Source organism: Pedobacter alpinus, from assembly GCF_042684645.1.
GTDB classification, from domain to species: Bacteria; Bacteroidota; Bacteroidia; order Sphingobacteriales; family Sphingobacteriaceae; genus Pseudopedobacter; species Pseudopedobacter alpinus.
The window spans coordinates 1-115,343 of record NZ_JBHULV010000028.1 but is presented as its reverse complement, the minus strand read 5'-3'; the positions used below and the strand labels follow the sequence as shown (position 1 = coordinate 115,343).

98 protein-coding genes, 1 tRNA gene, 1 other RNA gene, 2 pseudogenes and 1 riboswitch (1 of these 103 running past the window's edge) are annotated in these 115,343 nt (G+C 32.5%); of the genes and pseudogenes, 52 read left to right on the top strand and 50 right to left on the bottom strand.

Annotation, left to right across the window (positions count from 1 at the left end):
* Positions 1-365, bottom strand: partial view of a hypothetical protein gene (locus ACFSSE_RS09385; RefSeq protein ID WP_379043618.1) — the 5' portion only. The gene continues 37 nt to the left of window position 1, outside the view; the window shows 365 of its 402 coding nt (coding positions 1-365); the start codon lies at positions 363-365; the stop codon falls past the left edge of the window.
* A gap of 124 nt (positions 366-489) precedes the next feature.
* Between ACFSSE_RS09385 and ACFSSE_RS09380 the strand changes: the two genes are divergently transcribed.
* From ACFSSE_RS09380 to ACFSSE_RS09370, 3 genes and pseudogenes are all read left to right on the top strand, one after another.
* Complete coding sequence (locus ACFSSE_RS09380) at positions 490-963, top strand: hypothetical protein (RefSeq protein WP_379043615.1); 474 nt, start codon at positions 490-492, stop codon at positions 961-963.
* A gap of 7 nt (positions 964-970) precedes the next feature.
* Positions 971-1,168, top strand: a complete 198-nt coding sequence (locus tag ACFSSE_RS09375) for a hypothetical protein (RefSeq protein ID WP_379043612.1) — start codon at positions 971-973, stop codon at positions 1,166-1,168.
* 407 nt (positions 1,169-1,575) lie between these two features.
* Positions 1,576-1,817 (top strand): annotated as a pseudogene (locus ACFSSE_RS09370) (SDR family oxidoreductase).
* 80 nt (positions 1,818-1,897) lie between these two features.
* Here ACFSSE_RS09370 and ACFSSE_RS09365 read toward each other — a convergent pair.
* The 5 genes from ACFSSE_RS09365 to ACFSSE_RS09345 all read right to left on the bottom strand — a co-directional run bounded on the left by ACFSSE_RS09365 (position 1,898) and on the right by ACFSSE_RS09345 (position 6,731).
* On the bottom strand, positions 1,898-2,659 hold the full coding sequence (locus tag ACFSSE_RS09365; RefSeq protein ID WP_379043609.1) for a prohibitin family protein: 762 nt from the start codon (positions 2,657-2,659) through the stop codon (positions 1,898-1,900).
* Positions 2,660-3,029: 370 nt separating this feature from the next.
* Positions 3,030-3,665: a hypothetical protein gene (locus tag ACFSSE_RS09360; protein WP_379043606.1), complete on the bottom strand. Its 636-nt coding sequence runs from the start codon at positions 3,663-3,665 to the stop codon at positions 3,030-3,032.
* 26 nt (positions 3,666-3,691) lie between these two features.
* On the bottom strand, positions 3,692-4,714 hold the full coding sequence (gene ruvB / locus ACFSSE_RS09355) for a Holliday junction branch migration DNA helicase RuvB (protein WP_379043603.1): 1,023 nt from the start codon (positions 4,712-4,714) through the stop codon (positions 3,692-3,694).
* 53 nt (positions 4,715-4,767) lie between these two features.
* Positions 4,768-5,184 (bottom strand): GNAT family N-acetyltransferase, encoded by a 417-nt coding sequence (locus tag ACFSSE_RS09350; RefSeq protein ID WP_379043600.1) that lies wholly within the window; start codon positions 5,182-5,184, stop codon positions 4,768-4,770.
* Between the two features lie 5 nt (positions 5,185-5,189).
* Positions 5,190-6,731 (bottom strand): acyl-CoA carboxylase subunit beta, encoded by a 1,542-nt coding sequence (locus ACFSSE_RS09345; protein WP_379043597.1) that lies wholly within the window; start codon positions 6,729-6,731, stop codon positions 5,190-5,192.
* Between the two features lie 175 nt (positions 6,732-6,906).
* Between ACFSSE_RS09345 and ACFSSE_RS09340 the strand changes: the two genes are divergently transcribed.
* The 12 genes from ACFSSE_RS09340 (at position 6,907) to ACFSSE_RS09285 (ending at position 18,573) form a co-directional block, all read left to right on the top strand.
* A complete protein-coding gene (locus ACFSSE_RS09340; RefSeq protein WP_379100871.1) occupies positions 6,907-7,248 on the top strand; it encodes a hypothetical protein in 342 nt (113 codons plus the stop codon).
* A 46-nt stretch (positions 7,249-7,294) separates the two neighbouring features.
* Positions 7,295-8,905 carry a SulP family inorganic anion transporter gene (locus ACFSSE_RS09335; RefSeq protein WP_379043591.1) on the top strand — a complete coding sequence of 537 codons (1,611 nt, stop codon included), beginning with the start codon at positions 7,295-7,297 and terminating at the stop codon, positions 8,903-8,905.
* Complete coding sequence (can, locus tag ACFSSE_RS09330) at positions 8,898-9,605, top strand: carbonate dehydratase (RefSeq protein WP_379043588.1); 708 nt, start codon at positions 8,898-8,900, stop codon at positions 9,603-9,605. The genes ACFSSE_RS09335 and can overlap by 8 nt, the downstream gene beginning before the upstream one ends.
* 187 nt (positions 9,606-9,792) lie before the next feature.
* Positions 9,793-9,887, top strand: a riboswitch (TPP riboswitch).
* Positions 9,888-9,950: 63 nt separating this feature from the next.
* Positions 9,951-10,154, top strand: coding sequence for a sulfur carrier protein ThiS (thiS, locus tag ACFSSE_RS09325; protein WP_379043585.1), 204 nt, complete (start codon positions 9,951-9,953; stop codon positions 10,152-10,154).
* A gap of 13 nt (positions 10,155-10,167) precedes the next feature.
* Positions 10,168-12,051: a phosphomethylpyrimidine synthase ThiC gene (gene thiC, locus ACFSSE_RS09320; protein WP_379043582.1), complete on the top strand. Its 1,884-nt coding sequence runs from the start codon at positions 10,168-10,170 to the stop codon at positions 12,049-12,051.
* A 196-nt stretch (positions 12,052-12,247) separates the two neighbouring features.
* Positions 12,248-12,850: a thiamine phosphate synthase gene (locus ACFSSE_RS09315; RefSeq protein WP_379043579.1), complete on the top strand. Its 603-nt coding sequence runs from the start codon at positions 12,248-12,250 to the stop codon at positions 12,848-12,850.
* Positions 12,851-12,853: 3 nt separating this feature from the next.
* Positions 12,854-13,486: a thiamine phosphate synthase gene (locus ACFSSE_RS09310; protein WP_379043577.1), complete on the top strand. Its 633-nt coding sequence runs from the start codon at positions 12,854-12,856 to the stop codon at positions 13,484-13,486.
* Positions 13,487-13,499: 13 nt separating this feature from the next.
* The gene (locus ACFSSE_RS09305; RefSeq protein WP_379043574.1) at positions 13,500-14,267 is read left to right on the top strand and encodes a thiazole synthase; all 768 of its coding nucleotides are present in this window, start codon (positions 13,500-13,502) and stop codon (positions 14,265-14,267) included.
* The gene (gene thiH / locus ACFSSE_RS09300) at positions 14,260-15,372 is read left to right on the top strand and encodes a 2-iminoacetate synthase ThiH (protein WP_379043571.1); all 1,113 of its coding nucleotides are present in this window, start codon (positions 14,260-14,262) and stop codon (positions 15,370-15,372) included. The genes ACFSSE_RS09305 and thiH overlap by 8 nt, the downstream gene beginning before the upstream one ends.
* 3 nt (positions 15,373-15,375) lie before the next feature.
* Positions 15,376-16,434 carry a molybdopterin-synthase adenylyltransferase MoeB gene (moeB, locus tag ACFSSE_RS09295; RefSeq protein WP_379043567.1) on the top strand — a complete coding sequence of 353 codons (1,059 nt, stop codon included), beginning with the start codon at positions 15,376-15,378 and terminating at the stop codon, positions 16,432-16,434.
* Positions 16,435-16,445: 11 nt separating this feature from the next.
* Positions 16,446-17,273 (top strand): bifunctional hydroxymethylpyrimidine kinase/phosphomethylpyrimidine kinase, encoded by an 828-nt coding sequence (thiD, locus tag ACFSSE_RS09290; protein ID WP_379043564.1) that lies wholly within the window; start codon positions 16,446-16,448, stop codon positions 17,271-17,273.
* A 145-nt stretch (positions 17,274-17,418) separates the two neighbouring features.
* Positions 17,419-18,573, top strand: coding sequence for an aldose epimerase family protein (locus tag ACFSSE_RS09285; protein WP_379043561.1), 1,155 nt, complete (start codon positions 17,419-17,421; stop codon positions 18,571-18,573).
* A gap of 74 nt (positions 18,574-18,647) precedes the next feature.
* On the opposite strand, the gene bcp is transcribed toward ACFSSE_RS09285, so the two are convergent.
* The 4 genes from bcp to ACFSSE_RS09265 all read right to left on the bottom strand — a co-directional run bounded on the left by bcp (position 18,648) and on the right by ACFSSE_RS09265 (position 22,106).
* Positions 18,648-19,106: a thioredoxin-dependent thiol peroxidase gene (gene bcp, locus ACFSSE_RS09280; RefSeq protein WP_379043558.1), complete on the bottom strand. Its 459-nt coding sequence runs from the start codon at positions 19,104-19,106 to the stop codon at positions 18,648-18,650.
* Between the two features lie 8 nt (positions 19,107-19,114).
* The gene (locus ACFSSE_RS09275) at positions 19,115-20,836 is read right to left on the bottom strand and encodes a M23 family metallopeptidase (protein ID WP_379043554.1); all 1,722 of its coding nucleotides are present in this window, start codon (positions 20,834-20,836) and stop codon (positions 19,115-19,117) included.
* A gap of 15 nt (positions 20,837-20,851) precedes the next feature.
* Entirely contained in the window at positions 20,852-21,463 is a 612-nt protein-coding gene (locus ACFSSE_RS09270) for a fumarylacetoacetate hydrolase family protein (RefSeq protein WP_379043551.1), read from the bottom strand.
* A gap of 73 nt (positions 21,464-21,536) precedes the next feature.
* A complete protein-coding gene (locus ACFSSE_RS09265) occupies positions 21,537-22,106 on the bottom strand; it encodes a T9SS type A sorting domain-containing protein (RefSeq protein WP_379043548.1) in 570 nt (189 codons plus the stop codon).
* Between the two features lie 185 nt (positions 22,107-22,291).
* Here ACFSSE_RS09265 and ACFSSE_RS09260 point away from each other — a divergent pair, with 185 nt between their 5' ends.
* A complete protein-coding gene (locus tag ACFSSE_RS09260) occupies positions 22,292-24,229 on the top strand; it encodes a KUP/HAK/KT family potassium transporter (RefSeq protein WP_379043545.1) in 1,938 nt (645 codons plus the stop codon).
* A gap of 185 nt (positions 24,230-24,414) precedes the next feature.
* Here the strand turns inward: ACFSSE_RS09260 and ACFSSE_RS09255 are convergent, their stop codons facing one another.
* The gene (locus ACFSSE_RS09255; protein ID WP_379043542.1) at positions 24,415-26,058 is read right to left on the bottom strand and encodes a pseudouridine synthase; all 1,644 of its coding nucleotides are present in this window, start codon (positions 26,056-26,058) and stop codon (positions 24,415-24,417) included.
* Positions 26,059-26,275: 217 nt separating this feature from the next.
* Between ACFSSE_RS09255 and ACFSSE_RS09250 the strand changes: the two genes are divergently transcribed.
* On the top strand, positions 26,276-27,031 hold the full coding sequence (locus ACFSSE_RS09250; RefSeq protein WP_379043539.1) for a lytic transglycosylase domain-containing protein: 756 nt from the start codon (positions 26,276-26,278) through the stop codon (positions 27,029-27,031).
* A gap of 79 nt (positions 27,032-27,110) precedes the next feature.
* Here the strand turns inward: ACFSSE_RS09250 and ACFSSE_RS09245 are convergent, their stop codons facing one another.
* The 7 genes from ACFSSE_RS09245 to lepA form a co-directional block, all read right to left on the bottom strand.
* Positions 27,111-27,554, bottom strand: coding sequence for a DUF2059 domain-containing protein (locus ACFSSE_RS09245; protein WP_379043536.1), 444 nt, complete (start codon positions 27,552-27,554; stop codon positions 27,111-27,113).
* A 31-nt stretch (positions 27,555-27,585) separates the two neighbouring features.
* Positions 27,586-27,951 (bottom strand): VOC family protein, encoded by a 366-nt coding sequence (locus tag ACFSSE_RS09240; protein ID WP_379043533.1) that lies wholly within the window; start codon positions 27,949-27,951, stop codon positions 27,586-27,588.
* Positions 27,952-27,955: 4 nt separating this feature from the next.
* On the bottom strand, positions 27,956-28,462 hold the full coding sequence (locus ACFSSE_RS09235) for a YehS family protein (RefSeq protein WP_379043530.1): 507 nt from the start codon (positions 28,460-28,462) through the stop codon (positions 27,956-27,958).
* A 26-nt stretch (positions 28,463-28,488) separates the two neighbouring features.
* The gene (locus ACFSSE_RS09230; RefSeq protein WP_379043527.1) at positions 28,489-29,370 is read right to left on the bottom strand and encodes a bifunctional 5,10-methylenetetrahydrofolate dehydrogenase/5,10-methenyltetrahydrofolate cyclohydrolase; all 882 of its coding nucleotides are present in this window, start codon (positions 29,368-29,370) and stop codon (positions 28,489-28,491) included.
* Between the two features lie 75 nt (positions 29,371-29,445).
* On the bottom strand, positions 29,446-29,865 hold the full coding sequence (locus ACFSSE_RS09225; RefSeq protein ID WP_379043524.1) for a PIN domain-containing protein: 420 nt from the start codon (positions 29,863-29,865) through the stop codon (positions 29,446-29,448).
* Complete coding sequence (locus ACFSSE_RS09220; protein ID WP_379043521.1) at positions 29,862-30,119, bottom strand: DUF6364 family protein; 258 nt, start codon at positions 30,117-30,119, stop codon at positions 29,862-29,864. The genes ACFSSE_RS09225 and ACFSSE_RS09220 overlap by 4 nt, the downstream gene beginning before the upstream one ends.
* A gap of 220 nt (positions 30,120-30,339) precedes the next feature.
* Positions 30,340-32,124 carry a translation elongation factor 4 gene (gene lepA / locus ACFSSE_RS09215; protein WP_379043518.1) on the bottom strand — a complete coding sequence of 595 codons (1,785 nt, stop codon included), beginning with the start codon at positions 32,122-32,124 and terminating at the stop codon, positions 30,340-30,342.
* Positions 32,125-32,351: 227 nt separating this feature from the next.
* Here lepA and ACFSSE_RS09210 point away from each other — a divergent pair, with 227 nt between their 5' ends.
* From ACFSSE_RS09210 to fbp, 3 genes are read left to right on the top strand one after another with little or no spacing between them, the layout of a single operon-like run.
* The gene (locus ACFSSE_RS09210; RefSeq protein WP_379043515.1) at positions 32,352-33,065 is read left to right on the top strand and encodes a tRNA1(Val) (adenine(37)-N6)-methyltransferase; all 714 of its coding nucleotides are present in this window, start codon (positions 32,352-32,354) and stop codon (positions 33,063-33,065) included.
* Positions 33,065-33,559 carry a metallophosphoesterase family protein gene (locus ACFSSE_RS09205; protein ID WP_379043512.1) on the top strand — a complete coding sequence of 165 codons (495 nt, stop codon included), beginning with the start codon at positions 33,065-33,067 and terminating at the stop codon, positions 33,557-33,559. Before ACFSSE_RS09210 ends, ACFSSE_RS09205 begins: the two co-directional genes overlap by 1 nt.
* Before the next feature lie 21 nt (positions 33,560-33,580).
* A complete protein-coding gene (gene fbp, locus ACFSSE_RS09200) occupies positions 33,581-34,600 on the top strand; it encodes a class 1 fructose-bisphosphatase (RefSeq protein ID WP_379043509.1) in 1,020 nt (339 codons plus the stop codon).
* A gap of 204 nt (positions 34,601-34,804) precedes the next feature.
* On the opposite strand, the gene rnhA is transcribed toward fbp, so the two are convergent.
* Entirely contained in the window at positions 34,805-35,269 is a 465-nt protein-coding gene (gene rnhA / locus ACFSSE_RS09195; RefSeq protein WP_379043506.1) for a ribonuclease HI, read from the bottom strand.
* Positions 35,270-35,418: 149 nt separating this feature from the next.
* Here rnhA and ACFSSE_RS09190 point away from each other — a divergent pair.
* From ACFSSE_RS09190 to ACFSSE_RS09170, 5 genes are all read left to right on the top strand, one after another.
* Positions 35,419-35,495 (top strand) — tRNA-His (locus ACFSSE_RS09190).
* A gap of 330 nt (positions 35,496-35,825) precedes the next feature.
* The gene (locus tag ACFSSE_RS09185; RefSeq protein ID WP_379043503.1) at positions 35,826-37,319 is read left to right on the top strand and encodes an ankyrin repeat domain-containing protein; all 1,494 of its coding nucleotides are present in this window, start codon (positions 35,826-35,828) and stop codon (positions 37,317-37,319) included.
* Between the two features lie 4 nt (positions 37,320-37,323).
* Positions 37,324-37,806: a DUF2271 domain-containing protein gene (locus ACFSSE_RS09180; protein WP_379043500.1), complete on the top strand. Its 483-nt coding sequence runs from the start codon at positions 37,324-37,326 to the stop codon at positions 37,804-37,806.
* 9 nt (positions 37,807-37,815) lie between these two features.
* Positions 37,816-40,011 carry a PepSY domain-containing protein gene (locus ACFSSE_RS09175; protein ID WP_379043497.1) on the top strand — a complete coding sequence of 732 codons (2,196 nt, stop codon included), beginning with the start codon at positions 37,816-37,818 and terminating at the stop codon, positions 40,009-40,011.
* Positions 40,011-41,012 (top strand): FAD:protein FMN transferase, encoded by a 1,002-nt coding sequence (locus ACFSSE_RS09170; RefSeq protein ID WP_379043494.1) that lies wholly within the window; start codon positions 40,011-40,013, stop codon positions 41,010-41,012. Before ACFSSE_RS09175 ends, ACFSSE_RS09170 begins: the two co-directional genes overlap by 1 nt.
* Before the next feature lie 247 nt (positions 41,013-41,259).
* Here ACFSSE_RS09170 and ACFSSE_RS09165 read toward each other — a convergent pair whose 3' ends face one another.
* Both ACFSSE_RS09165 and ACFSSE_RS09160 read right to left on the bottom strand, forming a co-directional pair.
* Positions 41,260-42,618, bottom strand: a complete 1,359-nt coding sequence (locus ACFSSE_RS09165; protein WP_379043490.1) for a hypothetical protein — start codon at positions 42,616-42,618, stop codon at positions 41,260-41,262.
* A gap of 23 nt (positions 42,619-42,641) precedes the next feature.
* Positions 42,642-45,101 (bottom strand): TonB-dependent receptor, encoded by a 2,460-nt coding sequence (locus ACFSSE_RS09160; RefSeq protein ID WP_379043487.1) that lies wholly within the window; start codon positions 45,099-45,101, stop codon positions 42,642-42,644.
* 86 nt (positions 45,102-45,187) lie between these two features.
* Between ACFSSE_RS09160 and ACFSSE_RS09155 the strand changes: the two genes are divergently transcribed.
* Positions 45,188-46,111, top strand: a complete 924-nt coding sequence (locus tag ACFSSE_RS09155) for a helix-turn-helix domain-containing protein (protein ID WP_379043484.1) — start codon at positions 45,188-45,190, stop codon at positions 46,109-46,111.
* 122 nt (positions 46,112-46,233) lie between these two features.
* Here the strand turns inward: ACFSSE_RS09155 and ACFSSE_RS09150 are convergent, their stop codons facing one another.
* The 5 genes from ACFSSE_RS09150 to tgt all read right to left on the bottom strand — a co-directional run bounded on the left by ACFSSE_RS09150 (position 46,234) and on the right by tgt (position 53,961).
* Positions 46,234-46,545: a hypothetical protein gene (locus ACFSSE_RS09150; protein ID WP_379043481.1), complete on the bottom strand. Its 312-nt coding sequence runs from the start codon at positions 46,543-46,545 to the stop codon at positions 46,234-46,236.
* 3 nt (positions 46,546-46,548) lie between these two features.
* Positions 46,549-49,194 carry a hypothetical protein gene (locus ACFSSE_RS09145; RefSeq protein ID WP_379043478.1) on the bottom strand — a complete coding sequence of 882 codons (2,646 nt, stop codon included), beginning with the start codon at positions 49,192-49,194 and terminating at the stop codon, positions 46,549-46,551.
* A 1,635-nt stretch (positions 49,195-50,829) separates the two neighbouring features.
* Positions 50,830-51,735 (bottom strand): DMT family transporter, encoded by a 906-nt coding sequence (locus ACFSSE_RS09140; protein WP_379043475.1) that lies wholly within the window; start codon positions 51,733-51,735, stop codon positions 50,830-50,832.
* Between the two features lies 1 nt (position 51,736).
* Positions 51,737-52,831 carry an LptF/LptG family permease gene (locus ACFSSE_RS09135; RefSeq protein ID WP_379043472.1) on the bottom strand — a complete coding sequence of 365 codons (1,095 nt, stop codon included), beginning with the start codon at positions 52,829-52,831 and terminating at the stop codon, positions 51,737-51,739.
* Entirely contained in the window at positions 52,831-53,961 is a 1,131-nt protein-coding gene (tgt, locus tag ACFSSE_RS09130; RefSeq protein WP_379043469.1) for a tRNA guanosine(34) transglycosylase Tgt, read from the bottom strand. Before tgt ends, ACFSSE_RS09135 begins: the two co-directional genes overlap by 1 nt.
* Positions 53,962-54,276: 315 nt before the next feature.
* Here tgt and ACFSSE_RS09125 point away from each other — a divergent pair.
* Positions 54,277-55,002 (top strand): annotated as a pseudogene (locus ACFSSE_RS09125) (YqjF family protein).
* A gap of 140 nt (positions 55,003-55,142) precedes the next feature.
* Here ACFSSE_RS09125 and ACFSSE_RS09120 read toward each other — a convergent pair.
* Positions 55,143-55,517 (bottom strand): hypothetical protein, encoded by a 375-nt coding sequence (locus ACFSSE_RS09120; RefSeq protein WP_379043466.1) that lies wholly within the window; start codon positions 55,515-55,517, stop codon positions 55,143-55,145.
* Between the two features lie 346 nt (positions 55,518-55,863).
* Between ACFSSE_RS09120 and ACFSSE_RS09115 the strand changes: the two genes are divergently transcribed.
* On the top strand, positions 55,864-57,585 hold the full coding sequence (locus tag ACFSSE_RS09115; protein ID WP_379043463.1) for a sensor histidine kinase: 1,722 nt from the start codon (positions 55,864-55,866) through the stop codon (positions 57,583-57,585).
* Between the two features lie 261 nt (positions 57,586-57,846).
* On the opposite strand, the gene hemN is transcribed toward ACFSSE_RS09115, so the two are convergent.
* From hemN to ACFSSE_RS09095, 4 genes are all read right to left on the bottom strand, one after another.
* Entirely contained in the window at positions 57,847-59,211 is a 1,365-nt protein-coding gene (gene hemN, locus ACFSSE_RS09110) for an oxygen-independent coproporphyrinogen III oxidase (protein ID WP_379043460.1), read from the bottom strand.
* Between the two features lie 11 nt (positions 59,212-59,222).
* Positions 59,223-60,251 (bottom strand): 2-hydroxyacid dehydrogenase, encoded by a 1,029-nt coding sequence (locus ACFSSE_RS09105; protein WP_379043457.1) that lies wholly within the window; start codon positions 60,249-60,251, stop codon positions 59,223-59,225.
* A 110-nt stretch (positions 60,252-60,361) separates the two neighbouring features.
* Entirely contained in the window at positions 60,362-61,408 is a 1,047-nt protein-coding gene (locus tag ACFSSE_RS09100; protein WP_379043454.1) for a response regulator, read from the bottom strand.
* 32 nt (positions 61,409-61,440) lie between these two features.
* Positions 61,441-62,625, bottom strand: coding sequence for a PAS domain-containing sensor histidine kinase (locus ACFSSE_RS09095; protein ID WP_379043451.1), 1,185 nt, complete (start codon positions 62,623-62,625; stop codon positions 61,441-61,443).
* A 160-nt stretch (positions 62,626-62,785) separates the two neighbouring features.
* On the opposite strand from ACFSSE_RS09095, the gene ACFSSE_RS09090 reads away from it, so the two are divergent.
* From ACFSSE_RS09090 to ACFSSE_RS09075, 4 genes are all read left to right on the top strand, one after another.
* Positions 62,786-63,403, top strand: coding sequence for a YceI family protein (locus tag ACFSSE_RS09090; protein ID WP_379043448.1), 618 nt, complete (start codon positions 62,786-62,788; stop codon positions 63,401-63,403).
* A gap of 34 nt (positions 63,404-63,437) precedes the next feature.
* Positions 63,438-64,769 carry a hypothetical protein gene (locus ACFSSE_RS09085; protein WP_379043445.1) on the top strand — a complete coding sequence of 444 codons (1,332 nt, stop codon included), beginning with the start codon at positions 63,438-63,440 and terminating at the stop codon, positions 64,767-64,769.
* A gap of 153 nt (positions 64,770-64,922) precedes the next feature.
* Complete coding sequence (locus tag ACFSSE_RS09080) at positions 64,923-65,450, top strand: YceI family protein (protein WP_379043443.1); 528 nt, start codon at positions 64,923-64,925, stop codon at positions 65,448-65,450.
* Between the two features lie 116 nt (positions 65,451-65,566).
* Positions 65,567-66,244 (top strand): YoaK family protein, encoded by a 678-nt coding sequence (locus ACFSSE_RS09075; protein WP_379043920.1) that lies wholly within the window; start codon positions 65,567-65,569, stop codon positions 66,242-66,244.
* A gap of 55 nt (positions 66,245-66,299) precedes the next feature.
* Here the strand turns inward: ACFSSE_RS09075 and ACFSSE_RS09070 are convergent, their stop codons facing one another.
* Complete coding sequence (locus tag ACFSSE_RS09070; protein ID WP_379043441.1) at positions 66,300-66,707, bottom strand: hypothetical protein; 408 nt, start codon at positions 66,705-66,707, stop codon at positions 66,300-66,302.
* 237 nt (positions 66,708-66,944) lie between these two features.
* Here ACFSSE_RS09070 and ACFSSE_RS09065 point away from each other — a divergent pair, with 237 nt between their 5' ends.
* Positions 66,945-68,741, top strand: coding sequence for a hypothetical protein (locus ACFSSE_RS09065; RefSeq protein WP_379043438.1), 1,797 nt, complete (start codon positions 66,945-66,947; stop codon positions 68,739-68,741).
* A 412-nt stretch (positions 68,742-69,153) separates the two neighbouring features.
* Here the strand turns inward: ACFSSE_RS09065 and ACFSSE_RS09060 are convergent, their stop codons facing one another.
* A complete protein-coding gene (locus tag ACFSSE_RS09060; RefSeq protein WP_379043435.1) occupies positions 69,154-71,031 on the bottom strand; it encodes an Nramp family divalent metal transporter in 1,878 nt (625 codons plus the stop codon).
* Positions 71,032-71,251: 220 nt separating this feature from the next.
* Between ACFSSE_RS09060 and ACFSSE_RS09055 the strand changes: the two genes are divergently transcribed.
* Entirely contained in the window at positions 71,252-71,716 is a 465-nt protein-coding gene (locus tag ACFSSE_RS09055) for an Lrp/AsnC family transcriptional regulator (protein ID WP_379043432.1), read from the top strand.
* Positions 71,717-71,777: 61 nt separating this feature from the next.
* Positions 71,778-72,794: a LacI family DNA-binding transcriptional regulator gene (locus ACFSSE_RS09050; protein ID WP_379043430.1), complete on the top strand. Its 1,017-nt coding sequence runs from the start codon at positions 71,778-71,780 to the stop codon at positions 72,792-72,794.
* On the opposite strand, the gene ACFSSE_RS09045 is transcribed toward ACFSSE_RS09050, so the two are convergent.
* Complete coding sequence (locus tag ACFSSE_RS09045) at positions 72,791-74,044, bottom strand: anthranilate synthase component I family protein (protein WP_379043427.1); 1,254 nt, start codon at positions 74,042-74,044, stop codon at positions 72,791-72,793. The genes ACFSSE_RS09050 and ACFSSE_RS09045 overlap by 4 nt on opposite strands.
* Positions 74,045-74,381: 337 nt before the next feature.
* Between ACFSSE_RS09045 and dinB the strand changes: the two genes are divergently transcribed.
* From dinB to fsa, 7 genes are all read left to right on the top strand, one after another.
* Entirely contained in the window at positions 74,382-75,566 is a 1,185-nt protein-coding gene (dinB, locus tag ACFSSE_RS09040; protein ID WP_379043424.1) for a DNA polymerase IV, read from the top strand.
* Between the two features lie 5 nt (positions 75,567-75,571).
* Complete coding sequence (locus ACFSSE_RS09035) at positions 75,572-78,550, top strand: DNA polymerase III subunit alpha (protein ID WP_379043421.1); 2,979 nt, start codon at positions 75,572-75,574, stop codon at positions 78,548-78,550.
* Between the two features lie 51 nt (positions 78,551-78,601).
* On the top strand, positions 78,602-79,048 hold the full coding sequence (locus ACFSSE_RS09030) for an antitoxin Xre/MbcA/ParS toxin-binding domain-containing protein (RefSeq protein ID WP_379043418.1): 447 nt from the start codon (positions 78,602-78,604) through the stop codon (positions 79,046-79,048).
* Positions 79,049-79,131: 83 nt separating this feature from the next.
* A complete protein-coding gene (locus tag ACFSSE_RS09025; RefSeq protein ID WP_379043415.1) occupies positions 79,132-79,599 on the top strand; it encodes an RES family NAD+ phosphorylase in 468 nt (155 codons plus the stop codon).
* A 150-nt stretch (positions 79,600-79,749) separates the two neighbouring features.
* On the top strand, positions 79,750-80,982 hold the full coding sequence (locus ACFSSE_RS09020) for a DEAD/DEAH box helicase (protein WP_379043412.1): 1,233 nt from the start codon (positions 79,750-79,752) through the stop codon (positions 80,980-80,982).
* A gap of 83 nt (positions 80,983-81,065) precedes the next feature.
* Positions 81,066-81,164, top strand: an RNA gene (ffs, locus tag ACFSSE_RS09015) — signal recognition particle sRNA small type.
* A gap of 229 nt (positions 81,165-81,393) precedes the next feature.
* Positions 81,394-82,053 (top strand): fructose-6-phosphate aldolase, encoded by a 660-nt coding sequence (gene fsa / locus ACFSSE_RS09010; protein WP_379043409.1) that lies wholly within the window; start codon positions 81,394-81,396, stop codon positions 82,051-82,053.
* A 51-nt stretch (positions 82,054-82,104) separates the two neighbouring features.
* Here fsa and ACFSSE_RS09005 read toward each other — a convergent pair whose 3' ends face one another.
* From ACFSSE_RS09005 to ACFSSE_RS08965, 9 genes are all read right to left on the bottom strand, one after another.
* Positions 82,105-82,482, bottom strand: coding sequence for a DoxX family protein (locus tag ACFSSE_RS09005; RefSeq protein WP_379043406.1), 378 nt, complete (start codon positions 82,480-82,482; stop codon positions 82,105-82,107).
* Between the two features lie 24 nt (positions 82,483-82,506).
* Positions 82,507-82,911 (bottom strand): SRPBCC family protein, encoded by a 405-nt coding sequence (locus tag ACFSSE_RS09000; protein ID WP_379043404.1) that lies wholly within the window; start codon positions 82,909-82,911, stop codon positions 82,507-82,509.
* Between the two features lie 369 nt (positions 82,912-83,280).
* Entirely contained in the window at positions 83,281-87,045 is a 3,765-nt protein-coding gene (locus tag ACFSSE_RS08995; protein ID WP_379043401.1) for a S8 family serine peptidase, read from the bottom strand.
* Positions 87,046-87,314: 269 nt separating this feature from the next.
* Positions 87,315-88,163, bottom strand: coding sequence for an N-acetylglucosamine kinase (locus ACFSSE_RS08990; RefSeq protein ID WP_379043399.1), 849 nt, complete (start codon positions 88,161-88,163; stop codon positions 87,315-87,317).
* A gap of 1 nt (position 88,164) precedes the next feature.
* The gene (locus ACFSSE_RS08985) at positions 88,165-88,557 is read right to left on the bottom strand and encodes a response regulator (RefSeq protein ID WP_379043396.1); all 393 of its coding nucleotides are present in this window, start codon (positions 88,555-88,557) and stop codon (positions 88,165-88,167) included.
* A 63-nt stretch (positions 88,558-88,620) separates the two neighbouring features.
* A complete protein-coding gene (locus tag ACFSSE_RS08980) occupies positions 88,621-89,931 on the bottom strand; it encodes a TolC family protein (RefSeq protein ID WP_379043393.1) in 1,311 nt (436 codons plus the stop codon).
* A 1-nt stretch (position 89,932) separates the two neighbouring features.
* Positions 89,933-93,031 (bottom strand): efflux RND transporter permease subunit, encoded by a 3,099-nt coding sequence (locus ACFSSE_RS08975; RefSeq protein WP_379043391.1) that lies wholly within the window; start codon positions 93,029-93,031, stop codon positions 89,933-89,935.
* An 8-nt stretch (positions 93,032-93,039) separates the two neighbouring features.
* On the bottom strand, positions 93,040-94,116 hold the full coding sequence (locus ACFSSE_RS08970) for an efflux RND transporter periplasmic adaptor subunit (RefSeq protein WP_379043388.1): 1,077 nt from the start codon (positions 94,114-94,116) through the stop codon (positions 93,040-93,042).
* Between the two features lie 3 nt (positions 94,117-94,119).
* On the bottom strand, positions 94,120-94,590 hold the full coding sequence (locus ACFSSE_RS08965) for a MarR family winged helix-turn-helix transcriptional regulator (RefSeq protein WP_379043385.1): 471 nt from the start codon (positions 94,588-94,590) through the stop codon (positions 94,120-94,122).
* A gap of 132 nt (positions 94,591-94,722) precedes the next feature.
* On the opposite strand from ACFSSE_RS08965, the gene ACFSSE_RS08960 reads away from it, so the two are divergent.
* On the top strand, positions 94,723-96,513 hold the full coding sequence (locus tag ACFSSE_RS08960; RefSeq protein WP_379043382.1) for a M61 family metallopeptidase: 1,791 nt from the start codon (positions 94,723-94,725) through the stop codon (positions 96,511-96,513).
* 52 nt (positions 96,514-96,565) lie between these two features.
* Here the strand turns inward: ACFSSE_RS08960 and ACFSSE_RS08955 are convergent, their stop codons facing one another.
* The gene (locus tag ACFSSE_RS08955) at positions 96,566-97,000 is read right to left on the bottom strand and encodes a hypothetical protein (protein WP_379043379.1); all 435 of its coding nucleotides are present in this window, start codon (positions 96,998-97,000) and stop codon (positions 96,566-96,568) included.
* A gap of 312 nt (positions 97,001-97,312) precedes the next feature.
* Here ACFSSE_RS08955 and ACFSSE_RS08950 point away from each other — a divergent pair, with 312 nt between their 5' ends.
* The 9 genes from ACFSSE_RS08950 (at position 97,313) to ACFSSE_RS08910 (ending at position 109,737) form a co-directional block, all read left to right on the top strand.
* Positions 97,313-99,097 carry an AMP-dependent synthetase/ligase gene (locus ACFSSE_RS08950; protein ID WP_379043376.1) on the top strand — a complete coding sequence of 595 codons (1,785 nt, stop codon included), beginning with the start codon at positions 97,313-97,315 and terminating at the stop codon, positions 99,095-99,097.
* A 98-nt stretch (positions 99,098-99,195) separates the two neighbouring features.
* Positions 99,196-99,942 (top strand): hypothetical protein, encoded by a 747-nt coding sequence (locus ACFSSE_RS08945; RefSeq protein ID WP_379043373.1) that lies wholly within the window; start codon positions 99,196-99,198, stop codon positions 99,940-99,942.
* Positions 99,935-100,237, top strand: coding sequence for a helix-turn-helix domain-containing protein (locus tag ACFSSE_RS08940; RefSeq protein WP_379043370.1), 303 nt, complete (start codon positions 99,935-99,937; stop codon positions 100,235-100,237). The genes ACFSSE_RS08945 and ACFSSE_RS08940 overlap by 8 nt, the downstream gene beginning before the upstream one ends.
* A 402-nt stretch (positions 100,238-100,639) precedes the next feature.
* Positions 100,640-102,241: a peptide chain release factor 3 gene (locus ACFSSE_RS08935; RefSeq protein WP_379043367.1), complete on the top strand. Its 1,602-nt coding sequence runs from the start codon at positions 100,640-100,642 to the stop codon at positions 102,239-102,241.
* A 594-nt stretch (positions 102,242-102,835) separates the two neighbouring features.
* Entirely contained in the window at positions 102,836-106,225 is a 3,390-nt protein-coding gene (locus tag ACFSSE_RS08930; RefSeq protein ID WP_379043364.1) for a DEAD/DEAH box helicase, read from the top strand.
* A 62-nt stretch (positions 106,226-106,287) separates the two neighbouring features.
* Complete coding sequence (locus tag ACFSSE_RS08925; RefSeq protein ID WP_379043361.1) at positions 106,288-107,505, top strand: outer membrane beta-barrel protein; 1,218 nt, start codon at positions 106,288-106,290, stop codon at positions 107,503-107,505.
* Between the two features lie 225 nt (positions 107,506-107,730).
* Positions 107,731-108,024 carry a type II toxin-antitoxin system HigB family toxin gene (locus tag ACFSSE_RS08920; RefSeq protein ID WP_379043358.1) on the top strand — a complete coding sequence of 98 codons (294 nt, stop codon included), beginning with the start codon at positions 107,731-107,733 and terminating at the stop codon, positions 108,022-108,024.
* A gap of 1 nt (position 108,025) precedes the next feature.
* A complete protein-coding gene (locus ACFSSE_RS08915; RefSeq protein ID WP_379043355.1) occupies positions 108,026-108,382 on the top strand; it encodes a helix-turn-helix domain-containing protein in 357 nt (118 codons plus the stop codon).
* A 476-nt stretch (positions 108,383-108,858) separates the two neighbouring features.
* Positions 108,859-109,737, top strand: coding sequence for a sterol desaturase family protein (locus ACFSSE_RS08910; RefSeq protein WP_379043349.1), 879 nt, complete (start codon positions 108,859-108,861; stop codon positions 109,735-109,737).
* Between the two features lie 84 nt (positions 109,738-109,821).
* Here ACFSSE_RS08910 and ACFSSE_RS08905 read toward each other — a convergent pair whose 3' ends face one another.
* From ACFSSE_RS08905 to rnr, 6 genes are all read right to left on the bottom strand, one after another.
* On the bottom strand, positions 109,822-110,286 hold the full coding sequence (locus tag ACFSSE_RS08905; protein WP_379043346.1) for a response regulator: 465 nt from the start codon (positions 110,284-110,286) through the stop codon (positions 109,822-109,824).
* A 45-nt stretch (positions 110,287-110,331) separates the two neighbouring features.
* On the bottom strand, positions 110,332-111,225 hold the full coding sequence (locus tag ACFSSE_RS08900) for a 3-hydroxybutyryl-CoA dehydrogenase (RefSeq protein WP_449304949.1): 894 nt from the start codon (positions 111,223-111,225) through the stop codon (positions 110,332-110,334).
* 72 nt (positions 111,226-111,297) lie between these two features.
* Positions 111,298-112,272: a polyprenyl synthetase family protein gene (locus ACFSSE_RS08895; protein ID WP_379043340.1), complete on the bottom strand. Its 975-nt coding sequence runs from the start codon at positions 112,270-112,272 to the stop codon at positions 111,298-111,300.
* A gap of 214 nt (positions 112,273-112,486) precedes the next feature.
* On the bottom strand, positions 112,487-112,684 hold the full coding sequence (locus ACFSSE_RS08890) for a hypothetical protein (RefSeq protein WP_379043337.1): 198 nt from the start codon (positions 112,682-112,684) through the stop codon (positions 112,487-112,489).
* On the bottom strand, positions 112,677-112,907 hold the full coding sequence (locus ACFSSE_RS08885) for a hypothetical protein (protein ID WP_379043334.1): 231 nt from the start codon (positions 112,905-112,907) through the stop codon (positions 112,677-112,679). The genes ACFSSE_RS08890 and ACFSSE_RS08885 overlap by 8 nt, the downstream gene beginning before the upstream one ends.
* 145 nt (positions 112,908-113,052) lie before the next feature.
* Entirely contained in the window at positions 113,053-115,185 is a 2,133-nt protein-coding gene (gene rnr, locus ACFSSE_RS08880) for a ribonuclease R (protein ID WP_379043331.1), read from the bottom strand.
* Positions 115,186-115,343: the final 158 nt, after the last annotated feature.

The window sequence follows — 115,343 nt, the reverse complement described above, 5'->3', positions numbered from 1 at the left end:
TTCTTAAATTCTTTAATATTCTTGTTCTTAATAGTAATTATTATTACTCCATTTTTGGCTTTATCCCCAAATTGCTCAATTGCTTTTTTATCTTTTAAAATATATATAGAAGCAATGCTTTGCGGGGAAATGATATTTGCGAAATTATTGTTTGTACTATCATTTAAGTGTTGGTAGGTTTTTTTACCGTAGTTTATTACAAATAAGGGTTGTTTAATTAAGCTGGCTCTAGAAGGTGTACATATTCTTATATTAGCGGTTTGTTTACCCGGTTGCCAATTTTTTATAATTAAACTATCTGCTTTTTGTTGTGAAAAAACAAACGTATTTATCATTACAAATAGGAGTATAAGTATGTTCTTCATAATTAAAGGTAGTTTGTTTATCTAGGAATATCTAATTTTAAATGCTTGCTTAATTTAAATAAATAACCTCAAATTTCTCTTAATGGAATGGTTGTTGTGTTTTTGAAAAAAAACATTTACCATTATGCTTCAAAATATTCTCAACGCAAACAATTTAATTAATAGTTCTTGGCAACCTGTCTTCATAGCGGTTTTATCAACTTTGGCACTAACTGTATTTAGTATGGTGCTATCTACCAAAAAAAGAAATTTCGTAGAACCTTCTCACTTAGCTAAAATTTTTAATTACCATCTTAAAGACTCACCATCTTGGTTAAACATCATTTTAGGAGTTATTTTACATTTCATTGTTGGATATTTATTTACCTTAATCCATTTATATTATTACCAATTACTAAAACCAATTTGGTATAACGGGCTATTTTTAGGTTTGGCAAATGGTTTATTAGGTGCATTGGTTTGGTATGTAGTTATCAAAATATATAATGATGTTTTAACAGTTGATGTAAAATTGTATTTACTACAATTGGTTATTGCCCATATAATATTTGGCTTAGTAATTCTTTACATGTATAAACCAATAATTCTATCCGTTTAAAGTATGTATGAAAACTAAAACTAAATTAGAAGAAACGCAAAGTCAACAACTTAGGCAAGAGTTTAAAATGAAGGTTAACCAAGGTATAAAACCAAAATTAACCCTTTTTCAAAATTTAAAAATAAAGTGGTATAAAATAACTGGTGGAGATAGTGGTTTTGATAAAGCTGCTGATTTAGCTTTTGCTAGGGAAGGGAAAATTTAGTAATATCCTATTTAGATGAAACTTGAGATGCCAAAAAAACAAGAGATGAAATTGAAAAGCAAGGTGTAAAATGCTTGTTAATTTCTAGTGATATTAGCAAAGAACAACATTGTAAAGATATTATTAAAGAAACCATCAAAAAGTATAAAAGATTAGATGTATTATTTATAATGCTACAATACAGTATCCTCAGAAAAATATTTTAAATATTTCTGAGAAGCAACTTAAGAAAACGTTTGAGACTAATTATATTCATAGTTTTTTTACCAAAAGCTGCTTTATCATATCTTAAAAAGGAAGTTCTATCATTTAACACTACATGAGTAACTGCATACCATGGCAACCCATAATTGCTTGATTATTAATCAACTAAATGAGATACTGTTGCTTTTACAAGGTCTTTATCTTTGTCTTTTAACGAAAAAGGCACCAGGGTAAATGCTGTAGCTCCAGGTTCAATTTGGACGCCATTAATTACCGCAACATTTGATAAGAAAAAAGTTGAAAATTTTGGTAAAACACACCCATGGGAAGGCCTGGTGAGCCAGATGCGGTAGCGGGTTGTTATACATTTTTAGCGTCTGATGACGCGTCATACATTAATGGTCTATTTTTACAGCCAAACAGAGGAGGTATAATTAATGGTTAATTGTTTTAAAAAATTAATTCCAAAAAGAAAAGCCAAGCTTTTTAAGACTTGACTTCCCGCAACCAAAACTAAACGAATATTTATTGAATTAAAAATGGTGCTTTGCCGTCTGTAATAATAATTTTTGCATTAGGTGATTTTGCGAGTTCATTAAAGGCTTCTATACTTCTTATTTTAATGATTTCTGAAGTTAATCCTTCTGCTAATATTTTTTGAGCATCTCTTGTTCCGGTAGCTTCAATTAATTGTCTATCAGCATCTAATTTAGCTTGTTGTAAAATAAAAACCATTCTAAGCGCATCTTGCTCTGCTTGTAGTTTTTGTTCAATAGAGTTTGCTAAGCCTGCAGGTAATTGAATACTTTTCATTAAAACTGCCTCAGTTATGATTCCTTGTTTAACTAAATTTTCGTCCATTTTCTTTTTTATTTCCATCTCTATTTCTGCTCGCATGCCAGAGTGCATATCTTTTGCGAAATATTTTGAACAAATATCAGCCGATGCCGAACGAAATACGCTAGAAATAATTGATTCATAATTTAACCCAATAGTTTTTAAGATGGTTGGGACTTTTTCGGCATCTAACCGGTAAAGAATAGAAATCTGTGAAAGAATGCTTAAGCCCTCTTTACTGGGTAAACTTAATGCTAGTTCCAAATTTCTTGTTTGTACGGGTACTTTTATTACTTTACTTGTAAACGGATTGTACCCAACAGAACCTGTTGTAACCACATTGTTTGATAATTTACCTAGGTTTTGTTTTACACCCACTTCTCCTGGTCTTACAACTGCGCAACTAGTAGCTACTGTAGCTACAATTAGCAATAAACTTAAATTTCTCATATCGTTTTTTTTAACTTGTTTTAAATAATTAATATGATAAAAGTAAATGAGGATAACTGATTAATATTATTTTTAAAAATTATAAAACTCATAAAAAAAATTTATATTAATTTTTTACAAGAATAAAAAAATGCTTAATAATGTTTAAACAAGGATTTTAAACCAATTTGCAATTCGTATCACAAATTACAATTGGTTTAGAGTGTTTCGGTTTTACAGTTTATTGACAAATTAGACTACATTCTATAGCAAAAAAATTAAACAGATTGAAAATTAGTAGTGAAGTTTCTGATATTTTTTTGTTTTCATCTATTATAAAACTTTAATAAAAAAGCCGAATCAATTAATTTGATTCGGCTTTTCAGAGTTTTTATATAGCTTTTCCTTTAGCCAACTTATCTTTCCTTTGGTCTTGCCACAAGTAGTGCATTAAAGTGTTTAATACTACAGCATTCCAATCGTTATGTAAGCTAAAGGTTGCTTTTTTGTTTTTATTACTTAAGCTTTCTACAGTTAGAATACCTTTATTTAGGTAGTATTTAATATCACTCCAAAGTACTAATTCTGTTTTGTCTTTTTTCCAAAACAAAAATCCTGATTTATAGGTCATCATAAAGCCTTCGTTTATTACTTTGGTATTGGCAATTGTAAAGCCTTCTTTATTGTTTAAAGCTTCAATGTAATTACTCACTAAATATTTTTTTACGTACTGCCATACACCAGACATGATATAGTAGTAGTGGTGGTCTTCTTCTAACAATTCTTCTACTTTGGTAGATTTAAATCTGATACTAATTGTTTTTTCAGATTTACTTAGTATATCAATAGTATATTCTTTACCAGAAGGATTTTTAACGCCTCCTAATAACGACACGCCATATTTAACAGCTTTAACGTCTTCACAGGCTATTTTATCGTTATTAACTTCAATAAAATCTTTGTTGATTTTTATTTTTTGCTTAGTAGAAGGTGTAGTGAAATCTACATCAAAATTGTGTGCTTGCATGTGGCTAATATAATAATTTATATAATCTAAAAAAGTGTTCCGGTACTACCTAATTTCATTTTACCCAAATGTAGGTATGCGCTTTCAGTAGCTTCACGTCCTCTTGAAGTTCGCATTAAATAACCTTCTTGTATTAAAAACGGTTCGTAAACCTCTTCAATAGTGCCTTCATCTTCTCCAACGGCGGTTGCAATGGTTTTTAAGCCAACTGGGCCACCTTTAAATTTATCTATAATTGCACTTAAAATACGGTTGTCCATTTCGTCTAAACCGTGTTCATCAACATTTAACGCATTTAATGCATATTTTGCAATTTCCGGTTCAATACTTCCGTTACCTTTTATTTGAGCAAAATCTCTAGTACGGCGCAAAAGTGCGTTTGCAATACGTGGCGTTCCCCTACTTCGGCGGGCTATTTCAAAAGCAGCTTCATCAGTAATAGGAGTTTTTAATATTTGGGAAGATCTTAAAACAATAGTTGTAAGTAATTTTGCATCATAATATTGTAAGCGAGAATTTATACCAAACCTTGCTCTTAAAGGCGATGTTAGTAAACCAGAGCGAGTGGTTGCACCAACTAGTGTGAAAGGATTTAAAGATATTTGCACAGACCTTGCATTTGGACCTGTTTCTAACATAATATCAATTTTAAAATCTTCCATTGCCGAGTATAAATACTCTTCAACAAGTGGACTTAACCTATGAATTTCATCAATAAATAAAATATCGCCGGCATCTAAATTGGTTAATAAGCCTGCTAAATCTCCAGGTTTATCTAAAACTGGGCCGCTGGTTATTTTTATACCCACACCCATTTCATTGGCTATAATGTGAGAAAGGGTGGTTTTTCCTAAACCTGGAGGGCCATGTAAAAGCACATGATCTAATGCTTCGCCGCGTAATTTTGCTGCCTGAACAAAAATTCTTAAGTTTTCTAATATTTTTTCTTGTCCGGTAAAATCTTCAAACTCCTGTGGCCTAAGCACTTTTTCTATCTCCTTATCCGTTGGAGTTAGGTTTTCTGTGTTAGGATCTAAATTTTCATTCATGGCATCAAGATAGTAAAATCACTTTTTGTTTTTAGTACAAAGTTAAAATATGATTATAAAATATTCTTCTCCATAATTACAAAATCAACTCCATCTCTGGTAAAGTAACTCTCTGTACTTATGAAACCTAATTTTAAATAAAATTTTGTGGCTGTACTACGGGCATTACACCAAACTTTTTCTAAGTTTTTTTCTTTGGCATAAGCTAAAACGTAATTCATTATTTCAGTGCCTAAACCTTTATTTTGGTATTTGCTGTCAGTTGCTAATTTTCTAAGTTGTAGTTGATTGTCTTTTTCAAACAATGAAACAACGGTAACTAATTTATTTTCATAAAATAAACCCAAATGTGTACCTAAATCGTCTTCGGAGAGTTTTATGGCATCAATAGGTAAATTAGGATAAAGTTCTTTTTGCCTTAATTTCCAAGTTAATTCTTGGGTTATTTGTTCTATATATTGAGGTCTCATTTAATTTATAAAGGTATATTACCATGCTTCTTCCTAGGGTTATTTACTACCTTATTCTCTAACATTTTAAAAGCTTTTATCAATTTACTCCTGGTTTGGGCAGGTTCAATTACCTCGTCAATAAAACCTCTTTCTGCTGCCCTATACGGATTTGCAAAAATATCTGAATATTCTTTTTCTTTCTCTAACCATTTTTCTTGAGGGTTTTCTGCTTTTGCAATTTCTCTTTTAAAAATGATTTCTGCAGCTCCTTTTGCACCCATTACCGCAATTTCTGCACTCGGCCAAGCGTAATTCATATCTGCACCAATATGTTTTGAGTTCATTACATCATAAGCACCACCATAAGCTTTACGAGTAATTACGGTAACTCTTGGAACAGTAGCTTCGCAAAAAGCATACAATAATTTAGCACCGTTGGTAATAATGGCATTCCACTCTTGGTCTGTACCTGGTAAAAAACCTGGGACATCTTCAAATACTAACAGCGGAATATTAAAACTATCACAAAAACGTACAAATCTTGCTGCTTTAGTTGATGAATTTATATCTAAAACTCCTGCTAAAAAAGCGGGTTGATTTGCTACAATTCCTATACTTCTTCCTGCTAAACGGGCAAAGCCTACCACAATATTTTCTGCAAAATCTTTATGAACTTCTAAAAAAGTATCATTATCAATAACTTCTGAAATAACTTCTCTAATATCATAAGGTTGATTGGCATTTTCTGGCATTATTTCATTTAGCTTATGGCGAGATTCGTTTCCGCTTTCATAATCATCAAATGGAGCTTGCTCTTCACAATTTTGAGGTAAATAGCTCAATAATTTTTTTAAATGATTAATTGCTTCAATCTCATTTGTGCAAGCAAAATGAGTTACTCCAGATTTTGTAGCATGCGTATTTGCGCCACCTAATTCTTCGGCAGTAACCTCTTCGTGGGTTACAGTTTTTACCACATTTGGCCCAGTTACAAACATATAAGAGGTGTTTTCTACCATTAAAATAAAATCGGTAATAGCCGGCGAATAAACTGCACCACCCGCACAAGGACCCATAATTGCCGATAACTGCGGAATAACCCCAGAAGCCATGGTGTTTTTATAAAAAATATCCGCATAGCCACCTAAAGAAACTACGCCTTCTTGTATTCTGGCACCTCCACTATCATTTAAACCAATAATTGGGGCACCATTTTTCATGGCCATATCCATTATTTTGCATATTTTTTCTGCATGAGTTTCAGATAGCGAACCTCCAAAAACTGTAAAATCTTGCGAGAAAACGTAAGTAAGTCTTCCATTGATAGTGCCATACCCAGTAACTACACCATCTCCAGGGTAATGTTCATTTTGCATTCCAAAATCTTTAGAGCGATGTGCAACAAACATTCCTATCTCTTCAAAAGAGCCTTCATCCATTAAAAAATGTAATCGCTCACGAGCAGTTAGTTTACCTTTATTGTGCTGACTTTCAATTCTTTTTTTTCCACCACCAAGAAAAGCTGCTTCTCTTTTGGCGTTCAATAGTTCTAATTTTTTACTCAAAATTTACTGTTTCTGGCTTTTTGTGAAATTATAAAAAATATTCCCAATCAAATAATTTAGCCAAACTTTAGAGCTAACCACTTATTTTATGATATAAATTCTACAAATTTTTAACACAATAAATCAAGTTTTTATTAGTTTTGCATTAAAACTATTTATAGTTATCATTTAAAAAATGAATAATAAAGTCAAAATATTGTTATACTGTAACTTGTTCATTTTCATCTTTACGCTGAAAATGATTATTTCTATAGTGCCAATTGTTTTTGATTTAGAAAAGACGATAGTTAGTGCAGCAATATTTCAGTTAGAATTAGAAAATGAAACTAAGGACGCTGGGAAACCTGGAAAAGATTTAAAACAAACTTTAAAGAAAAACGGAGATTTTATACATACCTACCATCTTTGTAATGGTTATGTGATAGTTGATGAAGTTTTGGATTATCATTTTCTTTCTAAAAAATACACGAAATTGTACTTTCCAAGAGTACCCACACCACCTCCAAATCAGGCTTAATTTTTTCTCAAATTAAGTACAATACAAATTTTTAATTTAAAGTAAGATGATAGATCAAGATGATTCTTTGACTGGTAACGGTTTAAAGAAATATTTTTTAGGGAAAAATCTAAAAAAAGATTTACCCGCAGGATTGGTGGTTTTTTTAGTGGCTTTACCATTATGTTTAGGTATAGCTTTAGCCTCTGGTGCACCGCTTTTCTCTGGAATACTAAGTGGTATTATTGGCGGTATTGTAGTAGCAAGTTTTAGTGGGTCTCAATTAAGTGTTAGTGGGCCTGCTGCTGGTTTAACCGTAATTGTTTTAACCGCAATAACAGATTTGGGCGCATTTGACGCCTTTTTATTAGCTGTTTTTATTGCTGGTATTTTTCAAGTTATATTAGGGATTTTAAAAGCAGGTACAATTGGAAATTATTTTCCCAATAGTGTTATTATAGGAATGCTTGCAGCTATTGGTATTATTTTAATCTTGAAACAATTGCCTCACGCAGTTGGTTATGATGCCGATTTTGAAGGAGACCAAAATTTTGCGCAACCTGATTCAGAAAATACTTTTTCTGCTATAATTTCTGCTTTTTCAAAGTTTAATTACGGAGCTGTTATAATTTCTGTAGTATCAATGGCGGTACTTATTTTATGGCCAAAAGTCAAAAAACTAGCTATTATTCCAGCTCCGCTAATCGTAGTTGCATTGGGGATATTGTTAGCAACAGCATTTCAAGGTACTGCTTACTCTTTAAGTGGTGATCATTTAGTACAAATACCAGTTGTTGAAAGCTTAACCGATTTTAAAGGGCTATTTCTATTTCCAGATTTCAGCCAATTTCTTAATCCAAAAATTTGGACGGTTGCAATAACAATTGCTATTGTAGCTTCTTTAGAGACCTTATTAAGTTTAGAAGCGGTTGATAAAATTGACCCTATAAAAAGAGTTTCGCCAACAAATAGAGAATTAATAGCTCAAGGTATTGGAAACAGTATTGCTGGTTTAGTAGGTGGATTACCTATGACAGCTGTAATTGTTCGTTCATCTGCCAATGTGAATTCTGGAGGTAGAACAAAAATGTCCGCAATATTTCATGGGGTATTTTTAATGTTATCAGTATTGCTGTTACCATCACTTATCAATCAAATTCCACTATCTTGTTTAGCTGCAATTTTATTAATGGTAGGGTATAAATTAGCGAAGTTTAGTTTATTTACTAAAATGTGGAAAGATGGTAAAGACCAATTTATCCCTTTTATGGTAACCGTATTGGCTGTAGTATTTACAGATTTACTTATAGGTGTAAGTATTGGTTTAGCGGTTGGGATTATCTTTTTGTTACGTACAAATTATAGAAATCCGTATTTCTACACCATAGATCGTTCACAAGGAAACAATTTTATTAGAATAAAATTAGCGCAAGAGGTGTCTTTTTTAAATAAAGGTACCATACAATATACTTTAACTAATTTACCTACAGGTAAAACAGTTATTATTGATGGTACAGATTCTCTCTTTATAGATAGAGATGTTTTAGATGCCATTTTTGACTTTCAAGAAAACGCATATACGAAGAATATTAAAGTAGAACTGGTAAATATTAAACGTTCTTACGAATTGCCAAAATTAAAAGATTTAATAATTAAACCAATTGAAGAAAATGTCTAATAAAGAAGAAAACAAAGTAGGATCAAGAGAAACAAAAAATGTATCTGTTGGTCATGATAGTAAAGAAATAAGCTATGATAATCTTTTAAAGTGGAATAAAGATTGGGTAGCCGAAACGCTTAAAGAAGATAAAGATTATTTTAAAAAGTTAGCGCAAGGACAAACACCTCCAATTTTATGGATTGGATGTGCTGATAGCCGTGTGCCTGCAAACCAAATTACAGGTACTAACCCAGGCGATATTTTTGTACATAGAAATATTGCAAATATGGTTATCCATACAGATATGAACATGTTAAGTGTTTTAGACTATGCAGTTGCTGTTTTAAAAGTTAAACATGTAATAGTTTGTGGCCATTACGGGTGCGGCGGTGTATTGGCAGCAATGGGCAACCAGCAGCTTGGTTTAATTGATAATTGGCTGCGTCATATTAAGGATGTTTACAGAACACACTCTTCTGTTTTGGATAATATTGAAAATAAAGAGGAGAGAGGTAAAAAACTTGTGGAACTAAATGTAATAGAAAACGTTTACAACCTTTGTAAAACCAGCACCATACAAAATGCATGGAACCAAGGGCAAGAATTAAGCGTTCATGGTTGGGCTTATAGTTTAGAAACAGGCATCATCAAAGATTTAGATGTTTCTTTTAATTCCGATGAAAAACTTGGTGATGTTTTTAAATTCGAAAATAAATAATCCCTATTTTGGAGCATATTCTCCTGAGTATGCTCCTAATTTTTAGCTATCACCCAATCAATTTTTAAATAATATTTTTCTTGTACCAGTTTTAATCAATTTAAGCAATTCAAAAGATTGTTTTATAATTATTTAAGGTCAGCCTTTCATTTTTATTTCAATTTCCAAAAATAATTCCCTAAGTTTAGCCCAACTTTAGGGGTGTCCTTTGATGGACTGAGATATATACCCTTTGAACCTGATGCGGTTAGTACCGCCGAAGGGAAAAGTGACAACAACCTATGCGTTGTTTTTTCTTTCCTCCTGTAATGGGATGCTCCTAAAGTCTGAAAATTTTAAACAGCAATGGAGATTACCGTAAATCAACAAGTTTATCAAATCACCCACAACTGCAACATTAAGCAGCTATTTGGCGATGTTTTGCAAAAGCCCAGCCAAGGTTTAGCTATTGCAATCAATCAAAACATTATTCCCAAAACCCAATGGGAAAGCCATTTTCTACAGTCGGGCGATAAAATCATCATCATTAAAGCAACCCAAGGAGGATAAAAAAACAACAATCATGAAAACAGAAAAAATTCCAACCCAGCAAGCAATTACCACTTCGCCATTCCCATCGTCAAAAAAAATTTACGTAAAAGGGCAATTGCATGATATTGAAGTAGCTATGCGAGAAGTGACTTTAAGTGATACCAAAATACATAATGGTTTTGGCCTAACAGAACCTAATCCACCTGTTACCATTTACGATACCAGTGGTCCTTATACCGATACAAATGCAGAAATTGATATTAAAAAAGGTTTACCAAAACTACGTGAAAACTGGATTATAAAGCGTGGTGATGTTGAGCAACTAGAAACTGTTTCTTCAGAATACGGACAACAACGTTTAAATGATGAAACATTAGATTATTTAAGATTTGCCCATGTCACAAAGCCTTTTAAAGCTAAAAAAGGGATGAACGTTTCGCAAATGCACTATGCGAAAAAAGGCATCATCACTCCAGAAATGGAATATATCGCCATCCGTGAAAACCAAAGGATTGATTTATTGAAAGAACAATTAAACGGTGAGTACGAAGTGATGAACCACCAACACCAAGGGCATTCTTTTGGAGCAAATACGCCTAAAGGTTACATCACACCAGAGTTTGTACGTTCTGAAGTGGCTGCCGGTAGGGCGGTGATTCCTTCAAACATTAATCACCCAGAGTCAGAGCCAATGATTATTGGACGTAATTTCTTAGTGAAAATTAACGCCAATATTGGTAACTCAGCCGTGACTTCAAGCATAGAAGAAGAAGTAGAAAAAGCAGTTTGGGCTTGTCGTTGGGGTGCTGATAATATTATGGATTTGTCAACCGGTAAAAATATTCATGAAACCAGAGAATGGATTATCCGAAACTCGCCAGTGCCAATTGGAACCGTTCCAATTTACCAGGCGTTAGAAAAAGTAAATGGTAAAGCCGAGGATTTAACTTGGGAATTGTACCGCGATACTTTAATTGAACAAGCCGAACAAGGGGTAGATTATTTCACAATTCATGCTGGCGTTTTATTACGCTATGTGCCTTTAACCGCAAAGCGTATTACCGGAATTGTTTCTCGTGGTGGCTCTATCATGGCAAAATGGTGTTTGGCGCATCATAAAGAAAATTTCCTTTACACCCATTTTGAAGAGATTTGCGAAATCATGAAAGTTTACGATGTGGCATTTTCTTTAGGTGATGGTTTGCGTCCGGGTTGTATTGCAGATGCTAATGATGCCGCACAATTTGGCGAATTAGAAACTTTAGGCGAACTGACTAAAATTGCTTGGAAACACGATGTGCAAACCATTATTGAAGGTCCTGGTCATGTACCTATGCATTTGATTAAAGAAAATATGGAAAAGCAATTGGAACATTGTTCTGAGGCACCATTTTATACTTTAGGCCCACTAACTACAGATATTGCACCCGGTTATGATCATATCACTTCTGCTATTGGAGCTGCTATGATTGGTTGGTTTGGTACAGCTATGCTTTGTTACGTAACACCAAAAGAACATTTAGGTTTACCTAATAAAAAGGATGTGAAAGACGGCGTAATTACTTATAAAATTGCTGCCCACGCTGCCGATTTAGCAAAAGGACATCCTGGTGCACAGTACCGAGATAATGCTTTGAGTAAAGCCCGTTTCGAATTTAGATGGGATGATCAGTTCAATTTATCGCTTGATCCTGATACGGCGAAAGAATTTCACGATGAAACTTTACCTGCTGATGGTGCTAAAATTGCCCATTTCTGTTCTATGTGCGGCCCAAATTTTTGCTCTATGAAAATTACGCAAGATGTTCGTGAATACGCTAAAGAAAACGGAATGGAAACAGAAGAAGCCATTGCAAAAGGTATGGAAGCAAAATCTAAAGAGTTTACAGAAAAAGGAAGTGAAATTTATTTGTAGGATCATTTGGGCATTTTAACACTCCGCCAGCTGGCGGATGTATCTTTTTTGCCATTTGCAAAACGGCAAGAGCAAAAAAGGATGCCGCTTCAATCGTTAATGCACAAAATCCTATTGATCTCGGTCTGTGTCCTCACAGACCGAAACTTGAATATAAATGGTCCGCGAGGATACAGACCATGGGAAAATAAGCAAAATGAAACTAATAGTGATTTCAAACCCTACATCTATACACAGCGAAGCCCAAATCGTAAATAATTTATTTAATGAAGGGCTTCGTTATTTTCATTTACGCAAACCAAATGAAAGTGAGGAAAGCGTAGAAAAACTATTAACACAAATTCATCCTTCATTTTATCCAAATATCGCCCTACATCAGCATCATCAACTGGCTTCAAAATTCGGAATAAAGAGACTGCATTTTCCAGAACATCAGCGGATGCAAACTGTAAAGGATGAATTGAAAATTAAAACATCAAAAGGTTTTACAATTTCAACCTCAATTCATCAAATAGAAGATTTAGAACAAGTTTCATTTTTCAATCATGTTTTTTACGGACCAGTTTTTAATAGCATTTCCAAAAAAGGATACGAAAGTAAAGTACCAGCAGATTTTGAGTTGATAAAGCCACAAAATGCTCCAAATGTAATTGCCTTAGGAGGAATAACACACCAAAATCTTCATCAAATTAAAAGGATGAATTTTGACGGAGTTGCTCTTTTAGGATTCATTTGGCAAAAACCCGAAAATGTAATAAATCAATTTAAAACCATTCAATCAACGCTCAAAATATTGTAAATCATGATCAGTCAATTACACTATATCTCACAAAGCAATTCGGAAATCTCGCATTTAAAGGCGATAGAAAATGCACTAAAAGCAGGTTGCAAATGGATTCAGTTACGCATAAAAGATGAACCTTTAGATTTTGTTTTAGATGCTGCTATAGCCGCTCGCCAACTTTGTAATGCTTATAAAGCCAAACTCATCATTAACGATTACCCTGAAATTGCTATTGAAGTAAAAGCCGATGGCTTACATTTAGGTTTACAAGATATGAGTATTCCAGCAGCGAGGGCAATTGTTGGAGATCAAATGATTATCGGCGGAACAGCAAATACCTTAGCACATATTTTACTAAGAGTAGAAGAAGGTGCAGATTATATTGGCTTGGGTCCTTACAGATTTACCAAAACCAAGAAAAACTTAAGTCCAATTTTAGGTTTAGCGGGTTATCAATCGCTAATCAAAGAAATAAATTATAGAGATATAAAAATTCCAATAATAGCCATTGGTGGAATAGAATTAGCAGATATTTCAGTTATTTCAGAAACAGGAATTTATGGAGTTGCGGTTTCTGGCGCTATTAATTATGCTGAAAATCAAGAAAATATAATAGCTCAGATTAATAAAAAATTAGAAAATCGACTTTAGAAAATCAATTATAATGTTAAAAATAGCAGATAAAATATTTACTTCTCGCCTTTTCACAGGCACCGGAAAATTTAGTTCACCACATTTAATGGAAGAAGCTTTAGTAGCTTCAGCAACAGAACTGGTTACCGTTGCCCTAAAAAGAGTAGATGTAAAAAAGCAAGATGATGATGATATCCTTATCCATTTGAAATATCCTCATATCAATTTATTACCAAATACTTCAGGAGTAAGAAATGCCAAAGAAGCGGTTTTTGCAGCACAATTGGCAAGGGAAGCTTTAGAAACCAATTGGATTAAATTGGAAATTCATCCCGATCCAAAATATTTAATGCCAGATGCTATTGAGACCTTAAAAGCTACCGAAGAGTTGGCCAAACTAGGTTTCATTGTTTTGCCATACATCCACGCCGATCCGGTTTTGTGTAAACGTTTGGAAGAAGTTGGAACAGCAGCAGTAATGCCTTTAGGTTCGCCAATTGGTAGTAATAAAGGTTTAAAAACCATCGATTTTTTAGAAATCATCATCAGCCAAAGTAATGTTCCTGTAATTATTGACGCCGGAATTGGAGCGCCATCTGATGCTGCAAAAGCCATGGAAATAGGTGCCGATGCAGTTTTGGTAAATACTGCCATTGCAGTTTCAAGTAATCCCATACAAATGGCTTTGGCTTTTAAAATGGCTGTAGAAGCTGGGCGAATGGCTTTTGAAGCCAAACTAGCAAAACCTGTAAATCATGCTGTAGCAAGTAGCCCTTTAACCTCTTTTTTAGATGAATAACTTTTTTGAACTCTTTAAAACTTACGATTGGGACAAAACCAAAGCCAGTATTTACGCTAAAACAAGCGAGGATGTGAAAAATGCTTTAGCTACCCAAAAAAGAACTTTAGAAGATTTTAAAGCTTTGGTTTCTCCTGCTGCAGCACCTTTTTTAGAGCAGATGGCAGCTTTGAGTCAGCAATTAACTTTAAAGCGTTTTGGTAATGTGCTACAAATGTATGTCCCGCTTTACCTCTCTAACGAGTGCAATAATATTTGTACTTATTGCGGTTTCAGTTTAGATAACAAGGTAAAACGCAAAACACTTTCGCCGATAGAAGTTATGCAGGAAGTTACTGCAATCAAGGAAATGGGTTACGATCATGTGCTTTTGGTAACTGGTGAAGCCAACCAAACCGTTCATGTAGATTATTTCAAGAAAGTTTTGGAATTGATTCGTCCGCATTTTGCCCATATTTCTATGGAAGTGCAACCGTTAGATTTGGAAGATTATCAAGAATTAAAACCTTATGGTTTAAATACGGTGTTGGTTTATCAGGAAACTTATCATCAAGAAGATTATAAAAAACATCACCCGAAAGGGAAAAAATCTAATTTCGAATACCGCATTAATACTCCAGATAGATTAGGCGAAGCCGGTATTCATAAAATGGGTTTGGGAGTTTTAATAGGCTTAGAAGATTGGCGAACAGATTGTTTCTTTACCGCCCTGCACTTAAACTACCTCGAAAAAAAATATTGGCAAAGTAAGTATAGCTTGTCTTTCCCTCGTTTACGCCCATTTAGCGGAGGTTTAGAACCGAAAATAGAAATGTCTGATAAAGAATTAGCACAGCTGATTTTTGCTTATCGGATATTTAATGAAGAAGTAGAATTATCCATTTCTACTCGGGAAACCGAAAAGTTTAGAAATAATATCATTAAATTGGGTATTACTTCCATAAGTGCGGGTTCAAAAACAAATCCTGGTGGTTATGTGGTTGAGCTGGAATCGTTAGAGCAATTTGAGATTTCTGATGAACGCACTCCTGCAGAAATTGCGGATATGATTAAAAAACAAGGTTATGAGCCAGTTTGGAAGGATTGGGATAATGCTTTAGCTTAAACAATGTTGCAAAAAGAAGAATTAAAAAGGTATAGCCGACAAATGATTTTGCCCGAATTAGGGTTGAAAGGGCAGGGGAAATTGAAAAGCGCCAAAGTTTTAATGATTGGTGCCGGAGGTTTAGGCTGTCCTGTTTTACAGTATTTAGCAGCTGCAGGAGTGGGAGAAATAGGAATTATAGATGATGATGTGGTGGATGAAACCAATTTGCATCGTCAAATTTTATATTTTCATGAAGATATTGGTTTAAAAAAAGCAGAGGCCGCAGCTCAAAAGCTTAAAAAACTGAATCCTTTTATAAAAATTGAAACTTTTACAGAAAGGCTAAACGCAGATAACTCATCTTCAATTTTTGCTAATTATGATTTAATAATTGATGGTTCTGATAATTTTCCGACTCGCTATTTGGTAAACGATACCTGCGTTGAACTTAACAAAACCTTAGTTTTTGGTTCTATATTTAAGTTTGAAGGGCAAGTTTCGGTTTTTAATTATAAATACGGTGCGCAATACCGAGATATTTTTCCTGAAGCTCCACAAAAACATGAAGTGCCTAACTGTGCTGAAATAGGTGTAATTGGGGTTTTACCTGGAATTATAGGAACACTAATGGCTAACGAAGCGATAAAAGTAATTACTGGAATTGGCAAAGTTTTATCGGGCAAATTATTAACGTTTAATGCTTTAGATGGCAATATGCAAGTTTTCGGCTTTAAGCCAAGTTATAAAAATTTTGTAAAATCAAATAACGAAAGTATAAGTGAAGCGGATAGCGAGGAAACACCTATAAATATTGCTGATTTGATACACCAATTGAATCAAGAACCTTCAAATATTTGTTTAATAGATGTTCGGGAGGAATACGAGTATCAAGATTTTAATATTGGAGGAATTAATATTCCTCTGTATGAATTGAAAGAACGCTTAGCCGAAATTCCATTAGGAAAAATATTGGTTTTCTGTTGTCAAAGTAGTCAACGTAGTAAGTTAGCTGCAAAACTAGTGAAGCCGCTTTATGAGGGTTCAATTTTGTATCTAAAAGATGGTGTTTTAGCTAGCTAGGTTTTTTTAAAATGAAAAGTTTTAAATATTTACCGGTTTTAAGCATTGCTGGTTCTGATTGTGGCGGAGGTGCTGGCATCCAAGCAGATCTAAAAACTTTTGCTGCTTTAGGTTGCTACGGAACAAGTGTAATTTCCGCAGTTACTGCACAAAATACTTTAGGTATTTCTGCTGTTCATCCCATCCCTTCAGAAATCGTGAAGCAGCAAATTATTGCAGTAATGGATGACATTCAACCTCTCGCTATTAAAATTGGAATGCTTTACAGTGCTGAAATTGTAATTGCAGTTGCGGAAACTTTAAAGAATTACCCAAATATTCCCATCATTTTTGACCCGGTGATGTCTGCCAGTTCTGGCGATAGTTTGATGCAAAAAGATACATTAAAAGCATTTCAAGCGCATCTTTTTCCAATTATAATACTACTAACTCCAAATCTTAATGAAGCTACTCAATTAACTCAGCAAGCAGTTAAGAATTTAGAGGATATGAAAAATGTGGCTTCTAAACTTTTAAAACTAGGATTGAAAAATGTATTGATAAAAGGTGGGCATTTACATGGGGAGCAGCTTATTAACTTTTATCAAAACCAGGAAGGTCATCAACACCAGTTTATTTCAGAAAAAATCAATAGCCAAAACTTACATGGAACAGGTTGTACTTTATCATCAGCAATTGCGGTTTATTTAGCGCAAGGTTTTAGTTTGCTAGCAGCTGTAGAAAGATCTGGAAATTATGTGCATCAATCTATTTTGCAAGGAGCTAATGTGAAAGTAGGAAGCGGGAACGGACCATTAAATCATTTTTTTGAACCTCAAAAATTAATAAAGATGATCTAATCAATGATTTGTAAATCTGCTTAAATTTCAATTTAAAAAATAAAAAGTGTATAATTGACATATATTAAAATTTGTAGATATTTATTTCAATTTTAATACTGGAAAATAGCCAATATAATTTATACCTAATTTTAAATTAATTTTAATGATGAAAAGTTTACACGTTTATTTAGCCTGTTTATGTGCCGGCTTTTTAGGTTTAGCATCTTGTCAAAACAATACTAAATCAGGAGATGGTACTGATAGCCTAAAAATAGATAGCAGTTTGTTTGACACAGTTATAGCAGAGAAAAAAGTATCAGCTTATGAATTAGAAAATGCCAATCATGTAGTGGCAAAATTTACTAATTACGGTGCTAAAATCACCAGCTTAATGGTTCCATCTTCAAATGGAGAAATGACTGATGTAGTTGTTGGCTTTAACTCAATTAAAGATTTTATTGCTTCAACTGATCCTTATTATGGAGCAATCATTGGTCGTTATGCAAATAGAATTGGTAAAGGTAAATATTCAATTGATGGCGTAGATTACCAAGCGCCAACTAATGATGGTCCTAATATGTTGCATGGAGGCCCTGATGGCTACCAAAGTATAGTTTGGGATGCAGAAAAATTGAATGATACCACCTTACAATTCTCTCATTTGGCTAAAGATGGAGAAATGGGCTTTCCGGGTAACTTAACGGTGAAGGTGATTTATCAGTTAACTTCAAAAAATGCTTTAAAAATTTCTTATGAAGCTATTACTGATAAGAAAACAATTTTAAATTTAACAAACCATGCTTATTTTAATTTGAATGGAGAGGGGAGTGGAACTATCTTGAATCATCAAGTGCAAATCTTTGCGAATGAATTTACTCCTGTTGATTCTAATTTAATTCCTACAGGTGAAATTGTTAAAGTTGCAGGGACTCCTTTTGATTTTAATAACATGCTTACTATTGGCGAAAGAATTGAGGCAGATGATCAACAGTTAAAGTATGGAAAAGGTTATGACCATAACTATGTTTTAAGTGATAAAGGCGAGATGAAGCATGCTGCGAAAGTGATAGGTGATAAAACTGGTATTATTATGGATGTTTATACAGAGGAACCAGGAATCCAATTTTACAGTGGTAACTTTATGAGCGGGAAAAATACTTTTAAAAATGGGGTTAAAGACGATTTCAGAACTGCTTTCTGTTTAGAAACTCAGCATTTCCCTGATTCTCCAAATCACCCTAATTTTCCTTCTACCACATTAAGCCCGGGCGAAACTTTTAAATCAGTTTCATACTTTCAGTTTTCTGTTAAGAAATAAGATTTTTGAATTAAGCAAAGAGGCTCTTAAATTAAATAATTTAAGAGCCTCTTATTCTTTAATTTAGGGAAGTTCTACATTAAATCTAACAATTGTTGAGAGGCATTTTTTGTATCTACTTTTTCAACAATTAAAGAAATTTTCCCTTCCTCATCAATTACAAATGTTTTGCGAGATGTACCCATATATGTTTTTCCATACATACTTTTCTCTACCCAAACTCCATAAGCTTCTACTATCTTTTTTTCAGTATCAGCAATTAAATTAAATGGAAGCTCAAACTTTGTTTCAAATTTTTTGTGCGATTTTTCATCGTCAGTGCTCACCCCAATAACCTCAAAACCTTTACCTTTAAAAAATTGGTAATTATCTCTAAAATTACAAGCTTCAGCGTTGCAGCCGGGCGTATTATCTTTTGGATAAAAGTATAAAATCACTTTCTTACCTTTAAAGCCCGAAAGTGAAACTGCTTCTCCATTTTGGTTGTTTGCCGTAAAATCTGGTGCAAGTTCACCAACTTTTAAATCTGCCATATGTTTTTTTATCTATAGAAATTTATACTGTATGTTTTAGTATTCTCTTTATTATCGGTAACAACTAATTTTAAATTATGTTTACCAAAACCAGTTTTTTCGTCAAAAGTATGCCAAAGCTTACCATTTCTTGAATCAAATTCTGCCAGTACCCATTGCTCATCAATATAAGTATTAAAACTTTTTATACCCGATAAATTGTCAGAAATTCTAAAAGATACATTAGCCTGTTTAGATAAGTTTATGCCTTCTTTGAGACCAATTGGGGTAATTGTTGGCGCAACACTATCCACCCTTAAACAAAAATTTCCAAAAGTTTTAGGCTTTGCATTTACATAACCGTCTTTATAGATTCCGCCCTGTGCACCAGTTTCTAGCTGAAAAATAATTATTTTATCAGCATAATTTAAGTAATTAGAATCAACCTTAATTGCTAAATCAAATGGGTTGTGAATTGGCGTATATTTATTGTGCAATTGATAAACTTTTGATGCCGCATAGCTCGGTTTAGCTTTCTCAGCATAATCAAAATAAAAATCGTTATACAAAGCACCCTCCGGTAATTTTAAAGATAAGCTTTGGTTAGAAAATTTATTTTCGGTTTTATAACTCATAAAAACGCCATCTTTTGGCCTGTTTTTAATAATAATATTGGGATTGTTTTTTACTTTAACAATTAAAACAGATTCATTTCCTTCAATATCTTTTAAAATATAGTCTATCTGATGGATTTTATTATCGTTAAGTTCCATTAATCCATTGTTTTTTAAAGTAGTAAAAAACTTAACTTTTGGATTATCGGCAGCAAAACCTTTTTGAATAACCCTGCCCGAACTTAATTTGCTATAATAATCTATATAAGCATTTATAGCTCTTGAATTTTCAAAAGCAAACTTGCTAATAACAGTTTCATATACCGTGTTACCATCTAATTTAATAGTGGTAGAAAATAAACCATTTTTATTTGAGGTGCCGTTTTGTTGGTCAATAGCAGAAATGCCTATACCAAACTCACCATTAACATTAATAACACCAGTTTTTCCTAAATTATATTTTCCATTATCGGCAGCAAAAGTAGGGTAGTATTGTTTTGGGGTAAACTCGCTAAAAGGATTTTTGCTGGTTTGATATACATAAAATGCACTAATTCGAGGTCTTATTGTGTCTTTTATTTTTATACCTAATGTTTGCGGGTTTATTGTTTCTTCGGTTTTACTATCACGCAATTCAAAATGTAAATGTGGTCCAGCAGAACTTCCAGTATTGCCAGAATATGCGATGATATCTCCTTTTTTTACAGGAATTTCTATAGGAGTAAGTGAAACATCAATAGCAAAACTTTGTTGGTTATATTGTAGCTTTTTTGTTCTATTAGCAATTAATGGATTGTATTTTTGCAAATGCGCATATACACTAGTGATTCCGTTTGGATGATTAATGTATAAAGCATTCCCAAATCCTCCAATTTGTACTCTTAGCCTCGAAATATATCCGTCTGCAACAGCAAATACAGGATAGCCTTCTCTTTGGTTGGTTTTAATATCTATTCCAGAATGAAAATGGTTAGATCTAATTTCTCCGAAATTTCCAGCCAATAATAAAGGAATATTTAAAGGGCTTCGGAAATAATCTTGAGAAATTGCGGGTAAAGTACCTTGTTGAGCCTTTAAGCTAGGCAAAGATATGCAGATACTTAAAAAAAGTATTAAGCCAAATTTTTTTAAATTCATATAAAATTAACTAAACTATTTTATTTCAAAATTTAATAATTCTTTTTGATTCAAATAGCCTTTAAGTTGATCTCCGATATTTACTTTGGAAACACCAGCAGGTGTGCCTGTAAAAATTAAATCACCTTTTTTTAGAGTAAAAAACTGTGAGGCGTAACTAATTATCTGGTTAAAGTTAAAAAGCATTTGAGAACTATTGCCTGTCTGTTTAACTTTATCATTTATCAATAAATTAAAATCTAAGCTATTTAAATCTCCTAACTCTGTTTTTGCGATAAACTCGCTTATGGGTGCCGAGTTATCAAATGCTTTTGCAATTTCCCAAGGCAAACCTTTTTCTTTCTGTTGTGCCTGCAAATCTCTTGCTGTAAAATCAATTCCTAAACCAATTTCTTCAAAATATTTGTCTGCAAATTTTTCGGCTATAAATTTTCCTTCTTTACAAATTTTTAAAACAATCTCAATTTCATGATGAATGTCGTTTGAGAAATTTGGGTGATAAAAAGGCTTATTACCTTTTAAAACAGCAGTGTCTGGTTTTAAAAATAAAACCGGTTTTTCTGGTACTGGGTTATTTAATTCTTTGGCATGTTCGCTGTAATTTCTGCCAATTGCTATAATTTTCATAAATTTAATTATCAATAATAATAAAAAAAGCCCTAATGAATCTCATCAGGGCTTATCAATATAAAAGTTTTTATTAAAGTACAGATATTCTTTTAACAATAGAATCTGAACCGGCAATAATTCTCACAAAATAAAATCCACTATTTAATTTAGAATCAATCAAAAACTTATTGTTTTGGTAACCTGCATTTAATTTTTGATTAAGCAGCGTTGCCACGTCATTACCTAAAACGTCTAATATTTTAATAGTAACTAAACTCTCTTTTTTAAGAGAGTAAGATAAATTAAGTTGATCTGATACTGGGTTTGGATAAACCTTAACATTATCAATTGGTTTCTGTAAATCTAAACTTACAGTTGAAATTGATTTTGTACTTTGAGATTTTGTTGATGCACTTGAATTTTCTGTACTTGATAAACCAGTTTTTAAAGAAGTCATTTTGTACATAAACGCATCAAAATCTGTTTTAAATGCATTATTGAAAACAGGTCTATTAGGTCTGTTATCTTTAAATTTTAAAGCAGCTTTTGTTAGTGAATCAGAATTGAAAGAAATACTTTTTGCAAACGTTGGCAATACTGTTGCTAAAACCGCAACAATTAAAAATGCCCGAAACGTATTTTTAAAGTATTTATTTTCCATGTCGTTTAATTAATACAAAAGTATAAATAAAATTTTTAATATTTATATACTATAACCTGTATTTTTTGCTGTTAACATATTTTAACATTAACAAAAACGTTGACTTATTTTTTTTACGAGTAATAAATTTAAAAGTTGCTAATTATTATTTTTGATTTACTTTTGCATCCTCATTCATAACTATTGTGTCTAATCATAAGAATTTAAATAAGTTATCTGCGGCAGGTGTTTTAATAAGCTTAGGGATAATTTACGGAGATATTGGGACTTCCCCATTATACGTTTTTAAAGCAATTATTGGAGATCGCACCATAACCAAAGAACTGATTTTGGGCGGTTTAAGTTGCGTTTTTTGGACATTAACCTTGCAAACCACAATTAAGTATGTTTTAATTACTTTAAAAGCTGATAATAAAGGAGAGGGTGGGATATTTTCTCTTTATTCTTTAGTAAAAAGGAAAGCAAAATGGTTGGTTGTGCCTGCAATCATCGGTGGTTGTGCACTTTTAGCTGATGGTATAATTACACCCCCAATTACAATTTCTGCTGCGATAGAAGGGTTAGAAATATTTTATCCAAACTTACAAACCATCCCTATAGTTATCGCAATTATCACTGCTTTGTTCATCATTCAACAGTTTGGTACTTCAATAGTAGGTAAGGCTTTTGGCCCAATAATGTTTGTTTGGTTTAGTATGATGGGCGTTTTGGGCCTTAGTTATATCGTTAAATACCCCGTTATTTTAGCAGCGTTAAATCCTTACTATGCTGTTAACTTGTTGGTAACAAACCCAGGTGCTTTAGGTATTTTGGGTGCTGTTTTTTTATGTACTACTGGTGCAGAAGCTTTATATTCTGATTTAGGGCATTGTGGAAGAAGAAATATAAGGGTTAGCTGGATATACGTTAAAACATGTTTATTACTAAACTACTTTGGGCAAGGTGTTTACTTATGGGATATTCAAAACGAATTATTGGATGGTAGAAATCCTTTTTACAGGATGATGCCAGATTGGTTCCTGATTTTTGGTATTTCAATAGCAACAGCGGCTGCAATTATTGCAAGTCAAGCGTTAATTTCTGGGTCGTTTACATTAATATCAGAAGCTGTAAGGTTAAATATTTGGCCCAAGGTTAAAATTAATTATCCTTCAGAAGAAAAAGGACAATTATATGTGCCAAGTATGAACTGGCTATTGTGGGTAGGTTGTTTAGGTGTGGTTTTGCTGTTTAAAAGATCAGAGGAGATGGAGGCAGCCTACGGTTTGTCAATTACCATTGCAATGTTAATGACCACAATATTGGTTGCTGTTTATCTTAAAAAGAAGAAATACCCAAAATACTTAATTGCATTATTTTTAATTGTTTATATCTCTATAGAGATGACATTCTTTATAGGTAACGTAACAAAGTTTTTGCATGGCGGTTGGTTTACGGTTTTAATAGGATTAGTTCTTTTTAGTGTCATGTGGGCATGGTATAATGCTCGCAAAATAAAAAACAGATATGTTAAATTTGTAGAGATAGAACAGTATTACGATATTATTAAAGAACTTAGTAATGACGAATCTATCCCAAAATATTCGTCACAATTAGTTTATTTAACAAGTGCTAACTTTTCATCAGAAATAGAGTCAAAAATAATTTACTCAATTGTGCAAAAGAAACCAAAACGGGCGGATGTTTATTGGTTGGTACATGTTGACGTGGTTGATGAACCCTATAAATCTGATTATAAAATAGAACATCTAATACCAGGTAAATTAATTAGAATAGATTTTAAATTAGGTTTTAGAGTTGAACAAAAAATAAGTGTTTTGTTTAGGAAAGTTGTGGAAGATTTAGTTAAAAACCACGAGGTAGATATTGTTAGTAGATATAATTCTTTAAATAAATTCAATATTATAGGCGATTTTAGATTTGTAGTTTTAGAGAAAATACTATCAAGTTCTAATAAACTATCTTTTTGGGATAAAGTAAATTTAGATTTTTATTTTGTGCTTAAACACTTTAGTTTATCAGAAGAAAAGGGTTTTGGTTTAGATTTAAGTTTTGTAACCTTAGAAAAAGTACCGTTAATGATAAGTGAAAACGATAAAGTAGAATTGGTACGTGTTAATTAATACGTTAAAAAATTCTTGTTACAAATGAGGATTTAGATTTGGCTTTATATCACTACAAGCTAAGTTTTTTTAAAACTAAATCTTAAAACGCATTTACAAATTCAAACATTTTAAAAAAAAGGAGCATGATGATTTAATATCAATGCTCCTTTTTTTTAATAAGCTTTAAAAATATTGTTTTATGCTTAAAACTGTCCTTTTGTAAAATGTTTTAATTGAATAACTTCTTTTTCAGTTAAATATCTCCAACGTCCACGGGTTAAATCCTTTTTAGTTAAGTTAGCATAAATTACTCGGTCTAATTTGATAACCTCGTAACCTAAACTTTCAAAAATACGACGTACAATGCGGTTTTTTCCGCTATGTATTTGAATTCCTATTTCGTTTTTAGATCCGCCTGTTACATATTTAACTTCGTCTGGTTTAATTAAACCATCTTCAAGCTCTAAACCAAAAGCAATTTTATTAAAATCTCCTTGAGTTAAATTTTTATTCAATTCTACATGATAAATTTTACTGATGCTGTTTTTTGGATGGGAAAGTTTATCAGCTAAATCGCCATCATTTGTTAATAATAACAAACCTGTAGTATTTCTATCTAAACGTCCAACTGGGTAAATTCGCTCTCTGCTTGCTTTGTCAACTAATTCCATTACAGTTTTACGTTCTTGAGGATCGTCTGTTGTAGTAATGTAGTCTTTAGGTTTATTTAATAAAACATAAACCATTTTCTCTCTTTTTAAAAGCTCGCCGTTGTATCTAATCTGGTCAACAGCAGGGTTGATTTTTGTACCCAATTCAGATACAGCCTCGCCATTAACAGTTACTACACCAGCTATAATTAGTTCATCAGCTTTTCTTCTTGAACAGATGCCGGAATTTGCAATAAAACGATTTAACCTAATGGTATCTCCATCTTTTTTGAAAACAGGTTTATTGCTTCCTTTACTTTTAAGCTTTACTTGGTCGTCTTGAAATTCGTTTGATTGATCATCATCCGTTTTTCTTTTACGGTATGGCTTATCTCCTCTGTCTTTAAATGTTCTTTTCTCTTCTGAAAAACCTTCTCTTCTATCCTCTTTGTTGAAACTTTTATCGCTGCTTACAAATGGTTTTCTGTTTTCCTCGTTTCTATCCCCAAACGGTTTTTTATCACCGTAAGAACCTCCTCTTTCACGGTTTCCATAAGGTTTTCTGTCATCAGAACCTTCTCTTTTATCACCGTAAGGTTTTCTATCTCCGTAAGAGCTTCCTCCTTCACGGCTTCCATAAGGTTTTCTGTCACCAGCACCTTCTCTTTTATCACCGTAAGGTTTTCTATCTCCGTAAGAGCTTCCTCCTTCACGGCTTCCATAAGGTTTTCTGTCACCAGCACCCTCTCTTTTATCACCGTAAGGTTTTCTATCTCCGTAAGAGCTTCCTCCTTCACGGCTTCCATAAGGTTTTCTGTCACCAGCACCTTCTCTTTTATCACCGTAAGGTTTTCTATCTCCGTAAGAACTTCCACTATCGCGAGTTCCATAAGGTTTTTTTTCTCCGTAAGAACTTCCGCCTTCGCGTGTTCCATAAGGTTTTTTATCACTAGAATTTTCTCTCTTATCTCCGTAAGCTTTTCTGTCAGCAAAAGAATTTCCACCATCACGGCTTCCGTAAGGTTTTCTGTCGCCAGAAAATTCTTTTTTATCACCGTAAGATTTTTTGTCTTTGTTAAAGCTTGAAGAAGAGCGGCTGTCAGAGTTTGATCTGCCGGCAGATTCAGATCTATCAGAGTTTTTGTAGTCTTTTCCGGATTTGTCGTCGCGACTGTTCCTGTTGTTATTGAATGGCATGGTCTTATTAAATTAATACCTGTTTTAAGGGGTGCAAAGTTACAAAAAACTTTAGAATTTGAAAGTTTATTAACAGCTTTTAATAAGGCAATTAGGTTTGCTTACTAATGGAGTTTTAAAGGGTTAAAAATACTTGTTTTTGTAACTATTTGATAATGTGATAAATAAAACTTACCTTTGCCCTGCTTTTTTATTAAATGGAAATAAAACAAGAATTATGAAGTTAAAACACATACTTGCTTGTAGCTTAATGTTAGTAATTTGTGTACTCACAAAAATGTTTGGTTACAGCTATTCCAGTACAATTAGTAAAGCGATTATTCCAAGTTTAAAATCGGTAAGAACAATTACAGAAAATGATTTTTTAAAGGACTTAGAATTTGCTAATGAACTGTTTCCCTCTGGGAATAAACGCATAGATAATAAAATGAAGAGAGCACTTAAAGCTAACTCATTTTCAACAATGCAAACTCTTAAACTACATCAAAGGTCAGAAATTTGGTTTCCTATTATAGAGCCAATTTTGAAAAAATACGGTGTTCCTGACGATTTTAAGTACATCCCTTTAATTGAAAGTGGGATGAAAAGAGGACAATATTCGCCAAAAGGGGCTGCCGGATTATGGCAATTTATGCCTCAAACAGCCAGAACTTACGGCTTAACCGTTAACGATAATGTAGATGAACGAATGAATGTGCGTTTGGCTACTGTAGCTGCTGCAAAATACATTAAAGATTTGCATAGGCAATTTAACAGTTGGACATTAGCTGCCGCCGCTTATAATGGAGGCGAAGGTAGAATGAAACGTCAAATTAATAAACAAAATATTGACGATTATTTTAAAATGGATTTAAACCACGAAACAGGTAAATATGTTTATAGTTTAATTTCTATGAAAGAAGTGATTGAGCATCCTGAAGATTATGGGTATAAAATTCGTAATGGCAGAAAGTTAATGGCCATTAAAGATTAATAATTGAAAACGAGCCGGAAATTAATTTCTGGCTCGTTTTTTTATTAATTTATTTTAAGAAGATAACAGGAGTAAAACTTTAGTTTTTGGCTTTATTTTCTTGAATCTTTTTTATTACTTTTTCACCCATTGCCTTCCCCCAAACTTGTCCTACTTGCATAGATTCTTGCATAATTAGAGGTGTTTTTTCTAAAACTCTTTTTCCTAAATCAGTTTGATAAAATGCGATTAAGCCGTCCAAATCTTTCTCCGTATAATATTTGTCGTAAATAGGAATTACCAGGTTTGTTAAATCATCAGCATTCACTTCTTTTAGAAAATCATCCCAAAAATGATTACTCATATTTGGCTGTTGAGTTTTAAAAGCAGTAATAATTTGATTAATGGCTTGCATGCCCATTTTGGAAGATCCAGAAATTTCTAAAAAAGTTTTGATTTTTTCTGTTTTTGATGCTGATGTTTGAGCAAATAAAGAAAATATTGTAAACATTAAGAACGCCACAGTGAGTAAAGTTTTTTTCATAATAAGGTAAGTAGATTAAATTTTAATAGAACTAGTGATTTTTATATATATAAGTCAATAGTTCGAATCTATTTTGATAGGGATCTTTAAAAAACAAACGTTCTCTGCCTTCAATTACGGTAGAGTAACTAATTTCAATTCCTTTAGATTTTAAAAAGTCTTCTGCAATTTTTAAGTCACTTACCTCAAATGCGGGATGCCTTTGTGAACTTAAACCTTGTTGTTCTTCCATGATGTGAAGTTCTATATCAGCAATTTTAAACCATAAAGCATTAAATGGCCTATCTCCTGAAATTATAGGAAGTTCTAAAACTTTTTCGTAAAAAGCTCCAGCTTCGGCTAGTTTACCTATTGGGACATTTATTAAAATGTGGTCTGTTCTTTTAAAAGGAATCATATTTTTACTCGTTTAGATCTTCTGATGCATCGTTTCTAAATTTAACTTGTATGCCGTGAATAAAGTTACGCAGTATTTGATCTTTACAAGGGCGATATTGGTTTTGAGTAGGATTTCTGAAAAATGCGCTTAATTCTGTTTTACCAATTTTAAAATCGACTAACTGTAAAACTTCAATAATGTCATCATCTTTAAAAGCTAAAGCAATTTTTAATTTTCTAAAAATGATATTATTGTTTAATTTTTTTTCTGGCTTAGGTTGTTCACCTTCTTTCTTACCTCTTTTTAAATTGATAAATCCTGTTAAAAATATAGCTAAATCAATGTCGTAAATAGGTTTATAATCAGGTGCATCGTCTTTTTTTAACCATTCGCTAATTTCTGCCCGCGTTACTTCCTTATCCGCTAATGCAAAAACTTTAATCATTTGGTCATCACTCAGTTCAAAAGTATAGCGTAAGCGGCGTAAAATATCGTTGTTGGTCAAATTATTTGATTTAGATGTATTCATTTCGTTGCCTTTAGCCTTTCAGCTTTTTAATTGTAAAACTCTTTCTTCGCTGCTGACAAAGTATTTCTTAACAAGCTTACAATCGTCATTAATCCAACGCCGCCTGGTACAGGAGTGATGTACGAACATTTTGGAGCTACGTTATCAAAATCAACATCACCAAAAAGCTTGTAGCCAGATTTTGTTACATCAGATGTTTCACGGTTCATGCCTACATCAATCACCACAGCACCATCTTTTACCATATCAGCAGTTAAGTAATTCTTTTTGCCAATAGCTACAATCACAATATCCGCTTTAAGTGTAAGCTCTTTTAAATTTTGAGTTTTGCTATGTGTAAGTGTAACTGTTGCATTTCCAGGATTTGCATTACGGGCCATTAAAACACTCATTGGGCTACCTACAATGTTACTTCTTCCAATAACTACACAATTTTTACCCGCGGTCTTAATACCATAAAACTCCAGCATCAACATAATACCAAAAGGAGTAGCAGGTAAAAAACAAGGTAAATTTCTTTGCATGCGCCCTAAGTTAATAGGGTGGAAACCATCTACATCTTTTTTATAGTCAATGGCTTCAGTAACTTTATCAGGATCTATATGCTTTGGTAAAGGCAACTGAACTATAAATCCATCTATTGAATTGTCTTTGTTTAGCTCTTCTATTTTATTTAGTAACTCAGCTTCGGTAACTGTTTCATCGTATCTTAATAAAGATGATTTAAACCCAACTTTCTCACAGTTACGCATTTTACTAGCAACATAGGTTTCGCTACCGCCATCATTCCCTACTAAAACGGCAACCAAGTGAGGTTTACGACCAGTTTTTTCTAGCATTTCTGCCGCTTCAATAGCAATTTGCTTTTTTAATTCTTCCGAAACGAGTTTTCCGTCTAACAATATCATTTTATATAAGTTTTGATTGATATTAATGTGAATGCAAAGCTAAAATTTTTTAAAGATGCTTAAACTGAATTAAGATTATTTTACAAAATATTTCACAGCAAAATCTTCGCAATTAAGTACTTCCATTTCCGAAAAATGGAAGTCTTTTAAGTTTTCTGTTACTATACATTCGCAATTGTTTTCTAAAGCTGCATAATACTCTAAGCCATCCTCAAAATCTAATATTTTTTTATTTTCTAAGGTTTTTGTAACTCCTAACCTGTCATTGTCAGCAATTTGAATGTGCTCTAAAAGCAAGCTAATTTTAGTTTTTGCGACTTTCGATGATGTTTTTTTCTCGGCAAAATAGTAGGCTATCGCTAAACAAACCGGAGAAGTGTATAAAGTAAATTTAGGATGATCAGCCAAACTTAAAATGCGGGCTGCGTAAGAAAAAACAGGATATTCTTTATTTAGAACAGCTACCAGAACATTTGCATCTAAAAAAACTTTCATTTTTTTGATGCAAAGAATTCATCTTTTTGTGATGTTTTTTTAGATTTTTTAGTTTGATAAATGGCATCACCTTCGGCAACCATGCTTACCCAATCAGAAATTGGGAAATCTTCTAAAGATTGGTAAGGTTTTTCTACAACTTTAGTTAACAAATGCTCTATCATACGCGATAAGCTAATGTTGTTACGCTCTGCATATTTTTTAGCCTTGTTAATGATATCTTCATCAAAAGAGAGTGTTAATTTAGTATCCATAGCAAATAATTTAATTTTGATATCCAAAGATATAAAAATATTACGTGAACAAAGAATATTTAATACGTATGATTTGTTTTCTGAGGTTAGAAGTATTTAGTATCAAGTACCCAGCTGCTCTTATTCCGTTATTAATTGTTGGATGTTAGAATAATAAGAGTATCAAGTAGATAAATCGCTTGCAGTCTTGCTACTTGATACTCGAATTTTGCTACTAATTTTAGTCCAGCTTTAAAACTGCCATAAACGCTGATTGTGGAATCTCTACGTTACCCACTTGGCGCATGCGTTTTTTACCTTTTTTCTGTTTTTCTAACAATTTACGTTTACGCGAAATATCACCACCATAACATTTAGCAGTTACATCTTTACGCATAGCCTTTACGTTTTCGCGGGCAATAATTTTAGCCCCAATAGAAGCCTGTATCGCAATATCAAACTGTTGGCGAGGTATTAATTCCCTTAGTTTTTCACAAATACGCTTACCAAAATCGTAAGAATTACTTCTGTGAATTAAAGACGATAGAGCATCAACATGTTCGCCGTTAAGCATAATATCTAATTTTACCAAGTCTGATTGTTTATAACCTATCTGGTGATAATCAAAAGATGCATATCCTTTAGATATGGTTTTTAATCTATCGTAAAAATCAAATACAATTTCGCCCATTGGCATTTCAAATACCAATTCAACCCTATCAGCAGTTAAATAGTGCTGGTTCATAATCATCCCTCTTTTTTGGATACACAAAGACATCACCGGACCAACAAACTCGGCTTTGGTAATGATATTGGCCTTGATAAAAGGTTCTTCAACAAATTCTAATTTAGAAGGATCAGGTAATTCTGAAGGGTTGTTAATTATAAAAGGATCGCCTTTAGTAGTATGTGCAACGTAAGATACGTTAGGAACAGTCGTAATAACCGTCATATCGAATTCACGCTCTAAACGTTCTTGAATAATTTCCATGTGTAGCATTCCTAAAAATCCACAACGGAAACCGAAACCCAATGCCGCAGAAGATTCTGGCTCAAAAACCAAAGAAGCATCGTTAAGTTGCAATTTGTGCATTGCCTCACGTAATTCTTCAAACTCATCAGTATCTACAGGGTAAATTCCTGCAAAAACCATCGGTTTAACCTCTTCAAAACCTTGAATTCCCAAAGCGGGTCTGTCTCTTAATACAATTGTATCTCCAACTTTTACCTCACGAGCTTCTTTAATACCAGATATAATATAACCTACATCACCAGTTTTTACAACATCTTTTGGTGTAGGGTTTAATTTTAAAATACCAACCTCATCTGCAATGTATTCTTTGCCAGTAGCAACAAATTTTACTCTGTCGTTCTTTCTAATTTCGCCATTTACTACTTTAAAATAGGCTATAATTCCGCGGAAAGAGTTAAAAACAGAATCGAAAATTAAAGCTTGTAAAGGAGCCTCCGGATCACCAACTGGTGGAGGTACTCTATTAATTACTGCTGTTAAAATATCTTGAATTCCTAATCCGGTTTTACCAGATGCAGGAATAATATCAGAACGTTCGCCACCAATCAAGTCAACAATTTGGTCTTTTACCTCTTCTGGCATCGCCCCAGGTAAATCCATTTTGTTTAAAATTGGTATAATATGTAAATCTTGTTCTAAAGCTAAATATAAGTTAGAAATAGTTTGCGCTTGAATACCTTGTGAAGCATCAACAATCAATAACGCACCTTCGCAGGCTGCAATAGAACGCGAAACTTCGTAAGAAAAATCTACGTGACCTGGAGTGTCAATCAAGTTTAAAATGTACTCCTGACCCTCATGGATATAGTTCATTTGTATGGCATGACTTTTTATAGTGATACCACGCTCGCGTTCTAAATCCATATTATCCAACAATTGAGCTTGAGACTCGCGTTGGGTAACTGTAGAAGTGAATTCTAATAAGCGATCTGCAAGAGTACTCTTACCATGATCGATGTGTGCAATAATGCAAAAATTACGTATATGCTTCATTTGAAACGCAAAGATAGATTTTTAAGCAGAATTTTAATTAACAATTTTGTAAAGCTATTGGTTTAATTTGGGCAAACCCCGAAAAGGGCACAAGCTATCCGCTGTAGTCCCAAAAATACCGATAAATCGGTATGGGAGCTGCCGCTGCTATCCTTTTTGCAGACGCTACTTTAAAATAGTCTTTTATTCAAATTCCGTTCTATTTAATAAATCTCTAAATTTGCGGCATGTCCATTTTTCATTTCAAACAATTTGTAATAGACCAAGAAGGTTGTCCAATGAAAATAAATACTGACGGTGTTTTATTAGGGGCAATGTGCAATGTATCTGCTGCAAAGCGAATATTAGACATTGGGACAGGTACCGGAGTAATTGCGTTAATGATTGCTCAAAGAAATCGTGAGGCTTTTGTGGATGCTATTGATGTTGATTACATAGCTTATGATAAATCTAAAAAAAACTTTGAAAATTCGTTATTTCACTCTTGTTTAAAAGCTCATCATCATAGTTTTAAGGAGTTTTTTGATTTAAACCCGTTAAACAAATACAATTTAATAGTTTCCAATCCGCCTTATTTTTTAAATGCTTTACAATCGCCAAAAGCATCAAAAAACATATCAAAACACACAAATGAACAATTTTTTCTAGACCTATTATTGGCGGCAAAAAATCATTTAACTGATAATGGCAATTTAGAGTTGGTTTTACCTGTAGATATTTCATTAATGCTACAAAATACTGCTCAAGATTATGGTTTATATGCCAATAATTGTATTAAAATAAATTCTTATCCCGATAAGGCTCATATTAGACATATTATCAGTTTTTCTAAACAACAAAAAGAACAATTAGATTTTCAGGAATTTTGTATTTATGAATCTCAAGGGATTCATTCATTACAATACAAAACACTTTTAAAAGACTTTTTTAAAATATTTTAATGATAAAAGTTGGATTAATATCAGATACACATAGTTACTTAGATGATGCTGTATTTAAGTATTTTGATGATAGGGACGAAATTTGGCATGCCGGCGATTTTGGAACATTGGAGCTAGCAGATAAATTAGCGGCTTTTAAGCCACTTAAAGGGGTTTACGGCAATATTGATGCTAAAGATATCAGAGAAATTTATCCAGAACATTTAAGATTTAAGTGCGAAGATTTAGATGTTTGGATGACGCATATAGGAGGATATCCAAATAGATATTCTTCAAACGTAAAGCCAGATATTTACACTAAGCCGCCCGGTTTGTTTATTTCTGGTCATTCTCATATTTTAAAAGTTATTTATGATAAAAAAATAGAATGCCTGCATATTAATCCCGGTGCAGCGGGTAAACAAGGTTGGCACAAAAAAAGAACTTTAATTAGATTTTGTATTTCTGAAAATAAAATCCATACATTAGACGCCATAGAATTAGCAGATAGATAACGTAAAAAGTACACTAAGTATATGGCAAAAGTAATTACATTAGGTCAATTTATTATTCAAAAACAAGCAGATTTTCCTTACGCAAAGGGAGAACTTTCTAGGTTATTAAGAGATATAGGTATTGCATCTAAAATTGTAAACAGAGAAATTAATAAAGCAGGACTGGCAGATATTATTGGTGATGTAGGTTCTATAAACGTACAAGGTGAAACTCAAAAAATATTAGACGTTTATGCTAACGAACAATTTATTTCTGCTTTAAGTGCTGGTGGCGAGTGTGCATTGGTAGTTTCTGAAGAAAATGAAGAGGTTATTATATTAAACAATGATGTTTCTAAAAACGCTAAATATGTTGTTGCTATTGATCCTTTAGATGGTTCCTCAAATATTGATGTTAACGTAGCTGTAGGTACAACTTTCTCTATTTTCAGAAGAATATCTAAAGAAGGGGAAGCAGATATTAAAGATATTTTACAAAAGGGAACTGAACAAGTTGCTGCTGGTTATATTGTTTATGGTTCATCAACCATGTTGGTTTATACCACAGGTTGTGGTGTAAATGGTTTTACTTTAGATCCATCTATTGGCGAGTTTTGTTTATCGCACCCTAATATTAAAATACCAGAAACAGGTACTATTTATAGTATGAACGAAGGTAATTACGTTCACTTTCCGGAAGGCGTAAAAAAATATATTAAATATTGCCAAGTAGAAGATGCTGCAACTTCAAGGCCTTATACATCAAGATATATTGGTTCTATGGTTGCAGATTTACACCGCAACTTAATTAAAGGTGGAGTTTATATTTACCCAAGTACTGCAAGCGCACCAAACGGAAAATTAAGATTAGTTTATGAATGTAATCCTTTAGCTTTTATAATAGAGCAAGCTGGTGGAAGAGCCAGCAACGGATTTGAGCGTATTTTAGATATTGAAGTTACGGAAATACATCAAAGAGAATCTATATTTATAGGTTCAACAGAAATGGTTTTGAAGGCCGAAGAGTTTATGGCTGAGTATTCTGCAAAGGAAGTTAGTTAGTTAGTTTTTAGTTAGTTAGTTAGTTAGTTAGTTTTTAGTTAGTTAGTTAGTTAGTTAGTTAGTTAGTTTTTAGTTTTTAGTTAGTTAGTTAGTTAGTTAGTTAGTTAGTTAGTTAGTTTTTAGTTAGTTTTTAGTTAGTTTTTAGTTAGTTAGTTAGTTAGTTAGTTTTTAGTTAGTTTTTAGTTAGTTAGTTAAGTTTTTAATTTATAAAAGTTTTTGATTTTCAACTTCAAAAACACTATCAATACCAACATCCTTACTTTTAGATGCGATGACCGCAAGTTCATCGCATCTTTCATTTTCTGGATGGCCGGCGTGGCCTTTTACCCATATAAATTTAACCTGATGCAATTTATACGATTGCAAGAAACGCAACCAAAGATCTTTATTCTTTTTTCCGGCAAAGCCTTTTTTAACCCAACCAAAAACCCATTTTTTCTCAACAGAATCTATCACGTATTTAGAGTCTGACACCACAGTAACTTCTTGGTTTAAACTTTTAATAGATTCTAAACCAACGCAAACGGCCATTAACTCCATGCGGTTATTGGTGGTTCGCCTAAACCCTGCAGAAAGCTCTTTGTAATGCTTTCCCGATTTTAGAACAACACCATAACCACCCGGCCCTGGGTTTCCACTTGCAGCACCATCTGTAAAAATTTGAATCATGTGCGAAGATAAATAATTAACAATTTATGTGCAGATAAAAAATTATATCGCATTAAATCAATGTAATAGGAGTGATTTCACTAATAATTTTTTAAAAAGTTTGATTAGTATAAATTTTAAATTATTTTTGCACTCCACTAAAACAAATGGCGGTCGTAGCTCAGTTGGTTAGAGCACTGGTTTGTGGTGCCGGGGGTCGTGGGTTCGAGCCCCATCGTCCGCCCCAAATGTTTGGAAGCCTCTCAAGAAATTGAGAGGCTTTTTTCGTTAAAAGAAGTTTTTCTTCTAAAAGTTCACATCAGGGTATTTAGTATTTTCAGGGATTTTTTGGTGTCTTAAGCTTATTCGGTTTAAAATTTTTCATAAATCCCGAATTTTTCATAAAAAAACGAATTTCAATTAACGCATAACAGAGCTTACGTTCAAATCTCCCCAACATTTCTATCAATTGTCATAATTTAAGATCATAAAAAATTATTAGCATTTTTATTATGTAGATTTAGTCTAAATAAGTACTTTCGCATTAATATCTCTTAAAATAACTTTAAACAAAGAAATGAAGAAAAGATTATTAATGATCATGTTTGTTTTAGCAGTATTTACTGTAAATGCTCAAAACAAAAACACTTTGCTGCAAGCCGATTTTTGGAAACAAAATCCCAATATTGAAATCGTAAAAGCAGAAATTGCTAAAGGAAATAATCCTGCTGAATTAGATCAACGATCCATGGATCCTACAACTTTTGCAATAAACAATAAGGCATCAATAGAAACCATTAAATTTTTATTGAGTTTGGAAGGAAACCCAGTAAATAAAATTACCCACGATAGCCGTATTTATTTGCATTGGGCAGCTATGAGCGGGAATGCAGAGCTGGTGGAATATTTAGTTTCTAAAGGTTCGGAGCTATATGTTGAAGACAGCCATGCTACAGAGCCATTAGTTTTTGGTTTATCGGGCGGTAAAAGAAATATACCTGTTTATGATGCTTTTTTTAAAGCAGGTGTTGATGTTAAACGAAAATATAAAGACGGGGCTAACTTATTATTATTAGGTATTGCAAATGATGCTGATTTAGCACTTTCTGATTATTTGGTTAAAAAAGGTCTGTCTTTAAACAATGTTGACGAACAAGGTAGCACTGCATTTGATTATGCCGCTAAAAGTGGAAACATCAATTTATTAAAAAACTTAACTGCAAAAGGTGTTAAAGCAACTGATGCTGCCTTAATTTTCGCTTCGCAAGGCGGTAGAGGTTCTTCAAGTTCTGTAGAAGTATTCAAATACTTGGTAGAAGATGTTAAATTAAATGCTTCTTATACCAATAAATCAGGATACAGCACTTTACATTATTTAGCCCGCAAACCAAATCAAGAAGAAATAATTAGTTACTTATTAACTAAAGGTGCTGATGTAAACAAACCAAATGAAGAAGGCAATACACCATTTATGATTGCTGCATCGGGCAGAAATTTGAAGGTATTACAACTTTTAGCTCCTAAATTAAAAAACATCAATGCTGTAAATAACAAAGGAGAATCTGCTTTAACTTTAGCTGTAAATGCCAGTTCGCCAGAAGTGGTTTCTTTTTTAATCAATAATGGGGCTGATGTTAAGGTTGAAGATAAGGCAGGCAACAACTTAGCTTTCCACTTGGTTCAAGGTTATCGTCCGGCAAGCCCGCAAAATGGTGGGCAAAAAGATGAGTTTACAGATAAACTAAGTTTGTTAACAGCCAAAGGTTTGGATGCGAAACAGCTACAGAAAGATGGAAGTAGTTTATACCATGCAGCCATTTTAAAATCAGATTTAGTTTTACTTAAAAAGCTGACTGATTTAAAAGTTAATGTTAACGCTAAGAACAAAGAAGGTTTAACTGTATTGCACAGAGCCGCACTTATTTCTAAGAATGATGAGGTTTTGAAGTATTTAGTTTCTATTGGAGCTGACAAAAGCATTAAAACCGAATTTGATGAAACAGCTTACGATTTAGCTACAGAGAATGAATTTTTATCAAAAGGAAATATATCAGTTACGTTTTTAAAATAATATAATGAAGACTTTTTTAAATATTTGTGTGTTTGGGATTTTGTTGAGTTTTGCTGCTACTGCTGATGCACAAACATCAAAATATAAGTGTATGCTACAAATGAACGCTTACACCGGTGAGGAAGCTTATGTTGTGGTTTCATTGATTAACCCAAAAGGAGCTTACGAAAAAACTTTATACATGATGGGTGATGATAAACAGTGGTATAATAGTTTTAAAGAGTGGTTTAAGTTTTTCTCGAAAACCAAAAAAGTAAACGCTAAAACCGGTGCATCTGTTGGTGGCGGTGATAGAAGTATGGTTAATTTAGAGATTGATGACGCTAAACTAAACAAAGGTTATAAATTACGTTTTGAAAGTGCTGTGGAAGATCAGAAATATTATGTAGCTGATATTGAAATTCCCTTAACAACCGAAGCACTTGCGGGCAAAGCAGATGGTAAAGGTTATATCAAGTACATCAGATTTAGTAAAGTTCAACCATAAAATTAAGGAATGACCTTATCTACTTGGCGGTACGCCCATTTGGCGTTGGCCATAATATCATCTGTTTTTCTAGTGATGGCATCGGTTACCGGTGCCATACTTGCAATTGATGCAATTCAGGAGAAAATGCCAGCCTACCGTGTTGCTAATTTTAATGAAATTACTTTAGCACAAAGTATTCCTGCACTCCATAAAAAATATCCAGAAATTAGTGAAATAAGTGTAGATCATAACGGTTTTGTATTATTAAAGGCTTTTGATAGTGGGGGAAACGAAATTGATGGTTACGTAAACCCCGAAACAGGAGAGGTTTTAGGTAAGCCTGTAGAAAAAAGTGCCTTTATTCAGTGGAATATAGCTTTACACCGCTCTCTTTTTTTGAAAGAAACAGGCAGACTAATTATTGGTGTAATAAGTTTTTTGTTGGTACTAATTGCGATTTCTGGTTTTGCATTGGTTGTTCAAAGGCAGCGAGGCATTTCCAAGTTTTTCACAAAAGTAATAAAGGAGTATTTTTTTCAATATTATCATGTAATTTCCGGTCGGTTAATTTTAATTCCGGTGTTAATTATTGCCCTAACCGGAACCTACCTCTCAACGGCAAGGTTTCAGCTTTTTCCTTTGGATAATACCAAACACAAAGAAATTATTGTTGTAGATGAAATCCCAGAACAAAGAAATATTGCTGATTTTAAAGTTTTTAATACCACTAAACTTGAATCGGTTCAAAAAGTAGAATTCCCTTTTGCAGATGATCCGGAAGAATTTTACACGCTTAAACTTAATGATAAAGAACTTATTGTTAACCAGTTTACCGGAAAAATAGAAAGCGAAATTAAGTATCCGATAACACTGTTATTAGAAAACCTGAGCTTAGATTTACATACTGGGCGTACAAATATTATTTGGGCTATCGTCTTAGCCATTGCTTGTCTTAACATTTTGTTTTTTATTTATTCTGGCTTTGCCATTACGCTAAAAAGAAGGGCAACTAAAATTAAGAACAAATACAAAGCAAAAGATGCTGAGTATATTTTGCTAGTTGGCTCAGAAAATGGAAGCACTTTTAGATTCGCAAATGCTATTCATGAGCAATTAAATGTACAGGGAAAAGCATCTTATTTGGTACAGCTAAATAATTATACTATTTTCCCTAAAGCCAAACATTTACTTGTTTTTACATCTACGTATGGTTTGGGCGATCCACCATCAAATGGAAATAAAGTATTACAACTTATTGATAGGTATCCGCAAAAGCATAAAATTGGTTTTTCGGTAGTTGGATTTGGGTCTCATGCTTACCCAGATTTTTGCGTATTTGCTAAACAAATTCACGAAAAATTGAGTGCACAAGAATGGGCAAATGCGGTAACTGATTTGTTTACCGTGGATGATAAATCGGCAGTGGATTTTGTAAATTGGGTAAAAGAATGGAGTGCTAAAACTGAGATTGAATTAGCCAAAACACCGGCCTTGTATGCTAAAAAACCAAAAGGCTTGCACAAAATGATGGTTTTGGATAAAACAACAATTTCTGAAAGTGAACAAACTTTTATGCTTACTATTAGAGTGCCAGCAAGAACAAAATTTACTTCAGGCGATTTATTGGCCATTTATCCGGCTAACGATAATCGGGAACGTTTGTATTCGGTAGCTAAATGCAATGGAAATGTACAATTAGTGGTAAAACTACATCCAGAAGGCTTAGGTTCGGGGTATCTAAATAATTTAAATATAGGTTCTGTAATTAAAGCCAGAATGGTTACCAACGCTTCATTCCATCAACCTAAAAATAAAGCTATTGCCATGATTGCCAACGGAACCGGAATTGCTCCGTTTTTAGGAATGATATTGCAAGGTAAAAAGACAATACCCCACAGTTTGTATGTAGGTTTTAGAAATGAAACTCAACTTGTTAAACACCATCAATCATTTTTAGAAAAACAAATAAAGCAACAAAAATTACAGAAATATCAAATTGCTTTTTCGCGGGAGCAAAACCATTGTTATGTGATGGATTTAATCCGAACTGACGCTGATTATTTAGCTCAATTGTTAAATAATGATGGCGTTATTATGATTTGCGGATCTTTATTGATGCAACAAGATGTTGAAAAGGTATTAGATGAGATTTGCCAAGAATTCAATTCAAAACCACTTTCCTATTACAAAGACCAAAAACAATTATTAACAGATTGTTATTGATGAAAGTTAGCATCTTGAAAGTGTTTTTATTGTGTTTTTTGTTTATGCAACAAGCAAATTCACAAGGTCTTAAACACCGCCCAGTTACTTTAATGGGCAGCAGGTTTGATATTACTATTGTAGCAGAAAATGCTGAAAAAGCAGAAAACTATATTGACACTGTTGTTGCAGAAATGAGTAGGATAGAAGACTTAATTTCTGATTGGAAACCTACTTCCCAAATTTCTGAAGTGAACCGAAACGCAGGAATTAAAGCTATTAAGGTGGATAAAGAAGTTTTTGACTTAACCAAGCGTTCCCTTTATTTTTCTGAAATTACTAATGGTGCTTTTGATATTAGTTTTGCCGCTATGGATAAGATTTGGAAGTTTGACGGTTCTATGCAAGCAATGCCAAGTGAGCAAGAAATAAAAAACTCTGTTAAAAAAGTAGGTTACAATAATATTGAATTAGATAGCGCAAATTGCACCATATTTTTAAAATTGAAAGGGATGAAAATTGGCTTTGGCGCTATGGGAAAAGGATATGCTGCCGATAAAGGTCGCGAGTTGATGGAACTAAAGGGTGTTAAAGCAGGAATTGTTAATGCATCTGGCGATATGGCTACTTGGGGTAAAAACCCAAATGGTAAATCATGGAATGTTGGTGTAACTAACCCGTTTAACGAAGAGAAATTTCTAACTATAATTGATTTAAAAAGAGAAGCAGTCACCACATCTGGAAGTTACGAGAAATACGTGGAGTTTGATGGTAAGCGGTATTCGCATATCATTAATCCGGTTACGGGTTACCCAGCAACGGGCTTAATTAGTGCAACTGTTATTGGCCCAAGTGCAGAAATGGCAAACGGTTTTAGTACTTCACTTATGGTTTTAGGTGTAGATAAAGGTTTGGCGCTTATCAAACAATTTCCCGAGTATAAATGTGTCATAGTTTCTGATGATGGTGGGGTGATTAAATCGGGTAACTATAAAGGTAGGATTAAAAAGAAGTTGAAGTGATTTTTAGTTTTTAGTTAGTTTTTAGTCTTTGCGTTAACGATAGTAGTGGATACCGGCCTAGTTTAGAATGCCTGAGCAGTATGAACGTATAGCGTGTTAAAACGCCCATATAAAATTCTCAGTTATAAATTTGAGTTTATTCGCATAAAACTTGTTCCTTCCTAGTTTCTTCAAATAAATAATTAAGCATAAAAAAAGCGCTTCAAGTTTAAACCCGAAGCGCTTTGAATATTAGATAAATTTTTACTTAGTAAGCACCAATAAAACGATGTCCTGTACCATTGGCCAATTTAGCACCTTTAGTAAGTACACCTGTTTTCCAATTGTAAACAAACACATTGCCGGGTAAACTTACTGGAGTTAATGGCACATAAACGTAATCTCCTTCAACGGCTATGCTTTGCTGTTGCGCAAAATTCAATAGCGTTTCATATTCAGTAGTAATTTTTGTAGCAGTTTTAGTATTTAAGTCTATTAAAGCTAAATAACCACCAGTTTTATTAATATCGTACATTACAAAACCTTTGTTGTTACCCAGGTATTTCCAAGCTTTAATTCCAGCAATTCCGTTTACTCCAAGCGCTGCCGACAAATCAAACAAATAAGTATTATCATAATCGTTAGTGTTTTTATCTATACGAAGGATGTGATTATAACCTGTTGTATTTACACCTGTTGCCTGATATACATTGCCATCGTCTCCAACGTATTGAATCATGGTTCTGTAACCGTTATTACCGTACTTACTTTGTGTTGACCAAATTAATTTAGGGTTTTTAAGTGTTGGATAATCAAGAACTATAGTAACCGTACCAGCAATATTTGCTGCATCACTTGGCCATGATATAACTCCTGAAGTTGCATTTTGAGTAGGAGTACCGTTAGGATTTATTTTCGAAACATTACACCCAATATATACTTTATTCTTTGCTTGATTGATGATTGGAACATCAATACGCCCAATAGAGTATCCTGCTGCTAATTGCTCAGTTGTAAAAGGAACCACAAATGATGCAGTATTTAAAATACTTGGATTTTCTAAATTTAAAGAAGCAATTGCAGCAGTAGATTTAATAGAACTGAAAGTTACAGCAGGAAATGTTCCTGTAAAAATTGTTTCGGTAGCTATACTTACACCAATTCCAACACCTTCAGCAGCTTTAACCCAACGCGGAGATGTACCTAAAATAATCGCAGTGTTAACTTCATTACCCTCTCTTACATAATTCCCTTCTCCGTTTACTTTAAATTTTTGGAAAATACCACCATCTGCACCAGTATATTGAATGTCATATAGAAACTTTCCATCTGCAGATGCTTGTACACGAGAGGTACGGGGAGACTCTAATTTTAATCCTTTACCAACAGGAAAAATATCTAATTCGTATGCCGGATTAATGGCTTGCTCGTGGTTAATGGCATAAGCCAATGTTCCGCCGTTTCCATCGCCATCATTTGTTAATTTTAATGCAGCCGTTAGCGTAATCCATCTTGTATTATCATTTCCGTTATCCGGAGATGGACTGTCTTTTTTACAGCTTCCTAATGTTATTGATGCAATCACAGCACCATAAAGTGCTCCTCTTAATAGTTGTCCTCTTTTCATATTGTTGTTATATTAATTGTTGTTTAAAATTTTCCTATTGTATAATTCATTTTAAAATAAATTCCTCTGCCCGGTTTTTGAACACCAAAATTATCGTAAAGTGCCATATTGAATACGTTTTTTACATCCAAACTTGTTATCAATTTTCCAGAAGCAAAACGATAACTGGCACCTAAATCATGAGAGAACTGAGCAGGGGTTAAACTTCCTTGAGATGGATGCCAAGCGATATCATAAGCGCCTACATAACCAGTGTTATAATAAATATTGGTGATTGATTTACGCTCAAAAAGATTGTTAAATCTGTATTGAACATTTGCATTTATGGTAAAAAACGGTTCATTAGGGATCTGTAGATTATAACGGTCATCCAATACACCAGCCTCATCACGCTCACGCTTGTACAAAGCATTAAATTTCGAAAAATTAAGTGCTGCATTTAATTTGTTACCAAATACATAAATAACCTCAGCTTCAACGCCTCTTGATTGTGTTTTGCCAAGATTAACAAATGATGTTGCTTGAATATCTAAATCCGAATCTGTTACCACACTATCAACTGTTTGGTTTCTGATTTTATCGAATCCGTTGCGCCAAAATGCACTACCATAAAACGAGAGCTTATGTTTGCCGAAATCTAAATTGCCAAATCTAAAACCAAGGTTGTAATTAATATTTTGTTCTGGAGTAAGGTTTAAATTGGGTAAAACGTTAATTTCTAAATTTCCAAACATTTGTTCTTCCGTTGGCATGATGTAGCTGTTTTCCATGGAAGTAATTAAAAAAAGTTTAGGTATAATGTTGTAAGAGGCTGTTGCTCCGTAGCCTACATTATCATTAAATGAGTTTGTAGTTTGCGGATTAAGTAGGTAAGTACCATCGGTATTATAAGTAGGCTTAGGGTCTGTTTGTTTGGTGCTATTTGCAGTGTACTTAAGTAATAGGTTGGTTTGTAGTTTGTTTTTAAAGGTTTGCGCTTCGTAATTTGCCGACACAATATTTTTCATTACCTGGGTTAGGGTAATCAAATCTTTATTAACCGCTCTCAGCAAATTTGTATCATCCCTGTCTGTTTTTTCAATTTTATGATTTATAGAAATTCTGTGGCCAGGTTTAACGGTATAAGCCAAATTTGAACGCGAATTAATTATTTTTCTATCAACTTGGCTGATTGTAGGCGCCCCTTGTTGAGCCCCTTGAGGAGATTTAATAAGTATTGGAGGATCGCCTGCTGCTATCATAAAATCAGTATGTAAAATCATAGGCTTACCATCCCAATTATATAAAGTTGTAACAGTATCTTGTATATAGGTACTGCGACTACTGCGAACGGCATTGATGTTTAAAGCCAACCCATCTATAAAAAGATTACGCTTAGTATAGTTTAAACTGAAAACATTTGCCTGATATTCTGCAAAACGACCAACATAGGGTTGTCCTGTTGTTGTACCATGAGGAATCTCTTTATAAGTATCTGAAACGTTGTAGCCTATAAAAAGCTGATCTGCCCATTTAGTATCTGTAAAACCGGTTTCAAAACGGCCGCCAATTGATTTAAAAGTGTCGTTAAATCTTTTGGCTCTAAAATCTCTGGTTAATATCCCGTTTCTATCAGTGTATTTTGCAAATTTACCCCACATTTCATAACTATTGTCAGAGTAGGTGTAAAAACCAGAACCTCTGAAGGTAAGCCCTGATTTCTTTTCTCGAAGCGTTAAACTAGCATCAGCATTTTGCGTATTAAATGAACCATAAGAGATTGCTGCAGTTGCATTATTTCTAGAAGCATCTTTTTTTAATACAACATTGATAGCTCCACCAACATAATCGCCTGTTAAATGAGACGGCAACACCCCTTTATAAACTTCAATACGTTCTATCATTGCGGGTGGAATATTATTTAGGTTAAAAGAGGATCCATAGGTAGAAACCTCTATTCCATCTAAAAATATCCCAATTGTACTGCCCGACATCCCATTAAGATTATACTCTACTTGAGAACCTACTCCGCCATTTTGCCTTACCCTAACACCTACTGCTCTATCTAATAACTCATTAGTTGTTAAATTTCTTAATGAAGCTTCTTTTGTTTCTATTACAGCTACTGCAAAACCCGAAGTTTCCATTTCTCTTTTTTGAGTTTTACCATGTACAGTTACTTCGCTCAAACTATTTTTATCATTTGATTTAGTGCTGATATTAAATAAACATTGATGGTTACTTACGGTTATTTCTAACTTTTTACTTAATATTTCTATTGAGCTAACCGCTAAAGTATAAGCGCCATAAGGAACGTTTTCAAAACTATAATTCCCTTTTTCGTTAGTTAAAGTTTGTTTGTTTAATGCCTTTATAGTAACCACAGCGCCAATAAGTGCTTCTTTGTTATCCAAAGTAATTTTACCAGTAACAGTTCCACTTTGCGCTTTAACATTTAATATAATTGCTAGTATAAATAGTACAGAAAGTAAAAATTGCCTCATGTTGTAAAAAAAATTGTTATTTCTATTTAGAGTTAGTCTAAATAAATGTAATTTCGGCAAATATATATTAAGGAAGAGATTTGGGGATGACCATATACGGAAAATTACTAACGCAAGAAGAAATAATACAAGTAGCTTACCCAGTTATTACTACAGATTTTGAAGGATTAACTGAGTCTGCTGGTTTGCCTTTTAAAGATTATGTGGTTAAAAATTTCCGCATTGATGATAAAATTGCATCTGATATTGAACTTTCTGTTAGTGAAAATGTTGTTTTGATGCAATTTTGTGTGGATGGGACATTTACATTTAAAAATAGCGACAGCAAAAAAACTTTTTCTTTTGGCAATGGGCAGTGCAATATTATTTATCTCCCCAAAGGAAATTATGGCATTACTAGTTTTTTATCAGAAATTAATTTAATAAGCGTTTACCTAAGCCAAGATTTCTTTTTTAGGCAAATACAACAGGTAAATCCAGCTTTTATGATTAAAAGCACTAATCTTTTTCAGGCATTATTCTCCAAAAATATAAGCATCACCCATAGGTTAAAAAATATATTGAATGAAATTGTTAATTGCGAGTTTGACGGACATTTAAAAATACTGTACTTAAAAGCAAAAGTAATTGAATTGCTTATTTTGCAACTTGCCCAACATGAGGAAGAGAAAACGATTAGCCTAAAGCCAGAGGATATTGAGAAGATGACAATAATTAAGGATTTGATTGAAACTAATTTCAACGAAGTTTATAGTTTGTCTTATTTGGCTAAAGTTGCAGGCACTAATGAGCAGTACTTAAAAAAACATTTTAAGATATTATTTGGCAATACAGTTTTTGGTTATATGTTAGCTTGTAAAATGGAGAAAGCTAAAGAGATGCTTTCAACAGGGAAACATCAAATTACTGAAGTTTCAGAAATTGTAGGTTACAAACATGCCACCCATTTTACTACTGCTTTTAAAAAGTTTTTTGGTTATTTACCTAGTTTGGTTAAAAGAAGTTTATAATTTACTTATTGGCTTTGTTTTAGTTTTGAAACTTTAAGCCTCTGTTTTAAATATTTATAAATTATAAAGCATCTTTGAAAATTCTTTTTATTTGCTTTTAGATTAAAATAGCACTTATCAAACTAACTTATATAATCTCTATCCTCGTTACTTAAATTATTTTTCGGCTTAGTTTCTAAATAATCTTCAGTTTCCGGTTGGTTAATTTCAAAAGGAATACTTCCACTCTCATTCTCTATTAATTTTTTCTTCCTTGGCCTAGCTACAATTACACCTAATATAAAACCGAATACAGTTACAATCAACATCATTATTAATTTCGAAACAAAAATCTCTTTCCACAAAAGTGTAAACAAAACCTGATCTGTGTTTTGCATAAAAATAATAGTAATTAATACCGTTAAAATAATAATGACGTAGGTTTTAAAGCTCATGTTTTAAAAGTTATAGTTAAAAGTGAATTCTAATATCGGATTTTTTGTAATGCTTTTATGCGGAATAATTAATTTTCCGCCAATTTCAAAGTTAGGTAAATAATACCTTAATAAATTCATATCAGCGCTAAGCGATATGCCGTAACCTCTTAAGCCATTGCCATTGTTAATGTTTTCAAAATCTGAAAAAACGCCACCTTTTAATCTTTTGATGTAAGCAATTGGGCCTAATTCCCAATCAGGATATGATATTGGAAAAAGATAACTCAATAGAAAAGTGTTTTCCAAATCCATAATACCATCCATATTTGCCCAACCGTTTGCCCTCGGTATATCATTGCTAAAATTATAAATCCCGCTATTTTTTTGCCAATTTAAACTTGCTCTAAAGCTATGGTTACTCATTAGGCCAGGGAAATAAAACACCGAGCTAATATTTATATTTTCTCCTTTTAAGTTACGGTCAAAAGGGAGGTTTTCATAAATTACCTTTAAGTTTTGTCCCCATTTTGGAGCTAAATCTCTTATTCCTCTTCTACTATTAATTCCGGTTGTAAAACCATAAGTCATTGGGAATTTTATTTCGGTATTAAAGTTTACGGGATTTAAAGTTTGCTGATACCTGTTTGTGTAAGACGTTTCTAATTCAAAAGTGGTGTAAAAACTTTTATTTAACCAATTTTTAAAAGTGGGCACATTAATATTTAAAGCCGTTCGGTTTTCTCTCCAATAAAATGGGACTAAAGTCATATTTGTACCTGTCCCGGTTTGTGCAAAGGCTAACTTAGCTTTGTTGGTATAGCCAATTGCAATTTTTGGATAGTATTTTAAAAAACCAATAGATGCGTTATACTCACTTTTATTTAGCGCATTATTAAAGTTGTAACCAACTGTGGTGTTTACAGTATTCAATTTGTTGTTAGATACCAAATCAAAACCAAAATCAAAGCTGTTAGAAAAATCACTTTCTTGCATGGTAACCCTTGCACTATGAAAGTAGAAAAGATGATTTAAAGTACTATAGTTTTTTGTTGGATATACTTTTTCTGGGATTTTATTAAAAATATTCGGCTTATTTTCCTGCGATATAAGCGGCGAAAAATAATTCACGAATGTGTTTGTGTGGGTGTAATCGTTTTTGTCTGTAGCGTTGTTTAAATTGAGTTTACAGAGATTGTAACCGTTTGCTGAGTAATTACTAAATAGTACAAAATCATTATCAACAGACGGGTAGTTTGCACCAAACGGAACGTTAGTTATTGAGCTTATTTCTTTAGTAATTGGATTTAATGAGTAAATATTTTCGAGGCCGTTGTAATGTGCTTTGTACAAAATTTGGTTTTTATAAAATACGGGTCTCGCAATAATTTGCGCCTCAGGTTTTAATAAAATTTCTAAGCCATTGTTGTGGTAATACAAAAGTGTTTTTCCTTCAGTATTTACACCGGTAACAATTACCTCGTTTCCTGCTGCATTGTAGCTGGGGGTTTGCAAAGCATAATTTTGCGGATTAGGGAAAGTTTTAATTTGTGCACCAGTTTCTGCATCAAATTCTATCAAGCTAAATATGTTTTCTGTAGTAACATTTACAGCTATAATTTTTTTACCATCTGGCGATAGCGAAGGAGAGAATAACCTGCTTTTAAAACTTAGCTGTTTGTACTTTTTTGTTATCAAATCATAAGTGCAAATCACGCTGAAATTCCTTTGGTCAAAACGGCTGTCGCTTCGGTATTCATCCCAAGTTAATTTGTTATTTGCATAGCTTAAATTAGGTTCTGTTTGGAAGCCAATTTTTAATATTGTTTTTTCTTCTTTTTGTTGGTTAATGCTAATAATTTTTGCCGGCTCGGCTAGTGAATTTTTCAGACATATAATTTCGTTGTTTTGGGTAAAGTATGGAAGCAAATAAGAACTCGGATTTTCCGGGTCAATTTGATTTAAAGGCTCATAATTTTCCGGCTCAACTTTTTTGTTTTGTAAAGTCCATAAACTATCCATTTCTGTAATGGTGTTTTCATAAAGTTGGCGTGTATTTACTCCCGAAAATTTTTTGAGGGAATTGCTAAAATTATAAGGACGTATCGGAAAGTTTTTAATACGTTCTAAAATTTTGTCCAACACCTCGGTTCCATTATCTCTCCTAATTTTTGTTGTCATAAAATATCCAAGAGGGTAGTAGCCCGATGTAAGATTTTTAAACGAGCCCAAATAATTTTTGGTGTAGCTGTAGCTTTTGCCAGAAAGTTCATTGGCTCTTAATGCCAATTCAAAACTTGGTTGTCTTCCTCTGCCGGCTTGTGTCAAAGAAGTTTCAATTCCAACGGCATCACCTTCAAAAAACCAAGGCGGTAAATTGATGCCAAACAGGGCTAACTTCAACTCTTCAAAAAGAGGAGCTTTTAGGTAAGGCGCAACTTTATCAAACTGTACTACATGTCGCAATTCATGAACGGCCAAACTGTTTAACCAATCTTGCGCATCAAATTCCTGACCAGGGATAGTGTAAAATTCCGACCTTCTTGGCGCCATGCTTACAAAGCCATTTGATATCACACCTTGCGTTTGTAAAATGATAGAAATAGGGTGGGGGACTTTGCCTAAAGACTTGCTAACATCTTCAATAATTGCATCTAAGGTATTCGCCATTCTTTGCGCTTCACTTTCAAAAGCGCTAGGGTAAATGATTTGAAACCGCGGAGTGTTAATTTGCTTAAATTTTACACTAGGTGGGTTTTGTCCGTTGTCTAAAATTTGCGAAAAAACACTACATGAACAAATCTGTAATATAAGTATGCTTAAGTATCTGACAATAAATAATTTATTTGTATTATTTGAATGCATATATTGGCTTGGCTAATTTTTTTAGTAATTTTAAATTTTAAATTTATATTTTTATTAAAGTTTCATTTTATATAATTATTATAAATTACTGATAATCATCTCATATTTTCAAATTATTTAACACGTTAATTAATCGTAAATAAAGCTTTTTTTCTTCAGGATATTAATAAATATGCCGCATATTCTATAGTGTAATGTAAGTAATTTTTAACGATAAATAATACACAAAGAGGTATAAAAATAGAGCGGAAAATTCGAAGAAATTTACATTGAAAAATTATATTTAGTTACAGTTTAGTGAGGAAGTTCGTGTCTGTTAGCTAAAGAATATTTAATGGTGAATCAAAATTTAGCGGGAGATACAAAACTTTTTAGCTGCTAAATTTGAAGGAAAAGGTTTCAAATTTTGATTATAACTTCCATCTTAACAAAGCTACTTAGTGTATTAAGCTAATTTTTAAATTTTGAGGTTTCTTAGCTTTTATTAATAGATCTTGATAAAAAGAAGTCTTTATATTGTTGGATTTTCCATTAAATTTTTTTGTAAAAGCTCTTTATTTTTTTGAGATTACAATTCAATTTAAACCAATTTTTTAATTGTTTTTCAATCAATAATTTCGGTTGTTTTTCAAAAATATTGGTATAAACAAGGGATTAAAATTGAGTAAAACGGCTCTGTTTTCATATCTTTTTTGTGTTCAAAATCAAAAATAAATCAATTTAGAATTAAGGTTTTCATTCGTTTTCCATGAATTTTAGTTACCGAATAAATTCAATTTGTAGATAAAATACTTAGTTTGTATTCGTATTTTCTTTTGAAAATTTGAGCTCAATTCTCGAATGAAATTTTCAAAACGATATGGAATAATAAAAGTATTTGTACCAATTTTTCTGTTTCATCGTAAAAAAAACTTCTATTTTTCACTTGCAATATTTTTGGATTTTCCCGCATAGTTTGATTTTTTCTTTCAAAGATGTGACTGCTTTTTGGAGTCTGATACAGGTAACTAGACTTAGTTAAAGAAGTGATTTGGTGCTAATCAAGAGTATCAAAATTACACTTGTTTAACGTAATTTTGGAGTGAATGATGTTCAGTTTTTACCATTATAGATCCGTAAATTTTGTGTGTTTTTATTAAAGATATTACAGGATTTTTTATGATTATTTACAGGTTAAAACTGCGTGTTTTTGTCGCAATTTCTCATCTCTAAACTGTAAATTTAAGATGCTAAATTTGCAAAAACATAGGATGTTTTATAGGTAATTACAGCCAAGTATTTAGCTTCTTTTAGCGTTAAATTGTAAGCTCAATAAAGCCCAATAATACACCAGAAATGGCGCTATTTAATTCCAAAATAATCGTTTAAAACAATCCCAAAAATAAACCGATATAATCAGTTTTTAGTCTAGGCTTTTTCAATAAAATTGGAGGGTGTTTTTTAAACTAAAGGAGCTTGTTTCTTCAGTTTTTGATGCTCAATTTTAGTTTTTACTATTGGGTAAATAAATATTGTAGCCAATATAACAGCTGCGCCAGCATAAAATCCTGAGGTCATTTTTTCGTCTTTTCCAAAGATAATTAAGGCTAAAATAATGGCATAAATAGGTTCTAAATTTGTAATTAAAGCAACCCTAAAAGCACTCAATTCTTTCATTACGGCAACCCCTGCAACATAAGCAACAGAAGTACAAACTGTGCCTAAAATCATTAGATAAACAAAGTCCATAGCATTTAAACTCATGCTTTTGGTAAAGCCATTTGTTAATAAAAGATAAACACTAATCCACACAAATGCACCTAGTAATTCGTAGAAACTTATTACTGATGCTTCCCTATTTTTTATTTGTTTTGAGTTAATAATAGAGAATAAGCTGGCACATAAAGCACTTGCCAAACCCATTGTAATGCCTACTTTGTATTGCGTCTCGAACTTAAAAATCAAATAAATACCCATTATAATAAACAAGCCTACCACAAGTTCTAATTTAGAGATTTTTGTTTTATTTAATAAGGGCTCTAGTATAGCTGTAAATAGCGTTAAAGAAGATAAACAAACCATTGCAACGGATATAGTTGAAGCTTTTATGGAGCCAAAAAAGAGTATCCAATGCAAGCCTACAATTGCGCCGGTAAAAAATAGTTTTAAAAACGTTGCTTTACGTACTTTAATGGACATTTTAGCCCATTTGAAGTATATAAATAATGAAATTGCTGCAATTAGCACCCTGTACCAAACTAAATGAGTTTCATTAATAGTAATTAATGCACCCAATATTCCGGTAAAACCCCATACCAATACAGTAATATGGAGTATCAATAAATTGCTTTTGAGATTTAATTTCATGTTATTTTGGTGCTTTAATAGCAAGCACAACGCCAATAGTTCCAAAAATTAAATTTGGAATTACTACAGCAATTATAGGAGGTAAGCCTCCTTTTAAAGCAAAAACGGTCGAAAATTGAATGAGCAGGATGTATAAAAAGCTCATTGCAATGCCAATACCTAAAGGTAAACCAACACCTCCACGTACCTTTCTTGATGATAATGCCACCCCAATTAAAGTTAAAACATAAGTAGAAAACGGGTAAACCCATCTTTTATATTTCTCTAACTCTAAATTCACCATTATCCCAGAGCCTCTAATTTTCTCTTTCTCAATCTTCTCATTTAGCTCTTTGTAGTTCATTGCCGAGTAAATATTGTCTCTGGCATCAAAATCAATAGGTTTCATGTCTAAAGTGGTGTCTTTTTCAACACCGCTTTCCATGCGTTCTTTTAAACCATCTACATGCCTAATAGTAAAATTGTAAATTTTCCACTTATTGGCGGTCGAATCCCAAGAAATTCTATCCGCCATTAATTTAGATTTTAAATCGTCTTTATTAAATTTCTCAATAGAAAAACGGTAGCCGTTGTTTGTTTTGTTATCAAACGACTCCATATACACAAAAGTTGATTTATCTAGCTGAATGTGAACATTATTTCGTGTATTGTTTTCGTTTTTTAGGTATGTGTTTTCAAAATTGGTCATCAACCTATTTGTTTCGGGTATTATTAGCTGATTAAAAATCATACTTACCACAAAAATTAAGGTAGATGCTAAAAAATAAGGTCTTAAAAAACGGTTAAAGCTGGCTTTTCCACAAAGAATCGGAACAATTTCTGTTTGATCGGCCATTTTTGCAGTAAAGAAAATTACTGCAATAAAATTAATTAAGGGAGATAAAAAGTTAAGGTAAAACGGAATAAAACCACCGTAATATTCAAATACAATTTGCTTAGTAGTTGCAGTACCTTTTAAAAAGTCATCTAATTTTTCCGAAATATCAAAAACTACAGATATAACCGTAAAAATTGCTAAAGTAAAAGCAAAAGTGCCAAGGTATTTCTTAATGATATACCAGTCAATAATTTTAATATAACGGTCTAAAAATTTCATTAAAGTTTTTGTCCTAAAACTTTTACCATTTTGTTTTTCCAGTCGTAAAAATCGCCACTAATTATTTTTTCTCTGGCCTCTTTAACTAACCAAATATAAAAATGAAGATTGTGCAAAGTAGCAATTTGAGAACCTAAAATCTCTTTAGAATGCACCAAATGCCTTAAATAAGCTTTAGAATAATTCAAGTCAGAAAACAAATCGCTATCAGGGTCAACCGGCGAAAAATCGTTTTTCCATTTCTCGTTTTTAATATTAATTACGCCATTTCTTGTGAAAAGCATCCCGTTTCTGGCATTTCTGGTTGGCATTACGCAATCAAACATATCAATACCTAAAGCAATGTTTTCCAATAAATTTATTGGCGTACCTACACCCATTAAATAACGAGGTTTTTCTACCGGCAGTACATTACAAACTACCTCCGTCATGGCGTACATTTCTTCTGCTGGTTCACCAACAGAAAGTCCACCAATGGCATTACCTTCACGGTTTTGCGCCGCAATAAACTCTGCCGATTTTACCCTTAAATCCTTATAAACAGAACCCTGTACAATAGGAAAAAGCGTTTGCGAATAACCATAATGTGGTTCAGTTTCGTCAAATCTGGTAATGCAGCGCTTTAACCACCTATGCGTCATATCTATTGAACGGCGAGCATAGTTATAATCACAAGGGTAGGGTGTACACTCATCAAAAGCCATAATAATATCAGCACCAATTACACGCTGCGTATCCATAACATTTTCTGGTGTAAAAAGATGCTTAGAACCATCAATATGCGATCTAAAAGTTACCCCTTCTTCCTTAATTTTACGTACCTCTGTTAAAGAATAAACTTGGTAACCGCCGCTATCTGTTAAAATAGGCTTATCCCAACCATTAAATTTATGTAAACCACCCGCTAATTTAATGGTTTCTAAACCTGGTCTTAAATATAAATGATAAGTATTACCTAGTATAATTTGTGCTTTAATATCATCACTCAGTTCTCTTTGATGTACCGCTTTTACAGTGCCAGCAGTACCAACGGGCATAAAAATAGGCGTTTGTATAACACCATGGTCTGTTGTAATTTCTCCTGCTCTGGCTTTAGAATTTGGGTCTTGTACGGCTAATTTAAACTTCATTTATTTCTGATAATAGCCTGCAAAAATAGTAAAATTAGCTTAAAGCGGGGTTTTTGTTTTTTGGGCTATTATGAGGTTTTTAGTAAAGAAATTTGTTTTTATTGTGGCATGGCGACTTTTTGTTTCAAGGCGGTCTTGTTTGTGATGGCGAGTATAATCGTATGAGAAACTTCGCTTAACTATCTCAATAGTATTTAATATTTAATAAACCACCAAAACCAAACTGTTAAAGCAAATTAAATATTTAATTCTTCAACATCAATATTTCTTTATCAATAATAAAATGTCTTAAACCAAAACAAATATTGTTTCTGATTGCTTTTTAGGTATGAAAAAAGCGGTTTTTTAACAGCACAATGGCGCAAGTTAATTATGGCGAATTATTTAATATCCCCAGCCATTTTAGAAAAATATGTGCCTCCAAATACCGAGCTAGATAGCTTTAACGGCAATCACTACGTTAGCCTAATTGGCTTTATGTTTATGGATACCAGGATAAAAGGAATAAAAGTTCCGTTTCATGTAAATTTTGAAGAAGTAAATTTGAGGTTTTACGTTAAATATAAAGACGGAGATATTTGGAAAAGAGGGGCTGTTTTTATATCGGAGATAGTGAGTAAACCAGTGATTGCTTTAGTGGCTAATACTTTTTTCCATGAGCATTAAGAGGTTTTAAAAACCAAACATCTTTGGAAAGAAGAAGCTGATAAACAAAAAATTAGTTATCAATGGAAAAAGAAAAATTGGTATAATTTATCGGTTTTGGCTAGTAAAACAGGCAGCAATTTGGTAAAAGATAGTGAACAAGAGTTTATTACAGAGCACTACTTTGGCTATACCAAAGCTGGTAAAAATAAATCTTTGGAGTATGATGTAGAACACCCTCAATGGAAAATTTACAACGTAGATGAGTTTAATATTGATGTAGATTTTACAGATTTGTACGGTAATGATTTTTCTTTTTTGAATAATGCCGAACCAAAATCTGTGTTTTTAGTGGAAGGTTCTGAGGTTTTAATTAGAGACGGTAAGAAAATTTAAATTTTCAAATTCTCTTTTACTGATTTTGGGTAAGATTAACCTAAAAATTGAAGTTATAAAACTGATATTTAAAAAATCGAAATAAAAAAATGGCTTAAAAAACTAATTTACAAGCCATTTTTAATAAATTATAGAAAGCTTTAATTTTTAAAATGGTTTTTCACAAAAGTTTTTCTTTCATGGTCTGTCATTTTATCTGCCGCTTCAACATCGATTTGTATATCCTTAAATTTCGAATCTTTATCTAAAAAATTTTTCAGTTCTAGTTTCGCATTTGTTGGTCCAAATAAAAGAACATGCTTATAATTAAGAATTTTTTCTGCAATATCTTTATAGAAAGATTCTTGCATCTGTTGTTCTTTGTTGTGCATAATATCCTCACTTCTGCTTAAAGCTTCTTGTTTGGTATCATAAGTAAATTCAGACTCTATAATATTGCTGTTCTCCTTATTCAAGTCCAATAAATTAGCTGTTGAATGGTCTAACCATATCCCTAATGTTTTTTTAGTTTCCATGTTTTGTTTTTTTAAATAAAAATTGAGTGATTTTTAATTTAAGAGGCAAAACCATTTTTTAAAATAAGTAAGAGAATGCCCCTTTTGGGTTAAATAATTGCAATCATCATGCCGTTATGCCTAAAATAGAATTCAAAAAGGGTAGAAATTAAATTCTTTTGTGCTATTTTTATAGGCATTATTGATTTTTAATGTTAACAAGAATAGTTAAATTTGCACCTTAGAAAAAAGAAAAGTTAATTTGAACAATTTCTCGCTCAGTTCTACCAAAAACTATTACCGAATTTTATTTTCCTTAATATTATTAACTTCTATTTTATTTTTTAGCATCAAGCAAAGCTATTTAATGTTTCATACCATTATTGAGCTTTCATCAATTGTTGTCGCGTTTACGGTATTTATCATTACCTGGAATTCAAAAAAAGTTCTTGATAATCATTACTTGTATTTTGTTGGTGTTGCTTATTTATTTATAGGCAGTTTAGATTTGCTACATACGCTTTCCTTTAAAGGGATGAATATTATGCAGGGTAACCATTATTATGCAAACCAGTTTTGGATTGCTACCCGCAGTATGGAAGCTATAACTTTAGCATTGGGATTTTATTTTTTAAAAAGAAAAACTAAAATAAATGCAGATGTGCTATTTCTTGTTTATCTGGCTGCTACCGTTTTAATTACACTATCAATTCTTTATTGGCATATCTTTCCGGTTTGCTATATAGAAGGAGTTGGGCAAACCACCTTTAAATTAATTGCAGAATATGTTATTATTTTGGTGCTATGCTTCTCTTTATACACTGTAAAAGCTAATAAAAGTTATTTTAATCCTTTAGTATATCGTTTACTTTTGTTTTCAATAATTTTTACCATTTTAAGTGAATTTTCCTTTACGCTTTACGTTTTTAATACGGATATTTTAAATGCAATAGGACACATTTTTAAATTAATATCTTTTTATCTTATTTATAAAGCAAATGTTGAAATGGGGTTTAAGCAACCCACTATGCTTCTTTTTAACGGAATTAAAGAAAGCGAAGTGCGTTACAGAACGCTTGCCAACAATCTTCCGGTACTTATATTTAGATTTGACCAAGAATTTAATTGTAACTATACAAATGCAGAAGAGAAAGCGATTAATGTTCAGCTTTTTCAAAATCTGTTAGCAGAAATTAAATTAGCTCTTGTTAAGGTAAAAGAATCTGGCCAGCCTTCATTTAAAAGTAACTTTAAATTAGTTATCAATAACGAACCTCAAACCTACGCTTTAGATCTTATTTTAGAAAGCCAACAAACTGAAAAACAAGAGCAAACCTATTTGGTTTTATGCCTAGATATTACCAAATTAAAACTTGCTGAAGAACAATTGTTGGAGCTTAATGCTACTAAAGATAAGTTTCTATCAATAATTGCTCATGATTTAAAGAATCCTTTTACTACTATTTTAGCATCAAGCGATTTGATTCAAAAAAGTGCAGGTAAATTAGCTGTTGATAAAATACAGAGCTTGGCATTAAGAATCCACGACGCTGCCAAAATAGCTTATCTGTTATTAGAAAACCTTTTGAGCTGGTCCATGGTACAAACCGGTGCATTAAAGCCAAAACCTGTTGTTATTGATGTTGCAGTTTTAATAGAAACAGTTGCCAAAAATATGACTCCGCATGCTTTCATCAAAGGAATAGAAATAAGTACTCCCAAGCAAATAGTGTCTAACTGCTATGCAGATTTAGATATGACGCAAACTATTTTACGTAACCTGCTCTCTAACGCCATAAAATTTAGCTTTTCGGATAGTACAATTACCATTATAATTAAAGAAGAAGATACTTTTGTTAAGTTTTCTGTTAATGATAAAGGCATTGGTATTGATGAAGAAAATTTAGCGCAGCTACTTTCCAATAATAAAAACACAAGTACAGCAGGTACTGCAAAAGAAAAAGGGACTGGTTTGGGTTTGCAATTGTGTAAAGAGTTTATTTATTTAAACGGTGGTACTTTAAATATTCAATCTTCTGTTAATAACGGAAGCACTTTTGAGTTTTCTTTGCCTAAAAATAAAAGTTAATATTAAGAGCCTGTTTAAAATTTATCTAATAATTTGTTTATGCTTCTTTTCGGCTACAAATTCGTTAAATTTTTTCGATACATTAATTTTTAAAAGGAACTCAAGAGTGCTAAAGCAGTTTTCGAGCTAGTAGCTTTGCTATCTCTCCAAAATTTGCCTCTTTTCGCTTAAAAATAAGCAATAAACATTTTCACAATATAAATTTAAACAGGCTCTAAAGGTTTTGCCCAAATAATATCTTTAAATAAATTTTGCGGTAAATTAATTAGCCTGACTAAATACCACGGTTTCTAAATCTTTTTGACGTAACCTTGCATCAAAAACAACACATATATTTCTTAAAAACCGTTCGCCTAGTTTAGTTACTTGTAAAAAGTTTTCATGCTTTACAATTAAACCGTCTGCCTCTAAATCGTGTAAACAATTTAAACTGTCAACAAAATTATCATTCATTAAATCTAATGCACTCCAACTGGTTTGGCTTTTACACATTAAATTTAATATGTGTTTACGCATTAGCAAGTCCTCTTTGGTTAAAATATGACCTTTAAATACCGGAATTTCATTGGCATTCACCAAAGCTAAATAATCTTCTACCTTTTTTACATTTTGAGCAAATCCATCCCAACTATCACTAATAGCAGAAACACCCAAACCAATCATTAATTGAGTGTATTGGTGCGTATAGCCCATAAAGTTTCGGTGTAAATTACCTTCAATTTGCGCTTTGTAAAGGCTATCGCTTTTTAAAGCAAAATGATCCATGCCAATTTCTACATAACCAGCCTCTGTTAGCATATTTCGTCCTAACTCATATAATTCTTGTCTTTCTTGGGTGTTGGGTAAATGTGCTTCGGTAAATTTTCTTTGCCCCGGTTTAACCCATGGCACATGTGCATAACCGTAATAGGCAATTCTATCTGGTTTTAAAAGTATTACTTCATTAATAGTTGCAAGTAATCCTTTTTTAGATTGTAAAGGCAAACCATAAATTAAATCGTAATTAATAGATGTATAACCAATATTTCGAGCTTGCTGCGTAACTAAATTTACCTGCTCAACACTCTGGTAACGGTTTATAATTTCTTGTACTTTTTCATCAAAATCTTGAATTCCCAAGCTTAAACGTTTAAAGCCTAATTGGTACAAAGTTTTTAAATGCGCTTCGGTTGTATTTGCAGGGTGTGCTTCAAAAGAAAACTCTGCTTCGGGGTGTAAATTACAATCTTTTAAAATAGCCTCTATTAAGTTTTTTAAGTGTTGCGGACTAAAAAATGTTGGCGTACCACCACCTAAATGTAGTTCCTTAATTACAGGCTTGTGCGGTAAAATATTTTTGTACAATTGCCATTCTTTAGCAACTGCTTTGATATACGGTTTTTCTACCTCGTGGTTTTTGGTAATACGTGTATTACAGCCGCAATAAGTACATAAACTTTCACAATAAGGTAAATGAATGTATAAACTTATACCGCTATTTGTATTGCTTAATTCAAAACTGCTTTTAACAGCATTTATCCATTTTTCTTTAGAAAAACTAGTTTCATCCCAATAAGGTACGGTTGGGTAACTGGTGTATCTTGGTGCTGCAACAGCATATTTTTGAATTAGATTTTGCTCTGTCATCAAATAATTGCTTAAGCGTTAGGTTTTAAAATTGCTTTTTCTGTTCTGCAAGAGTTAGCGCATGCACAAGCATCACCAACACATTTATTGGCCTGCCACATATCTAAATTTTTAATGGTTTTATTTGCAATTTCTTGCAAAGCCTCTGTAGTTAAAAATGCTTGATGCGGAGTGATGATTACATTTGGTTGCGTTAACAATTCTTGTAGCAATTCGTCTTTAACTACATCTTTACTGTGGTCTTCAAAAAACAATGCCTTTTCATTTTCATAAACATCGGCTCCATAAAAACCTATTTTACCAGTTTTTAGCGCATTTAATAAATGTTTTGTATTTACTAACGCACCTCGGCCCGTATTAATTAGCATTACCCCATCTTGCATTTTTTTAATACTCTGGTTATTTATGGTATATTTTGTTTCGGTGTTTAATGGGGTATGCAAAGAAATAATATCGGATTGCTGATACAATTCATCTAAAGAAACCTTTATTACATTTGCAGGTATATGATTTACATAAGGGTCATAAATTAGTACTTTACAACCAAAACCGTTTAAAATATTTGCTAAGCAAAGGGCTATTTTACCAAAGCCTATTAAGCCAACTGTTTTTTGATACAATGTAAAGCCTTGTAAATGATCTAATCTAAAATCAAAGATTTGTGCATTTTGGTGGGCTATAATTGTTTTTCTGTTAAGTGCCAATATTAAAGCTATTGCATGTTCTGCAATACTTTGAGGCGAGTAATTAGGAACATTTGCTATTTTTATTCCAGCGGCAGAGGCGGCTTCTTTATCGATATGATCTGTGCCTACAGAGCGGGTTGCAATGTATTTAATACCAAATTTCTTTAGTTTTTCTATAACAGGTGCAGATACGTCATCATTTGTGAAAACGATAACAGCATCTTTTCCTTCGGAAAAACTGGCCGTATCAATTCCTAACGGGTTTGATATTAAGGTAATGTCATGTTTTTTATGGTTAGCTTTTGCTAAGTATTCTTTTTCGAATGATTTTGAACTATAAACAACAGCCTTCATATAATCTTTTGTTACGTTTATACCAAACAGTTTGGTACTTTAAGTTAACAAAGTTATATGCTAGGATAGTTCTAATTTATGAGTGCTATCAGCAGAAAAGATGATAAAAATCAGTTTTTCATTTTCCTGAGTTTTTCTAATTCTAAAAGATAAATTTCGGCACCTCTTTTATCTAATAATTTTTCCTCCTTAAAGTCGCTTAAAGTTCTACTAACAGTTTCTGTAGCCATACCTGCCATTGCAGCCAAATCATTTCTTGAAATTTTAAAAGTAGCATTCGCATTAATTTCTTGTATTCTTAACAAAGTTTCTGCTAACCTTTTTCTTACCGAGTGGTAAGCCATTTGAATAAGTTGCTCTTCTTTTTGATGCAAATTTTCTGATAAAAGGTGAATAAACTGCATTGCTAAATTTGCGTTTTTTGCTAACAATTCATCTAATTGCTCTTTGTAAAGTAAACAAACACTGCTGTCTTCAATTGCTTCGGCATTTTCTGTATGGCTTTTAGCTATCATTGCATCATAAATTCCAAAATAAGTATCAGTAGAGTTTATGGCCGTAACCAGTTCTCTGCCATCTTCAGTAATTTTACTTATTTTTATTTTACCATTTAATACCAAGTAAATTCCTTGTGATGTATCTCCATCAAAATAAAGTAACTGACCTTTTTTTAAATTTCTAACTTTTTTGGTTGCCAGCAAAGTTTTTAGGCTCTCAAAATTTTCTATTTTACCAGAAAATTCCTCTAATTTTTGTAATCCTTTGCTATAAAATTCTTCATTTTTCTGTAGTTTATTTAATCTGCTTTCAATTGCATTTAATAATTCTATATCATCAAAAGGCTTGGTTAAATAATCATCTGCGCCCATTTCCATTCCTTTTCTCATGTCAATCCTTTCAGTTTTGGCAGTTAAAAATATAAAGGGAATTACGGCAGTTTCGGTTTGTTTATTTAGCATGTATAAAACGCCATAACCATCTAATTCTGGCATCATTATATCACAAATAATTAAAGTTGGTAAATGCTTCTGAGCTAATTCTACGCCAATTTTTCCGTTCTCAGCCATAATGGTGTTATAGCCAGCAATCTCCAAAATCTCGGCGGTGCTTTCTCGTATATCGGTATTATCTTCTATAATAAGAATTGTTTTTTTCATGCTTTTATAATCAGATGTGGCGTTTTTTTCAGTTAAATATTGAAGATTAATGTAAAAATTGTTCCTTGGTGTTCTTCACTTTTAAACTCTATTTGTCCGCTCATTAGTTTTATATATCTATCAACAATATTTAAACCTAAACCTGTACCCGGAATGCTCCCTGTATTATGGGCTCTAAAAAACGGCTCAAACAAGTGTTTTTGCTCTGTTTTTGGGATACCTATACCGTCATCTTTTATGGTAATATAGTACTTTTGGTTTGTTATTTCTGTGTTAAACTCAATAAAGGTGTTTTCTCCAGAGTATTTAATGGCATTCGCAATTAAATTGATAATACAGTTTTTTAACAAATTTAAATCGGTATTTACCATTCTTTTAATGCCCGTATGTTGGTAAATAATTGTTTGGTTTTGTTTAGCAACCATTTGCATTTCTTCGGTAATTTCTTCGGCAAATTTAACTAAATCTAATTCTTCTAGCTGTGCGGTTACTATACCTGTTTCTAATCTTTCTAACGATAAAAAATCGTTTAAAATGGTAGTAAGGTTACCAATTGCATTCTTAATTTTATTTACATGCTTAGTTATATTTGGGTTTTGATAATCTAAAGCATATTTATCTATTAAAGAAGCTGATAATTGTATAGAACTTAACGGTGTTCTAAACTCATGCGATGCCATAGAAACAAATCTGCTTTTAAGCTGGTTTAATTCTTTTTCTTTTTCTAAAGATAAACTTACTTCTTCTTTTGCATCTTGAAGCTGATTTATTAAGGATTGCAATTTTAAAGTTCGGTCTTCTACCAATTGCTCTAGCTTATTGGTGTATTTTAATAGTTGCCCTTCCGCATCTTTTTCTCTACTTAAATCGTGAATGAAACCATTGTAAATAACACGTCCTTCATACTGTACTTCGCTTACTGCTAAACGGAAAGGGAATAAAGACCCATTTTTTCTTTTACCTTTTACTTCTCTTCCTTTGCCAATTATATGTGGTTCACGGGTTTCCTGATAGCGACTAAGATATTGATCATGACGGGAATGGTCTGGCTCTGGCATTAACATCGAAATATTGTTTCCAATCACCTCTTCTGGGGTAAAGCCAAACAAACTGCATCCAGCTGGATTGATAGATTCTATAATTCCTCTAGAATCTATGGTGATAATCCCATCAATTGCATTCTCAATGATGGCCTTAAGTAAAGCTGCACTATTCATATCTCCAAATTTAACAGCAAATAGTCTTAATCAACAAATATATCTTCTTATTTATAGTATTTGTTTTAAATCACTTATTCAACGTGTATTCATCATATACATAGGCGCTCTGCACATCTACATTTGAGCAATAAATAAAACCCATTCTAAAATTAACAAAATGAAAACTTTACAATATCCTTTAATAGTTTCTTTAAGTATCAAAAGAAGTTTTTTTGTTACTATTTTATTAGTATTTACCTTATGTAAACTCAGTGCACAAACAACCAGTTATCAATCAATTCCAGCAAATTCATCTATTAAGGTTTCTGGTTCGTCTAATATACACGATTGGACCATGAAAGGCGAGACGCTAACAGCCGGTTCTGCCTTTCTTTTGAAAGATGGAAAGTTGAATGACATGACTGCTCTTAACTTTTCTATGAAAGTGACCAACTTAAAAAGTGATGAAAATTTATTAAACAGCAGGGCTTATAAGGCTTTGAATGCCGAAAAATTTACCACAGTTAATTTTAAATTGAGTTCTGCAACTGTAACTCCGCTTGCAAATGGGCACTATACTATAAAAGCTTTAGGCAAACTTCAAATTTCTGGAATTACTAAAGATGTTGTGCTTTACGCAGATGCAGTACAAAACAGCGACAAAACCATTAGCTGTACCGGATCAGAAAAACTGAAAATGAGTGAATATGGCATTAAACCTCCATCATTTATGCTTGGGGCTTTAAAAGTAACTGACGATGTTACCATCAACTACAATTTAAAATTCAAAAATTAGAAATCGAATCTTAACAATGTTAAAATACAACATCATGAAAACAATCACTAATATTATTAAAAATACAGCAGTTGCGGCACTTTTAATCAGCCCTTTGCTATCGCTGGGTCAAGATACCACAAGAGTAGAAGATGGTGTTAAAACAAGAATTTCAAATCTGCGTCCTTATGATCAATCAGGAATAAACGTTTTTGAAGCGCCGAAAGAAATGAACGCTCCGTTTGACGGATTGAAAGTTAGATTTGGTGCAGGTTTTACTCAGTCTTTTCAAAACCTAAAACATGAGAATACATTTACTCTGCCTGCAAATGATTTATATAAAATCACTCCCGGTTTTAATACCGCCAACGCCAATTTATATATGGATGTGCAATTGGCTGATGGTATCCGCTTAAACTTAACCAGTTACCTTTCTTCTCGTCACCATAACGAAACTTGGGTAAAAGGTGGTTATATCCAGTTTGATAAACTTCCTTTTAAAGGAGAGATATGGGATAAAATTATGAGTGTAACTACGGTTAAAATTGGACACATGGAAATCAATTACGGAGATCAACATTTCAGACGTTCTGATGGTGGTGGGACTATTTATAATCCGTTTGTCGAAAATTACATTATGGATCAATTTGCCACAGAAATTGGTGGAGAAGTTTATGTGCGCTTAAACAGTTTAACTGGTATGATTGGTGTTTCTAACGGAATGATTAAAGGAAACATTGCTGAACTTGTACCCACCGCACAAGATGCAAACACCCACAAATCTCCTTCAATTTATTTTAAAGGCGCATTTGATAAAAACCTGGGTAACGATTTAAGATTAAGATTAGCAGCATCTTATTATACCAATAACAGTTCTGGAGGTAACACTTTATTTGGTGGCGACCGTACCGGATCTAATTACTTTTTAGCAATGGAAAAAATTGGAGCTACTACAGATGGCAATGCTTTTTCTGGACGTTTTAACCCTGGTTTCTCTAAAGAAATTCACGCTGCTCAATTAAATGCATTTGTAAAAGCATCTGGTTTTGAATTATTTGGAACTTATGAATTTTCTAATGGTAGAAGTAAAACAGAAACAGATAATAGAGATGCTAACCAGTATGCAATAGAAGGTGTTTACCGTTTTGGAGCCAAAGAAAAAGTATTTGTGGGCGCAAGATATAATAAAGTGGATGCCCGATTAGCAGGCATGACAACCGACGTATCTGTTGATAGAACTTCTTTCTCTGCAGGTTGGTTTTTAACTCGTAATATATTATTAAAAGCAGAATACACTAATCAAAACTATAACGATTTCTTAGCTAGTGATTATAGAAATAACGGCAAATTCCACGGATATGTGGTACAAGCTGTAGTAGGATTTTAAGTTTTCAGATTTTCTTTTTTTAAGTCAGGTTGAGCAATCAATCTGACTTTTTAATTACTCATCTTTTACATCATGAAAATTAAGAACTTTACTTGTGCGCTCCACCTGTTTTTTTGTGTTTCAGTATTTATATTGTGCTCTTTTAAAAATCCGATGTTAAATTCTGACCAATGGGTAATTACTAAAAGCGGCTATTTAAAGGTTAAAGGAAGCACTACAGTAAACACTTTTACATGTGTAATTCCTAATTATGCCCGTCCGGATACGATTAATATATATAGGACTAAAAGTGTAGTAAAGTTGAGTGGAGAGATTGCTTTAAATATAAATGCTTTCGATTGCCACAACGTTATGATGACAGCGCAACTTCGTAAAACTTTAAAAGCAGCGCAATATCCCCATATCAAAATACGCTTCATCAGTTTAAATAAATTACCAATATTAACATCCAAAAAAGAACAGGTAAAAGGCTGGGTAGAGATTGTTTTAGCCAATGTAACCAAGCGTTACGAAATAGATTATCAGCTATATAAAGACGCTCAAAACACTATTCATTTAACCGGAGTGCAGGATGTGAATTTCTCAGATTTTAAGCTAATACCACCAAGCAAACTGGGCGGTATGATTAAAACCAATGATCAATTAGGTATTGAGTTTCAATTACAGTTTAAAGAGATTTGATTTGCATTTATAGCTAAAAGTGATGTAATTAATGTTGTTCTATGATTAAATAATTAACCATTAAAATCATGTTTAAACATCAGTGAAAAACAAGAACACTCAATCAAAATCAAAAAATCGCCTCCCTACTTTCATTTGTTGCTGGTGTTGTAAACGTTGCCGGGTTTATAGCAATTCAAAAGTTAACTACTAATGTTACTGGTCATTTCGCCTATTTTATTGATGAAGTTTTTAAGCTCCATTTTATAGAAAGCCTTATCTATTTTTTCTATATTTTCTTTTTCTTTTTGGGGGCTTTTGTTTCGAGCTTATTAGTAGAAATAATTGGCAGAGTTAGCGAAAGATTTGTTTTTGTTATTCCAATAATTATAGAGAGTTGTATTTTATTATTGATAGCAATTTTTGGTCAAACGCTTATTTTAAATTATCCTAACTTAATTGCTTTTAGTTTGCTATTTGCAATGGGTTTGCAAAACTCTTTAGTTACCAGAATATCTAATGCAATTGTAAGAACTACGCATTTAACAGGTCTGTTTACTGATTTAGGTATAGAACTGTCTCAATTGTTTTTTTACAGAGAACATGCGCAAAAGCAAAGGCTTGTTGCTACTATTAAATTAAGGTTTATGATTATTATTTTTTTCTTTACCGGTGGTGTATTTGGAGGTGTTTTTTATGGTTACCTAAACCTTTATATTTTAATTTTGCCTGCTTCGCTTTTAATTATGGGCTTATTTTATGATAGCGCAAAATTTCAGCTGATTAGTTGGAAACGTAAACACGTTGTAAAATAAATAGCTGCTAATATTTACCATACCAGCAGCTTATCTTTTGATTGTGATGTTTTTACTAAGGATTAATTTTTGCAAATATTACTCCTGCAATAATAGCTTGTATTAAACCATAAAATAACCAACTTATCACCATAGTAGCAGTAACATCTAATGCCGAAAAGGTAATCCACATTACCGGAATTAAAGAAACTATGGCATAAACAAAACCAAACTCTAATCCTCGTAATAAATAACCACCTTTAAACATTCCTTTAAAACGTTCCCAAAACCAAGCTAAAGCCAAACTCAAAACAAAAGCATGTAGGTAAAATAACACATCTCTACTACCATCCGAATTAAATAATGGATTGCTATAATCGGTAAAAAAATCAGGAAAAAGCCTGATGGCAAAAAATAAGGCGCCATAGCCTAAAATAAATAAAACGGTTCCAGCAGTTAGTCCAGAAAGGATGATTTTTTTCATAATATTTTTTGAATATGAACTATGGAATTGTTTTAATTAACGCCCATTTTAATTGCTCAAATTTTATGTTGCAATTTCCATAAAAGTGATGCTTTTAAAAATGATATTCATCATCAAATCAGAATAAATACAGAAATAATTTTAACACCTAATTTTTGATATCCATTACCCTCACGTGTGACTAAGGTCATATTTTAAACAAAGAAGTATCGCTTATTTCGTGTTAAAAATAAATACATGAGCCATACCTTTCATATCCCTGTTTTAGGTTTAGGATATTCTATAGATACTCCCATAAAAGTAGCGCCTTTTGGCATTTCATCCGTAGCATCTATTGTTGATGATATTGCCATAGAAAGAATAAGGCAGTTATATTTTAAAAAGCACAAATTACCTTACCAGCATATTGATGCCAAAGAGGATGATGCTAGAGCTAAAAGAATTACAGCATATTTAGATATGATGCAAGATTTAGTTGATAAAGAATTTGAGGAAATTAAAACTCAATCTTTTGATGCTGATACAAAGCTTAGCAAGTATTTTAGCTTATTACCAGATACCAGTAAGTTAAAACAAGATTATTTGTTGATGCTAAATGAGCAGAACGATAGTGTTAAAACTGCAAAGCAATTGGCTTTAAAAAACAAATTGGTAAAAGGAGCTATTGATGTTAACATTATGTCTAAAGTAGATAAAATGAATGTTGATGACAAGGGCGAGTTAAAAGAAGAAATATTTAGCGATGCTTTAGCTGCTTTACGTGGTTTTGCCAATAGTAAATTAGAATCTTCTGTTATTTTATCTGCCGGGATGAATCCTCGTTTATATGGTTATTTAGAATCTTTTACTGATTTTTTGCCTGATGAAAATGCTAAATTAAAGAAAAAGGTAATTTTAAAGGTTAGTGATTTTAGATCGGCTTTTATACAAGCTAAATTTTTAGCAAAAAAGGGCGTTTGGATTTCTGAATTTAGAATAGAATCTGGCTTAAACTGTGGGGGACATGCTTTTGCAACTGAAGGATATTTATTGGGACCAATTTTAGAGGAGTTTAAACAAAAAAGAGAGGAGATGGTTGCCGAACTTTTTGATTTATACCAAAAAGCTTTAGCGTTAAAATTTATTACGTTAAACCATCCACCAATATTAAAAATTAGTGTACAAGGCGGAATTGGTACTGCTGCAGAAGATGAATTTTTAATGAAATATTATCAACTTGATGCCACTGGTTGGGGTAGCCCGTTTTTATTAGTGCCAGAAGTTACTGCTGTAGATGATGAAACCTTGAAAGATTTAGCTACCGCAACCGAAACTGATTTTTACGTAAGTGGAGCATCGCCGTTAGGCATACCTTTTAACAACTTTAGAAAAAGTGGTGCAGAAAAACAGCGTTTAAAAAGAATTGCTGATAATAAACCAGGCAGCCCTTGCACAAAAAAGTTTTTAGTTTCTAATACAGAATTTACTGCCGAGCCAATTTGTACAGCATCTTTAAAATACCAAACCTTAAAAATTAAAGAATTAAAAAAAGAGGTTTTAGAACCACAGGTTTACCAGCAAAAATTTAAGGCCATTACAGAAAAAATTTGCCTGTGCGAAGGTTTGATGAATTCTTATTATTCAAAAAACAACTTGTTAACTGCAAAAGAAAATAAAGCGGTTGCTATTTGTCCTGGTCCAAATTTGGCATTTTTTAAAGGTCCTTACACTTTAGCGCACATGGTTAATCATATTTACGGTAAAACAAATTTGTTAAATGGTGTAAAACGCCCACATATTTTTATTAACGAGTTAAAACTTTATGTAGAATACCTTAAAAAGGATATTGAGAACAATTTGGCAGAAATGACAACAAAAAAAGAGAAATACTTAAACAACTTCTCTCAACAACTACAAAACGGAATAGCTTATTATAAAGAATTAATGAATAATGTTTTAAGTAAAGAAGCTAAATTAAAAGCTGATTTTTTTAACGATTTGAATGTTTTGGAGACTAAATTGGAAGAAGTTTTTTCGGCAAAAGCAGTATCTTGATAAAATTGAAGATTTAGCATTAACACGTTAATTAACCACTATCCTACTTGAAAGTGTTTTTCTTTTAAGTGGGATTTTTATTTGTTTTTAACCACAAAGTTAACAAAGGGGTAAGCACAAAGAACACAAAAAATAAAGAGTTAAGAAAATCTAGCTAAACTATAAAATACTCTCATAACTGATGTTTTTCGCAAAAGAACTCAATCAAACAGCTATTCAGTTGCTAAACCCACTCTGAAGAGACATTTAGTTCTGCGAAATCTGCGTTATCTGCGGGGGGAGATATAAAACAAACTTTAAATAGAAAAAGAAACAAAAAAATCACTACAATGCAATTACTCTAAACTAAACATAAAGAAACAGCAATGTAAATAAATACACTACACCTTTCGTAAAAAACAAACAAAAAACTTTAATTAATTATCAAAACTGGGATTTTAATTTTATGTCTAACACTATCTACAGTTGTACCAAAAACAAAATCCTTAAAACCTTTATGCCCATGCGCACCCATTACTAAAAAGTCTATTTCTGTGTCATTTACAATTTTCGCAATAGCAATGGCAGTGTTTCCATAGCCAATTTTAAAATCGGCAGTAAAGCCTAAAGCATTTAAACTTAAAACGTATTTTTTTAAGTTTTCTTCATCTAAAAGCGTTTCGTGGTCCATCACATTTTTACCGTGGTACCTTGCCGCCGCGGTTTCTACCACATGTATAAAAGTATATTTGGCAGCTTTACCACCTTGCATTAAAGCATTTTTTATAATTTTTTGGTCTTTATCAGAAAAATCTGTTGTAATACCAATGTGTTTATAAACAATGGTAGCATCTTCGGTGTAAATTAATGCCTCTCCATGCGGTAAAGTGATGGTTTTTTCTGTCTTTTTAGAAATAAAAGGATGGATGAAAATATAGATTAACAGTGCGAAGCAAGCTAAAATAACCGGGACAACAAGTGTGTAAATTAGAATTTTATTGCTATCTGGAGCGCTTAACCAACCAGTTAACTCCTCAATTACCAAATGAATATTTAGGTAAACAATAATTGCCGAACTTAACCATGCTAAAACCTTTACCCATGTTTTAATGGTAAATTCTTTCATTAATTTTTTGTTAGAATTTAGGTGAATTAGCGGGATAATGGCAAAACCCAATTGTAAACTTAAAACCACTTGGCTTAATATTAATAAACTTCCTAAAGATTCTTCGCCAAAGTATAAAATTGTAAAAAAAGCTGGAGCAATAGCTATTATACGGGTAATTAATCTTCTTAACCAAGGCTGTATTCTTAAGTTTAGATGGCCTTCCATAATAATTTGCCCAGCTAAAGTGCCAGTAATGGTTGAGCTTTGGCCTGCTGCAATTAAAGCGATAGCAAACAGAGTAGGCGCAGCTTTGCCAAATATATTTTCTAACAACATGTATGCATCTTGTATTTCGGCAACCTCGTGAAAACCGTTAACATAAAATGCCGCAGCAGCTAAAACTAAAATGGCAGCGTTTACAAAAAAAGCTAAATTAAGTGCAATAGTAGTATCAATAAAATTGAATTTAAGTGCATCTTTTATTCCTTGAAAAGAACGGTCGAACTTACGAGTTTGTACCAAAGAAGAGTGCAAGTATAAATTATGGGGCATTACTGTTGCACCAATAATTCCAATCGCAATATATAATGCTGTACCATCTAAACTAGAAGGCATTAAACCTTTAACCACATCGCCATAAACGGGGGTTACAATAAGCATTTCTACAAAAAAAGCAAGCCCAATTATAAACACCATAGAAACTATAAACATCTCTAACGATCGCATTCCTCTTTTAATTAAAAGCAAAAGTAAAAGCGTATCAAAAATAGTAATGCTTATGCCCCAAATTAGTGGGATACCAAATAAAAGGTTTAAACCAATGGCCATACCTATAATTTCTGCTAAATCACAAGCTGCAATGGCAATTTCTGCTAAAATGTATAAAGGAATGTTTGCCCATTTTGGATAGGTGTTTTTTGATGCTTGCGCCAAATCCATACCTCCAACAATCCCCAAACGGGCGCTTAAAGATTGTAGTAAAAGCGCAATAAGATTAGACATTAATAAAACCCAAATTAGCTTATAGCCAAACTGAGAGCCACCAGCAATATCTGTTGCCCAATTACCTGGGTCCATATAACCAACGCTTACCAAATAGGCGGGCCCTAAAAAAGCAAAAATTCTTTTCCAGCCTTTTCTTTTATCGGTGTTAACGCTTGAGTGAACTTCACTTAAGGATTTAGACGAATTTTCTAATCTCATACTATATGGTTACCATTAATGGTGCTTTTTGTTTTAATTCGTTTATAAAATTTAAAAAACTAAAATTTATAATAACTATTTTAGTTCCGTAAATCTAATCATATTTTTAGACTGGTCTAAAAGTAGCTAAAATAAAAATTTATAAAAATAATTAAGCTATTTCATAAAATATAATTTGGTATATGAGGAATAAAGTTAATTTTGTATTAAATCTTACGATATGGAATTAGATAAAATTGATTTTAATATTCTTAAAATTTTACAAGAAAACGGTAGAATTACCAATTTACAATTATCGCAACATATTGGTTTATCTCCCGCTCCAACCTTAGAGCGTGTACGTAAGTTAGAAAATTCTGGCTACATTAAAAGTTACCATGCTTTGGTTGATGAAGAAAAACTAGGCTTAGGGATAAAAACCTTTATTCAGGTTTCTTTAGATTTTCATCAGCAAGACACCATTCAAATTTTTTTAAAAGAGATTGATGAAATAAAAGAAATTACAGAATGCCACCATGTAACCGGGCAATGTGATTTTATTTTAAAAGCTTACGTAAAAGATATTAAAACTTATGAGCAGTTAATTATGCAAAAAATAAGTAGAATATCTGTGGTCAAAACTTTCCAAACCATGATGATCATGTCAACCCGTAAAAAGGAACCTATTGTACCTTTAGAGTATTAAAAATTCACCTATTTTTTTAAAGTGCATATTAAATTTTTTATAAAAAAAATTTAAAATCAAAATGAAAAATGTTACCCTTAAAGAGTTAGCTGCAAAACTAGGCGTTTCTGTATCTACAGTTTCCAGAGCATTAACAGATAGTTACGAGATTAATGTCGAAACTAAAAAGAGGGTGCAAAAATTAGCAAAAGAGTTAAATTATCAACCCAATCCTTTCGCAGCTTTTTTAAGAAAGCATGTAAGTAAAACCATTGCATTAATCATCCCCGAAATATCGAACAACTTTTTTACATTAGTAATTAAGGGAGTTGAAACCATTTGCCAAGAAAAAGATTATTACGTATTAATTTACGAAACACATGAAGACTATTTAAAAGAAGTTAGAATTGTTAATCACTTAATTGGTGGCAGGGTTGATGGCTTTTTAATTTCTGTAAACTCTGGTAGTGATAATGTTGACCATTTAAAAGAAGTTTTAAACAGGGATGTTAAAATGGTGATGTTTGATAGGGTTGTGGATGATTTTAATGTTTCTAAAGTTTACAGTAACGATTACGAGAGTGGTTTTGATGGGATGAGCCATTTGGTTAATAGAGGCTGTAAAAGGATACTTTTTTTAAGAGCTGGTGATAATTTATCGACCATGCAAAAGCGAGAGAAAGCTTATTTCGATGTTTTAGAAAAGCATGGTTTACCCATTGACCATAGTTTAATTAAATCTTTTGTGCCTTCTAAAGAAGTTGATTTAGATGATTTAACCAAATTTATTTTGGATAAAAAACCCGATGCCATTTTTTGCACCATTGAGCGTTTAGCTATAGCTTGTTATGATATTTGTAATAATTTGGGCTTAAACATTCCAAACGATATTAAAATTATCACTTTTTCTTGCTTAAATGTTGCTCGTTTGTTAAACCCATCCTTATCAACCATTTCGCAACCAGCTTTTGAAATTGGTAAAACTGCCGCCAAACTTTTGATTGATGAGATTGAAGGTAAAAAAGAACAAAAAGAAATTGTTGAGGTTGTTTTGGCATCTACAATTAATAAAAGAGACTCTACCAAAAGACATCTTTAGCCCAAAACTTCCAAAATAGCCTTAACTTTTAATAAACATTCTTCATATTCATTTTCGGGAATGGCGTAATAAGTAATTGCGCTACCAACCTGGAAAGAAAGGTATTTGTTAGTTTGGTTATACAAAATGGTTCTAATAATTACGTTAAAATCAAAATCTCCATCTGGCGAAAAATAACCAACTGCACCAGAATACATTCCCCTTTTTGTACGCTCAAATTGCTCCATTAATTCCATGGCTCTAATTTTTGGTGCACCCGTCATACTGCCCATCGGGAAAGTGTTTTTTATTACTTCAATACTTTCCAAGTCCTCCTGCTTTTGGCAAACCACGGTTGATATTAAATGATGCACTTGCTTAAAACTATAAACTCCAAAAAGTTCTTCCACTTTTACAGTTCCTTTTTTAGCAGATTTTGTAAGGTCGTTTCTTACTAAATCTACAATCATAACGTTTTCTTGTAGTTCTTTTGGATGTGCTTTTAGCGCATTAATAATTTCTAGATCTTCTGTTACGGTAATTCCTCTTTTTGCAGTTCCTTTTATAGGTTGCGATATTAATTTATCGCCTCTTTTTGCTAAAAACCTTTCGGGAGTTGCAGAAATAATATGCTTATCAAACCATTTAAAGTAGTTAGAAAACGGCGTTGGCGATTGTTTATTTAATTTTTGATAAGTGTAAAGCGGGTTTATAATGCAATTTAAAGCATAAAACTCCATGCAAAAATTAGTTTCGTAAATATTACCTATAGCAATTTCATGTAAAACTTTCTCAACAGTATGTTTATATTGGCTTTTACTAAACCTAGCTTCAATGTTAATTTTAGCAGTATTTTCTTCTTTAGTTAATATGGTTTCTTCTATGTTTTTCCAAATTTCTTTATCGCTTTCGCTGATGATTTCTATTTGCTCGTTTTTAATAATGATAAGGTGTTTAGGAACAAAGAAAAAAGCTTGTGGAAAATCTAAATTATCTAAATTATTAGAATGTAGTTGCTCGGTGTTGTTCTTTAAATCGTAACTAAAACCTCCAAAAATCCAATTTTGAGGGTATTTTGTTTTAAATTCCTGTATGCTCTCAAAATTACTTACTTCGGTTTTAGCTATAAAATCTACGGCAATAGCTAAATCAAATTTGCTATAAGCATCTGTATATGAATTAGAGTCTAAAATACAGCAAATATCGAATTCGGCAGCCCATTGTAGTGCCTTCGCTTTAAAATCCTTTATTCCCTTTATTGGTATTACCATATTTACTGCGAAATTAGAATAAGCTTTTTACATTTTAAATGATGTATAAGCTTTTATTTTAGGTTTTGTTTGGTATGTTATGATTTTGCATTGAAAATGAGTTATGAAAACCCTGAAATAGGTTTCTTCTTTTGCTATATTATCTCTTGGTCTTTGTGGTTAAACTTTTGCGTAAACGCCATCCTAATTTTATGCATTTGCTAAGTCAATTTTTCTGCTTAAATAAAGGTAACCAAATATAGTTTTACCTATAAATTAAAACTAAAAAAGTTAGTAAGTATAATAAAAAACTAAATAAATTAGTTTTTATATTTGTATAATATTTTAGAAAAAAGAGATGCAGAAACAAATTACACATATAGATTTAGATTCCTTTTTTGTATCGGTAGAATGCAGGGCGAACCCTAAATTATTAGGTTTTCCGGTGGCTATTGGCGGTTCTAGTGAACGTGGAGTTGTTGCTTCTTGCAGTTACGAGGCTCGTAAATTTGGAGTGCATTCTGCCATGCCTGGTAAATTAGCTAAACAACTTTGCCCCGAATTAATTTTTCTCCGTGGCGATTATGATAGTTATTCAAAAGCATCTCATGAGGTTACTCAAATTATAGAAGAAGCAGTTCCGCTATTCGAAAAAACATCTATAGATGAGTTTTATATGGACATGACAGGGATGGATCAGTTTTTTGGAACTTTAAAGTACGCTAAAGAATTGCGGGAGAAAATTATCAAAGAAACACAACTGCCAATTTCTTTTGGTTTATCTAAAAATAAAACAGTTTCTAAAGTAGCTACAGGCTTGGCAAAACCCAACGGCTATAAACATGTAATTTACGGAGACGAAAAAACTTTTCTCGCACCTTTATCTGTAAAAAAAATACCCATGATTGGCGAAAAAACCGCCGAAAACCTGCGTAAAATGGGGGTGCATAAAATTTTTACCTTACAACAAATGCCGCAAGAATTCCTGGTTTCTGCTTTTGGGAAACAAGGCAATATGATGTGGGAAAAGGCCAACGGGATAGATAATAGCGGCATTACACCTTATGTAGATAGAAAGTCTTTGAGTAGTGAAGAAACTTTTGAAAAAGACACTATGGACATTGCTATGATTGATGCTTTATTGGTTTCTATGACAGAAGATTTATGCTTTAAAATGCGAAAAGAGAACTTTTTAGCAGGTTGTGTGAGTATTAAAATTAGGTATTCAGATTTCAATACCCATAGTCAGCAAATTAAAGTACCATACACTTCTGCAGATCATTTGCTAATTCCACAGGTGAAAGCACTATTTGCAAAACTATATCATCGCCGTATGCTAATTAGATTGGTAGGAGTAAGGTTGAGCAATTTGGTACGTGGGCATTATCAAATCCATTTATTTAATGATAGCGAAACGCAAATCCATTTATACCAAGCTATGGATTATATTAATAAACGGTTTGGGAATAAATCTGTTCATAGAGCCATTAGTACAGGTGTTAATACCCGAGATTTTAATCCTTTTAATGGTAAAAAAAGTTAATAGGTATGTATTTAAACTGCCATACTTGGTTTAGCTTTTTATACGGCACATTAAGTCCAAAAGCTTTGATGCAAGTATTGGAGCGTTACGGTGTAGAGCGTTTTGTAGTGTCGGATATTAATAATACTTCGGGTTGTTTAGAAATGGTTAGGGTAACGGAGAATACGCCGTTTTCTCCAATTTTAGGAGTGGATTTTAGAAATCAACTAAAACAAAAATTTGTAGGCATAGCCAAAAATCATAATGGATTTGAAAAACTAAACAGACTACTTTCTACTCATTTAAAAGAAGAAAAGCCTTTTTCAAGTAAATGTGAAATTAGAGAAGATGTTTTTATCCTTTATCCTTTTAAAAAAGATAAAGTTTATGATTTAGATGAAAACGAATTTATAGGTGTTAATTTTAAAGATTTGCGCTATTTGGCATTGGGTAAATATGCTGAATACTTCTCTAAAATGGTGATTCTACATCCGGTTAGTTTTTTTAACCGTAAAAATTTTGAATTGCATAAGCTATTAAGGGGCATTGCAGAAAACACCATTTTATCTAAAATTACACCTGATGATTTAGGTAGTGCAGATGAGGTTTTATTAGATGAATCTGATTTTATGGATGCTTATGGCGCTTATCCACAAATTATTGAAAACACAGCTAACCTATTAAATGCTTGCGAAGTTATTGATTTTGAGTTAGGTAAAAACAAAAATAAATCTGTTTGCAACCCAAATCCTGATAAAGAAATAGCTAAAGAATTAGACTATCAAAAACTGAAAAATTTGGTTTATGAAGGTGCAAAATACAGGTATAAGGATGTAAATAAAGTAGTAACAGACAGAATAAAAAAGGAATTAGACTTGATTAAAAGCGAAAACTACGTTTCTTATTTTTTAATCAATTACGATATCATCTCCTTTGCCCAAAAACAAGGTTTTTATTATATAGGGAGGGGAAGTGGGGCAAATAGTATTGTAGCTTACTGCTTAAAAATTACAGATGTTGATCCTATTGATTTAGACCTGTATTTTGAACGTTTTATTAACGTTTTCCGCAAAACCCCGCCCGATTTTGATATTGATTTTTCTTGGCAAGATAGAGACCAAATTATTCAATATATTTTTGATACTTATGGTTTAGAACATACTTGTTTGCAAGCTACTTACACAACTTTTCAAACCAATTCTATTTACCGCGAATTAGGCAAAGTTTATGGTTTGCCTACCGAAGAGATTGAGGTATTAGCTGAGAAAGCAAAAAAAGGTATTGAGGTATCTAAAAGTGATAAACTTTATAAAGAGATAGAAAAATATGCTCAAAAAATTAAAGATTTCCCTAAAAACTTAAGCATCCATGCCAGTGGTATTTTAATTGCTGACCAACCTATTTATCGTTATACAGCAACTTCGCATCCACCAAAAGGTTTCCCCATTTGCCAGTTTGATATGTACAATGCAGAGGATTTAGGCTTATATAAATTTGATATTTTAAGTCAGCGGGGGCTAGGACACATCAAAGATACTTTAGCTATTGTGAAGCAGAATAGAGGAGTAGAAATTGATATACATGATGTTCCGAAATTTATGAAAGATGAACGGATTGTTAAACATCTGGAAAAAGGAAATTTAGTAGGTTGTTTTTATGTAGAATCGCCAGCTATGCGTATGCTTTTGGCTAAGTTAGCATGTAAAGATTACCTTACATTGGTAGCCGCAAGTTCTATCATTCGGCCAGGTGTAGCACAATCGGGTATGATGCGTGAATATATTTTAAGGCATCATGCGCCAGATAAAGGAAAATCTATTGCTCATCCTGTACTTTGGGATATTATGCCAGACACTTATGGCGTAATGGTTTACCAAGAAGATGTAATTAAAGTAGCTTATCAATTTGCCGGAATGGGTTTAGGAGAGTCAGATGTTTTACGGAGAGGAATGTCTGGTAAATACCGTTCTAGGGAAGAGTTTCAAAAGGTAAAAGAAAAATTCTTTTCAAATTGTGTGCAAAAAGGTCATCCAGAAGCTTTAGCAGTTGAGGTTTGGCGACAAGTAGAATCTTTTGCCGGTTATTCTTTTGCTAAAGGGCATTCAGCATCTTTTGCAGTAGAAAGCTATCAGAGCATGTATTTAAAAGCACACTTTCCTTTAGATTTTATGGTGGGTGTAATTAATAATTTTGGCGGCTTTTACCGTACAGGTTTGTATGTTCAGGAAGCTAAAAAGGCAGGTGCTAAACTAGAAGCGCCCTGTTTAAACAGAAGTGATTTGCTTACTACTATTACTGGAGATACCATTTTTTTAGGTTTCATACATATTAAAGGTTTAGAATCTAATATGCTACAATATGCATTATGTAGTAGGAAAAATAACGGTGAATTTTTAAGTATAAACGATTTTGTAGATAGGATAGCAATAGGATTAGAGCAGTTAATTATTTTAATACGGATTGGCGCCTTTAGATTTACCAATAAATCTAAGCAAGCTTTACTTTGGGATGCTCATTTTTTAATGAATAAAAAGCCTGTAAAAGCAATGCAAAACAAGTTGTTTAATTACAGCACTAAAACCGATTTTGAAATGCCAAATTTGTATTACGATGTGAGAAATGATATGCTAGACGAATTGGAATTAATGGATTTTACGCTTTCTTCTCCATTTGATTTATTGAAATGCCAAAACAGAATAGGTATAAAAGCAAGTGAAATACCTCTGTATTTAGGCAAACAGATTGAAATTATAGGCCAGTTGGTAACTACAAAATATGTTAAAACTAGAAGTGGATTGACCATGTTTTTCGGAACTTTTTTAGATGAAGCAGGAAATTGGATAGATACCGTTTTGTTTCCTAACATTGCCGCTCAATTTAATTTTAAAGGTTATGGATGTTATTTGATAAAAGGAAAAGTAACTAAAGAGTTTGATTTTTTTACTGTAGAAGTTTTGGAAATTGAAAAATTGGGTTGGTGGAATGCACAAGATGATATTGTTTAAAAATTTATAGAAAATATTTTCATTTCAAAAAGAAAAATATTACATTTGGGTATGAAAAATTATGAGATACAAGAAGATAGCCTAAATGTAGTAGAGGAGATGCTAGTGCCTTATCAAACCTACTTTGAATCTCCGGTAAATAGGCTGCAAGTTATTAAAGGCGGTTTATCTTCAAAGTCGTTAAATGATTTGTTATTGATTAGTGGTTCTACCCGTTTTGATATGGCTAAAAATTTAGATTTAACAGAACCAACTTTACGTAAGCATTTAGGTAATCCAAAAGAGCTAAGTACTAGTTTAAGTGAGCATGTTTTGTTTTTATTAGAGCTTTATGATAAAGGCATTGATACCTTTGGTTCAATAGATAACTTCAAAAACTGGTTGCCTCAACACAATATTGGTATCGGTGCTAAACCAAGTGATTTATTAGATTCTATTACAGGTATTAACATTGTTATTAATGAGTTAAACCGTATAGATCACGGTATTTTAGCTTAATGAATACGTTAATGTAAATAAACATACTTTGTCCTTTTTATTTATTGCTTTAAGCTTTTTGTCTTAAGCGTTCCGCTTTTAATATGCTTGTTTACAGAATTACACAAACCAAGTTTGCGAACTCACTTGTAGCTCCAGGATTTGCTGGGCGTTGGAATAGCGAAGGCGAAGGAATGATTTATACCGGAGGTTCTGCATCACTTTCTTGCTTAGAAGTTTTGGCGCATAAAAGCGGTGCGGCTTTAAACTCAGGAAAGTTTTCAATGGCTGTAATTAGTTTTGATGATAGCCTCTTAGTTGAAGAAATTAAATTAGAAAAGCTGCAAAAGCTAAATAAAGAATGGTTTAAGGTTTTGCATTATCCAATTACCCAAAAATTAGGTAATGAATGGCTTTTTAATCAGAATTCAGCAGTTTTAAAAGTGCCATCTGCCATAGTAGATAGAGAATATAACTATTTGTTGAACCCACAACATCCAGATTTTTCTAAAATTAAGGTTTTAGATGTTAAGCCATTTGATTTTGACACGAGGTTGAAAATGGATGTTTAGAAAAGGCTAAGGCAAAATGCAGAAAGCTAAAAGCTAATCTGCCAAATGGAAAATAGTAAGATTAATTTTGAAGGAATTGATATTTAACTTTGATCTGCTTCAAAATAATAAAAACCTAAACAATTATGCAATGCTTATATTTGCAGCCAAATGAAATTTAGTAAATACCACATTGTACCCGAATTAAAAAAGAGTTTAGACGATTTAGGCTTTAAAAAACCTACTGATATTCAGTTTAAATCTATTCCACAAATATTATCGGGACAAGACATTTTAGCCATTGCACAAACAGGAACAGGTAAAACTGCCGCTTTTGCAATTCCGCTAATTAGCATGTTGCAACAAAACAAACACCGCGAGCCAGAGCAAAATGTAAAAGCAGTGGTAATGGTGCCTACCCGAGAATTAGCCATGCAAATTGAGCAAGTTTTTAAAGAATTAGGTCAATATACAGATGTGGAAACGATTTCTTTAATTGGCGGTGTTGATATTGAACCTCAGGTTGAAAAGCTGAGAAGAGGAGTTGATGTTTTAATTGCAACACCCGGTAGAATTTCTGATTTGGTACATAAAGGGCATTTAAATCTTAAAAAAATAGATTTCTTGGTTTTGGATGAAGCCGATCACATGTTGAATAAGGGTTTTTATAACGATATTAAACACATATTACAATTTCTACCTCGTAGAAGACAAACCTTATTTTTCTCAGCAACTATTGACGAAAACATTAAAGACTTAGCTTACGCTTTGGTAAGTAAGCCGGTAAGAATTCAGATTTCTCCTAAAGATCCGGTTTCTAAAAATGTAGATCATGCGGTGGCTTATGTGGCAATGGACGATAAGCGTTTCTTTTTAGAGCGAATTGTAAAAGAGCATCCCGACCAAAAAATATTGGTTTTTGTGCGTACAAAAGTGCGGGCAGAACGTGTTTTTAAAGCTATGGAACGTGTAAATATTGTTACTGCAACTTTACATGGCGATAAGGAGCAAGAGGATAGATTTAAAGTTTTGGATGATTTTAGAGAAGGTAGGGTTAAAATTTTAGTGGCTACAGATGTAAGTGCCCGTGGTTTGGATGTCAAAGGCGTTGAGTATGTAATAAATTACGATTTGCCAGATGTTGCAGAAAACTACGTTCACCGTGTGGGCCGTACAGGTAGGGGAAACAATCGCGGTACTGCTATTTCTTTTTGTAGTGAAGAAGAAAAACCAATTTTAGAAGAAATTGAGACTTATTTAACACAACCTATTAAGTTAATGAGCATTAAAAAAACGGAATACGAAGAAACTTTAGCCATTTCAGAAGGGCATCAAAATGATTGGCAATCGCTAATTAATGAAAACGAAGCTATGTCTAAACAAAAGAAAAAGAAACGTAAATAATTTTTTATTTTTGATTATCAGGTTCTTAAGCATAAATATGAATTCTTGTTTAAGATTCTGTTAAAAAATGATACCTTTGTGCTGGGTTAGTCTTCTACGACCAGCTCCTTCTGAACTCCCCCAGGGTGGGAACGCAGCAAGGGTAAGAAGTTGTAGCGGTGCGATAGAAGTTGCTAGCCCATTTTTTTTCTTTTCTCTTTCAAAATAAATATCAAACTTTTCTCCCAACAATTAAGTCTAGTCCATTTGGTTTTTTTTATAGCACAATTGTTTTATTGAGATTCATTTTTGAAATAATAACATCATTTTAATAAAGAAACTGATATATTTGGGCTTTTAAATCGACATGGTAAGTTTTTCTTTAAAAGTCATTCGATTAATATAATTTAAACAACCAAAAATTAAAATAATATGAAATTTTTTATTGATACCGCAAACTTGGCTCAAATTAAAGAAGCACAAGATTTAGGTGTATTGGATGGTGTTACTACCAACCCAAGTTTAATGGCAAAAGAAGGTATTTCTGGAGATGAGAAAGTGTTGCAACACTACAGAGATATTTGTGCTATAGTTGATGATAATGTAAGTGCTGAGGTTATTTCTACAGATTTTGAAGGAATGATTAAAGAAGGTGATGCTTTAGCCGCACTTGATGATAAAATTGTAGTTAAAATTCCGATGGTTAAAGACGGAATTAAGGCGCTTAAATACTTTAGCGATAAAGGAATTAGAACTAATTGTACATTGATTTTTTCTGCTGGACAAGCTTTATTAGCTGCAAAAGCAGGTGCAACTTATGTTTCTCCTTTTTTAGGCAGATTAGATGATATAGGAGCAGATAGCTTTGGTTTAATTGAAGATATCCGTTTAATTTTTGACAACTATGGTTATGAGACTCAGATTTTAGCTGCTTCTATACGTAATTCTGTTCATATTGTAGAGTGTGCAAAAATCGGTGCAGATGTGATGACAGGGCCATTAAGTTCAATCTTAGGATTATTGAAACACCCATTAACTGATAGCGGATTGGCTCAGTTTTTAGCAGATCATGCTAAAGCAGCTGGCAAATAATTATTAGCTAGAATTTTAAAAACCTCCCTAGAAGGAGGTTTTTTTATGCCTTTAAAATGGTTTTTCTGCGTTAAGCTTATGATGAGTAATGTACGATACAATTAAAATAGCCATAGCGACTATCGGAAATAACTGATTCCCTATTACAAAACCATCAATTGCCCAATGGCTAACAAAAGCAGCAATAAAATCTATTGCAAAACCTGCATAAGCCCATTCTTTTACTCTTTTAGGTATTTGAGGTACAATTAAAGTAATTGCCCCCAACACTTTAAAAACTGTAAGCATTACTCCAAAGTATGCAGGATAACCTAAATGCCTAATCCCTTCTTTTGCCATTTCAGTTTGAGATGTTAATGCAGGCATTACACCTTCTAATAAAAAGATGAGTGTGGTACTTACCCAGAATAAAATTTTTGTTTTTTTCATGTTCATAAATTTAGGGTGGTTAATCTATAGTGATTCAACGTGTTTTTTGAAATTATTTAAAATAGCCTGCCAACCAGTTTTTTGCAAATCAATTGGATTTTCATTTTCTGGTTCAAAGTCTTCTATAACCTTTACGCCACCGTTTTCTTCTGTAAAAGTCACCTTCATTTTTCTGCCATCGCCTAATATGGTTTCAATTAGTTTAGATTCTTCAATATTGGTATGTGTTCCCCAAAAATCAAAACTAAAGCTACCGTCTTTTGCTGCCATGGTATAAGAAAATTTGCCATCTTTTCTTAAATCGTTTTCAGCTTTTGGGCAATGCCAATCGTTAGAAGCGAAGTTCCATTTTATGATGTGCTCTGGGTTAGTCCAAGCATCCCAAACTTTATTTAATTGATTGCTTACAATTGTTTCTACTGTTATCATATTAGTCTTTTTTATATTCAAAAAATGTAGTTAGATTGATATGGCTAACCGACTAAAATTTTAAAATTAATTCAAAAATCACTGAACTTTTCTTTAAAATTAAGAATATTAATATAACAAGAGCAATTTTTTTATCTAAAAAAATCTATTTAAAGACAAGGGAATATACAAGAGGTGTTAGAGTATAGTGTTTTGCAAAGTATTTAAAAATTGCTGGAAAGGGTGCTAAAAAGTAACAGATATAATGAGTTACCCAGATGTTTAAGGCTTTAGAGTTATTTTATATTAACTTAAAGATGTAAGATTAGATAAATATCGACAGAAACATTTTAAAGCCTGATTTTGAAACAATCGTTTAAAAAATCAGCATTAATGCATAATGCTGATTTTTTGAGTATAAACATTATTATTAAATTTTATTGATAGAATATAGCTTCCGTTTTGGTGATTTTTCACATTAATGCTATCCGTGTATTTACCTATAAAATTGTTTTCTTTAGTATTATAAACCACTTGCCCTAAGCTGTTTATTAAACTTATGTTTAAATTACTTCTATTATTAACTTCAAAAGCTAAATTAAGTAAATCATTAGCGGGTACAGGGAACGCTTTTAATCCTATTTCTTCACCATCAGATGGTTTAATACTTGAAATTACATAGTTAAAATTATCAGAGCGAGAAATACAGCCAGAAGAATTAATTGCATTAACGCTATACAAGCCAGAACTTACTGCTATGTGAGTTTGATTTGTTGCACCATCAATTGAATTTCCATTTAAAAACCATTGATACTGAAAAGCAGGGGTAGATGTTAGTGTGTTACCCATTTGGTTAATTAAAGGTTTACCTAAAGTTACTGCTTGTCTCGTATTTGTTGGACATCCTAAAGCTTTAAAAAGCATGTTATAGAAATAGTAATAAGCATTTGTTATATTTCCGGTAGTTGCCGAATTAGCGCCAGTTAAACTTATAATTCCGTTTCCCAAATTGATTGGAATATTATTTACACCAACATTACTTCTAAAAATTGTTGCTCCGTTAAAACTTATACCAATATAATAAGTACCCGCTGCCGGAAATTCTAAGCCAATTTTATAAACCTTACCAGGATCATTAGGGTCGTCATCAATTAAATTGGTTACAGTAGATACATCTACGGTTGTTTTTGTTCTTTCTACATTAATTGTTTGTGAGCTTAAAACAACTCCACTTAAAGTTTCGACAGTAAAAGTAAGCTGACCACTTTTGCTTACATACAATAAAGCACTATCTAAAACCATTGGAGCTTTAACCGTAATAATAGGTTTGGGCCCAAAATTACCTGAATACTGGCCACCACTATATTGATTTTTATTAACGGCTCCAAAATAACTTCTAAAGCTATTTAAACCAGCATAATAAGTGTTGGAGATTGGAGCAGTGTTGGTGTAAACGTTGTTTCCAATTTCTAAGGGCACTGCTGAGTTTGCTGATGCGTACCAATATATGAAACCATCACCAGAACCATTTAGCTGGTAATAATCCGCAGCATTATCACAAACAGAAGCATTTAAATTAACTGCATTTTGTGGTGTTGAGGTAGTAAAACTTTTTGTAGTTGCATCGTTTACATCCTTAATATCATTACCTAAAGCAGTTTTAACAGTAATAATGTAATTTGTGGCGTTTTGTAAATTTAACAAAACAGCATTAAAAGTGTAATTCAATTCGTAATTTGGCAAAATAGTGCCATTAAAATTCTCTGTAATTGTTTGTATTACAGTATTATTACTACTTAAAGTAAAAGTTATTGGAATATTAGAAATACTAGCTCCTCCAAAGTTTTTTAATCTTACGGAAAACTTTTTTGGGGTGGTAGGGCATAAATTTTCTAATTCACTATTTATGGCTATAACTCCAACATCAGTTGTTGATTTTATAAAATTAATTTTATAATCTTGAGTTTCTCCTTTTACATAACTACCACATGGTATTATCGAGTTTGGGTTGGTAGTTTCATTTAAAACAATTCTTAAAATTGATGAGTTACCAGAAATAACATTTGCTGGAACTGTAATATTGCCTGTAAAAATTCCATTTTGATTAAAAACAGAAGATTTTGCTAACGATTCCCCTTCGTCATTAAAATCTCCATCACTATTCCAGTCGGCATAAATTGCAGCAATTTTATCTTCATTTGCACCACAAGTTCCTAAATTTATAGTAAATGGATAGCTTTTACCTGCCTCTAACTCTGTACTTAAATCTGTGAAATTTGTATAGCTTCGGCAAGAACTTGCTACGGTATTGTTAATACTTCCTAATTGTACTTGTTCAATTCTTGAATCGGCTGTAGAATTTGCAGCAGATGTACAATAAACCACGCCACCAACTCCTGAGGCAATTATTGAATAATTTTGAGGGCCTTTTGTTAGCGTCCCTTTATGCGAAACTCTTAAGGTATAGGTTTGACCCGGTACAGCATTTGGAATTGATATTTGTTCTACATTGTCAACAATATTATCTGCATTAGTTGCTGCGTTTGCAGGAATTAAAGGGTTTAATTTCCAAGGAAAAAACGTTGTAACACCCTGTATTAACCTTAAATCTAAGTCATTTACCAATTTAGGGGTTCTATCATTAATTGTTCCGCTTGTAACTACCTTACCTTCGGGGTCTGTCCAACAAATAGTAACCTTTAGTGGCCCATAACCAGAACTTGTAATTTGTAAATTGTAAATCTCACCCTGAGATAATGTTCTTTCTGTAATTATGCTTTTATTACCTCTAAGTTTGATGATATTTGCTGCATTCTCTATATTTAACAATCCCCATCCATAAATATAATCAGGGCCTAAAGCCGAACCTGCTTCATTAGCTGTATTAATTATTAAACCCTTTAAAGTAGCTGAGCGCATAAAGGAGCCAGTATTTAACTGCGAATAATATTCCTGCAATAACAATATTGAACCACTTACATTTGGAGCAGACATAGAAGTGCCTGATAATGTTGAGTATGATCTTGTATCAGAACTATTTGTAGAAGTTAAACTTACGCCATTAGCAACAATATCTGGTTTAATTCTTCCATCATCTGTTGGCCCCCAGCTGCTAAAGCTAGATATTTGAATGTCAGTTGGGTTGTTTGAGCCAAATGGCAAACCGTTAACCGCACCAACTGTTAATATATTTTTCGCATTACTAGTAGTTGATAAAATATCGTAACCATTATTATTACTAATATTTGTTGGTCTTGGTCCTTTGCTAACAAAAGTTGAACTGCTAGTGCTTTCATAACCATAGTATTCTGTACCAACAGTAGGACCGTTTTGATTCCTATTGTTTCCTGCTGATTTAACAATTAAATAAAAAGGTGCGTTGTAGCTAATTAAATCCCAATTTTTTGCAGTATTATCATAAAAACCAAATTTGTAATCTTCTGTACTTTCCGGGTAACCATAATATTCCCATCGGGGAGGTGTTACATCAGAGTTATAATCCCAACCAGCAATAAAGCCGTAAGAGTGATTTGAAACCAACATACCCTGCGAAGCAGCTAAAGTCATTTCGGTATCGTCTTTATTAAAATCATAAGCATAAAGTTTCTTTAAACCCCATGCCATTCCTCTAGCTATTGGGTTAACACCGGTAGCAACCAAAGTACCTGCAACATGGGTTGCATGTGAGCTTAAACTTTCGGGTAAATCAATTTGTTCAATTCTACCAGATGCAAATTCTTGGTGGTTTATTAAAATACTACCACCATCCCAAATCCCCATTTTACCAGATATATTATTGCTAGATCCGCTTAAACTTAAACCTAAGCTACCTCCATTATAAATACTATTGGTATTGGTTGTACCCGCAGCTATGGTATTATTATACGTTGTTAAATATAACGGAAAACCAAAATCATCAACACCTTGTAATGATATAATTGTTCCATCCTTATATTCTTTAAAAATAATCCAATTGTTTTTTCTTGCTAATGCAAAAGCTTTTTGTTTGTTCTCTGTATTTTTAGTACTTAACTCAGAAGATAAAAGTGTTAAATTATCAAACTGTTTTTTTGTTACTAAAACTTGTTTTTCTTGGGCGTAAGAAACTTTAGTAGCTAAAACAGTTAAACAAATGGTTATAAGTTTTTTAAACATATAATTTTAAGAGATGTGAAACTATAAACGAATTAAAACAAATTATAGTTTTAGTAAAAATACCCAAATTTTTTATGAAATAAATGTAATTTATATAGTGCAATTACAAATAACTTTCAAGCATTTAATAATTATTTAAACCCTATTCTTGATTCAAATGAATTATGGAATTGTGTTGAAAAATAATTGGCTACCTAAAGATTAACATCAAAATTGTTTCATCATATTAACAAATAATTTTGATGTTAAAAAAGTTTTAAGCCTTTAAACTAAAAACCTTCCCTCTTTTTAATCCAATCAAACAATTCATCAATAGGTTTTTCAAGTATAATTCCTGTATTTATTTCGTATTCTTTGGTTACGGTTTTTAAAATTTCTTGAAAATGGAATCCGATAGAACCAACAAAATGGCAATAATATTCTTTGTAGTTAGAATAGCGGAGAATGTGAGATTTTATAAAATCGTGAAAACCATTAGTTAGCAGGTTTTGTATATATGGGTGGTCATAATACAAACTCATAAATTGTGCAAAAGATGCCAAAAAGTAATTTGGCATTGCTTTTTGATAAAGGTTTTTTATTACTGTTTCTTTATTAAGTTGATATTCTTTGTCAAAAGCTGCTAGAATATCTTTTGGAGCTGTTTTATAAATAAAGTCAGTTATTAATTTTTTTCCAAAATAGGTACCTGAACCTTCTTCGCCCAATACATAGCCTAAGCCTAAGTTACTTTCTACATCCTGCCCATTATAAAAAGAAATGTTAGACTCTGTACCTAAAATACAACTAAAACCAGGTGTGTCTTTACAGCAAGCAATTGCAGAACCCAACAAGTCGCTTTCAACTGCAATAAACGCATTTTTGAATCTATTAGTAAGGGCATTAGAAATAAGCTCTCTTCTATCCGGGCTACTACAACCAGCTCCAAAAAAGTGAAGCTCGGTAACTTCGTTTGCAAAGGAGTTAAATGGTTCAAAATTATTTAAGCTTCTTACAATTTCTTTTTCAGACCAAAAGAAGGGGTTTAAACCAGAGGTACTGTATTTTTCTAAAGATTTGTTTTTCGTTTGTAAAATCCAATCGGTTTTTGAAGAACCTCCATCTGCAACAAGAAGCATTCTAAATATTTTTTAATAATTCGGTAGTAAGCGGTTTGCCTAAAAAATCTGTAACGTTTTTAAATTCAATTACTTTTTTATGATCACTAGGGTCTAAAGATGAAGATAGCATAACAATTTTAACATCTTCTTTATTAATGCTTTGTATTTCTTGAAATTCAACTAAAAAATCAAAGCCTGTTTTAACGGGCATTCTGATATCTAAAAAAATGATTTCAGGTAATTCCTGATTTTCTTTTTCTAAATCTTGTAAATAATTAATTGCAGATTCGCAAGACTGTTTTATAATGATACTTTCAGCAAAATCACTTGCATTTAAAATTTTTTCATTAATCATGTTGTCAATGAAATTATCATCAATTAAAAGTGCTTTTTTATATTTATAAACTTGCATAATTTCTTTAGTAGTGAACAAATATATAAAAAGAATAGTTTATAATTTATTAACAGCTAAAATTTAAAGGTTAATACTGCCAGTAATTTCTTTTAGCGTAATTTCACTAATTTTTGCTTGGTAAAGCGCATTTGCGTACCTAGCTGCGGCATTTACAAAATTGCGTTGTGCTTCCCTTAGCTCTAAAGGTACTATACTTCCTAGTCTGTACTTTTCTAATGTTATATTCAAATTTTCTTTTGCAACTTCAACATTTTTTTCTTCTAAGTTTGTAAGCTCTAAAGTTGTTTGATAATTTTGATAAGTAGTTAATAATTGTGCATTCACATCCTGCTTAATTCTCTCTAGCTCAAGGTTGGAATTTTCTAAACTTAATTTTGCATTTCTTTCTGTTCGGTTTTGTAACGAACCGTTAAATATATTAAGAGAGGCAGTTAAACCATAATTGAAACCCCTAGAGTTTGATCGCAATGCAAAACCAGTAGGAGGAGAGGTGTTATTAGCAAAATTATACCCAGATGTTAAAGCAATTACTGGATAACGGTTAGCTTTAACTTGTTTAACAAAAATTTCTGAAATGGTTTTATTAATTTCAGCTGTTTGTAAATCCGGGTTTTGTATGTCCAAATCAGCTTTTAAAGTTTCATAAATTAAACTTCTATCAATCAAAATATCTTCAGCTACATCAAATTCTGTTTTTAAATCTCTGGCTAATATCTGGTTAAATCTTATCTTACCAGTTCTAATTAGGTCTTTTTGCATCAATAATTGTGTGGTATCTGTATTTAAATCAACTTTGGCGGCCAAAAGTTCTAATTTAGAACCCTTACCAAGCGTATATCTGGAATTTGCATTTTTTAACCTTACAGCAGAAACTTCTAAAGCGGTTTCTGTAGCATCTAATTGTTTGTATTGCGCAATTAGATTGTAATAAGCATCTATAACATCGGCAATGGTAGTTTGAATAGTGATTTTAGCATTTAAATCACCTAATTTTTGTAATTCTTTAAGTCTATCGTAATTGGCAAACATTTGAAACCCGTCAAAAATTCTCCAATTTAAATTTACGCCATAATTCAAATTAGTTGTTTTAGCATTAACAACTTCTCTGGTTTCACCACTAGCTAAATCAACTTGGCTAGTTTGTATATTGTTTATATCATTAAAAGTACCTGTAATATTTGGTAAAAAACCTGCATTTCCGTAACTTAAATCATTTTCAGAAATTTTATTTTGGTTATTACTTAATTTAATGTTGTAATTATTTTGTAAAGCTATTGAAATAGCGTCTTTTAGTGTTAATGTTTCTTGAGCTTGTAAGCTTAATGAAGATAACAGAAAAAGTAGAGTAACTATATTTCTAAAGTATTTCATTTTAGTTTTGTTTTTCAGCTAGTTTTATTTCTTTTTCTGCAGCTTCAGCTTTTGATTCTGTATGTTCCTTACTCCAGTAAGAATAAATAGCCGGAATTACAAAAAGGGTTAGTAGCAAAGAAAATAATGTACCACCAATAATTACCGTACCCATACTCATACGGCTTTTTGCCGCTGCACCAAAGGCCATAGCAATTGGTAATGCTCCTAAAGCAATTGCTAAACTTGTCATTAAAATTGGGCGTAACCTTGATACAGACGCTTCTCTAATTGCTTGCGCCACAGGCATACCTTGCTCTTTGAGTTGATTTGCAAATTCTACGATTAAAATTCCGTTTTTGGTTACCAAGCCTATGAGCATAATGGTTCCTATTTGGCTAAAGATATTCCAAGACTGCCCTAATAACCATAATGAGAAAAAAGCACCTGCAACCGCCATTGGAACCGTTAAAATAATGATAACCGGATCTACAAAACTTTCAAATTGTGCAGCTAAAATTAAGTAAACCAGTAAAAGTGCTAAACCAAAAGCAAAGGCAGTGTTAGAATTACTTTCGGCAAAATCTCTAGATTCGCCAGCTAAATCTGTAGAAAAAGTATCGTCTAGTATTTTATCTTGGGCTTCTCTCATGGCTTCAATACCATCGCCAATGGTTTTACCAGGTACAACAGCGCCAGATACTGTTGCAGATACAAATCTGTTATTCCTATACAATTGTGGCGGACTACTTTTTTCCTCCACATTTACCAAATTGTCTAATTGTATTAATTCTCCTACGTTGTTTCTAACATAAATAGCACTTAAATCGTAAGGATTATTACGTTTTTCTCTAGCAAATTGCCCAATTACTTGATATTGCTTACCATCCATAATAAAATATGCAAACCTTTGTGCACTTAAAGAAAGTTGTAAAGTTTGTGCAACATCTAAAACAGAAACCCCTAAATCTTGCGCTTTATTTCTGTCTATAGAAACGTTAAGCTCTGGTTTATTAAACTTTAAATTTAAATCTGTATTGGTGAAAACAGGATTTTTACCAATTTCATCCATAAACAGGGGCACTTTTTCTTGAAGTTTTTCAAAATTAGGAGCCTGTATTACAAACTGGACTGGTAAACCTCTAGATCTTCCTACAGCTATTGTAGCTTGTTGCACAACAAATGCTTTTGCGCCATTTAACTTTTTAACATCATTGGTAAGTTTGGCTGCTATTTCATCTTGCGAACGTTCCCTTAAATCTGGATCTTTAAGTCTTATTCTAAAGAAACCCGTGTTTGTTGCGCCAGAACCAGAGAAACCTGGAGAAGTAACAGATAAATCAGCAGCTTTACCGGGAACAGAATCTTGTATAAGTTCTGCCACTTGATTCATGTAATCATCTGTATATTCAAAAGAAGAACCTTCTGGTGCAGAAATGGTTAAAGAAAGAGCACTCCTATCATCTAATGGAGAAGTTTCTTTTGGTAGGATATTCCAAAACAACACTATGATACCCACACATACAATTACAATAGGAAAAGCAATCCATCTCTTTTTTAAAAATTTCTCTAAAGATTGATGGTAACGATCATTCATTCCTTGAAAAAATGGTTCTGTTTTAATGTAAAAATCAGATTTTTTTGTGTTTTTAATTAAATACGCATTTAACATTGGTGTTAATGTTAAAGACACAAATGCTGATATTAAAACGGCAGCACCTATTACAATGCCAAACTCCCTAAAAAGCCGGCCTACAAATCCTTCTAAAAATATAACTGGTAAAAATACAGCAGCTAATGTTACTGATATTGATATAACAGCAAAGAAAATTTCGTTAGATCCTTTTATTGCAGCTTCGAAAGGCGACATCCCTTCTTCTACTTTTTTGTAAATATTTTCTGTTACTACAATACCATCATCAACTACTAAACCCGTGGCTAAAACTATGGCTAATAATGTTAACACATTAATAGAAAAACCAAACAAGTACATGATAAAGAACGTGGCTACCAAAGAAACAGGAATATCAATTAAAGGCCTAAAAGCAATACTCCAATCTCTAAAAAACAGGTAAATAATAATTACCACTAATAAAATGGCTATCCCTAAAGTTTCCACAACTTCAATAACAGATCGTTTTATAAAAACAGTATTATCTAAAACTATATCTAATTTAAAATCTTCTGGAAGTTCTTTTTTTAATTCATCATAGCGTTTATAAAATTCATTTGCAATATTTAGATAGTTTGCGCCTGGTTGTGGTACAATAGCTGTGGCAACCATTGGGGTACCGCCAGATCTTAAAACAGTTTCTTCGTTTTCTGGTCCTAACTCGGCAAAACCAACATCTTTAAAACGAATAATATTAACCCCATCATTTTTAACAATTAAATCATTAAACTGCTCTGCAGAACTTAAATTACCTACAGTTTTTACAGTTAATTCTGTGCTTTTTCCAGATATTTTACCGGAGGGTAGCTCTACATTTTGTTTGTCTAAAGCATTTTTTACATCAAGCGGAGTTAAGGAATAAGCAGCAAGTTTATCGGGGTCTAACCATAAACGCATAGAAAACTTTTTTTGACCCCAAATTTGCACAGAAGAAACTCCTGGTATGGTTTGCAATCTCTGCGCAATCACATTCTCTGCATAATCACTCAGTTCTAAAATATTTCTTTTATCACTTTGAATGGTCATGGATATAATAGCGTCAGAATTGGCATCAGCTTTTGAAACCACTGGCAAACCATCAATATCTTTAGGTAAATTTCTGGCTGCTTGCGAAACTTTGTCTCTCACGTCATTTGCTGCATCCTCCAAGTTTTTATCTAAATTAAACTCTACAGTTATAGAACTTGACCCTTGATTACTAGAAGAAGAAATGTTTTTAATACCATCTATTTCATTGATGTATTTTTCTAAAGGTTCTGTAATTTGAGATTCAATAATATCTGAATTGGCGCCAGGATAAGCGGTTCTAACAGATACTACAGGCGGATCAATAGAAGGGTACTCTCTTACCCCAAGAAACATAAATCCAATTACTCCAAAAATAAGGAGCATCAAATTCATAACTATGGTTAAAACAGGTCTTTTTATACTTGTTGTAGATATACTCATTACCTCTTTTATTTTGCAGGGTTTATTAACTTAACTTTTACAGGCGATTCTGGTTTGATAGCCATAATACCGCTAACAATAACGGTGTCACCTTTGCTTAAACCTTCTGATACTAAAATATCTTTATCGGTACGTACATCAGAAACAATTTTAATTGCTTTAGCCTTTCCGTTTTCTGTAATATAAACTTGTTTGCCACTTAAAATTGGAATTACAGCTGTAGAAGGTATTAAAATTGCATTTTTAACAGTTTGTAAAGGCAAACTTATGTTTGCGAAAGTACCTGGAATTAAATAGCCATCGCTGTTATTTGCCAAGGCTTTAATAATTAATGTTCTCGTATTAACATCAATTGCAGGCTCTTGAGCGAAAATTTTAGCTTTAAAAATTCTTGATGTTCCGGCAATGGTGAAGCTAACTTCTACATTGTTCCTTATCATTTGACTGTATTTTTCTGGTACAGAAAACGTGACTTTAACAGGGTTTATGCTTACTAAATTGGCAATGTTTGTGGTAGGAGTAACGTAAGCTCCTTTAGAAACATTACGTAAGCCAATTCTTCCAGAAAAAGGAGCTCTAATTTCTGTTTTAGATAATTGTGCTTTAATTAACTGGCTTTGGGCTTGTAAAGATTTTAGTTCCGCTTCGGAATTGTCATATTCTTCTTGGCTAATAGCTTCAGATTTCAACAGCTTTCCTGCTCTTTCTTCTGTTTCTTGCGCTAACTTTTGTTTGGTTAAAGCTTGTCTGTATTGAGCTTGCAATTCGGTGTCCTCAATTTTTAATAACAAACTTCCAGCGTTTACATTAGTACCTTCGTTAAAATTTATACTTCTAATTAAGCCTGGTATTTCGCTTCGTATTTCTACTTGTTCATTAGCTTCAATAGTACCAGAAACATTTACTGCGTTAGAAAAATCTTTAGTAGTAACAATAATTCCGTTAACTGATGTTTCTTTTGAAGCAGCATTTTTTGAATTAGTACCCATTTTTGCGGCATCATTTTTACTAGAAGTTAATCTGTTGTAAATAAGATAGCCTAATACTAAAACAATTAAAACGTAGATAACATATTTTATTTTCATAGCTTAATTTTCTGATTTTTTATAATCAAAACTGATTGTGTGCGTAATGTTAATATTAAAGTTTTGTTCTATTTTTTCAAGAACTTCCGTAAAAATAATTCTTTGTGTTTCACTTATTCCGTTTAAAGCTAAATCATTAATTTCTTTTATAGCTTTATTTATTTCTGGGATGTAATCAAAAGCTTTTTGAGTTAATTTTATGAGGTGTTTTCTTCTGTCTTCTTTATCTGTTTCTCTAAATACGAAACCATTTTTTGTTAAATAATCAATCATATTTACCATAAAAGATTTATCAACCAATAAATAGTTTGCTAAATCTTTTTGAGTTAAGGTTTGGTTGTTTTCAAGAATTAAAACTAAAACATAATGGTATCTTTCAAGTGGTATATGTTGTGTAACATCTGCAAAAGCCCCCAAATATTTTTTTGTAATTTGAATTAGTGGATGAATGAGAGGCTCTTCTTGCTTTTTCATAAGTTTTATAACAACAAAACTAATTTAATCGTTTACTCTTTAGTTGTAAGTATCAACTATATTACATTTCACTGATTATTTAAATATTTTAATAGATTTATAACATCAAATTAAAATCCAAATAAAAACACCATGATTAAACAATTGCTAAAACCTTTTTTATTTATTTCTATAATTTTTATGGCTATTACAGCACAAGCACAAAATAGTGCAAATATTGCTTTTAAAGTTTCTTTTACTGAACCTCAGGCACATTATGCAGATGTTGAGATGACTATCAGTAACATTAAAAAAGACGAGATAACGGTTAAAATGCCAACATGGGCACCGGGTTCTTATTTAATAAGAGAGTTTTCTAAAAATATAGAGTCATTTGCTGTTAATGCAAATAAAACAAGTGTTCCGTTTGAAAAAGTTGCTAAAAATGCTTGGAAAATTAAAACAAAAGGTAAAAATGCCATTACAATTACTTACCGCGTTTATAGTTTTGAAGTTTCTGTAAGAACAAGTTATGTTGATGCTAGTCATGCTTTTTTATCGCCAACAGGTATATTTATGTATGTTGATGGAAGTTTAGGAGAACCTTCAACTGTTACTATTGAGCCTTTTACAGGATGGGCAAAAGTATCAACAGGTTTACAGCCAATTCCTGATAAAGCTTTTACCTACTATGCCAAAAATTTCGATTGGTTATTTGATTCGCCTATTGAAGTTGGAAACCAAGATGTTTTTGAATTTATGGCTGCTGGTGTAAGGCATGAAGTTGCCATGGTTAATGCCGGTGAATATGATAAAGAAAAATTAAAGCGTGATATGGCTAAAATTGTTGAAAAAGAAACAGCAATTTTTGGAGAAAATCCTAATAAATATTATGTTTTTATTGTTCATCATTTTAACGCTGGTGGTGGCGGTTTAGAGCATTTAAACTCTACAGTTTTGGGTGCTAGCAGAAACGCTTACAGTGATCCAAAAAGATATCAATCTTTTTTAGGTTTGGTTGCACATGAGTATTTTCATTTATGGAATGTGAAAAGATTAAGACCAATAGCTTTAGGACCTTTTAATTATGATGAGGAGAATTATACCACTAATTTGTGGATAGCAGAAGGTTTTACAGCTTATTATGATAACTTAATTGTACAAAGAATATCAAAATATACACCAGATGAATTTGTTAACTTAATTCAGTCAGATTATAACGCTGTACATAACCAGTTAGGAAATAAATCGCAACCGTTAAGCGAATCTAGCTTTGATGCGTGGATAAAACAATACAGACCCAATGAAAACAGCAGTAATACAACCATATCTTATTACAACAAAGGGGCTTTAATTGCGTGTATGTTAGATTTGGCGATAATTAATAATTCTAAAGGAATGCAATCTTTAGATGATGCCATGAGGTTTGCTTACAATGAATTTTACAAAAATAAAAATAGAGGTTATACTGATTTAGAGTTTAAAGCAGTTTTAGAAAAATACGCTGGCGATAATTTAGATCAATTTTATGCTGATTTTATAAATGGAACTAAAGACTTAGATTTTAACAAATACTTAAACTATGCAGGTTTAAAAATTAGCGAAAGGCAAGCTTTAAAACAACCTTCTTTAGGAGTTACCATGAGCAAAACAGATAAAACGGAGATTGCCACAGTAACTAGGAACAGTGCCGCTTGGAATGCTGGTTTAAACGTTAAAGATGAAATTATTGCAATTAACGGCGATAGAACACAAGACGCAATAAATTATATAAGTAAGTTGGCTGTAAATGATGAAGCAGATTTTTTGATTAGCAGAGATGGATTATTAAAAACAATAAAAGTAAAACTAACAGCTTCTGCAAGTAAAACAATGCAAATTCAGCAATTAGAAAATGTAAGTGCTACACAAAAAACAGTGCTTGAGAAATGGTTGAGCCTTTAATTTAAAAAAACAAAAAAAGGGCTATTTCTTTTATCAGAAATAGCCCTTTTTTTTAAAAAGTATATCTTACGCTTAGCGCAAATTCCATATTTAAAAACGGACCTCTTGCTAATTCTAATCTTGGGTGTAAATCAATAGATACAGCCAAAGGAATTTCTGGTACTGTCCATTCTAAACCTGCAATACCATCAGCACCTAAAATCAAACCGCTTTCAACATAATATTTATCGTTTCCGTAACCTCTGTAATAACTATTGCCGTTAATACCACCTATGTGTGCACCAGCACCATAAAACCAATTTAATGATGGCTCGGCAAAAGCAACAGCATGTTTTTCATAAAAACCTGTCACCACAAAAGCGCCTCGTCTAAAACCAATTACTCCTTCTAAAGCAGTACTTGGGTTTATAAAGTGTTTTAAGGTAAGGCCATTTTCATACCCACCAATTCTTACACCTGCGCCAGTAGTATAGTTAGCTTGCGCCATTGTATTTTTTATAGCACATACCATTATAAAACATGTTGTGCACAACATAAAAAGCTTCTTTCTCATTTTTAAAAATTTTATATCTGTTATTAGTTGTGGGCGCAATATTAAGAAAATGTATTTATTAAAAATGAAGATTATTTTTGAACAGGCTCTAAAGCTCTGTAATTAGATTATCATGTTTAAAACAATTGTATCAGAAATATATGTTTTTTGCTTTATTTTTTTATTTTTGATAAAGGTGCTTTTTTATTTATAGCAAATAAATTCAAGTTCCGTAATCAACCAATTTACACCTTAAATCAAAATTATATGGCCGCAGTTAACAGAGTTTTTGACTTGTTAAGTTATAATAAGTCAAATTTTAATAATCAAGATATTTTAGCTTCTAAAGTTGCTGGTAAATGGGAAAAACATAGTATTGATGATTTTATAGCTTACGCAGATGATATAAGTAGAGGCTTATTGAAATTGGGCATCTGCAAAGATGATAAAGTTGCAGTAATGTCTCCAAACAGACCAGAATGGAATTTTTGCGATTTTGGAATTATGCAAATAGGTGCTGCCCAAGTGCCAATGTATCCAACACTGGCAGAAGGAGATATAAAATTTATATTGAAAAATGCCGAGGTGAAAATAGTTTTTGTTTCAGACGAAGTGCTTTACCGAAAAGTAGAAACCATAAAAAATACGGAGCAATTAGAATTGGCTATTTATACTTTTGATAAAGTAGCGGGTTTACCACATTGGACAGAGGTACAACTTTTAGGTAAAGAAAATTCATCTGTTGATTTAGAACCACATAAAGATGCAATTACCCCTGATGATTTACTGACTTTAATTTATACTTCTGGTACAACAGGTACACCAAAAGGAGTGATGTTAACACATCAAAATTTGATTAGTAATGTGATGTATTCTTCAGAAATGTATCCAAAGGGTGTAAGAAAAGCACTAAGCTTTTTGCCTTTATCGCACATTTTTGAAAGAATGGTTTGTTACATGTATATCTATTTAGGGGTTTCTATTTACTATGCAGAAAGTATGGAAACCATTGTAGATAATTTAGCAGAAGTAAAGCCGCATTGTTTTACCACAGTGCCAAGATTATTGGAAAAGGTTTACGATAAAATTGTTGGCAAAGGGCATGCACTTACCGGGGTTAAAAAGAGCTTATTCTTTTGGGCATTAGCTTTAGCACATAAATATGAGCTAGACGGTAAAAATGGTTTCTTTTATGAGTTACAATTAAAAATTGCCAGAAAACTAATTTTTAGTAAATGGCAAGCAGCTTTAGGTGGCGAAATTTTGGTCATCATTTCGGGTGGAGCAGCTTTGCAAGAACGTTTAGCAAGGGTTTTTTGGGGTGCAGATATCAAAGTTTTAGAAGGTTATGGTTTAACAGAAACATCACCCGTAATTGCAGTAAACGGACCAAAACCTGGTGAAACAATGTTTGGTACTGTAGGTAAAGTATTACCAAATTTAGAAGTTAAAATTGCTGAGGACGGCGAAATTTTATGCAAAGGACCAAGTGTAATGAAAGGTTATTACAAAAGACCCGATGCTACTGATGAAGCAATAACAGATGGTTGGTTTCATACCGGAGATATTGGTGTTTTAAAAGATGGATTTTTAGCCATTACCGATAGAAAGAAAGAAGTTTTTAAAACTGCTGGAGGTAAGTACATTGCGCCACAAGTTTTAGAAAATAAGCTAAAAGAATCTGTTTATATAGAACAAGTGATGATAGTTGGCGAAAACAGAAAATTCCCATCAGCTTTAATTGTGCCTAATTTTGAAAAACTAAAAGAATGGGCGCAAAAAAATGGGATTGCAGAAACTGAAGCAGCTAAACTTATAAAAATTAAAGCAGTTTGTGATAAAATTTGGTTAGAGATAGAAAAACTAAATGAGGGTTTTGGAAATTGGGAGAAAATTAAAAAATTCGCCTTATTACCAACTGAGTTTACCATTGATGGAGGAGAAATGACGCCAAAATTAAGTTTAAAACGTAAAGTTATTTTAACTAAAAATGCAGATTTAATTGAAAAGATATATGCCGAAGGTGGGGATAGAAACGAACATCATGTTTAATTAGACTGAAGATTTGATTAGAAATGTTTGTTTTTAGTTTTTTATGAGTATTTATTGAAGAGATATATAAGTTAAGTGTGATTTTGCGACACTAAATTATGAGAAAAGAAATTCAAATTGGGAACAAATTTTTTAAGTTTAAGAAAGATGCACTAATCTATTACAAACTTATTCTCAATTCATATAAATTTGGACAATCATTATGCGATGACCATTTTAATGATTTAGTCGATCTAATTTTATATTCTCCCAAACATAAAACACCTTATGAATTAGAAAATCAAATTGAAGAAGGAAATACTCAATATCCCAACTTAGAAATAATAGACATTAAGGTTAGTGAAGTTCAATTTAGAACAAAGTGCTTCGAAATTTTTTGGAATGACAATACAAGTGAATATATTTCTTACATCTCACTGATTAACAGAAACGAAATAAATTACCATAAATATTTCAATTCTGCTTGTAGAAATTGTATTCAGGATGATATGATTGCTCTAAAACAAAAGTATTTTTCAGACAATTCAATTAAAGGCTTTGTTAAATGTCAAGAAACAAAAATCCCTTCTAAATGGGACGATTTAACTGTTGACCATCGACAACCGAATACTTTTTCCGTTATTGTTGACAGATTTAAAGAACTAAATAAAATAAACATTGAAAAAATAGAATATGTAACCGAAGAGAATAATATATTCATATTTGCAGACAAAAAAATAGTAGAATCTTTCAGATTGTATCATAAGGAAAAAGCTAACCTTCGTATTGTTAGAAAAGAACAGAATTTAAGCCGTACAAATATGGCAAGACTAAAACAAAGCCCTAAAGATTTAAAAATTGAATAAAAAGACTAATAATAACCTTACTTCATTTTCCGACCATTTGAACGAACAATATGGAAAAGCAGGAACCGAAACACGAGAAGCTTACGAAGAAGGCTTTGAAGCTTTCAGACTTGGCGTAATGATTCAAGAACTTCGTAAAGGACAAGGTTTGACACAGGAACAGTTAGCAGAGAAATGTGATACCACCAAGACTTATATTTCAAGAATTGAAAATAATGCTAGCGACATCAGACTTTCAACATTAATGAGAATTGTACGTGAAGGTGGACAGCTTAAATTAAGTGTTGACATGTAGTCTGGCAAACAGCACTAATTATAAAACAGCATGTTTAATCACTGCCCGGGCGAAGTGTTTTATGCGTATTTATTGCTAATTAATTATGTTTGTGCTTAGGCGGAAATTAGTGCAAAAAAAGGACACAAATTAAACTAGAAACTCGTTACCTTTTTAATATTGGAAATATCCAAGGTGCAGACAAAAATAATTCAACTAGAACCTTTCCCATAATATACATTTCGCTTAAAGAACGCTTAAAATCATCAATTTAAATAAGCAACTCTAAATAATAATCATACTGAAATATCTCTTTAATCTCCTCAATAAAAAACTCTTATATTTGCGCAAATTTTAGCCCACCATTGCTATCCAAAAAAATATTAATAGATGCTTTTAATGAGTAAAAATGGCTTTTAAAATATGACGACTTTACAAACAGAGATAGCCAAGAGACGTACTTTTGGAATTATTAGTCACCCCGATGCTGGTAAAACAACTTTAACAGAGAAACTTTTATTATTTGGTGGTGCAATTCAAAAAGCCGGAACGGTAAAAAGAAATAAAGACGAAAAAACCGCAACTTCCGATTTTATGGAGATTGAGAAGCAACGTGGAATTTCTGTAGCTACCTCTGTAATGGGATTCGAATACAAAGATGTTAAAATCAATATTTTAGATACACCTGGTCACAAAGATTTTGCCGAAGATACTTACCGTACTTTAACTGCAGTAGATTCGGTTATTTTGGTGGTAGATTGCGTAAAAGGGGTAGAGGAACAAACAAAAAAGCTGATGCAGGTTTGCCGTATGCGCCATACGCCAGTAATTATTTTTGTAAATAAAATGGATAGGGAAGGTAAAGATCCTTTTGATTTATTAGAAGAATTAGAAAAAGAATTAAATATATCTACCCGTCCGTTAAGTTGGCCAATTGGTATCGGACATTCATTTAAAGGTGTTTATCAGTTAAACAATAAGGTTTTAAACCTTTTTAGTGCCAATAAAAAGAAAATTTCTGATGATACCATTACTATCAGCGATTTAGCAGACCCAAAAGTTGACCAATTGGTTGGAGATTTATTAGCTGCAAAGTTAAGAGACGACGTAGAATTAATTGAAGCCGTAGCCGAGCCATTTGATAGAAGTTTGTACCTAGCTGGCTATTTGGCACCAGTATTTTTCGGTAGTGCCATCAATAACTTTGGTGTTCAAGAATTATTAGAAACTTTTACTCAAATAGCACCACATCCGCAAGGACGTGAAACTGACACCCGAAAAGTGGAAAGTGACGAAAGTAAATTTACAGGCTTTGTATTTAAAATTCACGCCAATTTAGATCCCAATCACCGCGATAGAATTGCATTTTGCAGAATTTGTTCTGGTACTTTTAAGCGTAATACTTTTTATCATCATAACCGTTTAAATAAAAAACTAAAATTTGCATCGCCCACCAGTTTTATGGCTGATAATAAGAGTTTAGTTGAAGAAGCTTTTCCGGGGGATGTTATAGGTTTATATGATTCGGGGAATTTTAAAATTGGAGATACCTTAACAGAAGGCGAAAGCTTGCAGTTTGTAGGTATTCCAAGCTTCTCGCCAGAAATTTTTAGAGAGTTAGAAAATAACGATCCCTTTAAAACCAAACAATTAGAAAAAGGGATTCACCAGTTAAGTGATGAAGGTGTTGCGCAGTTGTTTATCCAAAATCCGGGTAACCGTAAAATTATTGGAACCGTTGGAGAATTACAATTTGAGGTAATTCAGTTTAGGTTATTAAACGAGTATGGCGCAGCTTGTTCTTTCCGCCACATGAACATTACCAAAGCCAAATGGATTTCGGCAATTTCTGAAGAAGAATTGAAGAAATTTATTTTAAGACATGGGCAAAAGATTGCTTATGATAAAGAAAGTAAACCAGTGTTTTTAGCGGCAAGCGCTTGGGACATTGAGTATGCTACCAAACAATACCCGGAAGTGAGTTTCCATGATACTTCTGAATGGAGAATGTTAGCTAATAAATAGTTTTTCTATATATGTGATTTTTAATTTGCGAGTCATTGCGAGGAACGAAGCAAACTGGTTTTTTAAATATTGTTTTTTGTTTTTGCTCTAACATTGTTTATTGCTAAACACTTTCAGATTGCCACTCCGCTAAACAGCGAATCGCAATGACACAAAAAAAAGAAGCATTGCGAGGAACGAAGCAATCTGTTTGTTAAAAAGCACCATTTTTTTTTCTGCTTTAACATTGTTTATTGCTTAACAATTACAGATTGCCACTCCGCTAAACAGCGAATCGCAATGACACAAAAAAAAGAAGCATTGCGAGGAAGTAAGCAATCTGTTTTTTAAATTACTGTTTTTGCTTTAACGTTTTTGTCTCTTAACACTTTCGATTAGCATTTAGCAAATAAGCAGATAGCAAAACCATAATTACGATTAAAAATCCATCTAGCTCTGTGAACTTTGTGCCCTCTGTGGTTAAAGAAAACGCTCCCGCAGATTTCGCTGATTAACCCAGATTTGTGTCGGCTAAATCGATCACTAAAAAAATAAATCCTCACAGTTTAGCAACCCATAAAAAAACTCCTTTACCTTTACGGTAAAACCAGCTAAATGCATAAAGAAAATAATCCAAACTTAAAAAATCACCGCTTCGTTTTCGATGATTTTAGCTTGGATAATTTTTCTGAACAGCAAATACTAAAGCACTTAAAACCTTCTAATAGTTTTAAAACTTCTTTAGATGTTAAATTAATCAATATAGCACAAAATCAAGCTTCGTTTTTTGTAGAAAATAGTCTAAACCAAGGAGGAATAGTTTCTATTGTTAAAGGCGCAAAACAACTGCTTTTAAACTGCGATTGTGGTTTTAATCATACCGATAATTATTTATGCGAATTTCAAGCGGAAGCAGTAACAACTTTAAAAAAAAGAGAAGAATACGGTGTTTTTTTTGATAGTCAGTTAAGAAACCAAATTTTTAAAGCAGAAGCTGTAAATTTCGGCTTAGAAGATGAAAAAGACCTTTCAGACTACTTTGAATTGATTTTTGATAACGGCAGTTATGAAGTTAAGGTCATAAATCAGCAGCTTATTCCCTTAAATTCGTCAAGCTTAACAAAGTTAAAATCCGAACTAAATAAAATTCATCATGCGCCAATTCTTCAAGAACAACAAACGGATAGCGCACACATCATCGTTTTAAAAAAGCATAAATATTACCACCATTTATGTATAGATTTTTACGAAGCAAATATCAGCAAAGAAGGCAAAGTTAAAAATCCTTTAAAGCCATTAAACCCATTAGATTTTGTTTGGAATACCGAGCAGCAAGATGAAATAAAGTTCTTTTCTGCCTTGCAAAAGTTTGCAAACCCGGTTACAGATGAAATTAGCAATACTACTATAAATGCGTTAAAATCCATACTCAAAAACCCTAATAAATACAGCTTTTATCAACATCATAAACAAAAGGGAGAACAGGTAAATGCGAATAGTATAAAGTCTATTCAAATTCATCAAAATGCGATAGAAATTAAATTGGAAGTTGTACAAAAAGACAATTTTTATAACATTGCAACAGCACTTTTAATAAGTGGGAAATCTTTTGATTTGGCTGCTATAAATATAGCTTTTCAATATTTTTTAGCGGTTGATGATGACTTTTATTTGATTGATAACCTCCAAAAATTAGCCATTATAAATTGGTTGAAGCAGCATCCTAACGGAATGCAAATCCACCAATCAAAATTCCTGAATTTCAAAAGAACTTTTTTGGAGAATATGGAAAACCAGCTTAAAATTGTGTATAAATACATTAAAAAAACTACCACAAGTCAGCTTAAAAGTCAAGGGTTTTTAGATACTCCAGAAAAGATCATTTACCTATCAGATTTTGGCGAACATGTAATGATTATACCTGTTGTGCGTTACGGTGAGGCAGAAGTGCAAGTAAGAAGCAGGAAGCAAGTTTATGGTTTAGATACTAAGCAAAGGGAGTTTTTAGTCAATAGAGATGATGAAACAGAAATTAATTTCACGGCTTTACTTAGCAAACAACACCCATATTTTGCAGAGCAGTTAGAGAACGGACTGCATTATTTTTACCTACATAAAAAGCATTTTTTAAACGAGGAATGGTTTTTAAATACGTTTGAAGATTGGCAAAATCATAACATTACAATTTTAGGTTTTAATGAGCTGGAAAACAATGAGCTTAACCTAAACAAAGCAAAAATCAGCATTAAAGTAATTAGTGGTTTAAATTGGTTTAACGTAAATATTAAGGCGGGTTTTGGGAGTAAAAAAGCAAGTTTAAAACATTTGCATAAAGCCATCAGAAACAAGCATAAATATGTGAAGTTAGATGATGGTACTTTAGGTATTTTACCCGAAGAATGGATAAGCAAATTTGCCGATTATTTTAATTTAGGGGAAGTTTTAGATGAAGAAAATTTACAAGTACCTAAAATTAATTTTACAGCTGTTGAGCAATTATTTGAAGCAGAAATGCTAGACGAAAAAGCCAGCGAAGAACTGAAATATTACCATCAAAAGTTTATAGATTTTGAGAAAATAGAAGAGGTGGAAGCTCCAAAAGAGTTACAAACTACTTTACGTGATTACCAGAAACAGGGATTAAATTGGCTTAATTTTTTAGATGAGTTTAATTTTGGAGGGATTTTAGCAGACGATATGGGTTTGGGCAAAACCATCCAAATTATAGCTTTTATACTATTGCAAAATAAAAAAGTGAGTAGAAATACAAACTTGTTAGTTTTACCCACTTCGTTGATATTTAACTGGTTAGCCGAGTTTAAAAAGTTTGCCCCTAGTTTAAAAGTACTGTGTGTTTATGGCAACCAAAGGGAAAAAGAGATTCATGATTTTGATAATTATCAGGTGATTATTACTTCTTATGGTACGCTTTTGTCCGACATTAATTATATTAAAGAATACGAATTTAATTATGTTTTTTTAGACGAATCGCAAGCTATTAAAAACCCAGAATCTCAGCGTTATAAAGCAGTGCGATTGTTGAAATCGAGGAATAAAATAGCCATAACAGGTACTCCAATAGAAAATAATACGTACGATTTATACGGGCAATTATCTTTTGCTTGTCCGGGTTTATTAGGCACCAAACAATACTTTAAAGATATTTATGCAATGCCAATAGATATGTTTAAAGACAGCAAAAAGGCAAGTGCTTTACAGCAGAAAGTAAAGCCATTTATTTTACGCAGAACCAAAGCAGAGGTTGATTTGCAGCTGCCAGAAAAAACGGAAATGGTGATTTATTGCGAAATGGGAGCAGAGCAGCGTAAAATTTATGAAGCTTATGAAAAAGAGTTTCGCGAATTTATATCGGCAATAAGTAATGAAGAATTACGCAAAAGCAGCATGAATGTTTTAATGGGTTTAACCCGATTAAGGCAAATTTGTAACTCTCCAAAATTACTAAAAGGAGATAGGTTGCCCGGTGAACAATCTGTTAAAATAGAAACTTTAATTGCACAAATAAAGGAACATTCACCCAACCATAAAATTTTAGTTTTCTCACAATTTGTGGGGATGTTAGATTTAGTGAAAGAGGAATTAAATCAGCAAAACATCAATTACAGCTACCTTACTGGCCAAACTAAAAACAGAGAAACGGTAGTCAACCAATTTCAAGAAAACGATGATGTAAGGGTGTTTTTAATTAGCCTAAAAGCTGGCGGTGTAGGTTTAAATCTTACCCAAGCAGATTATGTTTATTTAATAGACCCATGGTGGAACCCAGCAGTAGAAAACCAAGCCATTGATAGGGTACACCGAATTGGGCAAAACAAAAAAGTGGTTGCCATCCGTTTAATTTGTAGTAATACTGTTGAAGAGAAAATATTAGAATTGCAACAAAGAAAAAAAGAACTTTTTGAAAATGTAATTGTCTCTGATGGAAGAGGTTTGAATGGTTTTAGTAAAGAGGATTTAATGGGGATTTTGGGATTTACAGCCTAGTAAAGGCATATTTATTTTGTAGATTTTTTTATATTATTGCATTTGATTTTTACTACTTTTTTATGAAAAAACTTCTATTATTTGCCTTCTTATTATTGGTCCTAATTGTAAAACTAAAAGCACAAATTTTATTCGAAAAAGGATATTTTATTGATGAATCTGATCAAAAAACAGAATGTCTAATTAAGAATATTGATTGGAAAAATAATCCTACCGAATTTGAGTATAAGTTCGATAAAAATACAGAAAGTCAGAAAGTGAGTATTAAATCTATTAAAGAATTTGGGGTTAATGGTTACTCAAGATTTATTAGAGCTATAGTACAAATAGACCGTTCTAAAGATGGTTTCGATGCCGTTAGTGCAACAAGAGATCCAGTGTATAATACAGAGGAGTTATTTCTTAAAGTGCTAGTTGAAGGGCCTGCTGTTTTATACAGTTATGAGAATGGTAAATCAATTCATCTTTTTTATAAAACGCCGTCTAAAGAGATAAATGAACTGATCTATAAAGAATATTATCTTAATGACGGGATAGCTAGAAATGTATATTTCAGACAACAGCTCCTAAATGAATTTAAAGATAAAGGTATTACTTTAAATGATGTTGCAAATTTAAGGTATAATCAGAAAGATATTGCAGCGTTTTTTGAGAAAGTTGGCGGTGGCGAAAACAAAATTGCAGATTATAAATCAAAACATTCTCTTTATAATTTATCAGTAAGATTTGGGCTAATTAATAGTAATCTAGCGTTAAGAAATTATGATATAACATCATGGGATTATCAGTTTAATGATAATTTGAATTTTAAGTTTGGGGTAGAAAATGAGTTAATTATGCCTTTTAAAAAAGGGAAATGGAGTGTTGTAATTGAGCCAACCTTTCAGTATCTAAAACTTAAAGAATCTGTAAATCAAAACTCTCTTGATAATGTGAAAACAGTAGAGGTTAATTATAAATCTATTGAACTACCTATTTCTGTAAGACATTATTTTTTTCTTAATGATAAATCAAAACTCTTCATAAATGCTGGAGCCTTAGGGGATTTTAGTATTAATTCTTACGCCAAACTTCTCAATAATTCTGGAAGGGAAATCTATAGTAAGAAAATTAGAACTATTGGTAATTTTGTGTTTGGAGCAGGATTTAAAATTAGGAATAAATTTAGCTTAGAAATTAGGCGACATACAAATAGAAGCATATTTTGGGATGCTAGAAACGAATCTTGGTTGTCAAATTATAATTCCACATCTCTTTTATTAGGTTACTCATTGTTTTAAGTAACCCAACTTCTTCAGCTGTTCCACATGTTTCTGAAAGAGCATGTCGAACTTAGAAATAGTAAGGATTTGTAATCCGCTATCTATCCACGCTAGCGCAAGTCTTATGAGCGTGGTAAAAGAGCGTTAGAAGACTTGTGCTTAATTAAGTTAATCTGATAATAAAGAAAAAATATTAAAAAATCCCAATTCGGGAACTTTTGTTATATTTGAAAAAGAAATACATTGAGAATTATTGCCAAGAAAACATTAAGAGAATTTTGGGATAAGCATCCTGATTGCGAGGAACAACTTAAATCATGGTTTCAGGAGGTTTTAAAAGCAGAATGGAAAAATCCTAATCAAGTTAAATTAGAATATCCTAGTGCTAGTATTTTAGTTGATAACAGGATGGTTTTTAATATTAAAGGAAATCATTATAGGTTAATTGTTAAAATAAATTACGATTATCAGATGTTATGGATTAGATTTATTGGAACACACTCAGAATATGATAAAATAAACGCAAAAACAATCTAGCATGAATATTAAATTGATTAAAACTGAGAAAGATTATCATCAAGCTTTAGAAAGATTGGAGATAATATTTGATGCAAAAAGGGGCACAAAAGAAGGCGATGAATTAGAATTATTAGGGATGCTAGTTGACAATTATGAAAACGATAAGTTCCCAATTAATTTCCCTGATCCAATTGAAGCTATAAAATTTAGAATGGAACAATTAGGTTATACTCAAAAAGATTTGGCAAAAGTTGTTGGACTTAAAAGCAGAGCCAGTGAGATTCTAAACCGAAAAAGAAAATTATCATTAGAAATGATAAGACAAATCCATGCTATACTTCATATACCTACTGAGGTTCTGATACAGGCATATTAGAGCGTCTTTAATTTTACTAAGTTTTCCAGCTTTTCGAGACATGTTTCCGAAAAGTTATATAGAACTTAGAAATAATAAGGGTTTTTAATCCGTTTAAATGGAATTTGAAATTTAAAACATGAATATTAAACGTATTTTGAAATATCAATATCCCCTCCACAAATTAAATTCAAACGATAACAATTTAAAAGCCGTTTAATTATTTTTGATAAAAAATCAATCATCATGTTAAGCAAATCTAATCTTCTGTATAATTGGACTTTTATCCGAGCCGTTAAGCTTTTGATGGGGTTTTATGTAAGCTTTGAAGCCATTGGCAACCAACAATATGTTTTACTGCTTATAGCTGCGTTATTTTTGTATCAGGGTATATTTAACGTAGGGCATTGTGGCGCAAACGGTTGTTCGGTTCCAAAATCTTCGTTCAAAAAATAACAATATCTCTTTTTTAATGTTTCTTACTTAGATAAATAAAGATGATCACTCAATACTTAAATATTATTAAAGATTCCTATACTGGTTATTGGAATTATTTGAGTAACGAAGTATTAAATCCTAGCTTTCATAATTATTTTTATTGGTTAATAGCACTTTCCATTGGAGTGTGGATTGCGGAAATCATTATCCCCTGGCGTAAAAATCAATCTATATTTCGTCAAGATTTTTGGATGGATGGTTTTTACATGTTTTTCAATTTCTTTTTATTCTCCCTAATAGCTTATAATGCCATTTCTAATATTGCAGTACAAGCCTTTAATGATTTTTTAGCTTTATTTGGGATTAATAATTTGGTAGCTTTTGAAATTGCAACATGGCCTAAATGGACTCAATTATTACTGCTATTTATTATTGCCGATTTTATACAATGGAATGTACACCGTATGTTACACAGACACAATTGGATGTGGGAATTCCATAAAGTACATCATTCTGTAAAAGAAATGGGTTTTGCGGCACATTTACGTTTCCATTGGATGGAATCTATTTTTTATAAAACAGCTCAATATATCCCTTTAGCCATGATAGGTTTTGGATTAACTGACTTTTTTGTAGTTCATATTTTAGCGACTGCCATTGGGCATTTAAACCATTCCAATTTAAATATCTCTTACGGGCCATTTAAATATCTTTTAAACAATCCTAAAATGCATATTTGGCATCATTCTAAAACGCTGCCCGATGGAACAAATGGCGTAAATTATGGCTTAACTTTGAGTATTTGGGATTATATTTTTAAAACCAATTACATCCCTAAAGATGGTAGAGATATAGAATTAGGTTTTGATGGAGAAGATGAATTTCCTAAAGATTTATCTCATCAACTAGTTTATCCATTATTTTCTAAAAAGAGTTAATTAGAAAATTTTAAAAGCTATGTTTTAGATTTTTGAGTTATCCTATGTGTATAATTACAAGCATAGGATAACGCTTAGTTTTTATTAAGACAATAATTTCTGACGTAGCATAAATTCTAATTGGTCATTTGCTAATTCCAATTTCTCATTCATAGCAATTCTATCTCTTCTTTCCTTTAAAACAGCATAAGCATTAGCAATAGTTTTATCCATTTCTGCTTCGTTCCATGGTTTGGTAAGATAGTGGAAAATTTTTCCTTTATTAACAGCGTCAATAACAGCGGTCATGTCTGTATATCCGGTTAATAATAAGCGCATAGGCTCCGGAAATTTATCAATCACAATTTCTAAAAACTCTACACCCGTCATGTTAGGCATGCGTTGATCTGTAATAACGATATCAATATTTTTTGTAGCTAATATTTTAAGAGCTTCATCACCACTTAAGGCAATATGAATTTGATATTTAAGCCTAAAATTTGCTTTAAATGAAACAAGGTTATTTTCCTCATCATCTACATATAGTATAACAATTTTTTCTTCTGACATAGCATTGGTGTGTATGTAAGCAATACGAAGTAGAACGTAAAAGGTTTAGTTTATTTTAAAATTTCCTGCAACTATTAATTCTTTCGTGTTGTTTTGGTAATTATAAAAGCCTTCTCCAGTTTTAACGCCTAACTTTTGTGCTGTAACCATATTCACCAATAAGGGGCAGGGAGCATATTTTGGATTCCCGAAGCCTTTATAAAGTACCTCTAATATGGATAAACAAACATCTAAGCCTATAAAATCTGCCAGTTGAAGCGGCCCCATTGGGTGTGCCATGCCTAATTTCATAACAGTATCAATTTCTGCAACACCAGCTACGCCTTCATATAAACTATAAATAGCTTCATTAATCATGGGCATTAAAATCCTGTTTGCTACAAAACCAGGATAATCGTTCACAAGTACAGGCTCTTTACTTAATTGAACAGTTAACTTCATTATCTTTTCTGAAGTTTCTGAACTAGTAGCGTAGCCGTTTATCACTTCTACCAGTTTCATAATTGGCACAGGGTTCATAAAGTGCATACCAATTACTTTATCAGGTTTTTGCGTTACTGATGCAATTTTTGTAATGGAAATAGAAGATGTATTACTGGCTAACATACAATTTGGAGAGGTTAGCTGGTCTAAATCTTTAAAGATTTTAAGTTTAATATCAATGTTTTCAGATGCTGCTTCAACAACTAAATCTGCATTTTTTACACCATCAGCTAGGTTTGTAAAGCAGGTAATGTTTGCTAAAGTGTTGGTTTTATCTTCCTTGGTAATTTTTTCTTTTGCTATTTGGCGGTCTAAGTTTTTGGTAATGGTTGAAATTGCTTTGTTTAAGGCATCTTCAGAAATATCAATTAAAGAAACTGAAAAATTATTTTGAGCAAAAGTATGTGCAATACCATTACCCATTGTACCCGATCCTATTACCGCAATATTTTTCATTTTCAAAAATTTAAATTTTCACTACTCACTACTCACTATTCACCACTCACTACTCACTACTCACTACCCATCTTAATTCTCCCGCTCTACCAGCATTTCTGCAAAATTAAGTAAGGTCTTTTTGTTTTCAACGTCAACGTCAATCTGTTCAAACGCATCTAAAGCAACTTTAGCATAAGACTGCATTACTTCTTCAGATAATTCACGAATATTTAATTGATTATATAAAGCGCTAACGGCTTCCACTTTTTCTTCTGCTATAAAATCTTTTTTGCTTAGCCAATCATTCAGTTTTGCTAAATCGTTACCTTTTGCAAGCTCTAAAGCTTTAATTAATAGGTAGGTTTTTTTGTTTGATATGATATCACCACCAACTTGTTTTCCAAATTTTTCTGGATCACCGAAAACATCTAAAATATCATCTTGAAGTTGAAAAGCTAAGCCCAAGTTTTCTCCAAACTTGTACAATAAATCTGCATTTTTTGCAGAAGCATTGCCAATTAGAGCCCCGATTTTTAAAGCACCACCTACTAAAACAGCAGTTTTTAAACGAATCATTTCTAGGTATTCATCAATAGAAACTTCGTTTCTACTTTCAAAATTCATATCAATTTGTTGTCCTTCGCAAACTTCAATAGCTGTTTTATTAAATACCTCTAAAACTGGAATTAAAATCTCAGGTTTAACTTGTATCATTAGCTTGTATGCTTTTACAAACATTACATCGCCAGAAAGTATGGCAACGGAATCGCTCCATTTTTCGTGTACGGTGGGTTGCCCTCTACGTAAGGGAGCGTTATCCATAATATCATCATGCATTAATGTGAAATTATGGAACATTTCTATGGCTAAAGCAGGTGGTTTTGCGGCTTCAATATCGCCACCAAATAAATCGGTAGCCATTAAAACCAAAGCTGGTCTTAATCTTTTGCCTCCTAAAGCCATTAAATAAGCAATAGGTTCATATAATTCATTAGGTGTAGCTGGGTAATTTATTTCTTTAACAGCCTTATCTATAATTTGTTGTAATTCTTTGATGCTATGCATTTAAAATATTGGGTGTGTGCGTGTATTGCGAAAATAGTTTTTTTGTTTACTAAAGTTTAAAGAGAATAATATTTAATTTTTGCCTATCAAATTTCTTTTAATTTAAATAGTTTTATTAATTTCTGGTTTAAATCGAGAATTTGTGGTTTAGAAAGCTTATCTATAAGTCCTTTTGCTAATAATTTATTTAATGTTGCAATTTTACTTGTTCTAATTAACGATTCTTTTTTAAGCCACTTGCATCTGATGGTAATAAAATTAAGTCTGTAGCCTCTTTCCATCCTGTTTGAGATGTGATGAAACAAACCGTGAAATCTAAATTATTTTCAACAAGAACAACTGCTGGTCGTAATTTCTTACCTGTTAAGTCTGTGAAAGGAAAAGTAATTAATACAATATCTCCCTTAGCCATTATACTTTTCTTTTATATCCGAAAGGGTATATAAATCTTCGTCTTCTTCTAAAAAATCATAAGCTTTATCTGTTGAAACTAATGTTTGAATGCCTTCAGTTATTTGCGAATCTTCATATTGTTTAAAAATAAAATCTGCAAAATTAGATATTTCTTCTGCCTTATCTTCTGGTAAAAGATTAATGGCTTTTAAAGTGCGTTCAATTATTGCTTGCTTTGTCATAGTTGATTTTTTAAGAATAACTTATATTAAAAACACAAAAATACTTAATGAAAATATGATGTACCCTAAGTTAATAAATAATTGTGTTTTTCTATTTATAAACTCATCGTCTTTATGCTAGCTTATTTGCTCTTTATTCAGATAACTACTCCACAATCAACATAAAATCTATCTGTCTTTTTGCTAAATCAACACGTTTAACTCTAATTTGTACCTCATCGCCTAATTGGTATTTGCGTTTTTTCTTTTGTCCAATAATGCAATAATTTTTCTCGTCAAGCACATAAAAATCGTCAGAAATATCTCGTAACCTAATCATTCCCTCACACTTGTTTTCTTCAATTTCTACATACATTCCCCATTCTGTAACGCCAGAAATGATACCCAAAAAGGTTTCCCCAATTTGGTCATTCAAGTATTCTGCTTGTTTGTATTTAATAGATGCTCTTTCTGCATCGGCAGCTTTCTTTTCCATTTGCGATGAATGCTGACACATTTTCTCATAATGATCTGCATTTACACTATCGCCACCAGCTAAATAATACTCTAATAATCTGTGCACCATTACATCCGGATACCTACGAATAGGAGAGGTAAAGTGGGTGTAAAAATCAAAAGCTAAACCATAATGACTACTACTTTTTGTAGTGTAAATTGCTTTAGCCATTGAGCGAATGGCTAATTGTGTCAATACATTTTGTTCTTTTGTACCTTCCACATCGGCCATTAATTTATTTAAACTTTTAGCCGTATCTCTATCAGATTTAGTAGAGATTTTATGCCCAAATTTAGAAGCAAAAGCAGCAAAATTAGCTAAACTTTCTGGCTTTGGCACATCATGCGCTCTGTAAACAAAGGTATATTTATGCTTTCCTTTGCCTTTCTTTGCTATAAATTCGGCTACTTTTTTATTAGCCAAAAGCATAAAATCTTCAATTAGCTTGTGCGCATCTTTACGTTCTTTAATGTAAACGCCGGTTGGTTTTCCGTTCTCGTCAAGTTTAAATTTAACCTCTGTACTTTCAAAACTGATAGCTCCATGTTTAAACTTCTTCTCTCTTAAAATGTAAGCGAGTTGATTTAATTTTAAAATCTCATCTACATAATCACCAGCTTTATTTTCTATAATTTCTTGTACTTCCTCATAAGCAAACCTACGGTCGCTATAAATTACGGTTTTGCCAAACCATTCGTTTATTATGTTAGCGTTGTTATCTAATTCAAAAACTGCGGCAAAGCATAATTTCTCTTCCTTAGGGCGTAAAGAACACAAACCGTTCGATAAATTTTCTGGCAACATCGGGATTACCCTATCCACCAAATAAACCGAAGTACCACGGTCAAAAGCTTCTTTATCTAAAGCACTATCCGGAATTAAATAATGCGAAACATCAGCTATATGCACTCCAACCTCATAATTACCGTTTTCTAAAATTTTAAATGAGATTGCATCGTCAAAATCTTTAGCATCAAATGGGTCAATGGTAAAAGTTAATGTTTTTCTAAAATCGCGTCTTTTAGCAATTTCTTCTTTAGTAATTTCTTGCGAAATGGCTTGCGCTTCTTTTTCAACCTCTTCTGGAAAAGATAATGGGAAACCATACTCTGCCAAAATCGCATTCATTTCGGTATTATTTTCGCCTTGTCTGCCTAAAATGCTTTTTATAATACCAACAGGGTTTTTTGCTCCCGCAGGCCAATCCACAATTCTTGCTAAAGCTTTAACGCCATTTCTTGCACCATTCAAATCCTCTAAAGGAATAAAAATATCATGCAACATTTTACGGTCATCGGGTATAAAAAAAGCAAAATGCTGGCTTAGCTTTACAATGCCAGTAAACTCCATTTTAGCCCTTTCCATAATCTCTACAACTTCGCCTTCTTTGCGCTTTCCTTTGCTACTTTCGTAAACATGTAGCTTTACTTTATCACCGTGTAAGGCGGTACGTAGTTTTCGCGGACCAATATAAATGTCTTTCTCAACGGTGTCATCAGGAATCAAGAAAGCAGATCCGTCATTTGCCATTGATATTTTTCCGGTTAAAAATGCTTTAACCTCATGCATTTGATATTTTCCTTTTGTTATTTCTATGAAAGTGCCATTTACAGTTTCGTCTTCCAAAATTTCTAAAATAGTAGCTTTAGAGTCGGGTTCAATAATGTTTAATTTATTGGCTACTTGGCGGTAGTTCATAGGTTTATTGCCCGATTTTTCAAAAACGTTTGCAATAAGCTGCGTAAGTACCTGTTTTATAGAGTTTCCTTGGTGATTTGCCATTTCCGATATGCTGTGATCAATATATAAAGGTCAAAATAAAGATTATGTTTTAAATTTCAGCTTTTAATTAGTCATTTAATATAGATTTAATAACATAACTGTCCGAACAAATAATATACAAAAAAGGCCTGTATAATTCTAATTTTGAGTTGCGAAAC

What these genes read in the sequence shown, in the direction of transcription:
- ACFSSE_RS09380 (WP_379043615.1), top strand. Translation starts at nt 490, where the DNA reads ATGCTTCAAAATATTCTCAACGCAAACAATTTAATTAATAGTTCTTGG.
- ACFSSE_RS09375 (WP_379043612.1), top strand. Translation starts at nt 971, where the DNA reads ATGAAAACTAAAACTAAATTAGAAGAAACGCAAAGTCAACAACTTAGG.
- ACFSSE_RS09365 (WP_379043609.1), bottom strand. Translation starts at nt 2,659, where the DNA reads ATGAGAAATTTAAGTTTATTGCTAATTGTAGCTACAGTAGCTACTAGT.
- ACFSSE_RS09360 (WP_379043606.1), bottom strand. Translation starts at nt 3,665, where the DNA reads ATGCAAGCACACAATTTTGATGTAGATTTCACTACACCTTCTACTAAG.
- ruvB (WP_379043603.1), bottom strand. Translation starts at nt 4,714, where the DNA reads ATGAATGAAAATTTAGATCCTAACACAGAAAACCTAACTCCAACGGAT.
- ACFSSE_RS09350 (WP_379043600.1), bottom strand. Translation starts at nt 5,184, where the DNA reads ATGAGACCTCAATATATAGAACAAATAACCCAAGAATTAACTTGGAAA.
- ACFSSE_RS09340 (WP_379100871.1), top strand. Translation starts at nt 6,907, where the DNA reads ATGAATAATAAAGTCAAAATATTGTTATACTGTAACTTGTTCATTTTC.
- ACFSSE_RS09335 (WP_379043591.1), top strand. Translation starts at nt 7,295, where the DNA reads ATGATAGATCAAGATGATTCTTTGACTGGTAACGGTTTAAAGAAATAT.
- can (WP_379043588.1), top strand. Translation starts at nt 8,898, where the DNA reads ATGTCTAATAAAGAAGAAAACAAAGTAGGATCAAGAGAAACAAAAAAT.
- thiS (WP_379043585.1), top strand. Translation starts at nt 9,951, where the DNA reads ATGGAGATTACCGTAAATCAACAAGTTTATCAAATCACCCACAACTGC.
- thiC (WP_379043582.1), top strand. Translation starts at nt 10,168, where the DNA reads ATGAAAACAGAAAAAATTCCAACCCAGCAAGCAATTACCACTTCGCCA.
- ACFSSE_RS09315 (WP_379043579.1), top strand. Translation starts at nt 12,248, where the DNA reads ATGAAACTAATAGTGATTTCAAACCCTACATCTATACACAGCGAAGCC.
- ACFSSE_RS09310 (WP_379043577.1), top strand. Translation starts at nt 12,854, where the DNA reads ATGATCAGTCAATTACACTATATCTCACAAAGCAATTCGGAAATCTCG.
- ACFSSE_RS09305 (WP_379043574.1), top strand. Translation starts at nt 13,500, where the DNA reads ATGTTAAAAATAGCAGATAAAATATTTACTTCTCGCCTTTTCACAGGC.
- thiH (WP_379043571.1), top strand. Translation starts at nt 14,260, where the DNA reads ATGAATAACTTTTTTGAACTCTTTAAAACTTACGATTGGGACAAAACC.
- moeB (WP_379043567.1), top strand. Translation starts at nt 15,376, where the DNA reads ATGTTGCAAAAAGAAGAATTAAAAAGGTATAGCCGACAAATGATTTTG.
- thiD (WP_379043564.1), top strand. Translation starts at nt 16,446, where the DNA reads ATGAAAAGTTTTAAATATTTACCGGTTTTAAGCATTGCTGGTTCTGAT.
- ACFSSE_RS09285 (WP_379043561.1), top strand. Translation starts at nt 17,419, where the DNA reads ATGATGAAAAGTTTACACGTTTATTTAGCCTGTTTATGTGCCGGCTTT.
- bcp (WP_379043558.1), bottom strand. Translation starts at nt 19,106, where the DNA reads ATGGCAGATTTAAAAGTTGGTGAACTTGCACCAGATTTTACGGCAAAC.
- ACFSSE_RS09275 (WP_379043554.1), bottom strand. Translation starts at nt 20,836, where the DNA reads ATGAATTTAAAAAAATTTGGCTTAATACTTTTTTTAAGTATCTGCATA.
- ACFSSE_RS09270 (WP_379043551.1), bottom strand. Translation starts at nt 21,463, where the DNA reads ATGAAAATTATAGCAATTGGCAGAAATTACAGCGAACATGCCAAAGAA.
- ACFSSE_RS09265 (WP_379043548.1), bottom strand. Translation starts at nt 22,106, where the DNA reads ATGGAAAATAAATACTTTAAAAATACGTTTCGGGCATTTTTAATTGTT.
- ACFSSE_RS09255 (WP_379043542.1), bottom strand. Translation starts at nt 26,058, where the DNA reads ATGCCATTCAATAACAACAGGAACAGTCGCGACGACAAATCCGGAAAA.
- ACFSSE_RS09250 (WP_379043539.1), top strand. Translation starts at nt 26,276, where the DNA reads ATGAAGTTAAAACACATACTTGCTTGTAGCTTAATGTTAGTAATTTGT.
- ACFSSE_RS09245 (WP_379043536.1), bottom strand. Translation starts at nt 27,554, where the DNA reads ATGAAAAAAACTTTACTCACTGTGGCGTTCTTAATGTTTACAATATTT.
- ACFSSE_RS09240 (WP_379043533.1), bottom strand. Translation starts at nt 27,951, where the DNA reads ATGATTCCTTTTAAAAGAACAGACCACATTTTAATAAATGTCCCAATA.
- ACFSSE_RS09235 (WP_379043530.1), bottom strand. Translation starts at nt 28,462, where the DNA reads ATGAATACATCTAAATCAAATAATTTGACCAACAACGATATTTTACGC.
- ACFSSE_RS09230 (WP_379043527.1), bottom strand. Translation starts at nt 29,370, where the DNA reads ATGATATTGTTAGACGGAAAACTCGTTTCGGAAGAATTAAAAAAGCAA.
- ACFSSE_RS09225 (WP_379043524.1), bottom strand. Translation starts at nt 29,865, where the DNA reads ATGAAAGTTTTTTTAGATGCAAATGTTCTGGTAGCTGTTCTAAATAAA.
- ACFSSE_RS09220 (WP_379043521.1), bottom strand. Translation starts at nt 30,119, where the DNA reads ATGGATACTAAATTAACACTCTCTTTTGATGAAGATATCATTAACAAG.
- lepA (WP_379043518.1), bottom strand. Translation starts at nt 32,124, where the DNA reads ATGAAGCATATACGTAATTTTTGCATTATTGCACACATCGATCATGGT.
- ACFSSE_RS09210 (WP_379043515.1), top strand. Translation starts at nt 32,352, where the DNA reads ATGTCCATTTTTCATTTCAAACAATTTGTAATAGACCAAGAAGGTTGT.
- ACFSSE_RS09205 (WP_379043512.1), top strand. Translation starts at nt 33,065, where the DNA reads ATGATAAAAGTTGGATTAATATCAGATACACATAGTTACTTAGATGAT.
- fbp (WP_379043509.1), top strand. Translation starts at nt 33,581, where the DNA reads ATGGCAAAAGTAATTACATTAGGTCAATTTATTATTCAAAAACAAGCA.
- rnhA (WP_379043506.1), bottom strand. Translation starts at nt 35,269, where the DNA reads ATGATTCAAATTTTTACAGATGGTGCTGCAAGTGGAAACCCAGGGCCG.
- ACFSSE_RS09185 (WP_379043503.1), top strand. Translation starts at nt 35,826, where the DNA reads ATGAAGAAAAGATTATTAATGATCATGTTTGTTTTAGCAGTATTTACT.
- ACFSSE_RS09180 (WP_379043500.1), top strand. Translation starts at nt 37,324, where the DNA reads ATGAAGACTTTTTTAAATATTTGTGTGTTTGGGATTTTGTTGAGTTTT.
- ACFSSE_RS09175 (WP_379043497.1), top strand. Translation starts at nt 37,816, where the DNA reads ATGACCTTATCTACTTGGCGGTACGCCCATTTGGCGTTGGCCATAATA.
- ACFSSE_RS09170 (WP_379043494.1), top strand. Translation starts at nt 40,011, where the DNA reads ATGAAAGTTAGCATCTTGAAAGTGTTTTTATTGTGTTTTTTGTTTATG.
- ACFSSE_RS09165 (WP_379043490.1), bottom strand. Translation starts at nt 42,618, where the DNA reads ATGAAAAGAGGACAACTATTAAGAGGAGCACTTTATGGTGCTGTGATT.
- ACFSSE_RS09160 (WP_379043487.1), bottom strand. Translation starts at nt 45,101, where the DNA reads ATGAGGCAATTTTTACTTTCTGTACTATTTATACTAGCAATTATATTA.
- ACFSSE_RS09155 (WP_379043484.1), top strand. Translation starts at nt 45,188, where the DNA reads ATGACCATATACGGAAAATTACTAACGCAAGAAGAAATAATACAAGTA.
- ACFSSE_RS09150 (WP_379043481.1), bottom strand. Translation starts at nt 46,545, where the DNA reads ATGAGCTTTAAAACCTACGTCATTATTATTTTAACGGTATTAATTACT.
- ACFSSE_RS09145 (WP_379043478.1), bottom strand. Translation starts at nt 49,194, where the DNA reads ATGGCGAATACCTTAGATGCAATTATTGAAGATGTTAGCAAGTCTTTA.
- ACFSSE_RS09140 (WP_379043475.1), bottom strand. Translation starts at nt 51,735, where the DNA reads ATGAAATTAAATCTCAAAAGCAATTTATTGATACTCCATATTACTGTA.
- ACFSSE_RS09135 (WP_379043472.1), bottom strand. Translation starts at nt 52,831, where the DNA reads ATGAAATTTTTAGACCGTTATATTAAAATTATTGACTGGTATATCATT.
- tgt (WP_379043469.1), bottom strand. Translation starts at nt 53,961, where the DNA reads ATGAAGTTTAAATTAGCCGTACAAGACCCAAATTCTAAAGCCAGAGCA.
- ACFSSE_RS09120 (WP_379043466.1), bottom strand. Translation starts at nt 55,517, where the DNA reads ATGGAAACTAAAAAAACATTAGGGATATGGTTAGACCATTCAACAGCT.
- ACFSSE_RS09115 (WP_379043463.1), top strand. Translation starts at nt 55,864, where the DNA reads ATGTTTCATACCATTATTGAGCTTTCATCAATTGTTGTCGCGTTTACG.
- hemN (WP_379043460.1), bottom strand. Translation starts at nt 59,211, where the DNA reads ATGACAGAGCAAAATCTAATTCAAAAATATGCTGTTGCAGCACCAAGA.
- ACFSSE_RS09105 (WP_379043457.1), bottom strand. Translation starts at nt 60,251, where the DNA reads ATGAAGGCTGTTGTTTATAGTTCAAAATCATTCGAAAAAGAATACTTA.
- ACFSSE_RS09100 (WP_379043454.1), bottom strand. Translation starts at nt 61,408, where the DNA reads ATGAAAAAAACAATTCTTATTATAGAAGATAATACCGATATACGAGAA.
- ACFSSE_RS09095 (WP_379043451.1), bottom strand. Translation starts at nt 62,625, where the DNA reads ATGAATAGTGCAGCTTTACTTAAGGCCATCATTGAGAATGCAATTGAT.
- ACFSSE_RS09090 (WP_379043448.1), top strand. Translation starts at nt 62,786, where the DNA reads ATGAAAACTTTACAATATCCTTTAATAGTTTCTTTAAGTATCAAAAGA.
- ACFSSE_RS09085 (WP_379043445.1), top strand. Translation starts at nt 63,438, where the DNA reads ATGAAAACAATCACTAATATTATTAAAAATACAGCAGTTGCGGCACTT.
- ACFSSE_RS09080 (WP_379043443.1), top strand. Translation starts at nt 64,923, where the DNA reads ATGTTAAATTCTGACCAATGGGTAATTACTAAAAGCGGCTATTTAAAG.
- ACFSSE_RS09070 (WP_379043441.1), bottom strand. Translation starts at nt 66,707, where the DNA reads ATGAAAAAAATCATCCTTTCTGGACTAACTGCTGGAACCGTTTTATTT.
- ACFSSE_RS09065 (WP_379043438.1), top strand. Translation starts at nt 66,945, where the DNA reads ATGAGCCATACCTTTCATATCCCTGTTTTAGGTTTAGGATATTCTATA.
- ACFSSE_RS09060 (WP_379043435.1), bottom strand. Translation starts at nt 71,031, where the DNA reads ATGAGATTAGAAAATTCGTCTAAATCCTTAAGTGAAGTTCACTCAAGC.
- ACFSSE_RS09055 (WP_379043432.1), top strand. Translation starts at nt 71,252, where the DNA reads ATGGAATTAGATAAAATTGATTTTAATATTCTTAAAATTTTACAAGAA.
- ACFSSE_RS09050 (WP_379043430.1), top strand. Translation starts at nt 71,778, where the DNA reads ATGAAAAATGTTACCCTTAAAGAGTTAGCTGCAAAACTAGGCGTTTCT.
- ACFSSE_RS09045 (WP_379043427.1), bottom strand. Translation starts at nt 74,044, where the DNA reads ATGGTAATACCAATAAAGGGAATAAAGGATTTTAAAGCGAAGGCACTA.
- dinB (WP_379043424.1), top strand. Translation starts at nt 74,382, where the DNA reads ATGCAGAAACAAATTACACATATAGATTTAGATTCCTTTTTTGTATCG.
- ACFSSE_RS09035 (WP_379043421.1), top strand. Translation starts at nt 75,572, where the DNA reads ATGTATTTAAACTGCCATACTTGGTTTAGCTTTTTATACGGCACATTA.
- ACFSSE_RS09030 (WP_379043418.1), top strand. Translation starts at nt 78,602, where the DNA reads ATGAAAAATTATGAGATACAAGAAGATAGCCTAAATGTAGTAGAGGAG.
- ACFSSE_RS09025 (WP_379043415.1), top strand. Translation starts at nt 79,132, where the DNA reads ATGCTTGTTTACAGAATTACACAAACCAAGTTTGCGAACTCACTTGTA.
- ACFSSE_RS09020 (WP_379043412.1), top strand. Translation starts at nt 79,750, where the DNA reads ATGAAATTTAGTAAATACCACATTGTACCCGAATTAAAAAAGAGTTTA.
- fsa (WP_379043409.1), top strand. Translation starts at nt 81,394, where the DNA reads ATGAAATTTTTTATTGATACCGCAAACTTGGCTCAAATTAAAGAAGCA.
- ACFSSE_RS09005 (WP_379043406.1), bottom strand. Translation starts at nt 82,482, where the DNA reads ATGAAAAAAACAAAAATTTTATTCTGGGTAAGTACCACACTCATCTTT.
- ACFSSE_RS09000 (WP_379043404.1), bottom strand. Translation starts at nt 82,911, where the DNA reads ATGATAACAGTAGAAACAATTGTAAGCAATCAATTAAATAAAGTTTGG.
- ACFSSE_RS08995 (WP_379043401.1), bottom strand. Translation starts at nt 87,045, where the DNA reads ATGTTTAAAAAACTTATAACCATTTGTTTAACTGTTTTAGCTACTAAA.
- ACFSSE_RS08990 (WP_379043399.1), bottom strand. Translation starts at nt 88,163, where the DNA reads ATGCTTCTTGTTGCAGATGGAGGTTCTTCAAAAACCGATTGGATTTTA.
- ACFSSE_RS08985 (WP_379043396.1), bottom strand. Translation starts at nt 88,557, where the DNA reads ATGCAAGTTTATAAATATAAAAAAGCACTTTTAATTGATGATAATTTC.
- ACFSSE_RS08980 (WP_379043393.1), bottom strand. Translation starts at nt 89,931, where the DNA reads ATGAAATACTTTAGAAATATAGTTACTCTACTTTTTCTGTTATCTTCA.
- ACFSSE_RS08975 (WP_379043391.1), bottom strand. Translation starts at nt 93,031, where the DNA reads ATGAGTATATCTACAACAAGTATAAAAAGACCTGTTTTAACCATAGTT.
- ACFSSE_RS08970 (WP_379043388.1), bottom strand. Translation starts at nt 94,116, where the DNA reads ATGAAAATAAAATATGTTATCTACGTTTTAATTGTTTTAGTATTAGGC.
- ACFSSE_RS08965 (WP_379043385.1), bottom strand. Translation starts at nt 94,590, where the DNA reads ATGAAAAAGCAAGAAGAGCCTCTCATTCATCCACTAATTCAAATTACA.
- ACFSSE_RS08960 (WP_379043382.1), top strand. Translation starts at nt 94,723, where the DNA reads ATGATTAAACAATTGCTAAAACCTTTTTTATTTATTTCTATAATTTTT.
- ACFSSE_RS08955 (WP_379043379.1), bottom strand. Translation starts at nt 97,000, where the DNA reads ATGGCGCAAGCTAACTATACTACTGGCGCAGGTGTAAGAATTGGTGGG.
- ACFSSE_RS08950 (WP_379043376.1), top strand. Translation starts at nt 97,313, where the DNA reads ATGGCCGCAGTTAACAGAGTTTTTGACTTGTTAAGTTATAATAAGTCA.
- ACFSSE_RS08945 (WP_379043373.1), top strand. Translation starts at nt 99,196, where the DNA reads ATGAGAAAAGAAATTCAAATTGGGAACAAATTTTTTAAGTTTAAGAAA.
- ACFSSE_RS08935 (WP_379043367.1), top strand. Translation starts at nt 100,640, where the DNA reads ATGACGACTTTACAAACAGAGATAGCCAAGAGACGTACTTTTGGAATT.
- ACFSSE_RS08930 (WP_379043364.1), top strand. Translation starts at nt 102,836, where the DNA reads ATGCATAAAGAAAATAATCCAAACTTAAAAAATCACCGCTTCGTTTTC.
- ACFSSE_RS08925 (WP_379043361.1), top strand. Translation starts at nt 106,288, where the DNA reads ATGAAAAAACTTCTATTATTTGCCTTCTTATTATTGGTCCTAATTGTA.
- ACFSSE_RS08915 (WP_379043355.1), top strand. Translation starts at nt 108,026, where the DNA reads ATGAATATTAAATTGATTAAAACTGAGAAAGATTATCATCAAGCTTTA.
- ACFSSE_RS08910 (WP_379043349.1), top strand. Translation starts at nt 108,859, where the DNA reads ATGATCACTCAATACTTAAATATTATTAAAGATTCCTATACTGGTTAT.
- ACFSSE_RS08905 (WP_379043346.1), bottom strand. Translation starts at nt 110,286, where the DNA reads ATGTCAGAAGAAAAAATTGTTATACTATATGTAGATGATGAGGAAAAT.
- ACFSSE_RS08900 (WP_449304949.1), bottom strand. Translation starts at nt 111,225, where the DNA reads ATGAAAAATATTGCGGTAATAGGATCGGGTACAATGGGTAATGGTATT.
- ACFSSE_RS08895 (WP_379043340.1), bottom strand. Translation starts at nt 112,272, where the DNA reads ATGCATAGCATCAAAGAATTACAACAAATTATAGATAAGGCTGTTAAA.
- ACFSSE_RS08890 (WP_379043337.1), bottom strand. Translation starts at nt 112,684, where the DNA reads ATGGCTAAGGGAGATATTGTATTAATTACTTTTCCTTTCACAGACTTA.
- ACFSSE_RS08885 (WP_379043334.1), bottom strand. Translation starts at nt 112,907, where the DNA reads ATGACAAAGCAAGCAATAATTGAACGCACTTTAAAAGCCATTAATCTT.
- rnr (WP_379043331.1), bottom strand. Translation starts at nt 115,185, where the DNA reads ATGGCAAATCACCAAGGAAACTCTATAAAACAGGTACTTACGCAGCTT.